This is a genomic window from Erythrobacter sp. S57(2025) (assembly GCF_057365055.1).
In genome coordinates this window covers 1,480,774-1,596,116 of the sequence record NZ_CP200299.1, presented here as the reverse complement: position 1 = coordinate 1,596,116, position 115,343 = coordinate 1,480,774, and the positions used below count along the sequence as shown (strand labels likewise).

103 protein-coding genes, 3 tRNA genes, 1 other RNA gene and 1 pseudogene (1 of these 108 running past the window's edge) are annotated in these 115,343 nt (G+C 55.3%); 78 read left to right on the top strand and 30 right to left on the bottom strand.

Going from position 1 to position 115,343, the window contains the following annotated elements; all coding sequences use genetic code 11:
- Positions 1–5: 5 nt before the first annotated feature.
- On the top strand, positions 6–284 hold the full coding sequence (locus tag AC0V6N_RS07700) for an ETC complex I subunit (protein WP_486170992.1): 279 nt from the start codon (positions 6–8) through the stop codon (positions 282–284).
- A 12-nt stretch (positions 285–296) separates the two neighbouring features.
- Here AC0V6N_RS07700 and AC0V6N_RS07695 read toward each other — a convergent pair whose 3' ends face one another.
- Together AC0V6N_RS07695 and AC0V6N_RS07690 are read right to left on the bottom strand one after the other, a co-directional pair.
- A complete protein-coding gene (locus AC0V6N_RS07695) occupies positions 297–899 on the bottom strand; it encodes a hypothetical protein (RefSeq protein WP_486170991.1) in 603 nt (200 codons plus the stop codon).
- 39 nt (positions 900–938) lie between these two features.
- Entirely contained in the window at positions 939–1,229 is a 291-nt protein-coding gene (locus AC0V6N_RS07690) for a hypothetical protein (protein ID WP_486170990.1), read from the bottom strand.
- A gap of 76 nt (positions 1,230–1,305) precedes the next feature.
- Here AC0V6N_RS07690 and ffs point away from each other — a divergent pair.
- The 8 genes from ffs to AC0V6N_RS07650 all read left to right on the top strand — a co-directional run bounded on the left by ffs (position 1,306) and on the right by AC0V6N_RS07650 (position 8,256).
- Positions 1,306–1,400: signal recognition particle sRNA small type (gene ffs / locus AC0V6N_RS07685), an RNA gene on the top strand.
- A gap of 22 nt (positions 1,401–1,422) precedes the next feature.
- The gene (locus AC0V6N_RS07680; RefSeq protein ID WP_486170989.1) at positions 1,423–3,297 is read left to right on the top strand and encodes a DNA polymerase III subunit gamma/tau; all 1,875 of its coding nucleotides are present in this window, start codon (positions 1,423–1,425) and stop codon (positions 3,295–3,297) included.
- Positions 3,298–3,313: 16 nt separating this feature from the next.
- Positions 3,314–3,655: a YbaB/EbfC family nucleoid-associated protein gene (locus AC0V6N_RS07675; protein WP_486170988.1), complete on the top strand. Its 342-nt coding sequence runs from the start codon at positions 3,314–3,316 to the stop codon at positions 3,653–3,655.
- An 8-nt stretch (positions 3,656–3,663) separates the two neighbouring features.
- Positions 3,664–4,017 (top strand): hypothetical protein, encoded by a 354-nt coding sequence (locus AC0V6N_RS07670; protein ID WP_486170987.1) that lies wholly within the window; start codon positions 3,664–3,666, stop codon positions 4,015–4,017.
- A gap of 90 nt (positions 4,018–4,107) precedes the next feature.
- The gene (locus AC0V6N_RS07665) at positions 4,108–4,512 is read left to right on the top strand and encodes an antitoxin Xre-like helix-turn-helix domain-containing protein (protein ID WP_486170986.1); all 405 of its coding nucleotides are present in this window, start codon (positions 4,108–4,110) and stop codon (positions 4,510–4,512) included.
- Positions 4,513–4,515: 3 nt separating this feature from the next.
- Positions 4,516–5,202 carry an RES family NAD+ phosphorylase gene (locus tag AC0V6N_RS07660; RefSeq protein WP_486170985.1) on the top strand — a complete coding sequence of 229 codons (687 nt, stop codon included), beginning with the start codon at positions 4,516–4,518 and terminating at the stop codon, positions 5,200–5,202.
- 106 nt (positions 5,203–5,308) lie between these two features.
- The gene (lon, locus tag AC0V6N_RS07655; RefSeq protein ID WP_486170984.1) at positions 5,309–7,720 is read left to right on the top strand and encodes an endopeptidase La; all 2,412 of its coding nucleotides are present in this window, start codon (positions 5,309–5,311) and stop codon (positions 7,718–7,720) included.
- Between the two features lie 263 nt (positions 7,721–7,983).
- Complete coding sequence (locus AC0V6N_RS07650) at positions 7,984–8,256, top strand: HU family DNA-binding protein (RefSeq protein WP_486170983.1); 273 nt, start codon at positions 7,984–7,986, stop codon at positions 8,254–8,256.
- A gap of 125 nt (positions 8,257–8,381) precedes the next feature.
- On the opposite strand, the gene AC0V6N_RS07645 is transcribed toward AC0V6N_RS07650, so the two are convergent.
- The gene (locus AC0V6N_RS07645) at positions 8,382–9,266 is read right to left on the bottom strand and encodes a hypothetical protein (RefSeq protein ID WP_486170982.1); all 885 of its coding nucleotides are present in this window, start codon (positions 9,264–9,266) and stop codon (positions 8,382–8,384) included.
- Between the two features lie 12 nt (positions 9,267–9,278).
- Positions 9,279–10,079: a 23S rRNA (guanosine(2251)-2'-O)-methyltransferase RlmB gene (gene rlmB / locus AC0V6N_RS07640; RefSeq protein WP_486170981.1), complete on the bottom strand. Its 801-nt coding sequence runs from the start codon at positions 10,077–10,079 to the stop codon at positions 9,279–9,281.
- Between the two features lie 185 nt (positions 10,080–10,264).
- On the opposite strand from rlmB, the gene AC0V6N_RS07635 reads away from it, so the two are divergent.
- Both AC0V6N_RS07635 and AC0V6N_RS07630 read left to right on the top strand, forming a co-directional pair.
- Positions 10,265–10,350 (top strand) — tRNA-Tyr (locus AC0V6N_RS07635).
- A 55-nt stretch (positions 10,351–10,405) separates the two neighbouring features.
- The gene (locus AC0V6N_RS07630) at positions 10,406–11,560 is read left to right on the top strand and encodes a beta-ketoacyl-ACP synthase III (protein WP_486170980.1); all 1,155 of its coding nucleotides are present in this window, start codon (positions 10,406–10,408) and stop codon (positions 11,558–11,560) included.
- Here the strand turns inward: AC0V6N_RS07630 and AC0V6N_RS07625 are convergent.
- Entirely contained in the window at positions 11,521–12,615 is a 1,095-nt protein-coding gene (locus tag AC0V6N_RS07625) for a phosphatase PAP2 family protein (protein ID WP_486170979.1), read from the bottom strand. The genes AC0V6N_RS07630 and AC0V6N_RS07625 overlap by 40 nt on opposite strands.
- Before the next feature lie 175 nt (positions 12,616–12,790).
- Here AC0V6N_RS07625 and AC0V6N_RS07620 point away from each other — a divergent pair, with 175 nt between their 5' ends.
- Both AC0V6N_RS07620 and AC0V6N_RS07615 read left to right on the top strand, forming a co-directional pair.
- Positions 12,791–13,540 (top strand): phosphatidylserine decarboxylase, encoded by a 750-nt coding sequence (locus AC0V6N_RS07620; protein ID WP_486170978.1) that lies wholly within the window; start codon positions 12,791–12,793, stop codon positions 13,538–13,540.
- A gap of 30 nt (positions 13,541–13,570) precedes the next feature.
- Positions 13,571–14,425 (top strand): CDP-alcohol phosphatidyltransferase family protein, encoded by an 855-nt coding sequence (locus tag AC0V6N_RS07615; RefSeq protein ID WP_486170977.1) that lies wholly within the window; start codon positions 13,571–13,573, stop codon positions 14,423–14,425.
- On the opposite strand, the gene AC0V6N_RS07610 is transcribed toward AC0V6N_RS07615, so the two are convergent.
- On the bottom strand, positions 14,406–14,690 hold the full coding sequence (locus AC0V6N_RS07610; RefSeq protein WP_486170976.1) for a hypothetical protein: 285 nt from the start codon (positions 14,688–14,690) through the stop codon (positions 14,406–14,408). The genes AC0V6N_RS07615 and AC0V6N_RS07610 overlap by 20 nt on opposite strands.
- Before the next feature lie 293 nt (positions 14,691–14,983).
- On the opposite strand from AC0V6N_RS07610, the gene rpsB reads away from it, so the two are divergent.
- The 4 genes from rpsB to AC0V6N_RS07590 all read left to right on the top strand — a co-directional run bounded on the left by rpsB (position 14,984) and on the right by AC0V6N_RS07590 (position 18,031).
- Positions 14,984–15,757 carry a 30S ribosomal protein S2 gene (gene rpsB, locus AC0V6N_RS07605; protein ID WP_486170975.1) on the top strand — a complete coding sequence of 258 codons (774 nt, stop codon included), beginning with the start codon at positions 14,984–14,986 and terminating at the stop codon, positions 15,755–15,757.
- 120 nt (positions 15,758–15,877) lie between these two features.
- Positions 15,878–16,804 (top strand): translation elongation factor Ts, encoded by a 927-nt coding sequence (gene tsf, locus AC0V6N_RS07600; RefSeq protein ID WP_486170974.1) that lies wholly within the window; start codon positions 15,878–15,880, stop codon positions 16,802–16,804.
- A gap of 101 nt (positions 16,805–16,905) precedes the next feature.
- Positions 16,906–17,550, top strand: coding sequence for a hypothetical protein (locus tag AC0V6N_RS07595; RefSeq protein WP_486170973.1), 645 nt, complete (start codon positions 16,906–16,908; stop codon positions 17,548–17,550).
- Between the two features lie 109 nt (positions 17,551–17,659).
- Positions 17,660–18,031, top strand: a complete 372-nt coding sequence (locus tag AC0V6N_RS07590) for a DUF1304 domain-containing protein (RefSeq protein WP_486170972.1) — start codon at positions 17,660–17,662, stop codon at positions 18,029–18,031.
- Between the two features lie 9 nt (positions 18,032–18,040).
- Here AC0V6N_RS07590 and AC0V6N_RS07585 read toward each other — a convergent pair whose 3' ends face one another.
- Positions 18,041–18,919: a metallophosphoesterase gene (locus tag AC0V6N_RS07585; RefSeq protein ID WP_486170971.1), complete on the bottom strand. Its 879-nt coding sequence runs from the start codon at positions 18,917–18,919 to the stop codon at positions 18,041–18,043.
- 358 nt (positions 18,920–19,277) lie between these two features.
- Between AC0V6N_RS07585 and pyrH the strand changes: the two genes are divergently transcribed.
- The 11 genes from pyrH (at position 19,278) to AC0V6N_RS07530 (ending at position 29,278) form a co-directional block, all read left to right on the top strand.
- Positions 19,278–20,000: a UMP kinase gene (gene pyrH / locus AC0V6N_RS07580; protein WP_486170970.1), complete on the top strand. Its 723-nt coding sequence runs from the start codon at positions 19,278–19,280 to the stop codon at positions 19,998–20,000.
- Positions 20,001–20,003: 3 nt separating this feature from the next.
- The gene (gene frr / locus AC0V6N_RS07575) at positions 20,004–20,561 is read left to right on the top strand and encodes a ribosome recycling factor (protein ID WP_486170969.1); all 558 of its coding nucleotides are present in this window, start codon (positions 20,004–20,006) and stop codon (positions 20,559–20,561) included.
- A 24-nt stretch (positions 20,562–20,585) separates the two neighbouring features.
- Positions 20,586–21,281, top strand: a complete 696-nt coding sequence (gene uppS, locus AC0V6N_RS07570; RefSeq protein WP_486170968.1) for a polyprenyl diphosphate synthase — start codon at positions 20,586–20,588, stop codon at positions 21,279–21,281.
- Positions 21,268–22,053 (top strand): phosphatidate cytidylyltransferase, encoded by a 786-nt coding sequence (locus AC0V6N_RS07565; RefSeq protein WP_486170967.1) that lies wholly within the window; start codon positions 21,268–21,270, stop codon positions 22,051–22,053. Before uppS ends, AC0V6N_RS07565 begins: the two co-directional genes overlap by 14 nt.
- A gap of 1 nt (position 22,054) precedes the next feature.
- Positions 22,055–23,209 (top strand): 1-deoxy-D-xylulose-5-phosphate reductoisomerase, encoded by a 1,155-nt coding sequence (gene dxr, locus AC0V6N_RS07560; RefSeq protein WP_486170966.1) that lies wholly within the window; start codon positions 22,055–22,057, stop codon positions 23,207–23,209.
- A 1-nt stretch (position 23,210) separates the two neighbouring features.
- On the top strand, positions 23,211–24,350 hold the full coding sequence (rseP, locus tag AC0V6N_RS07555) for an RIP metalloprotease RseP (protein ID WP_486170965.1): 1,140 nt from the start codon (positions 23,211–23,213) through the stop codon (positions 24,348–24,350).
- 235 nt (positions 24,351–24,585) lie between these two features.
- On the top strand, positions 24,586–27,300 hold the full coding sequence (gene bamA, locus AC0V6N_RS07550; protein ID WP_486170964.1) for an outer membrane protein assembly factor BamA: 2,715 nt from the start codon (positions 24,586–24,588) through the stop codon (positions 27,298–27,300).
- Positions 27,300–27,992, top strand: a complete 693-nt coding sequence (locus tag AC0V6N_RS07545) for an OmpH family outer membrane protein (protein WP_486170963.1) — start codon at positions 27,300–27,302, stop codon at positions 27,990–27,992. The genes bamA and AC0V6N_RS07545 overlap by 1 nt, the downstream gene beginning before the upstream one ends.
- A gap of 22 nt (positions 27,993–28,014) precedes the next feature.
- Positions 28,015–28,494 (top strand): 3-hydroxyacyl-ACP dehydratase FabZ, encoded by a 480-nt coding sequence (gene fabZ / locus AC0V6N_RS07540; RefSeq protein ID WP_486170962.1) that lies wholly within the window; start codon positions 28,015–28,017, stop codon positions 28,492–28,494.
- 112 nt (positions 28,495–28,606) lie between these two features.
- The gene (rpmE, locus tag AC0V6N_RS07535) at positions 28,607–28,831 is read left to right on the top strand and encodes a 50S ribosomal protein L31 (protein WP_486170961.1); all 225 of its coding nucleotides are present in this window, start codon (positions 28,607–28,609) and stop codon (positions 28,829–28,831) included.
- 120 nt (positions 28,832–28,951) lie between these two features.
- The gene (locus tag AC0V6N_RS07530) at positions 28,952–29,278 is read left to right on the top strand and encodes a DMT family transporter (protein WP_486170960.1); all 327 of its coding nucleotides are present in this window, start codon (positions 28,952–28,954) and stop codon (positions 29,276–29,278) included.
- 11 nt (positions 29,279–29,289) lie between these two features.
- Here AC0V6N_RS07530 and AC0V6N_RS07525 read toward each other — a convergent pair whose 3' ends face one another.
- Together AC0V6N_RS07525 and AC0V6N_RS07520 are read right to left on the bottom strand one after the other, a co-directional pair.
- A complete protein-coding gene (locus tag AC0V6N_RS07525) occupies positions 29,290–29,844 on the bottom strand; it encodes an MOSC domain-containing protein (RefSeq protein WP_486170959.1) in 555 nt (184 codons plus the stop codon).
- Positions 29,845–30,007: 163 nt separating this feature from the next.
- The gene (locus AC0V6N_RS07520; protein WP_486172444.1) at positions 30,008–30,643 is read right to left on the bottom strand and encodes a prolyl hydroxylase family protein; all 636 of its coding nucleotides are present in this window, start codon (positions 30,641–30,643) and stop codon (positions 30,008–30,010) included.
- Positions 30,644–30,895: 252 nt separating this feature from the next.
- Here AC0V6N_RS07520 and AC0V6N_RS07515 point away from each other — a divergent pair.
- The 10 genes from AC0V6N_RS07515 (at position 30,896) to AC0V6N_RS07470 (ending at position 39,235) form a co-directional block, all read left to right on the top strand.
- Positions 30,896–30,972 (top strand) — tRNA-His (locus tag AC0V6N_RS07515).
- Between the two features lie 75 nt (positions 30,973–31,047).
- Positions 31,048–32,115 carry a Leu/Phe/Val dehydrogenase gene (locus AC0V6N_RS07510; protein WP_486170958.1) on the top strand — a complete coding sequence of 356 codons (1,068 nt, stop codon included), beginning with the start codon at positions 31,048–31,050 and terminating at the stop codon, positions 32,113–32,115.
- A gap of 117 nt (positions 32,116–32,232) precedes the next feature.
- On the top strand, positions 32,233–32,991 hold the full coding sequence (gene ccmC / locus AC0V6N_RS07505) for a heme ABC transporter permease CcmC (protein WP_486170957.1): 759 nt from the start codon (positions 32,233–32,235) through the stop codon (positions 32,989–32,991).
- Positions 32,991–33,131 carry a heme exporter protein CcmD gene (gene ccmD, locus AC0V6N_RS07500; RefSeq protein WP_486170956.1) on the top strand — a complete coding sequence of 47 codons (141 nt, stop codon included), beginning with the start codon at positions 32,991–32,993 and terminating at the stop codon, positions 33,129–33,131. The genes ccmC and ccmD overlap by 1 nt, the downstream gene beginning before the upstream one ends.
- A complete protein-coding gene (ccmE, locus tag AC0V6N_RS07495) occupies positions 33,128–33,589 on the top strand; it encodes a cytochrome c maturation protein CcmE (RefSeq protein WP_486170955.1) in 462 nt (153 codons plus the stop codon). Before ccmD ends, ccmE begins: the two co-directional genes overlap by 4 nt.
- Positions 33,590–33,607: 18 nt before the next feature.
- Positions 33,608–35,605 (top strand): heme lyase CcmF/NrfE family subunit, encoded by a 1,998-nt coding sequence (locus AC0V6N_RS07490; protein ID WP_486170954.1) that lies wholly within the window; start codon positions 33,608–33,610, stop codon positions 35,603–35,605.
- Positions 35,605–36,129: a DsbE family thiol:disulfide interchange protein gene (locus AC0V6N_RS07485; protein ID WP_486170953.1), complete on the top strand. Its 525-nt coding sequence runs from the start codon at positions 35,605–35,607 to the stop codon at positions 36,127–36,129. The genes AC0V6N_RS07490 and AC0V6N_RS07485 overlap by 1 nt, the downstream gene beginning before the upstream one ends.
- A complete protein-coding gene (locus tag AC0V6N_RS07480) occupies positions 36,126–36,551 on the top strand; it encodes a cytochrome c-type biogenesis protein (RefSeq protein ID WP_486170952.1) in 426 nt (141 codons plus the stop codon). Before AC0V6N_RS07485 ends, AC0V6N_RS07480 begins: the two co-directional genes overlap by 4 nt.
- On the top strand, positions 36,551–37,195 hold the full coding sequence (locus AC0V6N_RS07475; protein ID WP_486170951.1) for a tetratricopeptide repeat protein: 645 nt from the start codon (positions 36,551–36,553) through the stop codon (positions 37,193–37,195). Before AC0V6N_RS07480 ends, AC0V6N_RS07475 begins: the two co-directional genes overlap by 1 nt.
- Positions 37,196–37,306: 111 nt before the next feature.
- Complete coding sequence (locus tag AC0V6N_RS07470) at positions 37,307–39,235, top strand: potassium transporter Kup (RefSeq protein WP_486170950.1); 1,929 nt, start codon at positions 37,307–37,309, stop codon at positions 39,233–39,235.
- Positions 39,236–39,242: 7 nt separating this feature from the next.
- On the opposite strand, the gene AC0V6N_RS07465 is transcribed toward AC0V6N_RS07470, so the two are convergent.
- The 5 genes from AC0V6N_RS07465 to AC0V6N_RS07445 form a co-directional block, all read right to left on the bottom strand.
- Positions 39,243–39,902 (bottom strand): inner membrane-spanning protein YciB, encoded by a 660-nt coding sequence (locus AC0V6N_RS07465; RefSeq protein WP_486170949.1) that lies wholly within the window; start codon positions 39,900–39,902, stop codon positions 39,243–39,245.
- The gene (gene ftsY, locus AC0V6N_RS07460; RefSeq protein WP_486170948.1) at positions 39,902–40,816 is read right to left on the bottom strand and encodes a signal recognition particle-docking protein FtsY; all 915 of its coding nucleotides are present in this window, start codon (positions 40,814–40,816) and stop codon (positions 39,902–39,904) included. The genes AC0V6N_RS07465 and ftsY overlap by 1 nt, the downstream gene beginning before the upstream one ends.
- Positions 40,813–42,000: a MiaB/RimO family radical SAM methylthiotransferase gene (locus AC0V6N_RS07455; protein WP_486170947.1), complete on the bottom strand. Its 1,188-nt coding sequence runs from the start codon at positions 41,998–42,000 to the stop codon at positions 40,813–40,815. Before AC0V6N_RS07455 ends, ftsY begins: the two co-directional genes overlap by 4 nt.
- A complete protein-coding gene (gene dapF, locus AC0V6N_RS07450) occupies positions 41,997–42,806 on the bottom strand; it encodes a diaminopimelate epimerase (RefSeq protein ID WP_486170946.1) in 810 nt (269 codons plus the stop codon). The genes AC0V6N_RS07455 and dapF overlap by 4 nt, the downstream gene beginning before the upstream one ends.
- Positions 42,807–42,883: 77 nt before the next feature.
- Positions 42,884–44,557, bottom strand: coding sequence for a putative bifunctional diguanylate cyclase/phosphodiesterase (locus AC0V6N_RS07445; RefSeq protein WP_486170945.1), 1,674 nt, complete (start codon positions 44,555–44,557; stop codon positions 42,884–42,886).
- A 183-nt stretch (positions 44,558–44,740) separates the two neighbouring features.
- Here AC0V6N_RS07445 and AC0V6N_RS07440 point away from each other — a divergent pair, with 183 nt between their 5' ends.
- On the top strand, positions 44,741–45,151 hold the full coding sequence (locus AC0V6N_RS07440) for an EVE domain-containing protein (RefSeq protein WP_486170944.1): 411 nt from the start codon (positions 44,741–44,743) through the stop codon (positions 45,149–45,151).
- 11 nt (positions 45,152–45,162) lie between these two features.
- On the opposite strand, the gene AC0V6N_RS07435 is transcribed toward AC0V6N_RS07440, so the two are convergent.
- Positions 45,163–46,851, bottom strand: coding sequence for a thiamine pyrophosphate-binding protein (locus AC0V6N_RS07435; protein WP_486170943.1), 1,689 nt, complete (start codon positions 46,849–46,851; stop codon positions 45,163–45,165).
- A 134-nt stretch (positions 46,852–46,985) separates the two neighbouring features.
- On the opposite strand from AC0V6N_RS07435, the gene AC0V6N_RS07430 reads away from it, so the two are divergent.
- Positions 46,986–47,243 (top strand): hypothetical protein, encoded by a 258-nt coding sequence (locus AC0V6N_RS07430; protein WP_486170942.1) that lies wholly within the window; start codon positions 46,986–46,988, stop codon positions 47,241–47,243.
- Between the two features lie 2 nt (positions 47,244–47,245).
- Here AC0V6N_RS07430 and AC0V6N_RS07425 read toward each other — a convergent pair whose 3' ends face one another.
- Positions 47,246–48,643: an MFS transporter gene (locus AC0V6N_RS07425; protein WP_486170941.1), complete on the bottom strand. Its 1,398-nt coding sequence runs from the start codon at positions 48,641–48,643 to the stop codon at positions 47,246–47,248.
- 159 nt (positions 48,644–48,802) lie between these two features.
- Here AC0V6N_RS07425 and pgsA point away from each other — a divergent pair, with 159 nt between their 5' ends.
- Positions 48,803–49,411, top strand: a complete 609-nt coding sequence (pgsA, locus tag AC0V6N_RS07420) for a CDP-diacylglycerol--glycerol-3-phosphate 3-phosphatidyltransferase (RefSeq protein WP_486170940.1) — start codon at positions 48,803–48,805, stop codon at positions 49,409–49,411.
- A gap of 20 nt (positions 49,412–49,431) precedes the next feature.
- Here the strand turns inward: pgsA and AC0V6N_RS07415 are convergent, their stop codons facing one another.
- The 6 genes from AC0V6N_RS07415 to rnd form a co-directional block, all read right to left on the bottom strand.
- On the bottom strand, positions 49,432–50,772 hold the full coding sequence (locus tag AC0V6N_RS07415; RefSeq protein WP_486170939.1) for a hypothetical protein: 1,341 nt from the start codon (positions 50,770–50,772) through the stop codon (positions 49,432–49,434).
- 154 nt (positions 50,773–50,926) lie between these two features.
- Positions 50,927–52,888, bottom strand: a complete 1,962-nt coding sequence (locus AC0V6N_RS07410; protein WP_486170938.1) for a tetratricopeptide repeat-containing sulfotransferase family protein — start codon at positions 52,886–52,888, stop codon at positions 50,927–50,929.
- A gap of 75 nt (positions 52,889–52,963) precedes the next feature.
- Positions 52,964–55,612 (bottom strand): TonB-dependent receptor, encoded by a 2,649-nt coding sequence (locus AC0V6N_RS07405; protein WP_486170937.1) that lies wholly within the window; start codon positions 55,610–55,612, stop codon positions 52,964–52,966.
- Between the two features lie 358 nt (positions 55,613–55,970).
- Complete coding sequence (locus tag AC0V6N_RS07400) at positions 55,971–57,641, bottom strand: BCCT family transporter (RefSeq protein ID WP_486170936.1); 1,671 nt, start codon at positions 57,639–57,641, stop codon at positions 55,971–55,973.
- A gap of 163 nt (positions 57,642–57,804) precedes the next feature.
- On the bottom strand, positions 57,805–58,701 hold the full coding sequence (locus AC0V6N_RS07395; protein WP_486170935.1) for a hydrogen peroxide-inducible genes activator: 897 nt from the start codon (positions 58,699–58,701) through the stop codon (positions 57,805–57,807).
- Between the two features lie 14 nt (positions 58,702–58,715).
- Positions 58,716–59,918 carry a ribonuclease D gene (rnd, locus tag AC0V6N_RS07390; protein WP_486170934.1) on the bottom strand — a complete coding sequence of 401 codons (1,203 nt, stop codon included), beginning with the start codon at positions 59,916–59,918 and terminating at the stop codon, positions 58,716–58,718.
- A gap of 197 nt (positions 59,919–60,115) precedes the next feature.
- Between rnd and aspS the strand changes: the two genes are divergently transcribed.
- From aspS to AC0V6N_RS07310, 16 genes are all read left to right on the top strand, one after another.
- Positions 60,116–61,921, top strand: a complete 1,806-nt coding sequence (gene aspS, locus AC0V6N_RS07385; protein ID WP_486170933.1) for an aspartate--tRNA ligase — start codon at positions 60,116–60,118, stop codon at positions 61,919–61,921.
- 68 nt (positions 61,922–61,989) lie between these two features.
- Positions 61,990–62,982 carry a tetratricopeptide repeat protein gene (locus AC0V6N_RS07380; RefSeq protein ID WP_486170932.1) on the top strand — a complete coding sequence of 331 codons (993 nt, stop codon included), beginning with the start codon at positions 61,990–61,992 and terminating at the stop codon, positions 62,980–62,982.
- A gap of 15 nt (positions 62,983–62,997) precedes the next feature.
- Positions 62,998–63,807 (top strand): hypothetical protein, encoded by an 810-nt coding sequence (locus AC0V6N_RS07375; RefSeq protein WP_486170931.1) that lies wholly within the window; start codon positions 62,998–63,000, stop codon positions 63,805–63,807.
- 92 nt (positions 63,808–63,899) lie between these two features.
- Entirely contained in the window at positions 63,900–64,136 is a 237-nt protein-coding gene (locus AC0V6N_RS07370) for an acyl carrier protein (RefSeq protein ID WP_067596821.1), read from the top strand.
- 151 nt (positions 64,137–64,287) lie between these two features.
- Entirely contained in the window at positions 64,288–65,547 is a 1,260-nt protein-coding gene (gene fabF, locus AC0V6N_RS07365; RefSeq protein ID WP_486170930.1) for a beta-ketoacyl-ACP synthase II, read from the top strand.
- A 3-nt stretch (positions 65,548–65,550) separates the two neighbouring features.
- A complete protein-coding gene (gene mltG, locus AC0V6N_RS07360; protein WP_486170929.1) occupies positions 65,551–66,522 on the top strand; it encodes an endolytic transglycosylase MltG in 972 nt (323 codons plus the stop codon).
- Between the two features lie 3 nt (positions 66,523–66,525).
- Positions 66,526–67,044, top strand: coding sequence for a 2'-5' RNA ligase family protein (locus AC0V6N_RS07355; protein ID WP_486170928.1), 519 nt, complete (start codon positions 66,526–66,528; stop codon positions 67,042–67,044).
- Positions 67,045–67,082: 38 nt separating this feature from the next.
- Positions 67,083–67,739 (top strand): cyclic nucleotide-binding domain-containing protein, encoded by a 657-nt coding sequence (locus AC0V6N_RS07350; protein ID WP_486170927.1) that lies wholly within the window; start codon positions 67,083–67,085, stop codon positions 67,737–67,739.
- A gap of 136 nt (positions 67,740–67,875) precedes the next feature.
- Positions 67,876–67,952, top strand: a tRNA-Met gene (locus tag AC0V6N_RS07345).
- A gap of 289 nt (positions 67,953–68,241) precedes the next feature.
- A complete protein-coding gene (locus tag AC0V6N_RS07340) occupies positions 68,242–69,180 on the top strand; it encodes a 2OG-Fe(II) oxygenase family protein (protein ID WP_486170926.1) in 939 nt (312 codons plus the stop codon).
- Positions 69,181–69,373: 193 nt separating this feature from the next.
- Positions 69,374–72,646: a VPS10 domain-containing protein gene (locus AC0V6N_RS07335; RefSeq protein WP_486170925.1), complete on the top strand. Its 3,273-nt coding sequence runs from the start codon at positions 69,374–69,376 to the stop codon at positions 72,644–72,646.
- 43 nt (positions 72,647–72,689) lie between these two features.
- Positions 72,690–73,199, top strand: a complete 510-nt coding sequence (locus AC0V6N_RS07330; protein WP_486170924.1) for a PepSY domain-containing protein — start codon at positions 72,690–72,692, stop codon at positions 73,197–73,199.
- Between the two features lie 219 nt (positions 73,200–73,418).
- Positions 73,419–76,691: a PAS domain-containing protein gene (locus tag AC0V6N_RS07325; protein ID WP_486170923.1), complete on the top strand. Its 3,273-nt coding sequence runs from the start codon at positions 73,419–73,421 to the stop codon at positions 76,689–76,691.
- Positions 76,692–76,810: 119 nt separating this feature from the next.
- Entirely contained in the window at positions 76,811–77,212 is a 402-nt protein-coding gene (locus AC0V6N_RS07320) for a response regulator transcription factor (RefSeq protein ID WP_486170922.1), read from the top strand.
- Positions 77,213–77,452: 240 nt separating this feature from the next.
- Positions 77,453–77,779 (top strand): hypothetical protein, encoded by a 327-nt coding sequence (locus AC0V6N_RS07315; protein WP_486170921.1) that lies wholly within the window; start codon positions 77,453–77,455, stop codon positions 77,777–77,779.
- A 30-nt stretch (positions 77,780–77,809) separates the two neighbouring features.
- Complete coding sequence (locus tag AC0V6N_RS07310; RefSeq protein ID WP_486170920.1) at positions 77,810–80,593, top strand: M10 family metallopeptidase C-terminal domain-containing protein; 2,784 nt, start codon at positions 77,810–77,812, stop codon at positions 80,591–80,593.
- Between the two features lie 3 nt (positions 80,594–80,596).
- Here the strand turns inward: AC0V6N_RS07310 and AC0V6N_RS07305 are convergent, their stop codons facing one another.
- Positions 80,597–81,625, bottom strand: coding sequence for a CDP-alcohol phosphatidyltransferase family protein (locus AC0V6N_RS07305; RefSeq protein ID WP_486170919.1), 1,029 nt, complete (start codon positions 81,623–81,625; stop codon positions 80,597–80,599).
- Positions 81,626–81,715: 90 nt separating this feature from the next.
- On the opposite strand from AC0V6N_RS07305, the gene AC0V6N_RS07300 reads away from it, so the two are divergent.
- The gene (locus tag AC0V6N_RS07300) at positions 81,716–82,573 is read left to right on the top strand and encodes a CDP-alcohol phosphatidyltransferase family protein (protein ID WP_486170918.1); all 858 of its coding nucleotides are present in this window, start codon (positions 81,716–81,718) and stop codon (positions 82,571–82,573) included.
- Here the strand turns inward: AC0V6N_RS07300 and AC0V6N_RS07295 are convergent.
- A complete protein-coding gene (locus tag AC0V6N_RS07295; protein ID WP_486170917.1) occupies positions 82,570–83,466 on the bottom strand; it encodes a glycosyltransferase family 4 protein in 897 nt (298 codons plus the stop codon). The genes AC0V6N_RS07300 and AC0V6N_RS07295 overlap by 4 nt on opposite strands.
- Before the next feature lie 489 nt (positions 83,467–83,955).
- Here AC0V6N_RS07295 and AC0V6N_RS07290 point away from each other — a divergent pair, with 489 nt between their 5' ends.
- Genes AC0V6N_RS07290 through AC0V6N_RS07250 form a run of 9 tightly spaced genes read left to right on the top strand, consistent with a single transcriptional unit; the run spans position 83,956 to position 93,626 of the window.
- The gene (locus AC0V6N_RS07290) at positions 83,956–85,056 is read left to right on the top strand and encodes an inositol-3-phosphate synthase (RefSeq protein WP_486170916.1); all 1,101 of its coding nucleotides are present in this window, start codon (positions 83,956–83,958) and stop codon (positions 85,054–85,056) included.
- A gap of 3 nt (positions 85,057–85,059) precedes the next feature.
- On the top strand, positions 85,060–85,821 hold the full coding sequence (locus AC0V6N_RS07285; RefSeq protein ID WP_486170915.1) for a phosphocholine cytidylyltransferase family protein: 762 nt from the start codon (positions 85,060–85,062) through the stop codon (positions 85,819–85,821).
- On the top strand, positions 85,814–87,001 hold the full coding sequence (locus AC0V6N_RS07280) for a glycosyltransferase family 4 protein (RefSeq protein ID WP_486170914.1): 1,188 nt from the start codon (positions 85,814–85,816) through the stop codon (positions 86,999–87,001). The genes AC0V6N_RS07285 and AC0V6N_RS07280 overlap by 8 nt, the downstream gene beginning before the upstream one ends.
- Positions 86,998–88,092, top strand: a complete 1,095-nt coding sequence (locus tag AC0V6N_RS07275) for a KpsE/RkpR family capsule polysaccharide export protein (protein ID WP_486170913.1) — start codon at positions 86,998–87,000, stop codon at positions 88,090–88,092. The genes AC0V6N_RS07280 and AC0V6N_RS07275 overlap by 4 nt, the downstream gene beginning before the upstream one ends.
- Positions 88,092–88,907: an ABC transporter permease gene (locus AC0V6N_RS07270; protein ID WP_486170912.1), complete on the top strand. Its 816-nt coding sequence runs from the start codon at positions 88,092–88,094 to the stop codon at positions 88,905–88,907. Before AC0V6N_RS07275 ends, AC0V6N_RS07270 begins: the two co-directional genes overlap by 1 nt.
- Positions 88,904–90,322: an ABC transporter ATP-binding protein gene (locus AC0V6N_RS07265; protein ID WP_486170911.1), complete on the top strand. Its 1,419-nt coding sequence runs from the start codon at positions 88,904–88,906 to the stop codon at positions 90,320–90,322. The genes AC0V6N_RS07270 and AC0V6N_RS07265 overlap by 4 nt, the downstream gene beginning before the upstream one ends.
- A 19-nt stretch (positions 90,323–90,341) precedes the next feature.
- The gene (locus tag AC0V6N_RS07260) at positions 90,342–91,652 is read left to right on the top strand and encodes a glycosyltransferase family 4 protein (RefSeq protein WP_486170910.1); all 1,311 of its coding nucleotides are present in this window, start codon (positions 90,342–90,344) and stop codon (positions 91,650–91,652) included.
- Complete coding sequence (locus tag AC0V6N_RS07255) at positions 91,636–92,817, top strand: polysaccharide biosynthesis/export family protein (protein ID WP_486170909.1); 1,182 nt, start codon at positions 91,636–91,638, stop codon at positions 92,815–92,817. The genes AC0V6N_RS07260 and AC0V6N_RS07255 overlap by 17 nt, the downstream gene beginning before the upstream one ends.
- Positions 92,818–92,828: 11 nt before the next feature.
- The gene (locus tag AC0V6N_RS07250) at positions 92,829–93,626 is read left to right on the top strand and encodes a TIGR03084 family metal-binding protein (protein WP_486170908.1); all 798 of its coding nucleotides are present in this window, start codon (positions 92,829–92,831) and stop codon (positions 93,624–93,626) included.
- Here AC0V6N_RS07250 and AC0V6N_RS07245 read toward each other — a convergent pair.
- Positions 93,623–94,414: an enoyl-CoA hydratase-related protein gene (locus tag AC0V6N_RS07245; RefSeq protein WP_486170907.1), complete on the bottom strand. Its 792-nt coding sequence runs from the start codon at positions 94,412–94,414 to the stop codon at positions 93,623–93,625. The genes AC0V6N_RS07250 and AC0V6N_RS07245 overlap by 4 nt on opposite strands.
- A gap of 182 nt (positions 94,415–94,596) precedes the next feature.
- Between AC0V6N_RS07245 and AC0V6N_RS07240 the strand changes: the two are divergent.
- The 9 genes and pseudogenes from AC0V6N_RS07240 (at position 94,597) to AC0V6N_RS07200 (ending at position 111,141) form a co-directional block, all read left to right on the top strand.
- Positions 94,597–98,130 (top strand): annotated as a pseudogene (locus tag AC0V6N_RS07240) (hydantoinase B/oxoprolinase family protein).
- On the top strand, positions 98,127–98,825 hold the full coding sequence (locus AC0V6N_RS07235; protein ID WP_486170906.1) for a DUF969 domain-containing protein: 699 nt from the start codon (positions 98,127–98,129) through the stop codon (positions 98,823–98,825). The pseudogene AC0V6N_RS07240 and the gene AC0V6N_RS07235 overlap by 4 nt, the downstream one beginning before the upstream one ends.
- Positions 98,822–99,772, top strand: coding sequence for a DUF979 domain-containing protein (locus AC0V6N_RS07230; protein WP_486170905.1), 951 nt, complete (start codon positions 98,822–98,824; stop codon positions 99,770–99,772). The genes AC0V6N_RS07235 and AC0V6N_RS07230 overlap by 4 nt, the downstream gene beginning before the upstream one ends.
- Positions 99,763–100,749 (top strand): DUF2891 domain-containing protein, encoded by a 987-nt coding sequence (locus AC0V6N_RS07225; RefSeq protein WP_486170904.1) that lies wholly within the window; start codon positions 99,763–99,765, stop codon positions 100,747–100,749. Before AC0V6N_RS07230 ends, AC0V6N_RS07225 begins: the two co-directional genes overlap by 10 nt.
- A gap of 277 nt (positions 100,750–101,026) precedes the next feature.
- Positions 101,027–102,007, top strand: a complete 981-nt coding sequence (locus AC0V6N_RS07220; protein WP_486170903.1) for a hypothetical protein — start codon at positions 101,027–101,029, stop codon at positions 102,005–102,007.
- Between the two features lie 22 nt (positions 102,008–102,029).
- The gene (locus tag AC0V6N_RS07215; protein ID WP_486170902.1) at positions 102,030–102,509 is read left to right on the top strand and encodes a hypothetical protein; all 480 of its coding nucleotides are present in this window, start codon (positions 102,030–102,032) and stop codon (positions 102,507–102,509) included.
- A 95-nt stretch (positions 102,510–102,604) separates the two neighbouring features.
- Entirely contained in the window at positions 102,605–103,693 is a 1,089-nt protein-coding gene (locus AC0V6N_RS07210) for a hypothetical protein (RefSeq protein ID WP_486170901.1), read from the top strand.
- A gap of 78 nt (positions 103,694–103,771) precedes the next feature.
- Positions 103,772–108,958: a TonB-dependent receptor gene (locus tag AC0V6N_RS07205; RefSeq protein ID WP_486170900.1), complete on the top strand. Its 5,187-nt coding sequence runs from the start codon at positions 103,772–103,774 to the stop codon at positions 108,956–108,958.
- Positions 108,958–111,141 (top strand): DUF11 domain-containing protein, encoded by a 2,184-nt coding sequence (locus AC0V6N_RS07200; protein ID WP_486170899.1) that lies wholly within the window; start codon positions 108,958–108,960, stop codon positions 111,139–111,141. Before AC0V6N_RS07205 ends, AC0V6N_RS07200 begins: the two co-directional genes overlap by 1 nt.
- Before the next feature lie 4 nt (positions 111,142–111,145).
- On the opposite strand, the gene AC0V6N_RS07195 is transcribed toward AC0V6N_RS07200, so the two are convergent.
- The gene (locus AC0V6N_RS07195; RefSeq protein WP_486170898.1) at positions 111,146–111,607 is read right to left on the bottom strand and encodes a response regulator; all 462 of its coding nucleotides are present in this window, start codon (positions 111,605–111,607) and stop codon (positions 111,146–111,148) included.
- A gap of 179 nt (positions 111,608–111,786) precedes the next feature.
- Here AC0V6N_RS07195 and AC0V6N_RS07190 point away from each other — a divergent pair, with 179 nt between their 5' ends.
- Together AC0V6N_RS07190 and trxB are read left to right on the top strand one after the other, a co-directional pair.
- A complete protein-coding gene (locus tag AC0V6N_RS07190) occupies positions 111,787–112,578 on the top strand; it encodes a tyrosine-protein phosphatase (protein ID WP_486170897.1) in 792 nt (263 codons plus the stop codon).
- A gap of 63 nt (positions 112,579–112,641) precedes the next feature.
- Positions 112,642–113,613 (top strand): thioredoxin-disulfide reductase, encoded by a 972-nt coding sequence (gene trxB / locus AC0V6N_RS07185; RefSeq protein WP_486170896.1) that lies wholly within the window; start codon positions 112,642–112,644, stop codon positions 113,611–113,613.
- Positions 113,614–113,633: 20 nt separating this feature from the next.
- On the opposite strand, the gene AC0V6N_RS07180 is transcribed toward trxB, so the two are convergent.
- The 4 genes from AC0V6N_RS07180 to AC0V6N_RS07165 form a co-directional block, all read right to left on the bottom strand.
- The gene (locus tag AC0V6N_RS07180; RefSeq protein WP_486172443.1) at positions 113,634–114,071 is read right to left on the bottom strand and encodes an MAPEG family protein; all 438 of its coding nucleotides are present in this window, start codon (positions 114,069–114,071) and stop codon (positions 113,634–113,636) included.
- 27 nt (positions 114,072–114,098) lie between these two features.
- Complete coding sequence (locus AC0V6N_RS07175) at positions 114,099–114,551, bottom strand: MAPEG family protein (RefSeq protein ID WP_486170895.1); 453 nt, start codon at positions 114,549–114,551, stop codon at positions 114,099–114,101.
- Between the two features lie 64 nt (positions 114,552–114,615).
- Entirely contained in the window at positions 114,616–115,290 is a 675-nt protein-coding gene (locus AC0V6N_RS07170) for a class I SAM-dependent methyltransferase (RefSeq protein ID WP_486170894.1), read from the bottom strand.
- On the bottom strand, positions 115,290–115,343 hold the final stretch of the coding sequence (locus AC0V6N_RS07165; RefSeq protein ID WP_486170893.1) for a BtaA family protein. Its footprint extends 1,161 nt past the window's final position; 54 of the gene's 1,215 nt are visible here — the last part of the coding sequence; its start codon lies beyond the right edge, outside the window; it ends in the stop codon at positions 115,290–115,292. Before AC0V6N_RS07165 ends, AC0V6N_RS07170 begins: the two co-directional genes overlap by 1 nt.

Genomic DNA, 115,343 nt, shown 5'->3' with positions numbered 1-115,343 from the left:
CGAAAATGTCGGCAAGAATTTACCAGCAACCCAAAAGCGCAATGCAATCAGGCAAGGCGAAGACCGATGTCTGGGTGCTTGAATTTGAACAAAGCGAAGCGCGCAAGCCCGACCCGCTGATGGGCTGGACCGGCAGCGGCGATACGCAGGCGCAGGTGAAACTCAACTTCCCGACCAAGGAAGCGGCCAAGGCCTATGCCGAGAAATACGGCATCACCGCGCGCGTGCACGCAACGCCAGCAAAGAGCGTGAAGATTCAGGCCTATGCCGACAATTTCAAATAATCTGACGCAAGCTTAGCCGATAAAGCTAAGGTCGCCGCGCTCATAGGCGGTGCGACAATCGGTCGCATCGGCGCGGATGTCGGAATCGAGCAACGGCGTGTCGGTCATGCCCGGACCGCGAAAACGCGGATCATCGCATTCGCCATCATTGGCCCACTGGCTCGAATCGTCGCCGAAATCGATATTGTTTGGCTCAGCGCGCAGTTGGATCTGGCCTGCGTTGTAGAGGTCGCGGCAATCATTGGCGTCGCGCATTGTGTCTTCGTCGAGCAAGGTCGTCGCCATACCGTTTCCGCGAAAGCGCGGGTCGTCGCATTCGCCATCATTGGCCCAAGCGCTGGAATTGTCGCCAAAATTGACAGCGGACGGGTTGCGCAAGCGGATTTGCCCGGCGTTGTAAAGAGCACGGCAGTCGTTTTCGTCGCGCATCGTGTCTTCATCCAGCAGTGTGGTCGCCATGCCATTGCCTTCGAAACGCGGATCATCGCATTCGTCATCATTGGCCCAAGTGCTGGAATTATCGCCGAATTGAACGTCGGCTTGCAGCGCGTGAACCGGCATTGCCAAAGCTCCTGCGGCCAAGGTTGCGATGCAGATTTTTGTGATTTTGATCATGTCTTGTCTCATCCTGAATGCGTGAAAAGGGCGCTTGGATCACTCGATCAGCGTCAGATCACCGTTTTCGTATGCAGTCCTGCAATCGGTCGCATCGGCCATCTTGTCTTCGTCGAGCAGCGGCGTTGCGGTCATACCCGGCCCTTTAAACCGCGGATCGTCGCACTCGCCATCATTGGCCCATTCACTGCTATCATTGCCAAAGTTTACAGAGCTTGCATCTGGGGCGGCCGCGCGCTCTTCTTGGGTAAGCTCGGATGTGTCTCCGCCTGTCACACCGCCGCAGGCAGCAAGTGGCAGGATAGCGAGTGTTGCGAAAAGTACGCGCATGATGATTTGTTCCCCTCGTTTGATTTTTCGACAATAAAGCGGGTTGTATTACCAAAGTCTATCGCCATAATTGTGGTTGGGAGTCGGGTGGACGTTTGCGTTCGCTCACCGGGTCAGGTCCGGAAGGAAGCAGCCCAGGTGAATTGCGGCGGGTCGCTCGGCTCCTTTTTCCAACATTCTGTTGAAGACCGCGATGACAAAGCGCGCCTGTGCGCCTAGTCTCGCGCCTGTGACTGATTCCGATCCAGATATGCCCGAAGGCAACCCAGAGAATGGGGAGGAGAATGCTCCTACAGCGGCTGAGTTAGAGGCTGCGGGGCAGAACTCTATGTTTGGTGGTGGAGATTTGGGCGCGCCTCAAGAGCCGACGCCTGAGCCAACCCCGACGCCAGCCCCAGCTCTGACGCCTGCTCCCGCTCCAGCAGCTAAAACTCCGGATGCGGACACAAGCCAGCCTTACCGCGTGTTGGCGCGCAAATATCGTCCGCAAACTTTCAGCGAGCTGATCGGTCAGGAACCGATGGTCCGCACGCTCGGCAATGCGATTGAGCGGGATCGGCTCGCGCATGCGTTCTTGATGACCGGGGTGAGGGGTGTCGGCAAAACCTCGACGGCGCGGCTCATCGCAAAGGCGCTCAATTGCATCGGGCCCGACGGCAATGGCGGGCCGACGATTGATCCATGCGGGCAATGCGATTTTTGCCAAGGCATCGCGGAGGGTCGCCATATCGACGTGATCGAGATGGACGCCGCCTCCAACACCGGTGTTGACGATGTGCGCGAGATTATCGAGCAGGTGCGCTACGCCGCCGTTTCAGCGCGCTATAAAATCTATATAATTGACGAAGTTCACATGCTGTCACGCAACGCCTTCAATGCGTTGCTAAAGACACTTGAGGAACCGCCTGCGCATGTGAAGTTCCTCTTCGCCACCACTGAAGTTGAAAAGCTGCCAGTGACGGTGCTCAGCCGCACACAGCGTTTTGACTTGCGGCGTATCCCAGCCGAGCTCCTCGCTAGCCACTTTGCCAAGGTGTGCGGATTGGAAGGGGTTGAGGCTGAGGAAGAGGCGCTGCGCATTGTTGCTGCTGCTGCCGAAGGATCCGTACGCGATGGTCTCTCGATCCTCGATCAGGCGATTGCCCATGCCGACATGGATACCGATGGCATGGTCACAGCAGAGCGCGTGCGCGATATGCTCGGCCTTGCGGATAAGAGCGCGCAAAGGCGGCTGCTCGGTCATCTGCTAGGCGGTGATGCAAAGGCGCTGCTCGAAGGCATTGCTGAGCAATATTCGCTGGGCGTTGAACCACTCGCGCTGATGCGCGCGCTGATGGATTTGGTGCACCGGGTGACGGTGGCGCAGGTGTCCGGCGGCGAACCTGACGCGCCAAGCGAGGAAGAACGCACCGCTTTGGCTGAATTCGCGAGCAGACTTGGCGCGGCTGAACTGCACCGCCTGTGGCAATTGCTGCTCAAGGGCCACGAGGAAGTGCGCGCCAGCCCTGATCCGCTTGTCTCGCTTGAGATGGCGTTGCTGCGGGTGATGCACGCATCGCAAATGCCCGATCCGGGCAAATTGCTCAAACGGATGGAAGAGATCGCGGCGTCCGGTCATGCGCCTTCTGCTGCAACCGCTTCGGGTGAGGGCCAGTCCAGCGCTCCTTCATCGTCAGCGCGGATGGATTGGGGCGCTTTGGTCGATCAGATAGACAATTCAGGCCAGCTGCGCGTTGCGCAAATGATGCGCGACCGCGTGCGAGTTATTGAGCTTCGCCCAGAGCATCTTATCTATGAGAGGGCGGACAATTTTTCCGACGATCCCTCGCCGGATATTCGCGATGCCCTGTTCAAACTGACCGGCAAGCGTTGGCTGGTGGAGACAGGAAAAGGTGAGACCCAGCCAAGTCTTCGCGAGACCGAAGAAGCCGCAGCGAATGCGGCGCGCGAACGGATTGAGGCGCATCCCATGGTGAAGGCCACCAGAGAAGCCTTCCCCGATGCCGAATTGATTGACCCCCAAGACAATGTCGCGCGCGCTGCTGGCGCTGGCGGCAAATGGAACTGAAGAAGGAACCCTCCCCATGAAAAGCATGGAAGAAATGATGCAGGCCGCTCAGCAAGCAGCCGAAACCATCCAGAACCAAATGAACGACATGCAGGTCAAGCTCGACGCGATTGAGGTAGAGGGCAGTGCAGGCGGTGGTTTGGTGAAGGTACGCGCCTCTGCAAAGGGCCGTATTCTGGGCGTCAGCATCGATGACAGCCTGATGGTCAAAGAAGAGAAAAACATCGTCGAAGACCTCGTCACCGCCGCCTTCAACGACGCGCGTGACAAGGCGGACCGCGTGTCAGCCGAGCAAATGAAAGAGATGCAAGGCTCCATGGGCTTGCCACCGGGGTTCAACCTGCCCGGCATGGGGTAATACCTTCAATGGCCTGCCGCGCAGATTGCTTGATAGAGGCAGAACCAGAGCGCTTCGTTTCGCGTCCGTTGCGCGAGGTAATGGAGCTAGTCGCAGAGCTTGAGCGAGATGATATGGGCCATTGGTGGCGCATGGAGCTCGCATGCCGGGATTGTGGTCAGCACTATTTCTATGAATTCTTTGAACGGATTGATTGGGAAGGCGGCAATGATCCGCAATTGACGACTTACGTTCCGATCAAAGATGGATCTGAGATCGAGCCACTGATGAAGTGTCAACCCGGCTTTGTGATACCCAGCGGACGGCATCTCAGAGCTTTTTGGCCTTCTAAGGGTGATTGCGTCATTGGCTGGGCCGGGTAGCAGCGATCATTATTGGTTTTGGCGTAAATCCACCCAAATCTTGACAAATGTGCATTTTCTGCACATATGGTGGTCAGGAGGCCAATCACGGTGACAAAGCAAGCATTCGAAGTCAAAAATGCAGGCAAGCCAGAGCTTTCTCGGCGTGATTTGACCGGGCCTGCTTTGCGCACCTTTTTCAGTATCGCGAAAGCGTGGGGGCTTAATGAGCCTGAGCAGATGCGGCTGCTTGGCCTTGATAGCCGGTCCACTTTGCAAAGTTGGAAGCGGGGTAAGGTGAGCGCGCTTTCCAAGGATGCGTTGGAGCGGATTTCCTATGTGCTGGGCATCTATAAGGGACTGCAAATCCTGCTGCCAAAAAGCGCCGATGATTGGGTGCGAAAGCCCAATGCAGCGCCTGTGTTCGCTGGCGCATCGGCGCTTGACCGGATGATGTCGGGCAATGTCGCGGACCTTTTTGTGGTGCGCCAATATATTGACGGGCAGCGGGGTTGAGGGGTGAAAACCACGCTAAGCCGGGTTACTTGGCAGCCGACCTATCGCATCATCCCCAGCCGCTTTCCGCCGATTGACCTGTTTGAGAAAGTCGCAGACCCGGCCGATCTCGAAGCGGTTTTCCAGATTGAGGCCATTACTAATGCGAGACTTCGCGATGAGGTTGGGCAGATTGAATTGATCCCTCCAGAAGACCGCGTCTCAGGACCGGGTACATCGCCCATCATGGCGGCCTTTACCCACATTGCGCCCGATGGCGCGCGCTTCACCGATGGGACATTCGGCGCCTATTACTGCGCAAGAGAGCTCGATACGGCGGTGGCTGAGACCCGGTATCATCGCGAGAATTTCCTGCGAGCCACCAATGAGCCTGCTCAAGATATCGATATGCGGGTCTATGTGGCGGACGTGGATGCAGAGTTGATTGATTTGCGCGGGCAGCGGGACGACTTGCCCGACCTATACACGCCTGACGATTATTCCGCCTCGCAGAGCTTTGCTCGTCAGCAGCGCGATCTGGGCGTTGACGGAATTGTCTATGGAAGCGTGCGCCATGATGGCGGGGAATGCGCCGCTATCTTTCGACCGCGCCTCCTCTCCAATTGTAGGCAGGAACGCCATCTTGCCTATGTCTGGGACGGCACGCGGATCGCCAATATTTATGAAAAGGCTGAGTTTGGGCTCAATTGAGGGGGCATCCACAACCTTCCTCGCCTTCGCCATTGCAGGTCTCCGGGCCACTACCCATATTCCTCGTCAAACGGAGCGTCCAAATGACGCCCAAGGACATATGAATATGACACAGCATTTCCCCCTTCTCCCCCTTCGCGACATCGTCGTTTTTCCCGGCATGGTCGTGCCGCTGTTTGTGGGCCGCGACAAATCGGTCGCCGCGCTTGAGGCGGCAATGGAGGCCAGCAAGGATATCTTCCTGCTCGCCCAGCTTGATCCAGGCTGCGATGATCCAGAGGGCGTGGACCTGTATGATGTGGGCGTGGTGGCGCAGGTGCTCCAACTGCTCAAATTGCCCGATGGCACAGTGCGCGTGCTGGTAGAGGGCACAATGCGCGCCAAGCTCTCATCTCTGCGGGCGCAGGACGATTATGTGCTGGCAGAGATTGATATTCAGGAGCCTGAAACTGTCGCGGGCACCGAAGTCACCGCATTGATGCGGCAGGTGACGGATCAGTTTGGCGAATATGCCAAGCTCAATAAGAAAATGGGCGATGAGACCAATGTCGACCTCACCGATATTGATGATGCGGGCCAGCTAGCGGACACGATCGCGGCCGCGCTGAATGCCAAGGTTTCTGATAAGCAAGCGCTGCTGACAGAAGCGAGCCCGCTCAAACGGCTTGAGCTTGTGATGGCGCATATGGAAGGCGAATTGTCCGTGCTTCAGGTGGAGCGCAAAATCCGTGGCCGGGTGAAGCGGCAGATGGAGAAGACACAGCGCGAATACTACCTCAATGAACAGCTGAAAGCGATCCAGTCAGAATTGGGCGGTAGCGACGATGGCGAGGGCGATGAGATCGCCGAGCTGACGGAGAAGATTGAGAAAACCAAGCTTTCCAAAGAAGCCAAGACCAAAGCTAAAGCCGAGCTGAAAAAGCTCAAAGGCATGCAGCCCATGAGCGCTGAGGCGACTGTGGTTCGCAATTACCTCGACATTCTGCTCGGGCTGCCATGGGGCAAGAAAAGCAAGGTCAAGAAAGACATCGCAAAAGCGCAAGAGGTGCTGGATGCCGATCACTATGGCCTGGAGAAGGTCAAGGATCGCATCATCGAATATCTCGCGGTGCAGGCGCGCACCAACAAGCTTAAGGGTCCGATCCTGTGCCTTGTTGGCCCTCCGGGTGTGGGTAAAACTTCGCTTGGCAAGAGCATCGCCAAGGCGACGGGCCGTGAATTCGTGCGTCAGTCGCTGGGCGGCGTGCGTGATGAAGCGGAAATCCGCGGTCACCGTCGCACATATATTGGCTCAATGCCGGGCAAGATCGTCTCCAACCTCAAGAAAGCTGGCACAGCGAACCCGCTCTTCCTGCTCGATGAGATTGATAAGCTGGGTCAGGATTTCCGCGGCGATCCCGCATCCGCTCTGCTCGAAGTGCTCGATCCTGAACAGAACAACAAGTTTCAGGACCACTATCTGGAGCTCGACCTCGACCTTTCAAACATTATGTTTGTGACAACCGCAAACAGCCTCGACCTGCCGCAGCCATTGCTGGATCGGATGGAGATCATTCGGCTGGAAGGCTATACCGAGGATGAAAAGGTTGAGATTGCCACGCGTCACCTGATCCAGAAACAGGTCGATGCGCATGGGTTGAAGGACGGCGAATTTGAGCTGACCGAAGCGGGCCTTCGCGATTTGATCCGTTACTACACCCGCGAAGCTGGCGTTCGTACGCTGGAGCGCGAGATTGCGCGGCTGGCGCGTAAGAGCCTTCGCAAGATACTTGAGAAGGAAGCGACCTCGATCACGATCACGCCAGATAACCTTGGCGACTTTGCAGGCGTGCGCAAATTTAAGCACGGCATGAGCGAAGACGAAGCGCAGGTTGGCGCGGTGACGGGCCTTGCCTGGACCAGCGTTGGCGGAGAGCTGCTGACTATCGAATCTGTCACGACTCCGGGCAAAGGTGAGGTCAAAACCACCGGTAAACTGGGCGACGTAATGCAAGAAAGTGTATCCGCGGCCTTTTCTTTCGTGAAAGCGCGCGCGCCGTCCTACGGCATCAAACCCTCGCTGTTTCAGCGCAAGAATGTGCACATCCACTTGCCCGAAGGCGCGGTCCCCAAAGACGGTCCGAGCGCGGGTGTAGGCATGGTAACTTCCATCGTTTCAACGCTGACAGGCGCTGCTGTACGGCCCGATATTGCGATGACGGGTGAGGTGACTTTGCGTGGCCGTGTGCTTGCCATTGGTGGCTTGAAAGAGAAGCTTCTTGCGGCGTTGCGGGGTGGGATCACGACGGTTCTCATCCCGGATGAGAACGTCAAAGACCTCGCGGAAATCCCTGAAAACGTGAAGGAAGGCTTGGAGATCATTCCGGTCAGCCATGTTGATCAAGTGCTGGAAGAGGCCTTGGTTGAAATGCCTGCGCCGATTGAATGGACCGAAGCCGACGATCTGGCGTCGCAGCCGGGCGGTCAGCCGCAAAGTGGCGGCGCCGGGGCAGGTTCGGACGTGCCAACCGCGCATTGATCCGCTAGACCGCGCTGGCTTGTCGCGAATCGCGGCAGGGTCGCTTAGAAAAACGGGCTCTTGCTGAATGTCAGCCGGACCGGCTTAACATGGTTAACAGACTTCGGTTCACCGCGTTAACGTTGCCCTAGCGTAAAAAAGCGCGCTTTTCCGGGCGATTTGCCTTTGACAGCCCTCGCAAAAAGGTCTCAATCTAGAGGCTTACGTTGGTGGGCGATTTACATTTTGATACGAGTGCGTTTGAAAACGAGGGGAACGTTACAATGAACAAGAATGATCTGATCGGCGCAGTTGCCGAGTCCAGCGGGCTTTCTAAGAATGATGCATCTAACGCAGTGGAAGGTGTGTTTGATGCAATTCAGAAAGCGCTCGCGGGCGGTGACGAAGTGCGTTTGGTCGGGTTCGGCACATTCGCAGTGGCGAAGCGCAAAGCTTCGATGGGTCGCAACCCTCGCACTGGCGAACCAATGCCGATTAAGGCTTCGAACCAGCCAAAATTCAAGGCCGGTAAGGGTCTCAAGGACGCGGTCAATTAATCTGACTGTCTGAAGTTAACGACCAGCGTTTGTGCAAAACGCTGCAAAAAAGATCAAAGCCCTGCCCGTGGTCAAACACCGGCAGGGCTTTTTCGTTCGGTCGATCTAGCGCAACTCAGCGCGTTTTAGCGCGACATGTCGATCAGCGCAGTTGGCGCTTCGGTTGTGCTGTTAGACACGTCCCATGTCAGAACCTCGCCGCGCGCCTCAACATTCGCGCCCTCATCGGTGTTGTTGGCGCGGATATTGCCATTGGTGACGATGGTGAAAGTGCCCTCGATCTGCGGAATGTTTGGCATCTCGTCGCCGCCCGCTTCCTGATTGCCAAGCGCAGAAAGGCTGGCAAGCCCGGCCATACCGCCGAGCATTTGCGCCATGATCGGATCAGACCCGCCCTGTGCCCCGAAACCTGGAGCATTCACCCGAACCACATCGCCATCGCGCAGGTGAATTTGCACAAACGGATTGGTGGTGGGAAAGCCCTCAATAGATGGGAACATGAAATCGTGATTGAGCTCGCTGCTTACTGAATAGCTCACGTCAAACACGCCTTCGCCCTTATCGACGACACGGCTCCAACCTTCCTGTCGCTCTAGCAGTCGGGCAAGTTCGACGGTGGCTTCGGGATCGGATGGGTCAATGCCGCCCATCATCGCTGACATTTGCTGCGCCTGCATCGCTGCCTCCGCTGCGCGTTCATCGGCGGCTGCATCCCACGCGGCGCGCTGGCTGGAGAGCTCATTCGCTGTGCATTCGCGCGGCTCATAATCGATCTCATCGACATAGCAGGGCTCAGCCACAAATTCCTCGGTCGCAGCGCCCATTTCGGCAAGGCTGGAGAGGCCAAGGAAGAAAATCTCGCCTTCATAGGTGAAGGAGAAGCGGTTCTCTTCAGTGAGGACCAGCTCAGAGGTGAACTTGCCTGGCGTGATCAAACAGCCGGTGAGCGCCAGCGAAAAGCAAGCGAGCAGCGCTGCGCCCTTCATACGTGCTGAGTTCAAGATCATCATATCTACCCCCTGTTAATCGCCTGCCTGCCGTGTCGCGGCCGCATAAAGTGCAATTGCTGCTGCATTGGAAACGTTAAGACTCTCGATACTCGAAGAGATTGGCAGCCGCGCCAATGCATCGCAATGCTGCGCGATATTGTGCCGCAATCCTTCTCCCTCTGCACCCATGACAATGGCAAGAGCGCCTGTTGGCAGGCTTTCGGCAAAGGTCGCCTCGGCCTCTCCCGCCATGCCGATCCGCCAATATCCGGCATCAGCCAACTCATCGAGAGCGCGGGCAAGGTTGACGACGCGCACCCATGGCACGGTTTCAAGCGCGCCTGAGGCGGACTTTGCGATCACGCCGCTTTCGGGCGGAGCATGGCGGTCTTGGGTGACGATACACGCCGCGCCGAATGCCGCAGCGGAGCGCAGGATTGCGCCGACATTATGCGGATCGGTAACTTGGTCGAGGATCACCACTGGGCGGGCAGGATCGCCGGTCGCAACATCATCCAGGAAGCAGTCCTCCAGCGGCTCACATTCCAGCACTAGGCCCTGATGTGGAGCGTCTTTCGCGACAAGCCGGCCCAAATCCGCGACTTCTGCGCGCTCAATCGGAAAATTGTCGGGCAGATCGCCATCGAGGCTGTCGATCCCATCGAGAGTTGCCCACAATTTGCGGTGCTGGCGCGCCGGGTTCTTCAGCGCAGCCTCGACCGGATGGCGGCCCCAGATGCGCACCGTGCTAGGCGTACCCTTGCCAGAGCCACGCCCGCCTTTCATCCGTCCAGCCCGCCCGCGAAGCGCGCGTTTGCGGTCACCTTTTGCCATTTTGAGTTCTTTCCTTTGGCCTTCTTTGGGCTTGGTTTTCGTATTTCAGGGGCTCCCCTGCCAGCACGCCCATTGACAGGCAAGCGTCGCTTCGCCAAAGGGGCGCCTCTCGGCAGCAAGGCCTTATCGGTTTTGCGTCTTTCTAAGAGCGCTTTTGAACGCGTTTTTCGAAACAAGCCATGTGTGGACAGGTGGCCGAGTGGTTAAAGGCAGCAGACTGTAAATCTGCCCGCGCAAGCGTACGCTGGTTCGAATCCAGCCCTGTCCACCACCGGCTCTCACCAAATGCTTGCAGCCCCAATGTCGCGTCCCTATTCATGCGCGCTATGCAAAACTCCCCAGAAGTCACAGACGCTCTCACCGGCCGCCCGGTCATTTCCGCAACGGGCCTGTTCACCCCATCAGAATCGATCACGAACGAAGAACTGGTCGCCAGCTTCAACGAGTATGTCGACCGTTTCAACGCCGCCAATGCCGATGCAATCGAGGCGGGCGAAGTTGAAGCGCTGACCTATTCCAGCGTCGAATTCATCGAAAAGGCGAGTGGGATCAAAGCGCGCCACGTGATGAGCAAGACGCCGATCCTTGACCCCGACATCATGATGCCGCGCTGGGAAGAGCGCACCAATGAAGAATTGTCGATGATGGCAGAGATTGGCGTGAAGGCTGCCAAACAAGCGCTGGAGCGGGCAGGTCGCAAACCTGAAGACATTGACGCAGTGCTGTGCGCGGCCTCCAATATGGAGCGCGGCTATCCTGCCATGGCGATTGAGATTCAGCAGGCGCTGGGCATTGATGGCTTTGGCTTTGATATGAATGTCGCGTGTTCGTCTGCGACTTTTGGCATTCAAACCGCGGCCGATTATGTGCGCGCGGGCAATGCGAAAAGCGTCCTCGTGGTCAGCCCTGAGATCACTTCAGGCCATCTCAATTGGCGCGACCGGGACAGCCATTTCATCTTTGGCGATGTGGCAACGGCTGTGCTGGTCGAGGATTCGAGTATGGCTCCGGCAGACCACTGGGAAATTCTGAGCACCAAACTCAAAACCGTTTTCTCGAACAACATTCGCAACAATTTCGGCTTCCTCAACCGCGCTGCGCCTGAAAATGCAGGGAATGCGGATAAGCTTTTCGTCCAAGAAGGGCGCAAAGTGTTCAAGGAAGTCGTGCCGATGGTCGCACAGATGATCATTGATGAGGCGGAGAAGCTTCAGATGGACCCCGCCACCCTACGTCGTCTTTGGCTGCATCAGGCCAATGCCGGGATGAACCGTCTGATTGCTCAACGTGTGTTGGGGCATGAGGCGAATGATGATGAAAGCCCGACCGTGCTCGACACTTATGGCAACACCTCAAGCGCTGGCTCTATCATCGCATTCCATAAGAACAGCGATGATTTGGCTAGCGGCGATACCGGGCTGATTTGCAGCTTTGGTGCTGGTTACTCAGCGGGCACAGTGTTCGTGCGCAAGGTCGCCTGATCGCGGGCCGCTGACCATTTGTCCCAGCCGGTGATGATGGCCTGAGACAGCTTCCAGATCACCGCAACGGCGATCAGTGAGACCAGCCCGTCGACCGCATAATGGTAGGCGAGGTGGACGCTGCTGATCCATGTGATGAAGAAGAACACGCCAAAGAACACGCCCCAGCCTTTGTGTACGCGGCGCATTGCGATCCAATAGAGGAATGCGATGGCGCAGTGCATGCTGGGCATGGCGGTGATCCCGCTGCCAAGGCCGTTTTCCGCCTTGCCATACCATTCCAGCAGCATTTCCTGCACCGGCAGCACCATGATCGGCACCTGCTCATTCGCGGCATAGAGATACGCCATTTGCGCATCGAAAGTACTGTCACCTAGCATGGGGCCGACAAAGCACGGGCCAACGGATGCCAGCCACGTCGCCATCGCGCCGCCCACCAGCGTCCAACTGAGCACATAGGAAAGAAAGAACTGCCGCCGCACGGTGCTATCCATGCGGGCAAAGGCAAAGAACATGACGCCCGGATAGAGCAGCAGGAACCACAGCTGATAAAGCAGCGCGAGGAACGCGGTGACAATCGGATAGCCAAGCGCCGGTTGCAGCACTTGCCATGCGTCATAGCCAAAGAAGATCGCGCGGTCCCATGCGATGAAGCTCGCATCCCAAGTGTAATCGTTGAACAGCGGGATCGCCGATTTCATCTTTGAGAAATAGGGCAGCAGCACAATCGCAATGGCCAGCATTGGCAGGCCAGCGGCCAGCGGCTTTGTGAATTTGGGCGCGGAATAGCGCGCTTTAAGATGGGCAACCGGGCTTTGCGGGCGATGTTTGTAAAGCTCGCGCGCGGCATCCCAGCAGGCCAGTACAACCACGAACATAAAGAAGATCTGCGCATTGGCGATGATCCCACCAATGCCGGGATTGACCCCTTTCCAGGCGAGCAGCGACAGGCACAATGCCATCAACGTGCAGCCAATGGCAAAGATCGGCACTTCGCTAAACCAGCGTTTTGCCGGTGCAATGGCAGTGTCAGCGGAGAGAGTGGCCGTTGTCATTGGCGGGTACGTGATCCTTGCGAAGATGCGCTTTGAACCCTCGCAATTAAGGTAAACGTCTCACTAAAGTGTGAACGCAAATTGGTGCGCGCGCAGCGATTTGCCCCCAACTGAGCGCTGCAAATCGCACATAGGTCGCTTGCGAGGCGGCAGGGCACACCCTAGATGCCCAGGTATGGCAGGCGAAATTCTCGATAATCAGGGCCGCGGTGAAGCAAGTTGGGGCTGGCCCCCAATTCACCCAGAGGGCCGCAAATATGGCGTAATTGCACTGGCGATCAGTGCTTTACCGCTCCTCTTAGGGTGGCAAATCATTGGTTGGCCACTGTTGTTCCTATCGCTCGGCGTGTTCGCGTTCTTCCGCGATCCAGAACGGGTGATTCCGCAAGATGAGAACAGCATCATCGCTCCAGCCGATGGATTGGTGACGATGATCACCACGGTGGAGCCACCCGCAGAGCTGCAAATTGATGATGGTTCCGGTCATCCGGGGCTTTCGGCTGGGCCGGTAACGCGCGTCTCAATCTTTATGAGCGTCTTTGACGTCCATATTAACCGAGCACCGATTGCAGGTACAATCCGCCGGGTGGTCTATATTCCGGGTAAATTCGTGAATGCGGACCTTGATAAAGCCAGCGAAGAAAATGAGCGCCAGCATATTCTGGTTGAGCGCACCGATGGTCTCGCCATTGGCTTTACGCAAATCGCTGGGCTTGTCGCACGCCGGATCATCCCATTTGTGAAACCGGGCGACACCGTGGCTAAGGGGCAGCGTGTTGGCCTTATCCGCTTTGGCAGCCGGGTCGATGTCTATCTGCCCGCTGGCACCACGCCCAAGGTTTTGATGGGGCAAAAGATTATCGCAGGCGAAACTGTGCTGGCTGAAGTTGGCGCGACCAATCTGATTGAGGGGATCGCGCAATAATCTGCGCGCACGCCTTTACAGGTGGCCATCATGGCTAAGCGTGGTTTCCTGCGCAAATCTTCCGATCTGCCCGCAAGGGTGGGGCCTAAGGCTGAAGAAGGCGAAGATGCAAAGCTCGCGAGCGATCCCGCTGGGCTGACTTTGCGGGCAATGCTGCCCAATGCGATCACCGCAGGCGCGCTGTGTGCAGGTCTGACAGGTGTGCGCTTCGCGATTGATGGCCAATGGGCTTATGCGATCCTGGCTGTGGCGCTTGCAGCGGTGCTCGATGGGATTGATGGTCGCATTGCCCGGCTGCTGAACGCGCAATCACGGTTCGGGGCAGAGCTTGATAGTCTTGCTGATTGCCTGTCCTTTGGCATGGCCCCTGCGCTCATTTTGTTCATGTGGTCGCTGCAAGATTTACCGAGCTTTGGATGGTTTGCAGCGCTTGGCTTTGCGATTTGCTGTGCGCTGCGGCTCGCGCGGTTCAATGCCCGTATCGATATGGAGGACCAGCCTCACAAGCTTGCAGGGTTCCTTACTGGGGTGCCTGCGCCTGTTGCAGCCGGAATTGCCTTTACGCCTGTCTATCTGTGGCTGGAGACCGGCATGGAAGAATTCCGCAATCCGGTCTTCATCGCGATCTGGGTTAGTGCGATTGCGGTTCTTATGATCTCAAACATGGCAACGCTCAGCTGGGCAGCGATCCGTCCGCGCCGTGATGTGCGGCTATTCCTGCTCGCATTTGCCGCATTGGGGGTGGGCGCGTTGATGCTGGAGCCATGGTGGTCATTCACCGCGATCAGCGCCGCTTACCTTGCTTTGATGCCATACGCCTTGTTCAAATATGGCAAGGTCAAACGCCGCAAAGCAGCCGAAGCGATTACGCAGCAGCCTGAGTAGAATTGTCAAAGCTGGGCAGCGGAGTGCGGCGTGAATAAGGGCGGGCGGCTGCGGCCAGAGTGCGGCGCGCAGGCTTACGTAGGCGAACTTCATGTGCGTGGACTTGGGGAAGAAACCCCGCATCAATGAGTGCCTTTTCCCGCTTGAGCACGCCATAAACCTTGCGTCCGCGCAGCCAGCTATCTGTCAGGCTGAGCCCCGTGGCAATCGCTGTAACAGTAAACAGCAGGCCAAGGGCGAGGGTGGAGGCAAAGGCTAGGGACATGGCGTGATCCTGAATTGGTGTTCAACGTTTGTTCTCACCCTTTGTTCTATAAGTGTTCTCACGGGTCAAGCGTTTTGTTCCATTTTCGTTCTTTTGTGGTGCGATTGCGCCACTTTGCACTAGATTTTGTGGGTGAGGGGGGCTAATTGCCCACGCCTTGCCGCTATTCGCACGCGAATCACGTGAGTGAGTGACGGCAAAATTCACATGAAGGGCACACATACCGGTGCTGCACGCGGGATAGCCGCAACGCAGTTCCAGCCTTTCAGAGGAACAACCGGAAGGAATTATCTATGGCGGCTCCTACCGTCACGATGCAGCAATTGATTGAAGCCGGATCACATTTCGGCCACCAAACCCACCGTTGGAACCCGCGCATGAAGCCGTATATTTTCGGCAACCGCAACGGCGTCCACATCATTGACCTTTCACAAACCGTTCCGCTGTTCGCGCGCGCTCTCGACTTTGTTGAGCAAACCGTTCGCGCAGGCGGCAAGGTTCTGTTCGTCGGTACCAAGCGTCAGGCGCAAGAGCCCATCGCAGAGGCCGCTCGCATGTCGGGTCAGCACTTTGTGAACCACCGTTGGCTCGGCGGGATGCTGACCAACTGGAAAACCATCAGCGGTTCGATCAAGCGTCTTAAGACCCTTGAAGAGCAGCTGTCTGGCGACACCAGCGGTTTCACCAAGAAAGAAGTCCTCCAGCTCACCCGTGAGCGTGACAAGCTTGAGCTGTCGCTCGGCGGTATCCGCGACATGGGCGGCGTTCCGGACGTGATGTTCGTGATCGATGCGAACAAGGAAGACCTCGCCATTAAGGAAGCAGCCGTTCTGGGCATTCCGGTGATTGCGGTGCTCGACACCAACACCGACCCAACCGGCATTGCCTTCCCTGTTCCCGGCAATGACGATGCGAGCCGTGCGGTTCGCCTCTACTGCCAGGCAATTGGCGAAGCTGCGATTGCAGGCAAAGGCGGCGCTGTAGAAGCGTCTGGCGAAGATTTCGGCGCGATGGAAACTCCGCCAGCTGAGCCAACCGCTGAAGCGGCTCCTGCTGCAGAAGCTTAAATCCCCCCTCGAGTGACGCGCGGGTTCTCCCCCGCGTCACAATTCCAGACTAGAGCGCCGAGCATCCCCAAACCGGGCGCTGCTCGGTGCCCTTGAATTCAAGAACAAAGGAACATTCTCATGGCTGCTTTTACTGCCGCTGATGTGAAGAAGCTGCGCGAGCTTTCTGGCGCAGGTATGATGGACGCCAAAAAGGCGCTGACCGAAGCTGACGGCGATATCGACGCAGCGGTTGACGCATTGCGCGCCAAGGGTCTTGCGACCGCTCAGAAAAAGTCAAGCCGTACTGCGGCTGAAGGTCTTGTCGGCGTGGCTGTTGAAGGCACACGCGGAGTGGCTGTCGAAGTGAACTCAGAAACCGACTTCGTTGCCAAGAACGAGCAGTTCCAGGACTTCGTTCGCAGCACCACCAAAGCGGCTCTGGGCGTTGACGGTGACGATGTCGAAGCGCTCAAAGGCGCAGCATTTCCCGGCGGCGGAACCGTCGCTGAGAAACTGACTGACAACATCGCTACCATCGGTGAGAACCAGCAAGTTCGCCGCATGCAGACCGTTTCGGTCAGCTCGGGCGCGGTTGTCTCTTACGTCCACAATGCAGCGGCTGAAGGTCTCGGCAAAATCGGCGTTCTGGTTGCTCTGGAAAGCGACATTGCCGCTGACACGCTGGTGCCTTTTGGCAAGCAACTCGCCATGCACATCGCATCGATGTTCCCGCAAGCTCTCAACGCTGACGGTCTCGACGCTGACGTGATCGCTCGTGAACGCGCGATTGCACAGGAAAAGGCTGCCGAAAGTGGCAAGCCTGAGAACGTGCAAGAGAAAATGGTCGAAGGCGCGATCAAGAAGTTTGCCAAAGAGAATGCTCTACTCAGCCAGATGTTCGTGATGGACAACAAAACTTCCGTCGAAGACACCGTTGCCAAGTTCGGCAAGGACAATGGCGGCTCAGTCGTGCTGAAGGACTATGTCCGCTTCCAGCTCGGCGAAGGCATCGAAAAAGAAGAAGCCGACTTCGCAGCAGAAGTGGCTGCGGCTGTTGGCGGCTAACGCCTAAGCTTCTCGAAAAGAGACGAAATTGAATGGCCGTCGCACGGGAAACCTGCGGCGGCCGTTTGTATTTCGGCTGACGTTTGTTATCTGCCGAACTTATGAGCCAAAGATCTGAGATCAAAGGTGCGATGATCGCAGGAGCTGAGCTTGCGCTCGATTCTTACATGGCGAAACACGGCTTCAACCGGCGTGCGCGCAGCCTAATTTACAAACGCAAGATCAACGAAGCAACGCAAACCATAGATATTCTGCTTGAAGTTCGTCCTTCGGATAACACCAACGCAGCAGCTGCCGTCTATCCAATCATGGACGTGCGAATCCCCCGAGTGGATGAATGCTTCGAGGAAATGATCTCGTCCAATACATCGCTGCTTACGGGCGTAAGTGCCGGGATTTCTCGCCAGCCGATCGGGTTCACTTCCCTGAAAAAAGACCCCGGGCGCTGGTACATTTATCAAGAAGGCTCTGTGTCTGGCGTTATCGACGAACTACAGGCGTTCTTGGCCAAGTGGACCATGCCTTTCCTTGATGTGTTTTCAACCGCTGAGGAGGTCTTACTCGCTCATGAAAACAAGGACGGACGCATGGTCGCTGACCGAGCTCATCTGATGCGGGTTGTTGCTTCCGCGCTTGTGCTCAACCGAGCGGATGCCGCGCGGGCGATAATGGATGAGCAGTTTGGAGCGCCAGGACTGCGTAAGCGATATCAGCAAGTAAACGACTATATCGACGCGGCGGCTTGACGGCTTCTTCTCAAACAGTTGCGGATGCCAATAGCCAAGTGTTAGGCAGCCGAACGTGGCTGTGGCAGGTCGATGTAAAGTCCGCGTATCCGCCAAAAGGAAGGCAATCATGCAATTGATCGCTCGCATACTCATCGGTTTGAACGCTCTGATCCACGCCTACATCGCATGGCTTGAAATGGCATCGTGGAGTGAAAGCGGCCCGCGTGTATTTCCCGATCTACCGCAAGTGTTGTTTGAACAAGGCGGCGCGATGGCAGCCAATCAGGGGCTCTATAATGGCTTTCTCGCCGCCGGGCTGTGCTGGTCGTTGTTTATCAAAGACGCGAAATGGCACCGCAATGTCGCGACATGCTTTTTGATCTTTGTTGCGGTTGCGGGTGTTTTTGGCGCGATGACGGTGTCGCTTTCGGCCCTTTACGCGCAGACCGTACCTGCGAGCCTCGCGCTCGCTGCGACATGGGCGGCTCGTTCGAAATGAGCTGGCTCGCTAACCGGAGCCGCGCACCGCAATCACCCAAACCTCAGGCTGCGTAAACAGTCGCACGGGCAGCAAGCTTGTGCCGATCCCTGCGCCTGTCACCAGTGTCTTGCCGTGCAGCTTGCTCACGCCGCAGGCATAGGTTTGACCATAGTCCGACATGGTCGCGGGTGATCCGCCCCAGGGGTAGGCGATTTGGCCGCAATGGGTGTGGCCGGCCAGGACGAGGTCGGCGCTGACGGGGATCGAGGGGAACACATCTGGGCTGTGGGAGAGCCAAATGTTTACTCGCGGCTGGCCGATTTTGTATAGGGCGGACATGTCCCGAGCGGTTGCCATAAGGTCTGCGCGTCCGGTGTAGTCATCATCAAGGCCCGCGATCCGAAACGGTCCAATGGTCGCCACCGCATTTTCAAGCACGGTGATGCTCGAATGCTTGGCAAGCTCAGCCGACAAAGCGGGCCAGTCATACCAGTGATCGTGATTGCCCGGCACCACCACCACGCCGTGGGTCGCCCTTAGATCGCCCAAAGGCGTCACGATTTCCTCGGCTGAATAGATATGGGTTGCGGTGCGTTTCTCACTCACCAGATCACCGGTGATCGCGATCAAGTCAGGCTCAAGCGCGTTCACTTGATCGACAATCCGCTCCAGCCGGGATGGCGGCATGTCAGGGCCTGCGACATGGATGTCTGTTAGGAAGGCGATGGTAAGCGGGGGCGAGCTTGCGGGCAACGCGTCGCTCTCAATCGTGAGCCGCTGCACAACGGGATCACGCATTGTGTCGAAATAGGCTTTGGTAGCTAGAATAAGACCAAGCAACACACCGACCACAAGCACGCGCTTGATCCAGCGATGGGCTAAGAGGGCGCGCAGAAGTGCTTTCATGGGGCAGCTTTCATGAAGGAGCGTGTGGCGCAAGTCAGCGGTTGATGACAAGCGGGTGAGGCGCGTGTCCCCATTTTCCTACCACGCCGCTACGCGCTAACACTCCGATAACCGAACCATGACTCTGAAAGTGCAATTTTTTCAGCGGCTTCGGGCGAGGAGTGGAAGTCAAAATTGGAAAGTGACAGTTAGATCGTACGAAATTCTATCAAGCCTCTGAAAGCAAAGCGTTTTGCGGGTGAACGCTTTTTTCTAAAGCACCCACTTGTGTGGTCCACGCTCTTATCCCCTTGGCAGCCTAGCCCCTCCCGGATACAGGCACCCCAACCGCTCATTTGCATTGGAGACACTCACCACCATGGCCCTTCCTGAAATCAAGCGCGTCCTCCTGAAGCTGTCAGGTGAGGTTCTGATGGGGGAACAGGAATACGGGATTGATCCCGCGTATGTTGCGCGCCTTGCCGAGGAGGTGAAGGCTGCCAAGGATAGCGGGATTGAGGTGTGTCTGGTGATCGGCGGGGGCAACATCTTCCGCGGTATCAGCGCTGCTGCAAAGGGGCTCGATCGCACCACAGGCGACTATATGGGCATGCTTGCGACCGTGATGAACGCGCTCGCCATGCAAAACGCGCTCGAACAGCTGGGTGTGCAAACGCGCGTTCAAAGCGCGATCCCGATGAGCAGCGTGTGCGAACCGTACATCCGCAGGCGGGCAGAACGGCACCTTGAGAAGGGTCGGATTGTCATCTTCGCCGCTGGCACGGGCAACCCGTTCTTCACCACTGACACAGGCGCAGCCTTGCGCGCTGCAGAGATGGGCTGCGATGCGCTGCTCAAAGGCACCAGCGTTGACGGTGTCTATGACAGCGATCCCAAGCACAACCCGGATGCCACCCGGTTTGAGAGCATCAGCTATGACCAAGTGCTTGCCGACAATCTCAAGGTAATGGACGCCACTGCTGTCGCCCTTTGCCGAGAGAACGACATTCCGTTAGTGGTCTTCTCGATCCGTGAAAAAGGCAATGTGGCCCGCGTCCTGTCGGGTGAGGGCACACAGACAATCGTTCAAAAGGGACAATGACACATGCCGCAATATGACAAGGCAGATATCGAGCGCCGGATGACAGGCGCAGTTGAAGCGTTGAAAAGCGACCTTTCGGGGCTTCGCACAGGCCGTGCGAACACCTCGCTGCTCGATCCGGTGCAGGTAGAGGTCTATGGCGCGATGATGCCGCTCAATCAGGTGGCGACGGTGTCTGCTCCTGAACCGCGCATGTTGAGCGTGCAGGTGTGGGACAAGTCGAACCTGTTGGCGGTTGAGAAGGGGATTGCGCATGCAAATCTCGGCCTTAACCCGATGGTCGATGGACAAACGCTTCGCCTGCCAATGCCGGATCTGACGGAAGAGCGTCGTAAGGAGCTGGCAAAGCTGGCCGGGCAATATGCGGAGAAGGCTAAGATCGCGATCCGCAATGTGCGCCGTGATGCGATGGAAACGCTCAAGGCTGACGAGAAGAAAAAGGAAATCTCGGAAGATGAGCGCAAGCGCATGGAAGGCGATGTTCAAAAGCTAACCGATACGCATGTGGCTGACGCTGATGAGGCGGCGGCGAAGAAAGAACAGGAAATCCTAACTCAGTAAGCTGAGCTGGGAAGGGGAGAACGGATGGGCGATGCCCTCCACGATAGCGAAACGCGCGCACGCCACGTTGCCATCATCATGGATGGCAATGGGCGCTGGGCGAAGAAGCGCGCGCTCCCCCGCAAGGTTGGTCATCAACGCGGAGTTGAGGCGGTGCGCCGACTGGTGCGCGCGCTGGAACCGATGGGGCTGGATTGCCTGACGCTCTATGCGTTTAGCTCAGAAAACTGGAAGCGGTCAGAGGGCGAAGTCGATGACCTGATGAACCTGATGCGCCGCTTCATCAAATCAGACTTGGCAGAGTTCATCGCGAATGATGTGAAGCTCAAGATCATCGGTGATTGGCAATCGCTTGCCCCCGATATCGTCGCCATGCTCGAAGACGCGCTGGCACAAACGGCGAATGGCAAACAAACGTTGGCGGTGGCTCTGAACTATGGCGGCCAAAATGAAATCGCGCGGGCGGCTGCGAAGGCTTCAGAAGCGGGGGCGATCACCTCAGAGACGATCGAAGCAAATCTCGACACGCATGACCTGCCACCGCTCGACCTGCTCATCCGCACCAGTGGCGAAGTACGCTTGTCGAACTTCCTCCTATGGCAAGCGGCCTATGCCGAAATGCTGTTTGTCGACACTCTTTGGCCAGATTTTAAACCTGAACACCTAACCAAAGCGCTCGAAGACTTCGCACAAAGGGAGCGGCGCTATGGCGGGCGTTAGGGACAGGTTGAACGAGATCACCAAGCAGGCGATCGAGGAGACACAAACGCCTGATCCGGCGTCGGGGGGCGGGGCTATGGGCGATTTGCTGGTTCGCTTTGTTACCGCTGTCGCAATGGCCGGCGTAACCTTGATTGCGCTGTGGCTGGGCGGCTGGTTCTGGGTTGGTTTTGTGGTGCTGCTTGCAGGCCTGGTCTTGTGGGAATGGAATGGGCTGGTGACCAAGTTTGGCACCTCTCCATTAGCTGAGATTGCATGGCAGTTCCTGGGTGCGCTCTATGTGGGCGCAGCGGCAATGGCGATGGTGCAGGTGCGCTTCAACTATGACCTTTGGGCGGTGCTGATTGCATTCGTGCTGCCAGTCGTCGCCGTTGATGTCGGCGCCTATTTCGCCGGTCGCGCGATTGGCGGGCCGCGCATTATGCCCTCGGTAAGCCCGTCAAAAACCTGGGCAGGGTTGCTGGGCGGTGCGCTTGCTGCTGGTACGGTTTGCATCATTGCCGAAGTGCTAGACATTGGGCCGGGAGCAATGACGCGAGATTGGACGGTCACAGGCTTGCTGAGCGCGCTCGCAACCGGGCTTGTCATCGCCGTCATCGCACAGAGTGGGGACTTCTTTGAAAGCTCCATGAAACGCCGCGCAGAAATGAAGGACTCAAGCAACCTTTTGCCCGGTCATGGCGGCGTGTTTGACCGGCTCGACGGGTTTATCGCGGTGTTCTTCGTGCTGTTTCTGCTGGCCGTTGTTCCGTCATATTTAGGCGCTGCCTAACATGGTGCGTACGCTCTCTTTGCTGGGCGCAACCGGCTCAATCGGTACATCGACGCTGGATCTGTTGCGTGATGCTCCCGGTGAGTGGGAAGTTGATGCACTGACCGCCAATTGCAGCGCGAAGGAGCTGGCCACGCTCGCCCGTGAATTCAATGCCAAGATCGCGGTTGTCGGTGACGAAAGCTGCTTGCCAGAGCTGAGAGATGCACTCGATGGGAGCGGTATTGAAGTGGCTGGCGGTGCGCAGGCGCTTTGTGATGCGGCAGCGCGGCCTGTTGATATGACCGTGGCGGCAATTGTGGGATGCGCTGGCCTTGCCCCGACAATGGCGGCGGTTGAGTGCGGCGGCTCGATTGCACTGGCGAATAAGGAAGCGCTGGTCTCCTCCGGTGAAATCCTGAAATCAGCGGTCGCCAAAGCAGGCGCGACGCTGCTGCCAACTGACTCCGAGCACAACGCGATTTTTCAGTGCCTCGCGGGCAATGACATCAATGAAGTGCGCCGCATCATCCTGACCGCCAGCGGCGGCCCATTCCGCACGCTGGGTGCAGAGGCGCTCCAGTCGGTAACGCGTGAGCAGGCGCTCAAACATCCGAATTGGGAAATGGGCGCAAAGATCACTATCGACAGCGCGACCATGATGAATAAGGGGCTTGAGTTCATCGAGGCGCACCACCTGTTCCCGGTTGGCCTTGAGCATATCGAGATCATAGTCCACCCGCAGAGCATTGTGCATTCCATGGTCGAATATCGCGACCGCTCGGTGCTTGCGCAGCTCGGGCCCTCCGATATGCGCGTGCCAATCGCGTCTTGCCTTGCGCATCCAGCGCGGATGGAGACATCGCTCGAACCGCTTGATCTGGCTGCTATTGGCCAGTTGACCTTTCAGCCTCCAAACGAAGAACTGTTTCCCGCCACGCGTATTTGCCGGGAGGCGATAGAAGCGGGCGGGGCGGCTCCTGCGATTCTGAATGCCGCCAATGAGGTAGCTGTTGAGGCCTTCCTTAACGGTCAGCTCGGGTTCACGCGTATTACGGCAGTGGTAGAGGCGACATTGGCACGCTATATAGCGACCGCGCCGCGCACTCTGGAAGATGTGCTGGCCATTGATGCCGAGGCTCGCGCCCGCGCCAAAGACGCTCTGGAGACCCCCTAACTTGTTCGATTCGCCTCCCTTTTGGATGTACCTCCTCGGATTTCCGCTGGTGCTGGGATCCTTGGTCACCGTGCATGAGCTTGGCCACTATCTTGTCGGGCGCTGGTTTGGGGTGAAGGCTGAAGCGTTTTCGATTGGCTTTGGCAAAGAGGTTGCCGGCTGGACTGATAAGCAAGGAACGCGCTGGAAGCTGTCGTGGATACCTCTTGGCGGATATGTCCAGTTTCAAGGGGATATGAACCCTGCGAGCATCCCAAATCCAGATGCGCCTTTTGAAACGAGCGCGAATGATGGAAACTTCCAAAGCGCCGCATTGTGGAAGCGCGCGCTTATCGTGGCAGCGGGACCGGTCACCAATCTTGTGGTCGCGATTGCCATATTTGCCGCCTTCTTTGCGATCCTGGGCAATCCGAAAATCGAAGCCGCTGAAGACCCGCGTATGGTTGGCGTATTCGCTGAGGAATCGGTTGCGCGCGAAGCGGGAATGCAGGTCGGCGACACCATCACTGCGATCGATGGCGAGGCCGTCGAAAGCTTTGAAGACATCCAACAGCGCGTGATGCTCTATCCGTCGACTGACATGGTCTTCACGGTTGAGCGTGATGGAAATGATCTAGATATTCCCCTCACTACAGCTCGTGTTGAAGAGGAAGACCGCTTCGGCAATCTGAGTGTTCTCGGTCGCATTGGCGTGGGCCCTGATGGTGGGCGATATGTCTTTGAGGAGGTCTCCGCATTCGAAGCCGTTCCACTGGCGGTTGGAAAATGCTGGGACATCACCAAGATGATGGTGACAGGCATCAAGCAGATCGTGACCGGTCAGCGTTCGATCAAAGAGCTCGGTGGTCCTTTGAAAATCGCGAAATTCTCTGGTGAGCAGCTCAGCCTTGGCTTTCTTGCCTTCGTGAATTTCACCGCGCTCATCTCGCTTAATTTGGCATTCATTAACATCCTGCCAATCCCAGCCTTGGATGGCGGGCACCTTGCTTTCTACGCTGTTGAAGCAGTTCGTCGGAAACCCGTCGGACCGCGTGCGACAGAGTGGGCATACCGGGCGGGTATTTTCCTCGTGCTTGGCTTTATGGCGGTCGTCATCACGAATGATGTGACGGATGTGATTTGGAAGCCGTTGTTCGGCTAAAGCTGAGGCTGGCTAGAGAAGTCAGAGATTTCATATGCAGCAGGCCCCGTGGGGAGGGCAGTTTGCCGGGGAAAGAACGGGACGAGAATGCTTTGTCCCACTTGCCAGCTTGATTGCGACACTCGCATGAGGCAGAGGCAAAAAGATGAGTTAGGGTTGGTAAGGCGATGTCCGCTTTACCTTGCGTCCGGGGCAGGCGCGTCAAATACGGGTTTGGACGGGAATACATATTTTCATGAACCGAAGCATTGAAACAGGCAGCGCGCCTGTCGCCACGAACAACGGCACAAAGCGGCTTGCCATCGCGCTGACCAGCGCAACCATGCTGGCAGGCATGCCCGGCGCAGCGTTTGCTCAAGATGAGACTGCCACCACTGGCACTTCTCCAGCGCAGCCAACTGCTGAGCCAGCACCAGCGCCTGTATCCAACACGATCCGCACGATCAGCGTGACGGGCGCGGAACGGCTCGAGCCGACCACAATCCTATCGTATATCCGCCTTCGCGTGGGCCAGGAATACACTTCGGCAGCGGCTGACGAAGCGCTCAAGGATTTGGGCGCAACCGAGCTGTTCTCAAACTTCTCGATCCGCAATGATGCGGGCAATGTGGTCATCACGGTCACTGAAAACCCGGTGATCAACCGCATTGTGCTTGAGGGCAATGATCGGCTGGATGCGGATAAGATCCTGCCTGAAATTCGCCTGTCGCCGCGTCAGATTTTCACGCGCTCAAAAGTGCGCGCCGATGTGTCCCGCATTATCGAGCTTTACAAACGCCAAGGCCGCTTTGCCGCGACGGTTGAGCCGAAAATGGTGCAGCTGCCGCAAAACCGCGTCGATGTGGTTTTTGAAATCAGCGAAGGGCCAAAGTCTCAGGTTCGCCAGATCAACATCATCGGCAACGAAGTGTTCTCTGACGGCGAATTGCGCAGCGAGATGGTGACGAAGCAATCGCGCTTCTTCCGCTTCTTCAGCTCCAACACCAGCTACGATCCTGATCGCCTGGCATTTGACCAACAAAAGCTGCGTCAGTTCTACCTGACTGAGGGCTATGCGGACTTCCGCGTCGTCTCTGCCGTTGCTGAGCTAACGCCTGACCAGCGCGACTTCATCATCACCTATGTGGTGGAAGAGGGTGAGCGCTATTCATTCGGCGATGTCGTGGTGGACAGCCAGTTGCGCGACTTTGACAGCGACTCTTTGCAAGCTGGCTTGGTCATGCAGTCGGGCGATTTCTACAACGCGCAGACGGTCGAGGATACTGTTGAGCAATTGACCGAGCTTGCTGGCAGGTTTGGTTATGCATTCGCTGAAGTGCAGCCGCGTTTTAACCGCAACCCTGACGATCTGACGATGGATCTGACTTTCATCCTGCGTCAGGCCCCGCGTACTTATGTCGAACGCGTCGATGTGAACGGCAACACGCTGACACAGGACAAGGTGGTGCGCCGCGAATTCCGTGTGTCGGAGGGTGATGCGTTTAACTCTTTGGGCGTGCAGCGTACGACGGCTCGGATTAACTCGCTCGGCTACTTCCAAGAGAATTTCGAGGTCACTCAGGTCGAAGGCTCTGCGCCTGACCGGATCGTGCTCGAAGCGAACGTCGAAGAGCAGCCCACGGGTGAATTGCAATTCTCCGCTGGTTTTTCTTCGATCGAGCAATTCATCCTTGCGGGTTCTATCCGTCAGCGGAACTTCCGCGGGCGCGGGCAGACAATTGGACTTAGCCTGAACTATTCGCAGTTCTCGCGTTCAGCGCAGATCAGCTTCACGGAACCTTATGTCTTCGACCGCAATATCTCAGCGGGCGCAGACCTTTATCGCCGCGATTTTAACAGCTTCAACCGTTTCGGCAGCAATCGCAATAACACGTTCGAACAAGCAACCACCGGTGTTCAGTACCGCGTTGGTGTGCCGCTGACAGAGTTTATGTCGCTTGTCGGCAGCTACACGCTGAACTTTGATGAGGTTAGCCTTGATCGGAGCCTGTTCTTCTCTGACTTAGATGGCGATGGCACTGTAGAATGTGATCCATTGCTGGCTGGCCGCTTCCTGTGTGATGCGGTGGGTGATCGATTGAGCTCGATCCTTGGTCTTAGCCTCAATTTCAACTCGCTAAATTCACGCCTGCGCCCAACGCGCGGCCGTAGTATTTCGCTTAGCACAGAATGGGCCGGGCTTGGCGGCGATGTCAGGTATTTGCGTTTCCGTGGTCGGGCGCAGCAATTCTGGAATGTTGCGAATTCAGGCTTTATCTTCTCGCTTGCATTGGAAGGCGGCACCGTCATTCCATTGAGCGAGCGGGTGGGCGCTGATGACGTTCTGCTTACTGACCGCTTCTTCTTGGGTGAGCCACAATTCCGCGGCTTTGACATTCGCGGTGTCGGCCCGCGTATTTTGACGCAACCTTATATTCTCGACGGGTTCAACAACAACGTTCTTGATGATGATGGCAACCCTACGCTCATCACGGACCGTAACTCGATCCGTGATGACTCTCTGGGTGGTCGCAACTACTATCTTGGCCGCGCTGAGCTTGAGATTCCCCTTGGAACTGGTGCACGCGAATTGGGTCTGCGTCCTTCGATCTTCTTGGATGTTGGCTCGCTCTGGGGTGTCGATACGCCTGTTCTCCAGGACAACCCAACCGGCATTCCGCAAGTTGATGCCAATGGCGCGCCGCTGTTCCTCAGTGCTGACGATGGTCAGCTGACGACGGATCCGCTGGCAATGGACGGCGTCACTCCAAATACTCGTCTAATTCGTTCGGGCAGCGCGATCCGCGAGGTTTTCCTCGGCGATTCGCCAAGTCCGCGTATCACCGCCGGTATCGGCGTAAACTGGAACTCGCCCTTCGGCCCGTTCCGCATCGACTTCGCTCAAACAATCCGCAAGATCGAGGGCGATGACGACAAGACATTCACGTTCAACGTAGGAACACAATTCTAATGAAAACCCTTATCAAACTCATCGCCCCTGCTGGCATTGCTTTGAGCGCGCTGGCTGTCACAGCTCCCGCTGCCGCTCAGGTCGAAGGCCGCGTTGCGACTGCTGATGTGAGCCGTGCGATTATCGGTTCGTCAGCATTGCAAACCGCTTACAATCAGATCGGCACGACATATACAGCGCAAATCGAACAGCGCACGACGAAGCAGCAACAGCTCGCTCAACTGCTTCAGCCATTTGATACAAACGGTAATGGCCAGCTCGACGAATCAGAGCTTCCTGCTGTGCAACAATCGGCAAGTTTCGCACAAATCCAGACTTTGGAAGGCGAAGTTGCTGCGATCACCAATCAGGTAAATGCCGCGCGGATTTATGCCGTCGAACAGATTTTGGCGCAGTATGCGAACGCGCTGACCGACGTAACCACGCAGCAGCAGATCGTAATGGTCATGCAGCCTGAAACGGTGCAGTTTGCAGCCCAAGGTTCGGATATTACGCCGCTTATCACAACGGCTCTTAATACCCGTGTCCCTTCGGTTCAGATCGTTCCGCCTGCTGATTGGCGCCCACAGCGTCAGTCTGCGCAAATCTTCCAAGAGATCCAGCAGACCCTGCTTACCGCACAATTGATCCAGCAGCAGCAAGCAGCGCAACAACAGCAGCAACCTGCTGCGCCGGCGCCAAGCGGGCGTTAAGTCAGCAAACGAGGGGCAGGGCATGAGCGAAACTGAAAACACTTCAGAGCCTATCGTGGATTACGACATCCATAAGGTGCTCGAAGCCCTGCCGCACCGTTATCCGCTGTTGTTGGTCGACCGGGTCAAGACCATTCACCTGGGTGAGCGCATTCACGCCGTGAAAGCGGTGAGCATGAATGAAGAGTTCTTCCAAGGACACTTCCCCGGCGCGCCAATCATGCCCGGCGTGCTTCAGATTGAAGCTTTGGCGCAAGCGGCAGCTGTGCTTGGCATCGAAACACTTGAATTGGCCGGTACAGGCAAACTCGTGATCTTTATGGGGATCGAAAACGCCAAGTTCAGAGCGCAAGTGACACCGGGCTGTTTGCTCGATCTTGAAGTGGAATTTCTGCAAAAACGCAGCCGCGTCTACAAGTTTAAAGGCAAGGCCAGCGTTGAGGGCAAAACTTCATGCGAAGTTGAATTCACAGCGATGATTGCGGACCCACCTTCCAAGTGAGCAAAAGGCTTGCCATTTGTGTCAAACACGCTTAGGCGCTCCGCTTCTCAATTCTTCCATTCCATAGCAAGCCCGGTCGGAACCGGGCGTATGCTCGAAAAGGACCAAGACGATGAAAGCCGAAGGGCACCCAGAATACCACATGATCACGGTCAAAATGACCGATGGTACCGAATTTCAAACGCGCTCGACTTGGGGCAAAGAGGGCGAAACACTTTCGCTCGACATTGACCCAACCAGCCACCCAGCATGGACCGGCGGTCGTCAGCAACTTCAAGAAGGTGGCCGTGTGGCTGCGTTCAACAAGCGTTTTGGCGGTCTTACTCTCAAGAAGTAAGCGCTTTCAGGCAGATAGGCGAGTGTAACTCGCAAGAACGAGGCGGTCCAATCGGGCCGCCTTTTTCTTTAGGCTGCCTTTTTCTTTTAGGCTGTCGGATTGTTGCGCTAGATTGCCGTGATGAACGCTTGGATATATTTGGCAATCGCTATCGCGCTCGAAGTCGCGGGCACATTCTTTCTCAAACTCTCTCACGGCTTTGAGAAATGGCAGTGGGGCGTTGCCTCAATTGCTTGCTACTCAGCGTGTTTCTGGGCTTTGGCCCCTGCGATGAAAGTACTGCCGGTTGGCGTTGTTTATGCCATCTGGTCAGGTGTCGGGATCGTCGCTGCCAGCCTAATTGGCATCTTCGCATTTGATGAGCCTTTGGGCGCTTTGCAGTTCTTCTTCATCGCTTTGATATTGGTCGGAGCAGTGGGCTTTAACCTCACCGCTGCGCACGGGTAAACCCCTGACTTTTAAACACGTTCCAAGGGAATATGCGGACCTTCGGGATGAAACACGGCGATCGTGTCACCTGGTTTTACCGTTCCACTGGAAAGAGCGACGCACATAATTCCAGCCTTACGTTTCACTTTCCCATCTTCCTTTTGCGCCAATTCATTCAGAAGGCCGGGAGCGAACTTTTCGACCTGCACACAAGGATTGCGCAGCCCCATTACACTTAGAACCGTATCGTCTCCGATGCGCAAAATGGTGTCGCGTGAAAGCTCTATCAAGTCGATCCCGCGAGTGGTGATATTTTCGCCAAGCTCGCATGGATTGACTTCAAAGCCCTTGCGGTCGAGCTCCTCAAGCAACTCTACAGAGATCAGATGGACCTGACGCAGATTGGGTTGATTGGGATCAACTGCCACGCGGCTGAGGTGCTGGACGGTTTCGCCGGCATGGGCGTCGCCAATAACACCATATCCCGCCCGTATTTCGATGCAGTCACAACGCCGTTTGCTGAATTGATGCTGTGTCGAAGAGCAGACCTCGACCACGTCACCGCATATATTCTGATTTGTCATAGATTTTGTCCCACAAGAGCCGGAAAGTAGCTGCTTCGCGCTAAGTGAAACCACATAGGTGGCAGTGTGTTCCGCGACCCGTCACGATTGACTGACACTTTTTAGTGTAATAACACGTTTTAATTGATGTTTTTAGTTCGCAAGCTTTGCGCTTTGTTGGCGCTTACCAAGGCCAAGGACGTTCGCGATACCATTTCGTGATGACATATTTCATGCCTCTTCGCACGACCATGCCATGGTGCAAGGTATTGGGGTTCATGGACCCGTCTGGTCGCGCATTATTCCAGCATAGCAGCTTGCCTGGTTCAGGTTGGAATGACTTTTTGATTGTCTTGAAGCGGGTTGCACCACCAGCCTCCACTGAGTTGAGGTAAATCATAAAAGTCCAGGTGCGTTGGCCACTGTCTGCGCAGAACTTTTCGTAGTCCGCACCCCCAGGTGTGAAATAGTCAGTATGCGCTTTGAACTCTTGGCCGACATCATAGCGTTGCCCCTGGCAAGGTTCGCCAAAGGTAGGCTCGATACCGTTGAACTCAAAAAACAGGCGCTCCAATTCCTTCACGGCATCGTTCTGCGGGTCGAGGTCGCAGGTCTCGCTCGTGCGAAAATAGTCATCGCCATTAGGATCAGCGATGGTGGATGGCCGGCGATCCCGTTCGATCATCTCAATCAACTGTGCGCGCAGTTCTGGCCCGACAAAACCTTTTAGTTGAAACAGCTCAATTTTTGGGTGCGGCACGCGCTGCAAGCCGCTGCGCTGCGAAATGTTTCGAACAACAGAATCAGATGCGATTTGCATGATTGGTGAGTGTAAATGCAGCGGAGGGTGAGACAAGTGCCAGGGAGTGCGCGAAATATTCTTGCGCATGTGATGATTTAGGGCAGTTTTCCCTTCCCTTTGGGTGTGCATTGTGCAACAGGCGCGCTCCCGCCTGTGGCGCACTTGACCATGGCTAAGAGCCGCCTATGGCGATGCTCTTGCGCGGACTTGGCGCGGGTTGTTTGTTGTCCCTTATGGACGCCAGACAATCTTGCTGGGGCGGGGCATGTGGCGATCGTAGCTCAGTTGGTTAGAGCGCCGGTTTGTGGTACCGGAGGTCGGGGGTTCGAGACCCCTCGATCGCCCCATTTTCCCGATTTTACCCCGGCTGACATGGGGGCTCCCGTCAGGTCATCTGCGCATGGGCAAAAAGGCGCGTGTGAATGACAGCTTTCTGGACCGAACCTGATTTTGACGACCACGAGATGGTGCATGTCGTGCGCGATCGCAATTCTGGTCTGACGGCGATTATTGCGGTTCATTCCTCGCATCTTGGCCCAGGCGCTGGCGGTACGCGTTTTTGGCATTACCCCAATCCGAAAGACGGCCTGCGCGATGCGCTGCGCCTGTCACGCGGTATGAGCTACAAGAATGCGATGGCTGGTCTGCCGATGGGTGGTGGCAAGGCTGTAATCCTTGCAGACGAAGCACGGACCAAAACTCCCGAAATGCTCGCCGCCTTTGGTGACGCCGTTGAAGGGCTGGGCGGGCGCTATGTCACAGCAGAAGATGTTGGCATCAGCGAAGCTGATATGGTGGCGGTGTCGCAGCGCACGGCCCATGTCTCTGGCTTGCCCGTCAACGGAGAGGGAAGCGCGGGAGGGGATCCAGGGCCTTTCACGTCTTATGGTATTTATCTGGGCATCAAGGCTGCCGTGCAGCACAAATTGGGCACGGACAGCATGGACGGCGTTCACGTGGCAGTGCAAGGCACCGGAAGTGTAGGCGGCGGCGTTGCTCGGTTGCTTGCAAAGGACGGCGCAAAACTCACTCTTGCCGATATTCATGCAGATGGTGTGAAAGGTTTGGCTCAGGAACTTGGCGCTGAAGTGGTCGCACCCGAGGCAATCCTGACCACTGAATGCGATGTGCTCAGTCCCAACGCCTTGGGCGCAATTCTTGATGAAGAGAGTATCGCGAACCTCAACGCCAAGATTGTCGCAGGTGGCGCGAACAATCAGCTGGCCCGTGCGCATCATGGCGCAGCCTTGTTTGATCGCGGCATCCTTTACGCCCCTGATTATGTGATCAACGCGGGCGGAATAATCTCCGTCTCTGCCGAATACCTTGCGCGGGTCGAAGGACGCAGTGCTAGCGTGGGTGAAGTGAACGCCCGCATTGAACAAATTCCCGGTCGTCTCAGCCAGATTTGGCAGACGAGCGAGGCCAATGCGACTTCCCCCGATGTGGTCGCTGATCGCATGGCTCAGGAACTTATCGGTCGCACCTGATTTTATTTCTAAAGCGGCGAATAAGCGTTTGCCGCAGGCTGTGATTTAGCAACTTGCATCTTTTGCGCTCTTGCGGGCCGCGCATGGAGCACTATGAGAGAGCAAGGGGTTTGAAGAGTGCATATTTACGCCAATCCTAAGCGCTTCTTGTCGCTCGCCAGATGGCTGACGCCGCTTCTTTTTTGGAGCGGCCTAGTCATGGTTGCGGCGTCGCTGGCTTGGGGTTTGTTCGTCGTTTCACCTGATCGGCTGATGGGTGAAACTGTCCGCATCCTCTTCATCCATGTTCCTGCCGCTTGGCTGGGTATGGGAGGCTGGACCGGAATTGCCATTTCGAGCGCAGCTTTGCTGATCTGGAAGCACCCATTGGCTGGCATTTCCGCTCGTGCAATTGCGCCTGTAGGAATGGTGTTTTGCGCCGTGTGCCTCGCCACCGGCTCCATCTGGGGGCGCCCGACTTGGGGCACCTGGTGGGAGTGGGATGGGCGGCTTACCTCGATGCTGGTGCTGCTGTTTCTTTACGGCGGCTTCATCGCGCTATCAAATGCCACTGCGCGTGAGGGCGGATCTTTCAAAATCGCAGCGATCTTTGGCCTAGTCGGCGCGATCAATGTGCCGATCATCAATCGCAGCGTTGTGTGGTGGAATTCACTCCATCAGCCTCCCAGTCTGACAGCTGGCAAAAGTGCGATTGATCCAGAATTTCTTTGGCCGTTGCTCGCCTCGGTTCTCGGATTTTCGCTTCTGTTCGGGGGCATTGTCCTGATGCGGATGCGCGCGCTTATTGCGGAACAACAGGTTGACGCGCGCTTGCGCCGCCGCGCGCTGGATGACGAAGCGCCCGTCGCCGCTAACCCTAAGATGGAGACCGCGTAATGCGGGAAGCACTGGACCCTTGGCCCTTTGTGATTGGTTCTTATGCAGTTGGTCTGATTGCGCTCGCGCTGCTGATCGCTTGGAGTTACTATTCAATGCGCCGCGCGGAAAAGCGGCGTGAGGAGTTGAAGCGAAAATGAAAGCCAAACACCAACGCATGACATTGGTGGTGCTTGCCCTGATTGCCATTGTCGCAGCCGGGCTCATTGCAGCATGGGCTTTGCGCAACCAGGCAAACTACTTTTACTTGCCCGAAGAAATGGCAGCCGAGCCACCCGCAGTGGGGCAGCCCGTGCGACTGGGTGGAATGGTCCAAACCGGGTCCATCGAAACGCAGGCCGATGGGATCACCGTCAACTTCATCGTAACGGGGAATGAGGCGAGCAGTATTCCGGTGACGTATAGCGGTATCCTCCCCGATCTCTTCGTGGAGAATTCTGGAGTGGTTGCTGAGGGCAGTTTGCAAGCTGATGGCACATTCCTCGCGACAAACTTGCTGGCCAAGCATGATGAGAATTATGTTCCCAAAGAGCTTGAAGGGCTCGAGGGCCATGATGGCAACAAAGACTACGCCGAAACCGTAGCCGGACTGGAATAGGGTAGGCGGGCTAGCACTATGATCGCTGAACTTGGTCTTGCCGCATTGTGGCTGTCAGCTGCACTCAGCGTCTTACAGATGGTGGCGGGCGGGCTGGGTCTGCGCGATGGAGCCCTTGGACAAAACGCCATTTATGCGCGGCCTGCGGCTGTGGTTCAGGCTTTCCTTGCAACGCTTGCGTTCTTCTTGCTGCTCTATGCTTTTGCGGTAACCGACTTGTCGATCAAGCTGGTCGCCACGAACTCACATTCAGCCAAACCGTTTATCTACAAACTCACTGGCACATGGGGCAATCATGAAGGCTCTATGCTGCTTTGGGTGGCGGTGTTGGCTTTGTCTGGAGGGTTGCTTGCCGGGCTTGAGCGACGCTTACCTGAAAAAACAATGAGCGCGACCTTGATGGTGCAGGGTTTCGTGGCGCTGGGTTTCTACGCCTTTCTCATCCTTTCTTCGAACCCGTTTGAGCGAATGCCAGTTGCACCGCCCGAAGGCTCTGGCCTCAACCCGCTGCTGCAAGATATCGGCCTCGCGATCCACCCGCCTACACTGTATGTCGGCTATGTCGGACTATCGATTGCGTTCAGCCTGTGCATGGGCGCTTTGCTGACGAAACAGGTCACACCGGATTTTGCCAAGGTCATGCGCCCATGGGTTTTGGGTGCATGGGTGTTCCTGACCTTTGGCATAACTGCTGGATCATACTGGGCTTACTATGAGCTTGGCTGGGGAGGCTGGTGGTTCTGGGACCCGGTTGAAAACGCCTCGCTTATGCCATGGTTGGCAGCGACCGCTTTGCTGCATTCGGTAAGCGTTCTGGCGGCGCGTGATGCGTTGCGAACGTGGACGATCATGCTGGGCGTGCTTGCATTCTCGATGTCTATGCTAGGCACGTTCCTCGTGCGCTCGGGCGTGCTGACAAGTGTCCATGCCTTCGCCGTCGATCCTGAACGCGGGAGTTTTATTCTTGCGCTGCTTGGCCTGTATATTGGCGGGGCGCTGGTGATCTTTGCTTTGCGGGCAGGGCATATCTCAGAAGGTAAGCGCTTTACGGTGACGAGCCGCGAGGGCGCGCTTGTTTTCAATAATGTGATGCTGTCGGCGATCCTCGCGATTGTGCTGCTCGGAACGCTCTATCCGCTGCTGACTGAAGCGTTCGATGTGCGCGTGAGTGTCGGTCCTCCGTACTTCAATCCTGCGGGCGCGATTTTTGCGATTCCAATGTTTGTCGTGATGGCAGTGGGGCCATTGCTGCGTTGGAAGGAGGACAAACCCAAGCGAATTCAGTTTGAGCTTTCTTTGCTCGCAGCAATCGCGATTGCAATCGTGGCCTTGGTCGCAATTTTTGGCGATTACAGCATTCTGCCACTGCTGGGATTAGCGCTTTCAATTGCGCTGGGCATCGCCAGTTTCCTCCCGCTTCGAGGCCGCAATATCCGGCGCGTGCCAACAGCGACTTGGGGCATGGTGATGGCTCACTTTGGCGTAGCGGTTGCCTTGTTTGGAATGGCGAGCGAAAGCGCATTCACCTCCGAAAAGCTCGCGGCTATGGCTCCCGGTGACACAGAAGAGGTCGCTGGCTGGAACATCGAATTGAAGAGCGTTGATCCGGTGGCAGGCCCCAACTGGACAGCTATCGAAGCCCGCATAGCGGCGGCGCGCGGCGATGAAGAACCAACCATCATTGGCCCGCAAGCGCGCAATTTCTGGTCTCCGCCTCAACCCACCAGCGAAAGCGAACTGATTACACGCTGGGACGGGCAGCTTTACGTGGTTGTCGGCGATAGCGCTGGTCTTGACGCTAACGGACGCGAACGCTGGCAAGTCCGCGTATGGTGGAAGCCGTTTGTGACCTTCATTTGGTATGGTGGTCTCTTAATTGCGTTTGGTGGGCTGCTTTCGATCTTTGGCCGCGTGCGTGTCGATCTGAAACGTCGCAATGCGGTTGCAAAGGGTAAGGTTCGCCGCGCTGAGTTGGATGAGCTTGCGGGCCAGTCCGTGCCGGAGCCTGCTGAATAATGCGCGCTGCCTATTTTATTCCCTTGGCCCTTTTCCTCTTTTTTGCGGGCCTGGCTGGCTATCAACTGACCCAGCCCAAGCAGCAAAATGTGCCATCGCAAATGATCGAGCAGCCTTTGCCCGATTTTGAGCTCGCGCCCGCGCTGGATGGAATGCCCGGTGCATCCAAGGCTGACTTCGTCGGCGGTAAGCCTAGGCTTCTCAATATCTGGGCGAGCTGGTGCCTGCCTTGTATCGCAGAGGCCCCGCATCTCGAGCGGTTGAGAGAGGAAGGCGTTGAGATCATCGGCATTGCGATCCGCGATCGACCTGAAAAAGTAGCGGATTTCCTTGGACGCTACGGCAATCCCTACACGCGCATAGGATCAGACGACATTTCGGAGCTAATGCTCGAAATCGGCGCTTCCGGTGTTCCAGAGACTTATGTGATCGATGCGCAGGGCAATATTCGGTATCAGCATATTGGTGATATTCGCGCGGAAACGGTGCCGTTGCTGCTTGAACAATTGGAGCAGGCTCAATGATCCGACTTCTGCTTGCTTTGCTCGTTGTGACGGCTGCACCGGTCGCTGCTCAGCAAAGTATGCCGCCTGCACCCTACGCCTATACGCAGCTCGAAGACCCTGCTTTGGAAGCTGAGGCGACAGCGCTGATGGAGACACTGCGCTGCCTGAAGTGTCAGTCGCAAAGCATCAATGACAGCGATGCCCCAATGGCGGGCGACATGCGCCACCAGGTGCGTTCACGCTTGCTAGCAGGCGAAAGCCCCGATGAAATCCGCAACTGGCTGACGCAGCGTTATGGCGATTATGTGAGTTACGATCCGACGGTCTCCTCGACCACATGGCCCCTATTTGCGATCCCTGTTCTGCTTCTTTTGATTGTGGGCGGTGTGTTATTTAGTCGCCTTGGTAGACGCCGTTCCGACAAAAGGGGCGGTGATTGATGGCTGGCTGGCTCGCTGTCCTCTCACTCGCTTTGGTGAGTTTCGCAATTGCTGCTTTCATGCTCAAGCTGCCCAAACAGGGCTTTGCGGTATTTGGCGCTGTGCTGCTGTTCGGATTGGTTGGATATGCTTGGCAGGGCTCGCCTGAACTCCCTGGCGCGCCAAGAGAACCAGACAGTGCAAGCAGCCAGCAATCAGGCGAGGATATGGTCGAGGCGCGCAGTCAGCTATTTGACGCGAGCAATCCAAAACCTGACTATCTGCTTTTATCAGATGGTTATGCGCGCCGTGGCAGGTTCGATGAGGCGGCAAGCCTTTTGAGAAAGGGATTGAACGACAATCCCAATCATCTCGAAGGGTGGCTGGCGCTCGGCATGGCGCTGACTGGCCATGCCGATGGCTTTATGACCCCGGCGGCAGCTTACGCTTACAGCAAAGCGCGGGCCATCGACCCGCAGAACCCCGGTGCGGACTATTTCATGGGCGTGTCATTGCTTCAAACGGGCCAAGTGATTGCCGCGCGCGATACTTGGGCGAGCCTGCTAGATCGATCGCCTGAAGACGCCCCATGGCGGCCCGGTCTTGAGAGCGAAGTTGCGCGGCTTGACCAAATGATCGCCAATGCACCCATGTTGCAGCAATAGACACTGTCAAAGCGTCCTCGAGTCGCCCTGTTGCAGGGGAAGAGGGGCAGTGCTAGGGCGCGCGACCTTGGATGGGCTATGATGCCCGGCCACTCGGGATAATCGCCAGCTATGAGCGAAACTGCAGCATCGGCTCCCGCTCACCAACCGCCAGAAGGTGGTAAGAGCCATAGCGCCTCCAAATCCGCCCTGGCTGTGGGCGCGATCGGGGTCGTCTTTGGCGATATCGGCACCAGCCCGCTTTACGCGTTTCGTGAGACCTTTGTCGGACGTGCGGGCGTACAACTCGATCCCGCACATGTGCTCGGCGTCGTAAGCCTGATTTTCTGGTCGATGACGCTGGTTGTTGCGATCCAATATGTCACCATCCTCATGCGCGCAGACAATAAAGGGCAGGGCGGTTCGCTCGCGCTTGTCGCATTGATCAGTCGCAGTCTATCAAAGTCAAAATATGGTTGGATTGCGGTCCTGCTGGGCGTTTTTGCGACATCACTGTTCTATGGCGACAGCATGATCACCCCGGCCATTTCGGTCTTGTCAGCGGTTGAAGGGCTAACCGTCGTTGACCCGGGATTGCAGCGTTACGTGATACCCATTGCGTTGGGGCTGCTCGTATTCCTGTTCGTGATCCAAAAGCGCGGGACAGCCAAGGTGGGGGCGCTGTTTGCTCCCGTGATGATCGTCTATTTTACGGTCATTGCAGCACTTGGCGCTTGGCAAATCGTCCAGACACCCGACATTCTGTGGGCACTGTCGCCGCATCACGCTGTGAACTTCTTTATCCTTGATGGTTGGTTTGCCTTTCTGGCGCTGGGCACTGTTGTGCTCGCGGTTACCGGTTCAGAGGCACTCTACAGCGATATGGGGCACTTCGGTCGCGGTCCGATGCGGCTGAGTTGGTTCGGCTTCGTGATGCCATGCCTGCTCCTCAACTATTTCGGACAGGGTGCGATGGTGATCGGTCTGCCGCCTGAACAAGCGGCTAAAGCCATCCAAAATCCGTTCTTCTTCCTTGCATCTGAAGAATGGCGCTTGCCGCTGGTATTCTTGGCCACGATTGCCACCTTTATCGCCAGTCAGGCTGTTATTTCAGGCGCGTTCTCTATCACCAGTCAAGCGATCCAGATGGGGTATATCCCTCGCTTGAAGATCCGCCATACGTCAGAGACCGAGGGCGGGCAGATCTATATTCCGGCCGTGAACTGGGCGCTGCTGGTGGCGGTTATCATACTTGTCCTCACCTTCCAGAACTCATCAAACCTTGCCAACGCTTATGGGATCGCTGTTACCGGTGCTGTGACAATCGACACGCTGTTGATGGCTGTGTTGCTCGTCGGCGTGTGGAAGTGGAAATGGTGGTATGCGGCGCCGGTTGTATTGCTATTCTTGGTCATCGACGGAGCCTATTTCGCGGCCAATCTGACCAAAGTGCCTGAAGGTGGCTGGTTCCCACTGGCGGTCGGCTTCGTCGCCTTCCTGCTGCTCACCACTTGGGCGCGCGGACGCAAGCTAATGCGCGAACGCATGAGCGAGCATGCTTTGCCAATGGAGATATTCGCCAAGTCTGCGAAGAATTCTGCCTTGCGGGTTCCGGGCACGGCGATCTTCATGGCCAGCTCGGCCTCAGGTGTGCCCTCGGCCTTGCTGCACAACATCAAGCACAACAAAGTGCTGCACGAGCGGGTGGTGATCCTCACCATCGACATTGCCGATGTGCCCTATGTCAATCCGGATATGCGCTGCGAGTTTAAGGACATGGGCGACGGCTTTTTCCGCGCGGTGCTGCATTATGGCTTTATGGAAGAGACCGACGTCCCGGTGGGACTGAAGCACATGGAGCGATGCGGGGGTGAGTTTGACATGATGCACACCAGCTTCTTCTTATCGCGGCAAACACTGCTGCCGTCTGAGAACCCTGCAATGCCGATATGGCGAGAGAAGATATTCGCCTGGATGCTAATGAACTCAGCCAGCGCGATGGACTTCTTTAAGCTACCCACGAACCGCGTTGTTGAGCTTGGCAGTCAGGTGGAGATTTAGCGATCGCTTAGCTGGATGAGCTTTCGTCTGCTGCATCGTCATCGTCCAATCCAACATCCAAGCCGTGCTTTAGCAGCATAGGAATTTGGCTGAATGTGAAGATGAAGCTGAGTGGCATAAACACCCAGAATTTCGCCCAAAGCCAGCTTTCGAATGTCATCTGAGAACGCAGCACTTCGTTCAGGCCAGCAAGGGCGAGGAAGAATACGCCCCAATTGCGCGATAGTTTGAGCCAGCCAGCTTCGTCCACGCCTTCAAAGGCGGCCTCAAGAAGGATTTGAAGAAGCGCGCGGCCCAAGAAGTATCCGACCAAGAGGGCGGCTCCCATCCCGGCATAGATGATAGTGGGCTTCAGTTGTACAAAGACGGGATCGCCAAAGAAAATTGTGAGTGCGCCAAAGCCTACGATCAGTGCCGTAGAGAACCATAGCATCGGCGAAATCTTGCCTAGCAGCATACGGCTCGAAAACAGCGCAATCACTGCGGCGACCATGAACGCCCCTGTGCCATAGATAATCGCGAGTATCTCACCCGCTGCGTCAGGCTCAGCTGGCGCATTCCAACGGTAGATGCCCAAAAAGACGAGCAAGGGGCCGTAATCGATCAGTACATTGAGCCAGCCTGATTTGGGCTTCTTGGTTTGCTCCGTTTGAGCTTCATCGGCCATCAGGCAACTCCTGCAATCACGCGCGCGACCAGATCTGGGTCAAACGGGCGTAAATCTTCCATTTTCTCACCCACGCCAATCGCATGGATCGGCAAGCCGTATTGTTCCGCCGCTGCGACCAGCACACCGCCACGCGCAGTACCATCGAGCTTGGTCATGATTAGACCGGTGACACCTGCAACTTCTTGGAACACGTCAATCTGCGAAAGGGCGTTTTGGCCATTGGTTGCATCCAATACCAGCACAACATCATGCGGCGCTTCTTCGTTGAGCTTTCCGAGGACGCGGCGGATTTTCGCGAGCTCCTCCATCAGTTCGGTTTTGTTTTGAAGCCGACCTGCCGTGTCGACGACCAAGGCGTCAATCCCAGTATCAGTGGCCTGTTTGACCGCGTCAAATACGATGGAAGCAGGATCGCCGCCCTCTGGACCGCGCACAATGTCCACGCCAGCGCGCTCTGCCCAAGTCGCCAACTGGCCAATGGCGGCCGCACGGAAAGTGTCTCCGGCGGCGAGCAACACGCCATAGTCATCCTCGGTGAAGAGATGCGCAAGCTTGGCAATCGTAGTCGTTTTGCCCGACCCATTTACGCCGATGACAAGGATAACTTGGGGGCGGGGAAAGGCAGTAATTTCAAGCGGCTTTGCCACTGGGCGAAGGATTTCGGCGATCTCATCGGCCACTGCCTGCTTCAGTTCAGCCTCAGTAATCTCCAGCCCAAAGCTTTTTTCTTTAAGCTTCTCGCGGATGCGTGCCGCAGCGGCCGGGCCAAGGTCTGAGACAATGAGAGCATCCTCGACATCGTCCAAAGTTGCCTCATCCAGGCGAGCGGCAACACCGGTCAGGTTTGATCCCAGCCGTTCAGAGGTCTTACGAAAGCCGCCAAGAAGGCGCTCCGTCCAGCTCTGGCTCATACTAACAGACCTTCTTCTATGGCGCTTGGAACGGACTCGATTATCTGTCCCACTTGTGCGCCTTCGGGCAGTCGTACCCGCGCGTAGGAGGGCGCATAGCCGGTCCCGTCACGTTCGGCGAGGACGGCCAGTGTTTCGCCCACAAAGCTGTTGAGCCAAGCGGCGCGCCGAGTGGCAACGGATTGACGCAGTTCGGCCGCTCGCACCTTGATCAAGCTGCGATCCAGCTGCGGCATGCGCGCGGCGGGCGTGCCGGGGCGGGGCGAATAGGGAAAGATGTGACCATGCACGATATCGAGTTCTTCGATGATCGAGAGGTTCGCCTGATGGTGCTCGTGCGTCTCCGTTGGAAACCCTGCGATCAGATCCGCGCCAATCGCGATCTCAGGCCGACGTGCTTTAAGTCTTTGCACCAGCTCAACCGCATCACTGCGCAAGTGCCGGCGTTTCATTCGCTTCAGGATCAGATCGTGCCCATGCTGAAGCGATAAATGCAGGTGCGGCATCAATCGTTCTTCGCTGGCAAACATCTCAAATAGCAGCGGATCAATCTCAATCCCATCAAGCGAGGACATGCGAAGGCGTGGGAGGTCTGGGAATGTACTCAAGACCGCTTCAACCAAGCTTCCAAGCGGCGGCGTGTCAGGCAGATCGTGGCCCCAGGACGTGACGTCAACACCGGTCAGAACCACTTCGCGAGCACCTTGACCCAAGTGATGCTCAACTTCGCGCAAAACCTCAGCGATCGTCATGGACCGGCTGATACCGCGTCCTTGAGGAATGACACAAAAAGTGCAGGCGTGATCGCAGCCGTTCTGCACAGCGATAAATGCTCTAGTACGGGTTGGCGGCGGCGGCGCTTCGGGCACCGGTACATTCCAAGCGCGCGGATCAAGTTTTGCCGAATTGGCGACTAGACCATCGACTTCCGGCATGTCCGATAATTGATCGCGTTCAATGTCTGCAGCGCAGCCGGTCACAATCAGGCGAGCATCGGGGCGCGCACGGCGGGCCTTACGGATGGCTTGGCGGGTTTGTCGCACGGCTTCTGAAGTGACAGCACAGGAGTTTACCACGACCACATCGCCCGCATCTGCAAGCATGCCCTTCATCCGCTCGCTCTCAGCGATGTTGAGGCGGCAACCAAGCGATATGACTTCTGGGGAGACGTCAGGCTTGTTCACGCAAAGTCGTCCCATTCAAAGGATCCGCGATAGGCTTCAGTCGCGGGGCCGGTCATCAAGATTGAATTGTCCTCGCGCCAGTCAATGATTAAATCCCCGCCGGGCAGGGTGACTGTTACACGTCGTCCGGTTAGCCCACGCTTCATCGCGGCAACAGCTGTAGCGCATGCCCCGGTGCCGCAAGCGCGCGTGAGGCCAGCACCGCGCTCCCAAACGTTGAGGCGTAGATGATCAGGGCCAATTAGGCTGGCGACATTGACGTTGATACCCTGCTGGAAAAGCGGATCGCGTTCGATCGAAGGGCCAATTGCCGCAAGGTCGACACTTTCCGCATCTTCGACAAAGAAGACGACATGAGGATTTCCAACATTTACGGTGATCGGGTTCTCAAGCTCTCCCCAGCCAACCGGCATATTGTGCGTGTCCATCGCATAGGCGAGAGGGATCTGATCCCAGTCAAAACGAGGCACACCCATATCAACGCTCGCGCCGCCTTTTGCTGGCTTCAATGTAATAGCGCCGCCTGCTGTTTCGACTTCCGCTGATTTGCCATGCAGCAAAGCGACCGCGCGTGAGGCGTTACCGCATGCTTCAACCTCTGACCCATCAGAATTGAAAATGCGCATGCGGAAGCTTTGAGTATCGCTGGGCTCAAGCAGGATAAGTTGATCACACCCAATACCCTCGCGCCTATCGCTCAATGCACGCGCTATACTGCTGTTGATGGCGGGCAGCACCTCTTCACGTGCATCGAGCACGATGAAGTCGTTGCCAAGTCCGTGCATTTTAACAAAGGGGACGCGCATGTTCGGGCATCTATGCACGCAAGAGGCGGGCGTCCAGTCCTGTGCGTCTATTCAATTCATGTGCTGCGAGGGGAAGCTCACATGTTCACGATTTTTGGAAGCCTCGGTGCGGCGCCTTCAGTGACTTGATCGCTGCCTTCCGCGGGGCCAACTCGAGCCTTCGCAGGAGCGGCCAGCTTACCAATCGTTGCTAAACGCTTGCGCACCTGTTCGGCGCTTTCCGGACGGCCATAAAGATAGCCTTGGCCTTTGAGCTTGCCGAATTTTTTGAGCGACGCAAGAACCGCCTCATCCTCGATGCCTTCCGCAGTGATGGGCATGTCGAGACCGCGACCCAACGAAACGATGGCATCGACGATCTTTGAATCTTTGTTCGGCTTGTTGAGCTCAGTCACAAAGCTTCGATCAATCTTCAGACGATCAAATGGCAGAGTGCGCAGCTGTTCGAGCGAGGAATAGCCGGTGCCAAAATCATCGAGGCTGATCCGCACGCCTTGATTGCGCAGGCTCATGATGATTGAGCGGACGAGGCCGATATTGTCGTGCAGACAGCTTTCGGTGATCTCGATTTCTAGTCTGCTAGCAGGGAAGTTATGTTTCACGAGCATTTTGAGCAGCTTTTGCGCAAACCAAGGGTCGCGCAATTGGATGGGTGAAATATTGATCGACAGGGTCAGGCTGTCATCCCAATCCTGCGCATCAACAAAGGCCTGATCCATCAACTGATCGGAGAGATCGCTGATCAGTCCGATCTCTTCTGCAATGGGAATGAACACTTCTGGACTAATCGTGCCAAGTTGCTGAGATTGCCAACGCGCAAGCATTTCAAAGCCCACAAGTTCGCCACTTTCGAGATCGACCTGCTGTTCGTAGAACGGCACAAACTCGCTCTCTACTAAACCGCGACGGATGCCTGTCTCCAATTCATTGCGGAAACGCAGCTCATTAGCCATCATGGTCTCGAACCAGAAATAGCGGTTCTTGCCCTGCTTCTTTGCGTGATACATCGCAATATCGGCGTTCTGCATGAGCTTTTCCGAATCTGCGAATTCCGGATTGTAGCCACTTTCATCGTGATCGCTTGAAACGCCGATTGAGATTGTGGCATCCAGTGTCATCCCGTCCAACTCGAACGGACGCGACATCACTTCGTAAAGGCGAATGACAAGATCATCGATCCGATCACGCGTTTGGGGGTCATAAGGCATCGCAAACGCGAATTCATCACCACCCAATCGAGCAAGTTGCGCCTGTTTGGGCAATTGCTCGCTAATCCGACGAGCCATTTCGACAAGCACGGCATCGCCTGCGGAATGGCCGTGCATATCATTGATTTGTTTGAAATTATCGAGATCGATCATGCAATAGGCAAGGGCAAGACCTTTTGCGGTCGCTACTTCGCGAAGCTCATCAGTGGCTTCGGACATGCTGCGACGATTGAGACATCCTGTTAGCGGATCAGTTTCGGCTAACGCTCTCGCTTTTTCTTCGGCGTGTCGTCTTTCACCGATCTCTTCTTGCAGTTCGCGGTAGCGCCGGAAACCGAAGATAATAAGGACGATGTTCAAGAGTAAGGCATTGACGAGCAGATGGTCGGGACCTCTTGTCCCATAGAAAATCGCATCAATAGCGCCGGGCAATACAGAGCTGCCGGTTGCAACAAACAAAATGATCGCTGCTGTCGCAATCCCTAGCGCGACAAGATCACGATCTGCGTTGCGCAAAGTGCCTGATTTCTTGTTGTTTGCCAATGTATTCGCCTCGTACCCTTCGCGGCGTGCCCCTATCTCATCAAGATTGCGCGGTATGCGGCGTCAAACTAAAGATAGAGTTAATACCATTTGTAGCTCAGACGGTGCGTGGGGTGGCGAATGCGCCGCTCCCGCATTAAGATATGCTACGTTGATGTGCGTAGGTCAGATGGAGAATTATCGGTGCCTAACTATTGGCTGATCAAATCAGAACCGTTCAAGTATAGTTGGGATGATCTTGTAGAAGAACGTGAAGGAGTGTGGGACGGGGTTCGAAACCACACGGCCAAAAACAATCTGAAGGCGATGGCTGTTGGAGATCAGTGCTTCTTCTATCATTCGCGGGAGGGGCTGGAGATCGTTGGGATCTGCGATGTGTCCGTTGCCGACATTCTCGACCCGACAGATGAAACTGGCAAATGGGCTGCGGTCAAGGTCAAGCCAAACCGCAAGTTCGAAAACCCCGTAACGCTCAAACAGATCAAAGCAGAGCCGAGTCTTGCGGATTGCGAACTGGTCAGGTTTTCACGGTTGTCGGTAGCCAAAATCAAAGCGGATGAGTGGGAACTGATCTGCCAAATGGCTGAGGGTTGATAGCGAGTGAGCTAAGTTGCTTTTGCGCGCAGTCCGCTGATCGTCGCTCCGCTAGCGGCCAATTGCTCGACATCAATTTTCATGTGGATCAGGCGCAGGCCTTGGCGCGACTGCGCCTCTGTAAGAGCCGCTTTGAACTCATCAGTAGTATTGGCTGTCGCACTCCAACCTCCATAGGCGGCACCAAGCGCGGCGAAGTCTGGATTGGCCAGATGCGTGGCTGACACGCGCCCCGGATATTCGCGCTCCTGGTGCATGCGAATTGTACCATAGGCTCCGTTATCAATCACAAGGACGAGTAGGTTTGCGCCATATTGCGCTGCGGTGGCAAGCTCTTGGCCGTTCATCAGAAAATCGCCGTCTCCTGCGACTGCAACGACGGTGCGATCTTTGTAACGTAGAGCTGCAGCCACGCTCGCTGGGACACCGTAACCCATTGCGCCTGCAGTTGGAGCGAGCTGGGTGGGATACCCCGCATAACGCCAGTAACGGTGCCACCAACCCGCGAAGTTACCTGCGCCATTGCAGATAATCGTATCGGCAGGCAGCGTTTCGCGCATGTGCGTGACGCACGCGCCCATGTCGAGCGCTGGCGGCGTTGCAGAAGGTGAATGTGTTGACCAGGCCTCCCACTCTGCATGAGCTTCTTTGCCTGCATCAAACGGAATAATCGCTTCATCCTCCCAGAGTGCGGCGGCTTCGGCGAATTCGTCGACCGAACAGGCGAGGCCCAGCTCGGTCAGGTAGACGCGGCCCAATTCGTTGGGGTCTGGATGGACATGGACCAACAATTGTTCCGGGTGATCAGTTAGCGGGAAGGAATAGCCGTCGGTTGTGGCTTCGCCGAGCCGCGCACCCACTGCGAGCACGAAGTCTGCGGATTTCACCCTTTCGACAAGCTTTGGATTTGGGCCATAGCCCAGGTTGCCGGCATAAACCGGGGAGGCTGGATCAATCGCGTCTTGGCGACGAAAAGCCGTTGCGACGGGCAGACCAATCCGCTCTGCAAAGGTTTGGAAATGCTCGCGCGCTTTGGTGTTCCATCCCGCACCGCCAATAATCGCGATAGGACTTGCTGCGTCGGCCAGCAGAGCGAATAGAGCTTGCATCGCATCAGGGCAGACGGCTTGCGCGGGCCGAGTTACAATCGGACGTGGTTTCAGATTTGGATCAACGGCGTCGCACAGCATATCTTCGGGCAAAGCGAGGACGACGGGACCCGGCCGGCCACTCATCGCGACCGAGTACGCCCGGGCAATATATTCTGGCACACGTGCCGGATCATCAATGCGCGCAGCCCATTTGCAAATCGGGCCAAAGAACGCCTCGAAATTGACCTCTTGAAAGCCCTCCCGATCGCGCATTGGGCGCGCGACATCGCCAACAAACAAGATCATTGGTTGCGAATCTTGGTGGGCTACATGCACGCCGATGCTTGCATTTGTCGCCCCAGGACCACGGGTAACAAATGCGATGCCGGGCCGTGCTGCCTCTGCGGCTCCCATTGCTCCATCTGCGCAGGCCATGAAGGCCGCGCCGCCTTCTTGTCTGCATGTAATGGTTTCGATGTCAGATCGCTCATGCAAAGCATCAAGAACCGCAAGGAAACTCTCACCCGGGACGGTAAAGACCCGGTCTGTGCCCTGTTCGGCAAGGCAATCTACAAGCAATTCAGCGGCGGTCTGAGCGGCGTTTGTCACGGCGGTAGTTTCTCCTGTTACTACTGCGATTAGGCGGTCAGTCGATTAACCACAAGCCATGCTTACTGTCCCGCTTTTGGGCAGTGCAAAGGGCAGTCTCGCCAAAGGTTAAGAAAACGTTAACTCAGGCTCCCATGAGCTATGCGAGTCTTTCCAGCACAATGGTGCAGCGCCCGGTTGATACACACGAAGCTGACGGCAAACGCCGCGGTCTTGTCCTAACCGATGAGAGTGCAAAACATCCGTTTCGTGCCATATTGCCGCCACGCGTTCGCGAAGATTTGCACGAAATTCCCGCTGAAAGTCTTTGGCGGCTGACGGCTGAAGATGTGCGCGGTGCAGCCAGCACCTATGTCGCGACAACAGCTGCGATCCTCGTATTCATTATGTAATCTTATGCGGGCGCGGTTGCGGCTGCAGCTTCGCGCTCGGCCTTAAGTAAAAGCCATCCTAGCCACGCTGAAATTGCCGTCATGCCAGCTGCGAGCAGTAATTGCTCTGCGACGGGCACTCCCAAAGCGGTGAGGCCGATTGCTACGCCAGACCCGATCAACATTGCGAGCGAATTGACGATGTTGTTGGCGGCGATAGTGCGCGATGCGGCATCGTGCGCACAGCGCGTTGTTAGGAATGCATAGAGCGGCACGACAAACATCCCGCCGGCAGTCGAGATTCCAAGCAAGATCAAGGACAGTGGAATAGCGAGCGGCTCCAAGATCCACTGTTGGATCGGTAGTAGCTCTCCGGCCTCGTTTGGTATCCATGCACGGCAGACAAAGTAGAAACCGATGAGGAATGCGCCCATTACGATGACGCAAATTGGTGCATATCGGGCTGACACATCGCCCTTAAGCAGCGCGTTGATGGCAACAGAGCCAATGGCGATCCCAATTGAGAAAATCACGAGAAACAGGCTTGCAACCTCTGGTGTCGCCAACAATTGGTTTTTGGCTAGAGGAGGGAACTGGATGAAAAGCACAGCGCCGATGGTCCAGAAAAAGCTGATAGCGATGATAGCGAACCAAATCTCACGATTGTGCCGTGTCTTATCGACCAATCGCCAGCTCATGAGGACCTGATCAGCAATCGCAACGGGGATGAAACCCAGCCAGCGTGCGACCGGATTTCTTACTTTTTCAGCGAAAGGTTCCAAGAGTGGGAAATGCACCTCATGGCTGCCCTGTGGAGGAGCATCAGGCACCCAGCGCGAGACAAAGTAGCCGACGAAAGCCGTGATCACGATAAGGATGATCGCGTTCTCAATTTCGATAAAACCAGCGAGGATCGTGCCAAGCAAAATGGCTATGTAAGTCCCAGCTTCGACAAGTCCTGTACCCGGAAGAACTTCCTCCTTTTTAAGGTGTTGTGGCAAAATAGCGTATTTGATTGGTCCCAAAAAGGCAGATTGCGCAGCTGCCAGAAATACCACGAATAGAAGTAGTGGAATGGCAATCGCATCGACCGCAATTCCCTGCCACGCCATGAAGAGACCGATCGCGCCCAAGCTGGCCCAACCAATTTCGCACAGCTTAACGATCCGAATGATCCGCGCTTTGTCGTGAGAATCGGCAAGTTGGCCAGCCAAAGCGCTCATCAAGACAAACGGCATGATGAAAATGAATGACGCGACGCCGCTAAACAGCGCCTCTTGCTTTTCGTCATTGTAGACAGAGTAAACCACGAACAGGACCAATGCGGTCTTGAACAGGTTGTCGTTAAAGGCGTTGAAGAATTGCGTGACCATCAGCGGCAAAAAACGCTTTTGGCGCATCAGGTGTGTTGTTGTTGTCATGCGTGTATGCGGTGCCCGCAATTTCTCCCTTCGTGCAGACATAGCGATCCGCTGAAACCGCACAAGCCCGCAAAATGGTTGGATTGCAATTGTGTATCGCCACAAGAGTTAGTGTTTTGCTACTGAGCGCAAGCGGCTAAGGGACGCGTAGAGACGATTATGCTTACTTTGCCCAACATACTCACCCTTTCGCGCATCTTCGCGGTGCCTTTGCTCGGGTTTTTCCTGTGGTGGCCCGATTGGCAGTTGGGCTATCTGATTGGCTTTGTGCTCTATGCGGTGATTGCAATCACTGACTTTTTCGACGGTTATCTCGCCCGTGCGCAAGGTACCGTGTCGAAACTCGGCATCTTTCTTGATCCGATTGCTGACAAAATCATGGTCGCGGCAGTGATCTTAATCCTGACCGCGCAAGGATATCTGCGCGGCCCCTATGTAGGCGACATGCATGTCATTGCGGGCACAGTGATCCTTATCCGAGAGATCACGGTCTCAGGTTTGAGGGAGTTTCTGGGAGGCATTCAGGTATCGGTCCCAGTGACGAAGCTTGCCAAGTGGAAAACGACATTTCAGCTGGTGGCTCTGGGAGCGCTGATACTTGGCGGGGCGGTGCATGGGCAACCGTGTCAGGCGCCGGGTCCCGATTGTCAAACGCTCGCAGAAAGCTGGGTTCACGTGATTGGGTTGGGCAGCCTTTGGGCCGCTGCGGTTCTTACCTGCGTCACCGGTTGGGATTACCTACGCGTTGGCCTAAAGCACATGGATTGATCGGCCCCGGTGTTTGAAGCTTAGCTAGCCTGCGGTTTTGTGTTGATGCTCTGTTTTTCAACCACTCGAAGTCCCCCAATTCTGGCCCCTCTAAGTGGGATTGGGGTGTCGCTACTTTTGTCTCGATCGCCCAATTGGCGATAGCGTTCCAGACTTTGCTGAAGGCTAGAAATTCGAACCTGCAACTCGGTGTTTTCGCGGGTCAGTCGTTCCGCTCTTTCAGCCTGCCTTTTGAGCGTCCGTGCTTCCTTACTCGCCTTATCGACGGAGCTTTCGAGACGCTGCACATCGTCTTGAGCGATCGTGTATCGAAGATGCGACTCCTTTAGCCGTTCGCTATATTCGCGGATCGTGCTCCGGGTGTTGCCAAGCTCCAACTTCATTTGCTGGTTTTCTTGAGCCAATGAAGCTGCTTGATCTTTGATGTATTTGTTTTCGTCGGCCAAGTCTTGAGAGCTCGCGCGCATTTCATCGAGAAGCTTGCGAGTGATCCGGTGACCCTCTTTCTCTTGCGCATGGCCGCTATTCAATGTGTAGATGCGTGCGTCGTAGGATAGTTTGAGATCAGATTGCTTGGCCTCCAATGCCTGCAATTCCTCCTTTGTTGCCTCAAACTGCTGCTCCAGCTGCCAGATAGTATCTGCCTGATCTTCGCATTGTGCCTTGCGTTCCATTAGTAAGCGATGTGTCCGACTTAGCGTATCATTCGCATCAACTAATTCTGCTTTGTCTTTTTCCGCTTGAAGCCTCAATTCCGCTTCTTTGGCAGCGAGAATTTGCAGCGCACTGTCTCGCTCAGTCAAAGTGGTTCGCAGACTGGCAGCCTCAACTTCAGCGACTCTTCGTGCGTCAACTTGGGTTTGGAGTTCTTGCTCAGCTTCACGCATTGCTGCTGTTACACTATCGAGCATGTCCCGTGTGCGTTCGACTTCAAGGCTTTGAGTCTTGGCTTCCTTACTGGCCATTTCGAGCCGGGTTGCCACGCGCGACAGATTATCTTCGCTACGGGCCAGTGCGCGCTCCGCCTCAGAGCGTTTTTGCGTTTCTTCTGACACTTCGCGCGCACTAACATTCAGGCGCTGCGCGAGCTTGAGATTTTCAGATCTAAGCTGCGCCGCCATTTCCGCCTTGATGCGTAGGTTAGACATCTCATCCAGTAAGCGATCTGCATGTGCACGGGCGTGCTGCATTTGATGCATGAGCTCGTCAAGACTGCCAGAAATTCCGCCGATTGGGGAGGACTCTTGAGCTGCCTCCATGTCTGGTGCCGGAGTGACCTCTTCCTCCACTTCTATTGGCATCACCTCCTGCTCGACTGCATTCTTGCTGAATGCCGAGGCAAAGGAAAATAGTTTGGGCATTGGTGTCTCCGCTGCGAAAGCGCCGCGGCTGCCTCAATCTGGGTATGGCGTGAGGGACGACGGACGGGGGAGGGTAGAATGCACCAGATAAGAGGTGGAGTTAATCCTCGGAAGAATGCTTAGGGTGAATGCCCAGTTATACCCCGCCGCTAGATCAAAGGTGCTCACCCAGAGCTGTTTTTAGTTCACCAAGCCATGGCTCAAACGGCTTCCATGCGTCCTGGCCTTTGCGGTTAATTGGCTCTCTAACTTGCTCGCTGGAAGCAGTGCGCACGGCCCGATCGGTTTTGTGGAAATCGAGGCACTGCTGTTCAAACGGCACTTCCAAAAAGTCGAGCATTCGCCGCGTCTGCCCTTCTAAATCATCTAGCACATCCTCATGCTGGACGCGCAAAACTTTGCCCGGCAAAACGGTGTCCCAATGGTCCATCAGATCGACATAGTCGGAATAATACCGCCCCACTTCGGTCAGGCCGTACGTAAACTCCTGCCCTTCGGCAAAGAGCTGTTTGAAGCCTGAAAAGCAGCAATCCATAGGAGCGCGCCGCGCGTCGATAATTTTTGCATTGGGCAGGATCAGGTGGATCAGGCCGATGTGGCGGAAATTATTTGGCATCTTGTCGATAAAGAACGGCGCACCGGCGCGGTGAATGCGGGTGTTCTCGATGAAGTCTTGGCCAAACTTCGCCAATTGGTCGGCGTTTAGTTGATGAAACACCTCCGGATAGAGCGATTGGCCAGCTTTGCGTCCACGCAAGCGATGGGCGAGAGCGAGGATGTTAGGAAGTTCTAATGTGCCGTCTATTTGTGAGTGGCTGGCGAGAATTTGTTCGAGCAGTGTGGAGCCAGCTCGCGGTAGTCCGAGAATAAAAATCGGATCTGGGGCAGGGTGGCCAGCACCATCATGCTTGGCGAACAATTCTGGAGTGCAAAACTCTTTCTGCCTCGCAAGCTCCTTGGTCATCGCATCCGCTGAGTAGCGCGTTTGCGCGCGTTTCAGCGCATTGCCTTCGTTGTAGTGGTGAAAACTCGCCTCATGATCGCCTGCATCCTCAAGCGCTTTGGCTAGCGCAAAGTTGAGGTGCACTCGGTCCATAAAGGCAAGATCGCTGCGGTCAGCCTGCGCGCGCATTGCATCGACTTCATTCTCATCAAAGCGATAGGTTTTGAGATTGGCGAGGGCATAGTAGGCATCGCCGTGGTCAGGCTTTGCTACGATAGCTGCGCGGTAGCTCGCCTCGGCCTTTGATCGGTCTCCTTTGGTCTTCAAAGCATGGCCCCGGCTGGTCAGGCTCGCAGGATCATTGGGAAGCTTTTCGAGCACGCTGTCGAACAGCTCAAGACCGCGGTCATAGTCGCCCATCTGGATGCATTCGATGGCGAGCCTTGATTGGAACAGCGCGTTTGTCGGGTCGCGTTTATAAAGCAGCTCCGCTTGCTCCATCGCCTCCGCTGATTTCTGACGGCGACGCAGCGCGTCGATATAGTCAAATCGCAACTGCACATCATCGGGCGCAAACTCGACCGCGCTTTCCAGCAAGAATTCCGCATCATCCAGAATGCCCAGCTCAATACCAATCTTAGCCAGCAGTCGCATGCCTTCGACATTGCGCGGGTTCTTTCTCAGGAAATGGCGGCAAATTTCCTCTGCACGCACCAAACGCCCCTCGGCGAGGTGGTTCGTGACGGCGTGCAATTCCTTGGGGAGCGCTGCCAATCGTTGCAGCTGAGCGTTCGCAGCCTGCGCCTCGCCGATATTGCCTGCGAGCTTGTTGAGGCGTGCCTGTTCGCGCCAACTCGCCTCAAGCGCTGGATTAAACCGCGTGGCCTTAGTGAAAGCCGCAAGTGCGCCTGCGCCATCGCCGCGGGCCAAAGCCAGGTGCCCTTCCTCCTGCCAAGCGCGGCCGTATTCAGGCATAGCGGCATGCAAAGCAGAGAGGTGTTGCGCAGCGTCTTCGTGACGTTTCAAGTACCGCGCAGCGACCGCTGCCATGTACAACGCTTCGCCGTCTCGAGCATTGTCTACCAGCAATGCAGTTGCCATTTCCAAGCCGGCTTCAAACTGACCGGACTGCAGCGCCTTTTGCGCTTTATGGAGATGTTCTTCACGCGTCATAATTGGGCCCTAGACAGCAAAACGGCGGGCGTGAACAAGTGTCACGCCCGCCGCTTTCATTTGCAGTGGTTTCGATCAGTAGTCGAACGTCACGCGCATACCAACCGTAAGTGGGCGGTTGGTGATGATGCGCTCGCGATCATTGCCGAAGATGCCAGAGATTTCGGCGCGTTCGTCAGAGAGGTTTTCACCAAACACTTCAAAGCGCCACTGTTCAGCCTTCACACCAACCGACAGGTCAAATGTGGTGTAGCTGTCGAGCTCAATCTTGTTGATTTCGATAATGTCGGTGAGCTTTGATGACGAGTAGGTCATCTGTGGCTGAATGTAGGCCTCAAGACTATCATTGAGATCCCATTCGTAGCGAACCCGCATATTGCCCTGGAAGCCCGGAGCATACGCCAGTTCTTCACCCGCGATCACATCGTTGGTTGGGATCAGGATTTCCGTGATCTCTGTATCAAGGATCGAGAATGCGCCTGAGAAGGTCAGACCTGGTGTCGCATAAGGAGCGACGGTAAAGTCAGCCTCAACACCATAAATCTCTGCATCCGCCGCGTTCGACGAGAAGAAGAGATTGGTGATCGAAGGGTCAAAGATCTGCGTTTGCAGGTTCGAGATATCGACGAAGAAGGCCGAACCATTGAAACGGAATTGACCGTCAAGCAGGTCCATTTTCCAGCCAAGTTCGTAGTTCTTCACTTCATCGGTTTCGAGTTCAAACGGGACAACAAATCCGCCAGCACCCACAGCGCCGCCTGGACGGTTGAGGAAGCCAGGACGGAAACCTTCCGAATAGGTCGCATAGAACAGCAGGTCTTCGGTTGGCGTCAGAGTTACTGTGCCCTTGAAGATCGTGCCGCTCGTTTCTGCCACATCAGGTGCGCGCAGGGCGTTGAAGACCTGCTGTGCTTGGGCTGACGATAGGCCAGCTGCTTCAATGTCAGCTAGGCTGTCATTCAGGTCGAATGTCTGGCGCAATGCTGGGTTGCATGATCCGATAAACGTGAACTGCCCATCTCCGTCATACAGATCAGAGATGTTGGTGCCGAACGCGTTTTGGTCAGTGCCGCCGGAGTTACAGAAGGAGCCATTTGCGGACCCTTCAAAATCAACTTCAACATCAAAATAACGCGCGCCCAATGTCACCGAAAGCAGGTCCGGTACGACGTCAAAGCTGACTTCACCGAAGATGCCGAACTGTTCGTCTGTACGGCGAATATCGTTGCGGAAGATTGTGTCTGCCGGAAACGGTCCGGGATCAGAGAAGAAGCCGGTTGTCTGCGGGAAGTTCTCCGCAAACGGACCAAATGGCGCAGCAGCAACGTTGCCCGGATAGGCAAAGTCCACACGCTCTTCGAGGCTGAGATCGGAATAGAACGCACCGCCTTGGAACCGAACGCGCCAATCGTCAGGAGTGCTGAAGCGCAGCTCTTGCGTGAACACTTCGGTGTTCGAAAGCGAATTGATGTAGAGGTTAGGTGCCTGACACGTGCCGCTTGGATCAGCAGCGCCTGGATAGGTCACTGAGCCATCACAGATGTAGTAAGGCAGGTACTGACCTGCAAACAGGTAGTCGGTGTAGTCGGCGCGCTGCTCGCTCTCACGGTCAGTGTACGCGCCTGTGTAGATTACATCGAGAAATGCGATGCGCCCTTCGACAGTCCAGCTGGTGTTCGAGAAATCGTCTTCGAGACGGTCCGTTTCGAAGCGTTCGATCTCTAGATCATCAAGTCCGCCTAGTTCGGGGTCTGCAAAGAACACACCGTCGGATTCGAGGCTCTGGCGCTGATGCGAAACGCTGACGGTCCAGTCAGGGGTGATTTCCCACAATGCGCTGGCGCGGAAGCCTGCGTAAGTGGTGTCGTTGAAATTGTCCTGCGCAAGGCCGGCGTTATCGGCTTGCAGGAAAGTGACGTTTGACAGGTCAGCGGTCGACTGGAAGCCAGCACGCACTGCAGAAACCGGAACGCCGTTTTCACGAACGAAACCTTCGGGACGGAAACGCGCGCTTTCAGTCAGATCGCGGGTACCCTGAACATTGTCGATGTAGCCGCCCTGATCGTCGAGATACACGACGCCGCGCAGCGCGAATGTATCGCTCACTGGCACGTTGATCATGACTTCGCCCTGATAGCTCGCTTCACCGCCCTTGGTGAAGGAGATGCCTGCAGATGCGCTTGCATCAAAGCCAGAAAGGTCGGGCTTGTTTGTGATCAGACGCACAACGCCAGCTTGTGAACTCGCACCGAAGAGCGTGCCTTGCGGGCCTGAAAGGACTTCGATCCGCTCAAGGTCAGCTGCATAGACGTCAAGGTTACGGCCAGGCTGCGAAAGCGGCTGATCGTTCAAGTAGAGAGCAACGTTCGGGGCAAGACCAGCAACGCCAGCAACGGTGATGTTGGGTGTCGTGGATGCGAGGCCGCGAATGTAGATTGTGCTTTGACCCGGACCATTGCCGCCTGCGGTCACAGTCGGGATTTGGTCAAGGTAATCTTCGAAAGTGTCGATGTTGAGTTCATCAAGTTGTTCTGCACCGATTGCAGACACTGAAACCGGCACGTCTTGAAGGTCTTCACTACGGCGTTGAGCGGTAACAACGATAGAGCCGACGCCGCCCTGCCGCTCTTCAGCGGTTGGTTGATCAGCATCTTGCGCCGCCACAGGCGAAGCGATTGCGACCGCGAGTGCGCCAATTGACGCCCCGCTTATGTATTTCGACATTTAAATGCCCCTTTGAGCTTTTGCATGGGCTCGCGACACGGAAGTGCATCAGCGTTTAGCCCAAGAATTGCGCGCGAGCGTTTAAACGCAGCGCTGGCGCAACAGCCCGTTACCAAGCGGTCAGCAAGGTGGCCACAGTGGACGGGTTAGTTTTCAAGAACATCTGATGGCTTGTTGCAGAATAACAACACCGAAATCGACAGGCAGTCAATTGTTAGTATAAAGATATTATACTCTACGACATCTCAAGAAGACTTCAATTTATACTCGAAAATGCAAAAATTGCGGTCAATCTACTCAAATATGACGAAGTGTAGCTTCGGCAATATTTGATTTCATAAAGTGTTGCGCAAAGTCTTCAGGTCGCCGATTGTTCTTCTGCCCATTCTAAGCACGCTTCTTCTGTAGTCGGAACGCCGTGGCGCTTGCGGATCAGGTCGAACACGACCGCTTTGATGATCGATACGCACATCAACGTAACAACGACGGAGAAGGGCAGGGCGCCAATAATCATGGTGATCCGTATCGCGTCTATGCCGCCAAGGATCAGCATCGATCCCACAACGAATGCTAGCGCCGCCCCCCAGAACAAAATGTGATAGCGGCGGCTGCCTTCGTCCTCGCCTGCACCATTGATTGTGTTGACGATAAGGATCGCGCTGTCGACGGACGTGATGAGGTAAGTCATCAGCAAAACGACCACGAGCCCGGATACGATCCAAGCGGTTGTCGGATCAAGGAGTACCGCGAGTGTCGCGTAGAGTTGATCTGAGATGCCGGTGCCAAGGATCGAGCCATTGGCATTTCCATTGAGCTCAAGGTCAATGGCTGTGCCTCCAGCTAAGCCCATCCATAAAAAGCACATAAGCGCAGGGACCAGAGCAACGCCCAGAACATATTCGCGGATCGTGCGTCCTTTTGAAATGCGGGCAATAAACATGCCAACAAAGGGGGCAAAAGCGATCCACCATGCCCAATAAAACACGGACCAATCGAGCTGCCATTGAACGAGTGCATCGCCAGCCTCGCTGCCATCGCTGCTGAACAAAGTGAGCGAGTTAGCTGGTAGAGTGACGATGTAGTCCCAGATGCCAACGCCAAGCAGTTTCAGGCCGTAGAGTCCCGATCCCACAATCGCGAATAGAGCAAGTAGGCCGAAAGAGAGGCCCATATTTAGATTTGAAAGCCATTTGATACCGCGTCCGACACCCGAAAGCGCGCTGATCGTTGATGCGCCTACAAGCACTAGCAGAGAGATCACGATGGCAGTTGCGGAGGCGGTAAGGCCGCCTTCTTCAGTTGGCATCATCAACCAGTCGCCCAGTCCAATCCGGTGAAGTCCGGCGACAAATTGCTGCACTCCCAATCCCATCGTCACGGCTACACCCAAGATGGTGGCAACGACGGCAACGATATCGACCAGGTGGCCCGCGGGTCCGGACATTCGCTCACCAAATAACGGCGCAAGACTGGATCGGATTGTGAGCGGCAAACCGCGCCTGTGCGCAACATAGCCAATGGCCAAACCGACCAAGGCATATGTGCACCAAGCGCCAAAACCCCAATGCAGGAACGTCCACATATAGGCAGAGCGAACTGCTTCCGCTGAACCGCCCTCGATCGTGCCGCGAATAATGTCTGGATTATTGGCAAAATGGGCGAGCGGCTCTCCCGTGGAATAGGTGAGCATGCCAATTCCGATACCGGCACCAAAGAGCATCGAGAACCAAGAGAAGCGCGAAAACTCAGCCTTCTCTCCGGGCTCTCCAATCCGCAGCTTTCCAGTTTGAGGCAGCAAGGCAAGAATGCCGCACACTATGATCAGAGACGCGACCAGATAGATGTACCATCCGCTAAAGGAGGCAATGATGGTCGAGTTCGCGACTTGCAGCGTCTCCATTGCCCTGACCGGGAAAAAGATCGCCCACATGATAATAAGCGAGACGATGATCTTGCCCGGTATCGTCACTTCGCGGCTGAAACCGCTGTAGAAACCCTTGTCATGCGTGTTGATCGGTAACTCGACCAATGGGGGATCTACAGGGGGCTGAGCGACAGGCAGATACGCCTCGTCGGATGATGAGGCTTCGAGCGGCGATTTTGAATTTGAGATGGTGTAACCCGTAATTTGCTATGCGCTTGGGCCGGAGCATAGGGGATCACCCCGAGGATGCAAACCGGAGGCGTGGTTGCTAGCCCTCTCGCAGTTCCTCAGCCAAAAGGCGAAAATCGGCTTCGCGCGGGGAGTTCTTCCGCCAGGCCAACACGATTTCTCGCTTTGCAGTGTCGCTTTTCACTGGGCGCGCGACCACTTGCGTTGTCGCAAGAATCCCCGCGTCGATCGCCATTTCGGGTAGCATTGTTAGTCCCAAATCATGGTCAACCATCTGAACAAGCGTGTGCAGGCTTGTGCCGATCATGCTGGCACTGGCGCGCAATTCGCTGCGATTGCACGCGGCAAGTGCATGATCACGAAGGCAATGTCCGTCTTCAAGCAGGAGCAAGCGCCCCTGATCGATCATGTCCGGCGGGATCTGTGCTGGTGGATCGCGCGGATCATCTTTTGGAAAGGCAACGAACAGTCGATCATCAGAAATATGCTCAAATGCGACATCGCCAGTGTCAAACGGCAGGGCAAGCAGCACGCAATCCACGCGGCCATGCTGGAGCGATTCAATCGCGTCCTGACTGGTTTCCTCGCGCAGCATCAATTGCAAGTCGGGCCGCTCAGACTTGAGGCGTGGCAAAATCCGCGGAAGCATGAAAGGCGCGATTGTCGGGATTACGCTCATGCGCAACTGTCCGGAAAGCGGCTTTCCAGCGGCCTGTACCAGGTCAGAAAGTTCCTCTGCCTCGCGAAGCAAACGGTTGGCTTTTGCCACAACCTGCTCACCCAAAGCGGTGAAGCGGACGACGCGGCGAGAACGCTCCACGAGCGTTACGCCAAGCAGCGACTCCAGTTCTCGAATGCCCGCTGACAATGTCGACTGGGAGACAAAACTTGCATCGGCTGCGCGGCCAAAATGGCCATGCTCATGCAACGCCACAAGATATTGCAGCTGCTTGATGGTGGGGAGGTAAATCGACATTGCGCGTGCCTAGCCTATTCTGACGCCAGCGCTTCTTCCATGCTTGCTTGCATGTCGTCGATATGGGTCATCGTAAGCTTGCCGTCTTTGACAGCGAAGGCGAGCTTGCCTTCGACCAATTCAAGCGCGTCTTTGCCGAACACGTCATAGCGCCAGCCTTGCAGCACTTTCAAATCGCGCACGCCCGCAGCCAAGGCTTCCATTTCGTCTGCGCGGGTTAGCAATCTGGCGGCAACATCAATTTCACGGGCACGGATTTTAAGAAGCAGCTTGAGCAGGTCCGCAACCAGCGCGCCTTCTTTTCCCAAAGGTGCGCCACGTTTCATTTTCTCGGGCATCTCTTCTTTTGGGAGTGGTTCAGCATCGGCGATGACCTTCATCAGACGCTTGCCAATGTCGTTGTCTTTCCAAGCTGTCGAAAGCCCGCGCACTTTAGCAAGATCGCCCTGCTTCTTAGGGGGATGAGAAGCTATATCGGCCAGAGTTTCATCGCGCATGATCCGCCCGCGCGGGATATTCTTGTGCTGAGCTTCTCCCTCGCGCCATCCGGCCAGTGCCTTCAATCGGCCAAGCACCTGCGGATTTCGGCCCGGCTGGCGAATGCGTTTCCATGAAGTTTCGGGGTCGATGATGTAGTTGGAGACTTCTGCGAGTTTCTCCATTTCAGCATCAAGCCAATTGCCGCGGCCCGTTTTGATCAGCTTTTTGAGGATTTTCGGGAAAATCTTCGACAAATGGGTCACGTCACCGATGGCATATTCGATCTGCCGGTCTGTAAGCGGGCGACGACTCCAGTCGGTGAAGCGAGCGCCTTTGTCGATTTGGATGCCGAGCCAATGGTCGACCAGATTTGCGTAGCCGATCTGTTCAGACTGGCTGATCGACATCATGGAAATTTGCGTGTCGAAAATGGGGAAGGGGGTCTTACCCGTCATATTGACGATGATTTCGACGTCCTGACCGCCCGCATGAAATACCTTCAAGACGTCTTCATTGTCAGTCAGCAGATCGAGAAGGGATGTAAGATCGATGCCATCTGCCAGCGGATCAATCGCGGCGGCTTCTTCAGTGTTTGCGATTTGCACCAGGCACAGTTCCGGCCAATAGGTGTTTTCGCGCATGAATTCGGTATCAACCGTAACGAAATCCGACTTCGCAAGGCGCTCGCACAGGTCATCAAGCGCTTCGGTTGTGGTGATTAGATCATGTATTTTCATTGTATCTTCTTGTTCGTTTGAGCGGAGTGCCGCTCTCGGGTCCAACGTGGTCCCTGTCATTGTAAGAGGTACGCGACTTGACAAAGTGAGTGCCTTGCCCTGTTAGCGCGCGCATGTCTGCGCAGGTGATTTAGCCCCCGCGCGAAAAACGCTGGCGCGCCCTTAGCGCCATACCTTTAAGCAGGACAAGAGTTTAGATGCACGCTTACCGTAGTCACACTTGCGCACAACTTTCCGCTGAAAATGTGGGTGAAACCGTCCGTTTGTCGGGCTGGATGCACCGCAAACGTGATCATGGCGGCGTTTTGTTCGTCGATTTGCGCGATCACTATGGAATCACTCAGCTGGTAGCGGATGAAGATTCGCCCGCTCTCGAAGTGTTCGACAAGCTCCGCGCCGAATCGGTCGTGACTATCGACGGTGAGGTGAAAGCCCGCACTCCTGAGACGGTGAATAAAGATCTGCCGACGGGCGAGATCGAAGTATTTGTCCGCGCAATTACGATTCAGAGTGCTGCTGAAGAGCTGCCGATGCCGGTCGCCGGTGAACAGGAATATCCTGAGGACATTCGTCTCAAATACCGTTTCCTCGATCTTCGCCGTGAGACCATGCACCGCAACATCATGCTGCGGTCAAAAGTCATCACTTCGATCCGCAATCGCATGGTTGAGCAGAACTTCACTGAATTTCAAACGCCAATTCTGACGGCGTCTTCACCAGAGGGCGCGCGTGACTTTTTGGTGCCGAGCCGCATGCACCCGAACAAATTCTACGCGCTTCCGCAAGCGCCGCAGATGTTCAAGCAAATGCTGATGGTGTCTGGCTTTGATCGCTACTTCCAGATCGCACCGTGCTTCCGCGATGAAGACTTGCGCGCTGACCGCAGCCTTGAGTTTTATCAGCTCGATTTTGAAATGAGCTTTGTGACGCAGGAAGACGTGTTTCAGGCGCTTGAGCCTGTTCTTGGCGGACTGTTTGCAGAATTTGCAGACGGCAAGACTGTCACGCCTGTGGGCGAGTTTCCGCGCATTCCGTATGCCGAAGCGATGCTCAAATACGGTTCTGACAAGCCCGACCTTCGCAATCCACTGATTATATCAGATGTCACAAGCCACTTTGAAAAGAGCGGGTTCGGCCTGTTTGAGAAGATCGTAGGCGGTGGCGGGGTTGTCCGCGTGGTGCCGGCGCCAAAAACCAATGAAAAGAGCCGCAAGTTCTTCGACGATATGAACAATTGGGCGCGCAGCGAAGGCTTTGCGGGTCTTGGCTATGTGACCCGCAAGGGCGGTGAATTTGGTGGTCCAATCGCCAAAAACCATGGCCCAGAGCGCATGGAAGAGCTCTACAACGAGCTTGGTCTTGGCCCCGACGACGGCCTGTTCTTCGCCGCTGGCAAAGAGAAAGACGCCGCCAAACTGGCAGGGGCCGCTCGCACGCAAGTTGCTGAACAACTCGGCCTCATCGAAGAGAACTGCTTCAAATTCTGCTGGATCGTCGACTTCCCGATGTTCGAGTATGACGAGGAAGCCAAGAAGGTCGATTTCAGTCACAACCCCTTCTCGATGCCGCAAGGCGAGATGGAAGCGTTGGAGACAATGGATCCGCTCGAAATCAAGGCATGGCAGTACGACATTGTCTGTAACGGTTATGAGCTCAGCTCTGGCGCGATCCGGAACCACCGCCCCGACATCATGTACAAAGCTTTCGAGATTGCCGGTTATGACAAGGAAACAGTCGACCGCGAATTCTCCGGCATGATCGAAGCGTTCAAACTGGGCGCGCCTCCGCATGGCGGCTCGGCGCCTGGCATTGACCGCATCGTTATGCTGCTCGCTGGCGAAGAAGCAATCCGCGAAGTGATCGCCTTCCCAATGAACCAAAAGGGCGAGGATTTGATGATGGGCGCCCCGTCCAAAGTCGAGCCTGCTCAGCTGCGCGAATTGATGCTGCGGCTGGTTGAACCTCCCCAAAAGCCGACAGCGCAAGATGGCCAGGGCGGCTAACGGCTGTTCAGTTTCAATACAGTTTAACTGAACAAAAAGCGGGCCAATCACTCAATTAGGGGCATAAAATGAGTAATTGGTCACAAGCAGTCGCGAAAACCGCAATTGGTGCTTTGGTGCTGGGGCTTGCGCAAACGGCAGCAGCGGAAACAATCCCTGTAAGCGGTGTGTATGCGCCGCGCGTGGACGTGCCTGCCGACGTGCAGCTCATTGAAGTAGAGCGGTTTCGCGGTGACTTGGGCCAAGATGTCGAGCTTGCGCTCAGCAATGTCCTAGGTTCTGTGACCGTCCGAGGGGAACGCTGGTTTGAACTGTTAAGTCCAAACGCCTTGCGCACGTCCGTTGTTGAAGTTGAGGGCAATGACGGCACGATCACGACCAGCGCACTCACAGCCGATGCAACCTTACGCGGCACAGTGCGCAGCGAAGCAATCGAGCGCAGCGTTGATGACAAGATTGAACGTGAATGCATCGCCCGGGATGACGATGGCAAATGCACTGAGCGCCGCCAGATACGCATCGAGTGCAACGAACTATCGGTCCGGGTAGATCCGCGCATTTTGCTGATGAGTGCGAGAGGCGAGCAGCTATATTCTTACGATTTCTCTCGCACGCAGGCGGAACGTTTTTGTGCCGACGAGAATGACGTTCCCTCCATCCTCGATATGGCGAATTCCATGGTCGATCAGATCGTAAGCGATATTCGCGCTGACCTTGCTCCGCGCGAAAGCCTGAGGAATATTCGCGTTATGGAGCGTCGCCGTGATTTGCGGCGTGAAGATCGCGGACCATTCCGTGATGCGGTTCGCGCGACAAACGAAAGCATCGAGGCCGCCTGTGCTGGCTTCGAAGCATTGGAAGCGGCCAACCCTTCGCATGTCTCTGTCCTTTTCAACATCGGGCTTTGTTTTGAAAGTGGAGGGGAACTCGAGGGCGCTCAAGAATACTACAATCGCGCACTCGCCATCGATCCCGATCGCGACTATCCCCGTGAAGGCATGAGCCGCATTCGCAGCCGCCAGCTTGGCGAAGCAATGCTGGCTCAGCGAGAGGCTCTTTAGGTCAGGTGAAACCAAATGCGCGGTGTGAGCGAACCGGTCACCATGATGCTCACTCGCCGCAACGCACTTGTCGGATCGCTCGCCGCGTCAGCAGTCCCGTTAATGGGGTGCAGCGCTGGGGCTGGTGTCTCTGGTCAGACAAATCTGACGCGGGTGCATGTGATGGGTGTGATCCATTCGAACCACCGGCGCAGCCAAACCTACTCGCTCGACATTCTCGAAGCGGCCATTCGCAAAGCAGCACCAGACGTGGTTCTTACAGAGATACCGCCAGACCGGGTCGAGAAGGCGATAAACTCGTTCCGTGAAACGGGCGCAGTGGATGAGCCGCGAACTGAGGTGTTTCCCGAATACACTGATGTGCTTTTCCCACTTAGCCGCGACATGGGCTTCCGCATTTTGGGAACGGCGGGCTGGACTAGGGAGATCGCGGACAATCGCCGGGCGGTCCTCTCCCAAATTGAAAATGACCCAGCGCGAGGCCGTCAATGGGCGGAGCACCGGGCCGCAAGCCGCGAATACTCACAACGGATTGCGGGCAGGGGAGATGATCCGCTGTTCATCCATACTGATGAGTTTGATCAGCTCGTCGAAGCCTCTCGGACCCCTTATCAACGTCATTTTGACGAAGATTTGGGCGCAGGCGGCTGGACGCAGATAAACAGGGCGCACACCAATCTTATCAACAGCGCACTCGATTTGATCTCCGGATCAGGCCTTAAGGTGCTGATAACATTCGGAACTGCGCATAAATATCTGATACGAAGAAGCCTTGAGGCGCGCGAAGACGTGGAATTGCTTAGGACGGCTGACCTGTTTGAGTGAATTTCGTGCATGCATCTTGACTTGCGCTCAATCGAACGCACCTCTAGGGCCAAGGACGTTTTTCAAAACCCCACAATTCAAGAGGGATACACATGAGCGATACTGCCGACCGCGTGCAGAAAATTGTCGTCGAACATCTCGGCGTCGAAGGTGACAAAGTCACTCAGGAAGCAAGCTTCATTGATGATCTGGGCGCAGACAGCCTCGACATCGTTGAGCTGGTAATGGCTTTCGAAGAAGAATTTGGCGTCGAAATCCCCGATGATGCTGCTGAGAAGATCAGCACAGTTGGCGATGCGACCAAGTTCATCGAAGAACATAAGGGCTAATCGCCCTCAGCTTGCCTGCTGCCCTTATTGAGGGTGCGGGCCTCTGATCGACAGGCCCGAGCCCTTTTGAAAAAGGGTGTTCGGGCCTGTAGTCATTCAGGAGCTCTGAAACTATTCGGAGCGGACCAAATTTGCGCCTTTGGAGAGTTGAATGCGCCGTGTTGTCGTAACAGGACTAGGTCTCGTCACCCCACTCGGAGGCGATGTTGAAACTTCTTGGAATAATCTGATCGCAGGTGAAAGCGGTGCAGGGCCAATCACGCGCTTCGACCCTGAGGGGCAAAAGTGCACGATTGCATGCGAGGTCAAGGACAAGGAACACCCTTGGGGTTTTGATGCGGATAAGCGCGTCGATGGTAAGGTGCAGCGGCAGGTCGATCCCTTCATCATCTTCGGGATCGACGCAGCGGGGCAGGCTTTGGAAGACGCAGGTCTCACCGATCTGTCTGATAAAGAGAAAGAGCGCGTTGGCTGCTCAATTGGTGCAGGGATCGGCGGTCTTCCGGGCATTGAGAAGGAATCGGTCAATCTGCATGAGCGCGGCCCTGGCCGTGTGAGCCCACACTTTGTGCATGGTCGCTTGATCAATTTGGTAACCGGCCAAGTGCAGATCAAATATGGCTTTATGGGCCCGAACCACGCCGTTGTGACAGCGTGCTCAACCGGTGCGCATTCGATCGGTGATGCTGCGCGCATGATCATGATGGACGATGCTGACATCATGCTCGCTGGCGGTGCGGAGAGTACAGTGAACCCGCTTGGCATTGCAGGATTTGCCCAGGCGCGCGCGCTCAACACAAGCTTCAACGATCGTCCAACTGAGGCAAGCCGTCCTTACGACAAGGACCGCGAAGGCTTTGTCATGGGCGAGGGCGCAGGCGTTGTCGTGCTCGAAGAATACGAGCATGCGAAAGCGCGCGGTGCAAAGATTTATGCCGAGGTAACAGGATATGGCCTATCCGGTGACGCCTATCATGTGACCGCGCCGCATCCCGAAGGGAAAGGCGCTGAGCTGGCTATGCGCATGGCTCTCAAAAAAGCAGGACTCGGCCCTGGCGATATCGACTATGTGAATGCTCACGGCACGTCGACAATGGCGGATACGATTGAATTGGCGGCAGTAAAACGCGTGTTGGGCGATGATCTGAACGGCGCATCGATGAGCTCAACAAAGAGCGCCATCGGACATCTCTTGGGCGGCGCTGGCGCGGTTGAGGCGGTGTTCTGCATTCTTGCAATGCGTGATGGCGTCGTTCCGCCAACTTTGAACCTACACAAGCCAGATGACGGGACAGAAGGTATCGACCTTGTTCCGCTAACGGCGAGAAAGCGTGAGGTCCGCGCGGTGCTCAACAACAGCTTTGGCTTTGGCGGCACTAACGCGTCGATCATCATGCAGAAGGTTGATTAAGTCATGAAGCGGCTCGGCTGCATTGTCGGGCTTGTGCTGGCCCTAGTGGGTGCCGCTGCACTGTTTTTCAGTGGCAGCGTGCTTGGCGAGGCGACCGTTGAGGAGGAAACTCCCTTCATTATCCCAGCTGGCTCCTCGTTGAGCGCTGTGGCCAATGATCTTGAAGAAGGGCGTCTGATTAGCTCAGCTGACGGTTTCCTGCTGAACGCGCGGCTCTTTGGCTCCTCTGATCCCATTCAAGCGGGTGAATTCCAACTGACCCCCGACATGTCGCAAGGCGATATCCTCACCGCCTTTCAATCGGGAGATGTTATCCGACGGTTTGTGACGATCCCCGAAGGCATGCCCTCCGTTCTCGTGTGGGAACGGTTGATGGCGGAGGAACTGCTTACGGGCGAGGTCGAGGTGCCGCCTGAAGGTTCCATCTTGCCTGATACCTATGCGTTTGAACGGGGGCAGGAACGGGGCAAGTTGGTCGAGCAGATGCAGGCCGCTATGGACTTGTATCTGGCAGAAGCCTGGGCAGAGCGGGGCGATGATATCGCAGTTGATACTTTGCGAGAGGCTTTGATACTGGCTTCGATTGTTGAGAAAGAAACAGGCACCCCCGAAGAACGCGGTACGGTGGCTGGCCTCTATTCCAACCGCTTAAAGGTGGGGATGATGCTGCAAGCCGATCCGACGATCATCTACCCGATCACGCAAGGTAAACCGCTTGGTCGGCGCATTCGTCAGTCTGAGATTGCAGCGGTCAATGGTTACAACACCTACACGATGATCGGTTTGCCACGCGGTCCGATAACGAATCCGGGGCGCGAAAGTATTGCAGCCGTCCTCAATCCAGAAGGGCACGACTACCTTTTCATGGTTGCCGATGGCACAGGCGGGCACGAATTCAACGCCACTCTTGAAGGTCATAACGCTGCCGTGGAACGTTGGTTTGAATTACGTAGGGAACGCGGAGAGATGGACTAAACCTTGGCTCGTCCGTTTATTCTTACCGCGGCACTACCAGCGGAGATCCAAGGCTGGGCCGAAGCTCTGCGACAAAAGCACTATCCCTCTGAGCGAAATCATTTGCATGCGCATGTCACCATGTTTCACTCCTTTGCCCCGTCACTGCTTGAAGAATTGAAGGACTTCATTCCCAAACTGGCTGCTGAATTCGCCCCTCCCCAGGCATTTGTCAGCGGGCTTCTCGATCTGGGCAGCGGCACAGCTATCGCATTGCAAAGCGAGCCATTGTTGGAGCTGCGCGCGCTGATCGCAGAGCATTTTCATGGTAGTCTGACCGCGCAGGACCTTTACGAACCGCGGCCCCACATCACCATCCAAAATAAGGTCACAAAGCGCGAAGCCAGAGCGCTTCAGGCCGAGCTAGCACCGACAATCGAAGCGCGGAGTTTTGCATTTCCTGCTCTGGAACTGCATTTGTATCAGGATGGACCTTGGGAATTGGTGAAACGCAGCGGGTTTCGCGGACGAGAAGAGCTGTAGCGCGCTTCGCCATCGGACGAGCGGATTGAGGGTTAGAGATGCAGAATTTCGGTTCAATCTTAGGCTGGCTTGCAGGCATGGCGCTGGTGTTCGCTATGGTCCCGCATCAAGTTCGCCAAATCAGACTGTGGAGTCTTGCCGGCGGTATCCTTGCGACGGCGTTGTTTGCTTTCACGCAAGGGCTGGGCGCGGGACTGGCTCTGGCGCTCGTGTTCACTCTCATCAACGCTGCACGTCTTTTTGAATTGCATAACCGCGCCAGGTCAGGCGTCATGACAAAAGAAGAACGTGAGTTGTTCGACCATGTGATGAAGATCGAAGAACCCAACCAGCAAAGTCGATTGCGCGATCTGATGATGTGGGAAGATGTTTCCGTCGGCACTCAATTGATCAAACAAGGTCAGGCGGATCCGCCACTCATCTATATCGCCAGTGGCCGTGCAGAGATTGAGCGAGACCTTGCTATTGTAAGCGAGTGCGGCGCGGGCGAGTTTTTAGGAGAGATGAGCCACGTCTCAGGCGAGCGTGCGAGCGCGACAGTGACAGTCACGCAAGACATGCGTCTAGCGCGCCTGGATCGAGATGCACTCGGTCAACTTGCAGGCAGTTTGCCCGAAATCGGAAAGGCGGTTGACCGCGCATTTAACAGGTCTCTCGCCGTCAAAGTGCTCCGTATGAATGAAAGCTCCCGGTGACATTATTGATAAGGGCGAAAGCTCAGCGAAAAACTGAGGTTGACCATGGCGGGTCAGCGCCCTAAACGCGCCGCTCGTTTGAGGGCAAATCCCTCGCGAATCTCGTCCGACATCAACGCAGACGGGAGCCCGATGGGGCGGAGTAGCTCAGGTGGTTAGAGCAGCGGAATCATAATCCGCGTGTCGGGGGTTCAAGTCCCTCCTCCGCTACCATTCTTGCACACAACCCAAATCATGCGTTTGATCTCAGGCCAGATGCTTTCCTTGAGGATTGTCCGCAAAATACGCTTTGGGTTGCATCATGTTGTCGATAGAGTGCTTGCTTTGTTAACAATGCAAGATCCGCATGGCCGACACCCGACCCACTTATCAAATTTCTTCGCCTTCTATTCGGCCTTATGTTCAACCACTATGGCCTGGCGCGTTGGCTATGCCGATAAGCGCGCGCGACGAAACTGGTCGCAGCATAAGTACCGCCGATGATCACTTGTCGGGATGCCATATGCTCTTGGCCTTTCTTGGCGACCCAGACGGTGAAGAAGCAAAGGCATTGCTCAGGGCGCTGGCAGCTACTGAAACACAGTTTGATGCCGCGGACGCAACTGTCTTGGTAGTCAGCGCCTCAAGCGATGGTGCACAAAATAGAGGGCTGAAGCGCGACACCGGGTTTCCTTGGCCAATCGTTGGCGATGCATCGGGCGCTTCTTTCGCATCTTATGGGCTTCACAAGGGAAGCGACCTTACATCCCGGCTGGTGCTGCTCACACCGTTTAGGCAAGTCCGTGCTTGGTTCGACATGGACGGGGACGCCAGCTCAACACTGGAGACAATCATGGACACGATAAAGGCATCGCAGGCAGCAGAAGAAATGCGCTGGAGCCCGCCACATGCACCGGTGCTAATTGTGCCCAATGTGCTTTCAAGCGAAGAGTGCGGCAAGCTGGTCGAAACTGTCGAAACGGACGCGCCATTTATGGTCAGGCGGCCACAGCCAGGAGAGCTCGGAGGCAACTACAAAATGCCGGTATATGAATACGATCGGCAGGATAGAGTTGATCTGATAATCAAGGATAAGAACCTGATTTCATTCCTTGATGAGCGGATTTTTGGCAGAGTTGTGCCAATGATCAAGAAGTCATTCGCGTTCGATGTCACACGCCGCGAGGACTTACACATTGCTCGTTACGTTGGTTCGCGGGGAGGCTTTTCAATCGGCCACCGAGACAATACAAACCCGGCAGGAGCACACCGCCGCTTCGCTCTTTCGATGAGCCTAAATGATGAGTACGAAGGTGGTGGCATCGCCTTCAAAGAATTCAGTCCGCAAGGATATCGGGTGCCCGCCGGTACGGCGATGGTGTTCTCGTCGTCATTGCTTCACGAGGTGCAAGAAACGACGTCGGGAGTGCGCTACAACCTGATTTCGCACCTCTTCAGTTGACTATGCTTCTAACGCCTAGACGCGCTCATCAATAAAGCTCGACGAGTTTGCGGCCGTCGCCAGAACGAGGTGATCTTGAACCTTCATGAGCTGATTGCAGTGCATCGGGAAACACGATAAGCCTGCGGCAGAGATATTGTATCACGTCTGAGTAATGGGCTGGTGGCCGTTCGCGTGGTGCAGGGGGGCAAATATGAACTTCTCCAAATTCCTGATCACGATCCTGCTGGCTTTTGGTCTTGGCAGCGCTGCAATTGCTCAGTCTGAGGAAGGCGAAGAGCAGCCTGCACTTTCAAGTGGTACGTTTGAGGCTTTCAATCTGCGCGGCATCGGGCCTGCATTTATGTCAGGGCGGATCGCAGACATTGCGATTGTGCAGGACGACCCGGCGACTTGGTATGTTGCGGTTGGCTCTGGCGGGGTTTGGAAAACAGAGAATGCAGGGACCACGTGGACCTCGCTTTTCGATGGTCAGGGTTCCTATTCAATCGGCGCGCTTGGCTTGGACCCAAGCGATCCCAGCCGGATCTGGGTCGGCACTGGTGAAAACCACGGCGGGCGTCATATCGGCTATGGCGATGGCATCTATCTTTCCGAAGATGGCGGCCAAACTTGGGAGAAGAAAGGCCTCGAAGGATCAGAGCGTATTGGCAAGATCATCGTTCACCCTGAGGATTCTGACACGGTATGGGTCGCAGCGCAGGGGCCGCTGTGGTCGGGCGGCGGCGAGCGCGGTGTCTACAAAACGACCGACGGCGGCGAGACATGGGAAAACGTGCTCTCTTCGGGTGAGTACACTGGCGCAGGTGATCTTATCATCGACCCGCGTGACCCCGATCGCCTTTATGTCGCCATGTGGCAGCGCCAACGGACAGTTGCCGCCTATGTCGGCGGTGGCCCTGAGAGCGGGCTATGGCGGTCCGAAGATGGCGGTGAAAGCTGGGACGAACTGAGCACCGGCCTCCCATCAGGCAATATGGGCAAGATCGGTATCGCGATCTCTCCCATGCAACCGGATGTTGTTTACGCTGCGATAGAACTTGATCGGCGCGAAGGGGGCGTGTGGCGCTCCAGCGATCGCGGTTCAAGCTGGAGCAAGATGTCGGATACAGTTTCTGGCGGAACAGGCCCGCATTACTACCAAGAACTGTATGCAAGTCCGCACTACTTCGATCGGATATATCTGGTGTCAAACACGTCACAGATTTCCAACGATGGTGGCAAGACGTTCAGCGGTCTCAACAATGAACTGAAGCACGTTGATGACCATGCCATCGCTTTCCGGCCGGATGACCCAGAATACATCCTGTTCGGCTCCGATGGGGGCCTTTATGAAAGCTATGATCACACGCAAACATGGCGCTTTATCAGCAACCTGCCGGTGACCCAGTTCTACAAAGTCGCGGTCGACGATGCTGAGCCGTTCTACTTTGTTTATGGCGGCACGCAGGACAACAATTCGCAAGGTGGTCCGTCGCGCACGGATAACCGTCATGGCATCCGCAATGATGACTGGTTCATCACCTTGTTTGCTGATGGCCATCAATCCGCGACCGAGCCGGGCAACCCTGACATTATGTATGCGCAATGGCAGCAGGGAAACCTTGCGCGAGTGGACCGGATCACCGGTGAAGTCGTCCATATCCAGCCGCAGCCCGCGCCAGGCGATGATATCGCCCGATGGAATTGGGACGCGCCAATCCTTGTCAGCCAGCATCAGCCAACGCGCATCTATCACGCATCGCAGCGACTTTGGCGCTCTGATGACCGCGGCGACAGCTGGCGCGCAATCTCTCCTGACCTGACTCGCAATCAAAATCGTCTGCGCCTGCCAGTGCAGGGCAGGCAGTGGAGCTGGGATGCTGGCTGGGATCTGCTGGCTATGTCGCAGTACAATACGATTGCGAATATTGGAGAAAGCCCGCTCAACGAAAACCTGCTTTATGTGGGGACGGATGATGGCCTGATACAGGTCACAGAAAATGGCGGAGAGACGTGGCGCCGGGTTGAAGTGGGTTCCATGCCGGGCGTTCCCGACACTGCCTATGTCAACGACATCCGGGCCGACCTATTTGACGAAGACACGGTTTATGTCGCGCTCGACAATCATAAATATGGTGATTTCACACCTTACCTTTTGAAGAGCACGGATCGTGGCAGGACTTGGCGCAGTATCAAAGGTGACATTCCTGATCGCCATCTGGTGTGGCGCGTTGTGCAAGACCATTTGAACCCGAACCTGCTATTTACAGCGACCGAGTTTGCGCTGTTCTTTACGCTAGACGGCGGGAACAAATGGGTGGAACTTTCAGGTGACGCGCCCACGATTGCATTCCGCGATGTCACCATTCAGCGCCGCGAAGACGATCTTGTAGCTGCGAGCTTCGGTCGCGGCTTCTACATTGTTGATGACATCTCACCACTTCGCACGCTCAGCGAAACAAGCCTGGATCAGCAAGCGATGCTCTTCCCCGGCCGAGATGCGCTTTGGTATATAGAGCAGCATCCGCTCGCCTTTTCCGAAGGCGGATCACAAGGTCACGGATATTTCCGGGCACCAAACCCGCCATTTGGAGCAAACTTCACCTATTATCTCGCCGACAACGTCCAATCGCTTGAGGAGCAACGCCAGGAGCGCGAAGGACCTCGTGCGAAGGCTGGACAGGACAATCCTTTCCCAGATTTTGGCACACTGACGCGAGAGCTTCAGGAAGAAGATCCGACCATCTGGCTGACGGTTCGCGATGCAGACAATAACATTGTGCGCCGTATCAAAGGGCCTGCGAAGCGAGGGTTTCACCGGGTGAATTGGGATCTGCGTTTCCCCGATATGAGCGAAGCAAGTGCAACACCTGCAGGCGAAGATGAACCTTCCGGTTTCCTAGTCTCGCCAGGGCGTTACACGGTTTCGATGGCGATGCGAGTGCGAGGGCAAACGACTGAACTTGTTGGTCCGCAACCTTTCACGGTTAAACCGCTTCGTGATGGTGCAATCCCTGCTCAGGCTGATGCGCAAGAATTTTGGGCTGAGATCGCTTCGTTTGATCGGTCAGTTACTGCCGCTGCGCGAACACTGACGGATGTGGAAGCAAAGCTTGGCCAAATGGCGGTCGCTGTAAGTCGTACGCAGGGCGGCGATCCGACTGTGCTCCATGATCGGCTTGATACGATCCGGGCAGAAGTAAACGCGATAAGTGAGCTGATGAATGGCAACCCTGCGCGCAACGCCATTGCCGAGCGCAATTACCCGACTGTGAGAAGCCGGCTAGGGGTGATCATGACGGGGCTGTTTGGATCTACCTATGGGCCGACCCAAACCCACCGCGATCAACTGGGTTATGCCAAGGCAGATTTCGAACAGGTGCGTTCAAGGTTGACCGCTTTGGTGGATTCGACCATCCCTGCCTTCGAAGCGGAGCTTCAAGCTGCTGGTGCCCCGTGGGTTCGTGGAAGTGCGATCCCTTAAGCGCTAGACAGTTGATGTCCGTGTTCCTCTATCGGCCGCGAGAATGAACCCCAAACGCCTCTTTCGTCAGATTCACTACTGGCTTTCGCTAGCTGTGCTTGTTCCGGCGCTGATCATGTTTGGCGCAGGATCGCTGTTGATGCTCAAGAAAGAGGTTGAATGGGTTCAGCCCGGCACACAGCGCGGCGTTGCGGAATTGCAATTGCCTGACGCGAGTTTTGCCGAATTGCTGGAAGCTGCAAGGCAGCATCCCGAGGCAGGCATTGATGAATGGTCAGACATCGACCGGATTGACCTGCGCGTTGATCGTGGAATCGCCAAAATCAGGGCGGTTTCAGGCTGGGAAGTGCAGGTCGATACCAAGACTGCAGAAGTGCTCAGCGTTGCCTATCGGCGTTCAGATTTGATCGAGAGCATTCACGATGGTTCCTTTTTCTCTGACGCGGTGAAGCTCTATCTCTTCCTCCCAACGGGCCTGCTCTTGATCATAATGTGGGGCACTGGTGTTTATCTCTTCTTGTTGCCGCGATTGGCGAAGGCAAAGAAGAGTTGAAAAAATCGCAATTGAGTACCCGCTTGCACTATTTCTCAGGTGAAAAATCCGACAATAGAAAGGGTCTATACGCGTAATTCCCTAGTGCTTTACTTTAGACACATCGGTATAAGTGTCTAGTTTTCGAGAATACATCTGATAGGTGTAGGTTCGAAGTGTAATTAGATGCCTCTGGGATTTGCGGTTTTGGACTTGGAAGAAAAGAAACGCGCGGATCTCTTGCGGAGTCTTTCTGAGCTCGCGGGCAGAGCAGATTCGCGCCTTGATGCAATAACGCTGATTGCCAAGGACCACTTCGAAGTCCCGATCGCGCTCATCGCGCTTGTTGATGGAAGTCGTTTGATCCTCCGATCGCAGCAGGGACTTGCGAAGGACGAGATCGCAGCGACAAAAGCTACTTTCGATTTCATGCTCACAGACACTGCAGTGAACGTCTTGCCTGATATTCGACAGGATGGACGTTTCTCGGAAATCGCGGAAGCAGCCGGCTTATCCAATTTGCACTTCTACGCTGGCGCTCCGATTGTCGTGGAAGGGATCGTCGTCGGGGCTCTCAGCATTTTCGATACAAGGCCTCAACGTATTGGCGTTGATGATTGCACAAAGCTGACCTCACTTGCCGATATGGCAGCAGGTTTTCTGAAATCTGCGCATAGCGATGCGGCGGAACAACCCATTGCCGAAACACCAGGCGCGAGCGAGCATTCTGCATCTTTCGGTCCAGCGATAGGAACGGAGCGAAACGCTGATGGCTCCCAGGAGTTTCTGCAGCTGATCCTTGATACGGTCCCCGATGTTGTCTTCGTGAAGGATGAGCAGTTCCGGCACATTCAGGGCAACCGCGCGTTTATGGAGCTGTTTCCCGCTGAGATGCGCGACAGCATTTTGGGTATGACGGGAACCGAAGAATTCGATGCTGATCAGGTCGAAGCTTACCAAGCGAAAGATCGGGAGGCGTTTGAAAGCGGATCTTCTGACGCTGTAGAAAAGATCACAATTCTTGACGGTGAAACTCGCACGTTTCGCACACGTAAAGTTCGGTTTGAGGACGATAGTGGGAGGGCTTTCCTGCTTGGCGTCGCGCGTGACATCACTGAAAACTTGGAAATTGAGACCCGCGCGGCGGAGCTCGACAATTTTCAAGGGCTTTTGTTCGAAAACATCCCTGATGGCGCATACATAAAGGATGAAGATTTGACCGTCGTTCGCGGGAATGACGCCTTCTTCAACATGTTTTATCTAGCTGATCCAAGCGACGGGATCTCACACTCGCATGATGATTGGTTGTTTACGCTGCAGGATACAGCAGCGTTGAACGCGGCTGACCGGATTGCCTTCGAAAAAGGCTATTACCAGTCAACGTTTTCGCTCGCGATGCCAGATGGCGGCGTGCGCTATTATGAGAGCCGCAGAAGCCGCTTTGAAGACAAATCAGGCAAGCCATATTTGCTTTGCCTTGCGCGCGATATCACCGCGCGAATTGAGTTGGAGCAAGAGACACAAGAGCTCCAAGCCTTTCAATCGCTGGTGCTCGAAAACATTCCTGACCTTATCTTTGTGAAGGATGAGGAATTCAGGATTGTACAGGCAAATCAGAGCTTTCTTGGCGTTTATCCTGAAGAGATGCGGGACACGATCATCGGCACAACTACTATTGAAGCTTATGATGAGAAAGAGCGAGAAGCATTTCTAGAGCAAGACCGAGCTGCATTCGAACATGGTTTTGCCGAAACGGAAGAGAGCATCCAATTCCCTGATGGTGAGCGGCGTGTGCTGTACACCAAGAAGGTCGGCTTCAAGAACGATAATGGAAAGAAATTCGCGCTTGGCATCGCACGTGACATAACCGAGCTTGTCGAGGCTAGGGAGGAGAATGAGTTCGCACTCGGTCTCCTAAGCAACGTCTTTGATGCGGTGAACGGTGCGATCTTTGGTCTCGATGCCGACAAAAATATCCTCATGATTAACGATGCCGCACGCCACATGATCGGTGATGTTGCGCACGAAACTCCTTTTGCGTTTCCGAGCGGGATCGTTTTTCTTGACCCTGAAGATATGCAGCCGCTTGAATCTTCGCATGATCCGATTGCGCGCGCTCTGATCGGCCACAAGATCGGAGGTGAGGTCCATCTAATGACCCGCTCGGACACGCAGGATACGCAATATGTGCGAGTCTCTTCAGCGCCTGTGACAAGCCGATCTTCGCCTCTCCATGCGGTGATCGTACTTGATGATGTGTCGCAGGCTGAAAGAAATCGTCAACAGCTCGAAAGGCAATCACGGCTTGATGCATTGGGTCAGCTGACAGGTGGCATCGCCCACGACTTCAACAATCTTCTGAACACAATGCAATATGCGCTTGAGCTGATCAGGCGGGATGATCTGAGTGAGCGAAGCCAGCGATCTGCAGAAGCGGGACTGAGCTCAATCAAGCGCGGCGCGGAACTTACCGGGCGCCTTCTTGCCTTTGCCAAGAGGCAACCGGCCAGAGCAAGCGCACGAGAGATTGAGGATGCGCTGCATGAATTGAGCGGGCTGGTTGATCCAGCGATTGAGGCTTCGATCCGTGTGGATTTCCCCAAGGTTGAAGATGATCTGCTCGTCTATTGTGATCAGGGGCAATTGCTGAATGCAGTACTCAATCTGATACTAAACAGTCGCGATGCGATCATGCAGCACAACAAAGGGAACTCGATCAAATTGAGCGTGCGATGCGTTGATGCTTTGCCCGTTTCTGCTGCTGGCATAAACAAGCAAGACGCAGTCTATTCCACCGAAGGTCGCCTTTTGCAGCACCGCGACGATAGCAGTCGAGGCGACGAAAAGAGGCATCGGTACGTTGAGATCGCAGTTTCTGACAATGGCCCAGGCATGTCGAAAGCGGTTGTATCGCGAGCACTCGACCCGTTTTTCACCACCAAAGGCACGAATTCTGGAACGGGCCTAGGCCTCTCCATGGTGTATGGATTTGTGCAACAATCGGATGGTGAGCTGCGCATCTATACTGAGGAAGGCGAAGGGACCACCGTTAAGCTGTTCCTGCCTCGTGGTGACGCAGAAGTTGGTCTGGAAGGACCAGTCGAACAATTGCCGCTGCTGCATGGTCATGGTGAGACGATTTTGATCGTCGAGGATGAGCAATTCCTGCTTGAGCAGTTCGACGAAATGCTGCGCGAGTTGAACTACAATACGATGATTGCGACAACTGGGCGTGCTGCGCTCGACCTGCTCAATGAAGGGGTTAAACCTGATTTGATTATAACCGATGTTGTCATGCCCGGCGGCCTTGGCGGTTTCGAGCTTGCCAAGCTGGCACGCGAAATTATCCCGAGTATTCCGGTAATCTATATGTCAGGATATACCGGCTACACTGATGAAGAAATGGGTGATGTTGTCGCACCGCTTCTGCCCAAACCATCGTCACCAGCAATGACCACGGCTCAGATACGGCATGCCCTCGGACACAAAGAGGGGAGCGATCAGGATGAATAGTCCATTATTCGCTTTCGCCTTGAGGGTATCACGGGATTGCATGTGCGATCGCGAAACGCCATTTGGCAGCTGGTGCAACACGACAATTAATGGCGGCTCGCGCCCGAGGAAACTGAGACATGGCTGATGACAAAAAGGGAGCAATGATCCTCGTCCTGGAAGACGACGTCGCGTTCGGTCCTCTCCTGCGCTACTCGCTTGAGGATGAAGGGTACCAAGTCTCGCTGCATACTGACGCGAACAGCGCGTTGGCGTTTGCAGATGCGAACCATGTCGACCTAGTTATTTCCGATTTGCTGATCGAAAAAGATGGCCGCCTGAGCCCGCATGGCGGTGTGACGCTGATCTCGGCTCTCAAGCAAATTCGAAGCCATCCGGCACCGGTCATCGCAATCTCAGGATCATTTGCGCAGGACAAATATCACGCGATTTCAACGGCGATGACGGTGGGGGCTGACCGGACGCTTGCAAAACCCGTTAGTCCCGAAGAATTGATGGGTGTGATCGAGCAGCTTTTATAGGCGCAAATGCGAACTGGCCGTCAGTCAAGCGACGAGCCGTTCAATCCATGCGCAAGGCCGAACTTCTCTTTTGCGACTTTTACCTCTAGGTAAAAGCCATTAACCAGTCGTGACATGCTCTTGGTAAGGTAGGCCGATGTAGCATATCTTTGACCGATAAGGGCCGTCGCAACACAAATGTTAGGTAAGCACCTCGTCTCATGCCTTCTGCTATTGAGTGCAACTGCGCAGGCCGCTTGCATGACTAAGATACCGGATCAGGCGTGCACCATAGAGGGTGCTGAGTATCTCTCGACAGCGCAAAGCGAGGGCGATCTCTGCACGCGCTTTCTGACGAGGCTGGCTCAGACAATTGATAGCGACGTGATGGCATCCATGCGACTATCGCTGACAGTCGAAAAAGCTGGGACGATTAGCGTTAACATGTCGCGTGAGGTTGGCGGGGAAATGGTGGACTATCCGACCACCTCGCTCGACGTGATGGATCGTCCGCTTAATATCGGTGATTTAGATCAGCTAGCTGATGCTGTTGCAAATACGATTGGTAATACCGGAACCACCGCTTAGCAGGGACAGTGCTAAGCCTATTACGAGTGAATGAGTATGTTCAGAGAATTGATTTTCGACCTTGAATTTGACCTTTGGGAACCGACCAATCATCGCGACGACAGCGCGGTTGCGATTGAGGCGGTTTTGAAAGACGCCGTTCACACGCACAGTTGCAGTTGCCTTGCCTGTCATCAGGAAAAAGATGGCGGATTTACTGCGACCATCTCAAATGTCACCCCAACTGGCGAAGACGTTGCTGACAATATCAACACAGCGGAAACACTGACGCCCGGCAGCTTTATTCGCAGCGAGATTGATACAGCTGGCGACAATGATTGGTTCCGGATCACTCTTGAAGCTGGTGAGACCTACACCTTCACCACCTATTTGCCTGGTGGAGGGCTGCGCGATAGTATCCTGACGCTGCGCGATGCCACGGGCGCGACGATCACTACGAACGATGATGCAAACACAAATGCACGACTGTTTTATTCAGAGATCACATTCACCGCTACAACCAGCGGCGATTACTTCCTAGACGTGAGCGGATTTAGTACTGCCACTGGCGATTATTTTATCTCCAGTTCCCGGCCAGTTGACGATGCTCAAGCACCAGATAGCTCGACTTCGGCCTCGCTGACGATTGATGCAGCCGCAACATCGGCACAGCTTGAGCAAACTGGTGACCGGGACTGGTACGCAGTCACGCTCGAAGCCGGTCAGATTTATGAGTTCACGACGAGCGCAACGGGCGGGGCCAACGACGTCGACACCACGCTAACCCTACGCGATGCCTCGGGCACCGCATTGGCGTATAATGACGATAGCACGGGCACCTATTCGAGCATTCGTTTCACAGCATCCACCAGCGGTACATTCTACCTAGATGTCGGCGGCTGGGCTGATAGCCAGCAGGGCGACTATCAAGTCGTCGCGATCACCGGCGAACCGCTTCGCGAATACACCAACGATGAGATTGCTGGTCAGCTTCTCTATGGCTCCGGCTCTCCATCCGACATCCGGCGCTGGGATCGCGGTGAAGGTGACACGATCACCGTCAACATCACGAACCTGTCTGAAACCGGCCAGTTGCTCGCAAGAGAGTCACTGGCACTTTGGACAGATGTCACTGGCATCTTGTTCCAAGAGGTCACAAGCGGAGCCGAAATCAATTTCCAGAACACCGACGATGGGGCGTTTGCGCAGACATTCCGTTCGAACAATTTCATCACCGGTGCGACTGTCAACGTATCGACCGACTGGTTGACCACCCAAGGGACAACCTTGGATAGCTATTCATTCCAGACCTATGTCCACGAGATCGGACATGCGCTGGGGCTTGGTCACGGGGGCAATTACAACGGTGATGCCACCTATTCGCAAGATGCGCTTTACCTAAATGACAGTTGGGCAACGACAGTGATGTCGTATTTCAGCCAAACCGAAAACTCGTTCTTCAATGATCAAGGGTTTAGCCGTGTATTCGCAGTTACCCCGATGATTGCAGATATCATCGCGATCCAAACTGCCTATGGCGTCACCAGCAACACCCGCACTGAAGACAACACCTACGGCGTGGGCAACAATACTGGCCGCTTGACCTATGGTGTCGGCGATGAGGCGACAAGTTCGTTAGGCAACCTGCTTGCCTTTGCTATTGTCGATGATGGGGGTGAGGACACTCTTAATTACTCAACCTTCTCTGCCAACCAGAGCATCAATCTCAACGCGGAAGTGTTCAATGATGTCGGCGGCAGCTCGGGCAATATGACGATTGCGCGTGGCACTATTATCGAAAATGCAATTACGGGCAGTGGCAACGATACGCTGATCGGCAATGATGTAGGTAACATTTTGACCGGCGGCACGGGCAATGACACGATCGACGGCGGTTCTAACGTCGATACCGCGGTAGTGAGCGGCAACCTTGCCTCGTACACAGTTACGCAAACTTCAACCGGTGTTTTCCAGATTACCGGCGCTGATGGCACCGATACACTCAGCAATGTTGAGTTCCTGCAATTTGACGATCAAGTTCTGCGATTGCGTCCTGGTGAGGGCGTTTCGGTGAACTTTGAGACAGCTGATGCAAGTGTGTATCAGGCTGCGCTCAATGCCCTTCGTGACTTTGACGGCAACGATCTTGGCGGGGGCGGGTCTTGGCTCAGAATTGGCTCTGCTGATGTGAACGGCGACGGCGATATTGATCAGGTTCTTGTCAACGACGCGATCGGCCGTTTTGCAACCATTGGCACTGCGCCTGATGGTCTTGTTTACTTCGATGATCACTCATGGGCCGGTGAAACGCGTGTTGCGGGTATCTACATTGATCCGCTGGTTCAGTCTGGCGATGTTGTTGCTGGTTCTGATCAAGACAGTCAGCGCCGTTTCCAAAATGATCTTGCGATTGAGAATATCAACCGAGTTCTCGGCTCAGACGACTATGACAATGACGGCATTTGGGAAGTGTATTTCGCACTCACCGATGGCACGGCATATCTGCGTGCGCTGATGCACGAAGATGGGAACATTCGCTACGCGAACTACCAATCCGAAGCCGAAGTTCGTCAGTATCTGACTGATAATGGATATGATGACAGCACCTTTGGTGACTGGTTTGGAGGCAGCTCAGGCCAGAGCGCGACGGCTTCCATTGATAAGCCGGACGCGCTTGTGAACCGTCCAGATACCGAAGAAGCTTCGGTGCCACTGAGTGCGTCTTCAGGTGAGCTGGCCACGGATTTGTCGGTTTGGGCGCTTGCGGATGAGCCGATGCCGCAAGAGCTTGCGTGGGGCTTCTTCAGTCAAGATGACATTGTCACCGTCTGGTAAGCTTTAGTCTCGCAGCAGCATAACCATTGCGGTCACAAACCAGACCGCAATGGCTGCTGCGAACAGAATGATTGCCTGGCTTGCCAGACCCACCAGTATCATCACCGCCAATGCCAGTGCATAAACGTCACGCGAAGTGATTTTTGTGAGGAAGGCCATCGTGGGTGAAGCGGTGGCTTTTGCCTTGTGTTTCAGCGCATCAAAGCTGAGCGGGCCACCGTCGCGCACGGAACGCCAGCCGATGATGCTCAGACCAATCGTCAATAGTCCCAAGCCGGCAAATCCCAATTGCCCAGCAAAGACGTCGCCGCTTTGCCAAAGGTTGAAACTGACACCTGCTATGAAAGCAAAGTTCGTGGCTGCATCGCCGGCGGTATCCAGAGTGGCTCCGAGTTTCGAAGAACGCATAGTTGCGCGCGCAATCTCACCATCAACCCCATCAATGATCGAGGCTGCTTGGAACAAGACTGCGCCGGCATAAAGCCCAGCCACACCTCCGAAGAACAGGCAAAGAGCCATCACGATTCCCACTACAGAGGCGGCAATTGTCCCGTGAATTGGCCTGATCCAGCGAGCGCGGAGCAAAAGGAGCGACAGAAACTGCGAGACTGGGCGGTTGATATGGCGCGATACCAGTCCGTCGGTCGGTTTGCCGGTGGCAGAGACGATCTTCTTGCTTTCGCTCACAACCAGCGCTCTTAGTTGCGCCTGCGTGCGAACTGGAATGTCAGTTGCCAAGTCGGGTACCTCGCCATCCTCGCCAAACAATGCCAATGCATCAATGACTTGCGAGGACTTGGCATCGTCTCGCGCAACAAATTTGACCTTGATCGATGGCGCTGTCCTGCTGAACTCTTGTTCTAGTTCACCCGGCGTCCGCCACGCATCGAGAACAACCAGGGAAACGGGGCCTTTCGTTGCTGCCGGACTCCGTTCTTCCAGCGCGTGTACCGCACGCACTGCGGCCGGAAGACCTGCAATAAGCGTACGGGCTACGTCTTCGCTCTGGAATAGCAGGGCAGGTCTTGCCATGGTCCTTGTTTATCCCTCTGCTCATTCTGAGCTCCGCTTGAGTATGCCCGTGCCAGCTGCGAATTTCTTCCATTGCTCACGAGAGCATGCATGAGCAAGCCCTCAGTTAAAGTGCTGTCGCGCCCGGCTGAGCTTGAAGACTGGCTCAATGCGCAGGTCTATCATCCACTGTCTGCTCGGCTCGCGACTGTTCTGGCCAAAACGTTAGTCACACCGAACATGGTTTCAGTCGCTGGCGGACTTATGGTTTTGGTCGCAGCGCTATTTTATGCGTCAGCGCCCGGAAGCGTGTTTGCGGTTCTGGCACTCATGTTTCACATGAGCTGGCATATCCTCGATGGTGCTGACGGTGATTTGGCGCGTCTGACTGGGCGGCAAAGCGCCATGGGTGAGATCATTGACGGTCTATGCGACTATGCCAGCCATATCGTTCTCTACCTTGTGCTCGCAGCTCTCCTTGCTGAGCAGATTGGGGCTATCGGTTGGGTGCTAATGGTCGCCACGGGCTTTTCGCGGATTGTGCAGGCGACCTTTTATGAAACGCAGCGCCGCCAATATCAGTCATGGGTTTTTGGGAAAGAATGGCTTCGAGATTTGGGTTCTGGAACCCAGCGCCCAGGGGGTCTTTTGCAGCCCTTGAGTAAGCTGTATTTGGCTCTAAGCGACGCTATGGCGACCCATGGGAAAACGCTCGATCAAAAGCTGAAGGCCGTAGAGCCAGATCAAAGGGATGCAGCCAGAATCTTGATAAAGGCACAACTGCGACCCTTGATGCGTTTTATACTCCCACTTTCGGCAAATTACCGCACTTTGGCAATCGGCGTCGCAATGATCATTGGACAGCCCATCTTGATTGTAGTGTTTGAGTTGGCTGCTCTGACCGTAGTCACTCTGATCGCGATGCGCATAGCGCGGCGAGAGATTTCCAGCGTGTTGGCGCGGATCTAGTTCAAGAGCTCGCGGTAGATATCGACATTAGCCTGTGCGAACTCGGTCCAGCTTAGCTGCTTGGCTCGTTTCAATCCGGCTTCGCGCATTTCGGCGCGCGCACTATCATCATGCCACACTTTGCGTAAGGCACTGGCGACATTGGCGTCATCATGCGGGTCAACCAATCGAGCTGCGCCACCAGCCACTTCAGGCATAGCGCTGACATTGCTCGTGATAACGGGGCAGCCGCACGCCATCGCTTCTGCCACGGGATTGCCAAAGCCTTCGCAAAACGATGGGTGCAGGAGGACCGATGCGCTGGAATAAAGCTGCAAGAGATCGGCTTCGTCGATCGCGCCCGTCATTCGAACACGGTCGCTCACACCGAGGCTCACAGCGAGATTTACGAGCGCATCGCGATCTTGTCCTTGCCTTTGAACAAAGATCAGCAATGCATCTTGATCCTCACCCAATGCACTTGCGAAAGCTCTCAGAGCTCCAGCATGGTTCTTATAAGGCGCATTTTGCCCAACCACGAGAACGTATCGTTTGCCCTCACTCAACCCATGTTTTGCAAGCATCTTCTCATCGCGCTCAACAGGGTGAAAGCGCGGCGAGACACCAGATCGGGTAACCCGGAGTTTGTCAGTCGTATTGGGAGCATATTCGGAAATCGAATGACCTGTCGCTGCACTGACCGTCGCGATTTTGTCGGACTGTTTGAGAGCCCTACCTATGCCATCCGCGTAATACGCTCGCTTCAATTTACCGATCTTTGACCCGTCGCACCAATCGGGGTTGGTCAGCCACATGATATCGTGAATGGTTGTAACGCAGCGCATCGGCAGTTGTGCTGGAAGGATGTTCGCGGTCGCATGGAAAACGTCGATGCCAGATAGATTTGCGACCATGGGCAAACCCCACATACTGACCGGGCTGTTTGTACCGAATGGTATGGATTGCTCAGTCACATTCTCGGCGTTGCTGAGTGGCGCGAGTTGAGACGGTGATTTCAAGAAATGGAAGGCCAGGTCGGGCGCCATCTGTGGGACATTATCGACGAGCGCTTGCACCATTTCACCAATTCCGCTCGGCCGTGCTCCAATGTAGCGGCAATCGATGCAGATGGTGGGGATGGCGGAACCTCATGGAGATGCGCTGGGACTAGGTTGAACTGGGCTACGCAGACATCCGAACGGTTTCAACATGGGCCTAACTATTACCCGTGCAGAATTTGGGCTTAGCCGTAAGACGCCCAAAGATATGGCTTGAATGACATTGCTTTCTCGCTCAGGTGGTTGGCTCAGGTTCAGGTTCGCGTGTCCAATAGGGAGGGGGCAAAGACGCACCTGTCGATGCGGTCCAAATGTCCGCAGCGTCTTGAGTTCGAAAGGGTGGAAATGAAGGCCATTAAGGTTGCCATTATTGGTCTTGGAAATTGCGCCAGTTCGCTCGTCCAAGGGATAGCACAGTTCAAAAGAGAGCCATCAGCTGCGGGCCTGATCCAAGAATGGGTCGGCGACTACTCTGTTGGTGATATTGAAATCGCGCTGGGCATCGATGTCGATAGGCGCAAAGTCGGGCTTGATGTGGCCCAGGCGATCTTTGCTGCTCCCAACAACACGCAGGCTTTCTTCGCGGAGATCGAACCACTGGGAGCACCTGTCATTATGGGGCAGGCGTTGGATGGTGTTGCCGACCATATGCGCGACATCGGCGATACCGGCTTCTTGGTCAGCGATGCTCCTCAAGCTTCACGCGAAGCAATAATAGCAGCCTTGCAAGACCATGCAGTTGACATACTGGTGAACTTCCTGCCCGTCGGCTCGCAGAAGGCTAGTGAGTTTTATATGGAGTGCGCGCTAGAGGCGGGCGTTGCGGTGGTGAACTCAATCCCCGTGTTCATCGCCAGCGATCCCGAATGGGAGGCGCGGTTCCGCCAAAAAGGGCTCCCTATTGTAGGCGACGATATCAAAGCGCAAATCGGCGCTACCGTGGTTCACCGGATGCTGAGCCAGCTGTTTGCCTCGCGCGGCGTGGCCGTTGATCACACCTATCAATTGAATACCGGCGGCAATACCGACTTTATGAATATGATGGATCGGTCGCGGATTACCTCGAAGAAGGAATCAAAGACGCAAGCTGTCCAAAGCGCGCTGCAAGAACGACTGGCAGATGGTGATATTGTGATCGGACCATCTGAATATGTGCCTTGGCAAAAGGACAACAAGATTTGCTTCTTGAGGATGGAAGGACAGCAGTTTGGAGGTGTTCCCATGCATCTCGAAATGCGTCTATCTGTTGAGGATAGTCCAAACGCTGCTGCCTGCGTGGTGGATGCGATCCGATATTGCAAAGTGGCGATGGATCGCGGGGAAGCGGGCGCACTGACCGCGCCGTCTGCCTTTTATTGCAAGCACCCACCTATTCAAATGCCCGAAGAGCAAGCGGAAAAGCTACTCGCTTCGCAATACGGCGCATTTTCCTGTGCTGCGGAATAAGAATTGGTTCAAAACGCCATCATTCTCGCTGCTGGTTATGGCAGCCGCTTGCAAGAACGCTCAGCGTCAAAGCCTCTGGCGACAGTCGGCGGAATGGCTCTAATTGAGATCGCCGTGCGGCAGGCCATAGCTGCGGGTGTCGTGAATGTGGTGGTTGTAACTGGCCATCAGGCTGAACTGGTGGAGCGCAAGATCAGCGCTCTTGATGCTTTGCTTGACGCCAGTATCAGCCCCGTGCGGCTGGCCGACTTTTCAAAGCCCAATGGTTGGTCTGTGATCGCCGGGGCAAGCCAATTGAACGGACCGTTCCTTCTTATGATGGCGGACCATATTTTCGGCGATGGTCTGCTTGCAAAGCTCTCCAAACAAGCGCTGTCTAGCGTCGATGTGGTCCTCGCCACAGACCGCGTAGACAATCCTTTGGTTGATCCCGAAGATGCCACTTGGGTGCACACCAGGGAGGGTGGCTACATCCGCGCCATCGGCAAAACGATCCCGCAATATGACGCAGTCGATTGCGGCGCATTCCTCGCCAATGCCGAGCTGCCAAAGGCAATCGAAGCGGCCATTGCACAAGGCAAGCCCGGCAGCCTTTCAGACGGAATGCAAGTGCTGGCGAACCGCGGCCGAGCAGCGACAATGGACATTGATGGTCTTTGGTGGATCGATGTTGACGATCCTCGTGCGCAAGACCTGGCCGAAGCACAAGCATCGCGCCATCTTGATTTGCTTCGTCCACAATCGGTGGAGGCAGAATATGCCTGACGCGCCCCTATTGCTGGATGTTACGCGCCTGATTGCGCGCAGCTGGTCTGGGCGGCAATCTACCGGGATTGACCGCGTTTCTTATGCCTATCTTCGGGCGTACCGCGATCGCGCTTTAGCAGTCGTGCAGCATCGCGGCGTGATCCGAGTGCTAGGCCCGCGTCGTTCGCGAACGCTGTTCGACATGTTGGAGGCGCCACTAAGCGGCTTTCGCACTAACCTAAGCGCATTTGCACCCGCGGCGCTTTTATCTCCGCTGCCTAGTTCTGAGTATCGCGGTGCGACCTACATCAATGTCAGCCACACTGATTTCGACCTGGCTTCTCATAATTCCTGGGTTCGCAAACATGGCTTGAATAGCTGCTATTTCATCCACGATCTTATTCCAATCAGGCACCCACAATTCTCTCGTCCACACGCTGTGCGGCGTCACTACGCACGGCTTGTCTCCGGCTTGTCGAACGCTCAGCAATTGGTAGTCAGCTCGCAGGCCGTAGAGGATGATTTGAGGATCTTTGCTGGTGAAAATGCTCTCCCGGTTCCGCCTATAACACTCGCGCCAATTGGCGGTGAGGCTCTACCCGTCGCCAATCCCTTTGTTGAGCCGGATGCGCACCCCTATTTCTTGTGTCTTGGGACGATTGAACCGCGCAAGAACCACAAGCTTTTGATCCAGACCTGGCGTCGTCTCGCGTCGCTTATGGGGAAAGCAGCACCGCGTCTCATCATTGCGGGTCAGAAAGGTCCGCTGACCGGTGACATTTTGGCTCCAGTCTATGGCGATCCGGTCTTAAACGAGCTGATTGAGCATCGCGAGGGATGTGATGACCGCGCAATTAGCGGCCTACTCAGAGGCGCCCGTGCCCTATTGATGCCAAGTCTGGCAGAAGGGTTTGGCCTGCCACTGACAGAAGCCTTGGCGATCGGAACACCCGCGCTTGCAAGCGATATTGCGGTGTTTGATGAAATCAGCCGGGGCGAGGCTTGTCTGCTCGATCCGGAATTGCCTGATCTTTGGGCCACCGCAATCGCAGAGCTCACACTTAACCCTATCAGTGCGGACGAACGTCCTCGGTTCGATCCACCCACATGGCAGGATCATTTTGCACTTGTGGATGCGGCGCTGGCATCGCCGACCTTGAAAACAGCGCGCGGGTGTGAAAGCAACCTTGCAGCATGAGATCATTCGCAAAGTTTTTTAGCCCGCTCGCAGCGGTCACGGTGCTTGTGCCGACCATTGTTGCAGTTCTCTATTACGGACTGCTGGCACAAGATGTGTTCATTTCCGAAGCGAGGATTGTTGTGCGCAATCCAACTCAGCAGTCTCCTAACCCGCTCAATATTGCGCTTGATCAGACAGGTTTCGGGGCCGCGAATGAAGGCAACAACACCGTTATTGCGTATCTTCAGTCGCGCCAGGCGATTGAGCAGGCAAACACCGATGGGCTGATCCGGAATGCTTATTCGGGCGAGGATGTTTTTTGGTTTGATCGGTTTGGGGGGCTTTGGGGCACGAGCCAGGAAGAGTTCTACGATTACTTCTCAAACATGCTCGACGTGGATGAAGGGGTGACAACGCAGGTTCTGACAATTCGTGTTAGCGCCTTTGATCCCGAAGAAGCCCAAGCAATCAACCAGCGGCTCGTCACACAGTCAGAGGAACTGGTGAACAGTCTGTCAGGCAGAGCGCAGACCGACCTGATTGCCGTTGCAGAGGGCGAGGTGGAAGAAGCCGCTGATGCAGCAAGGCTGGCGGCGCTTGAGTTGGCGCAGTTTAGAGACACAAGCGGTATAGTGGATCCGGCACAGCAATCCGAAGTCGGCCTACAAATGGTCTCCAAACTTCAAGATGAGTTGATCGCTGCAAAAACGCGATTGCGCCAATTGCAGACCTATACCCCGCAAGCCTCGCAAATCCCTTTCCTACAAACTCAAGTGCGCGAGTTGGAGAGCGAGATTGGCTCCGTCCGTGCAGAATTAACCGGAGGCAGGGCCTCTTTGTCTTCGGCCATGGCGAAGTATCAAGAACTGCAAGTGAACGCAGAATTTGCTGAAAGCCAACTGGCCGTGACGCGAGCAGGCCTGCAAGAGGCGAGGGCAGAGGCGCGGCGCAAGCAAGCTTATCTAGAGCAGATTTCCGCGCCAAGCTTACCAGACTATGCCGTCGAACCACGCCGGATACGCAGCATTCTGGCGACTTTCGTGCTTGGCCTGCTGGCGTGGGGAGTGCTCTCCATGCTCGCCATTGGGGTGCGCGAGCACCGGGATTGATGGCCTCGACACCGATCACGCGGGGCGCTCAGCCGCCATCGTTTCTCGCAAGTCTGCGCGTGCAAATGCGGGTGATCAATGCTCTGCTGCGACGCGAAATGCTTACGCGTTTTGGACGGCATAATATTGGCTTTATGTGGCTGTTTGTTGAGCCGATGCTGTTCACTGTCGGCGTGACTATCCTTTGGACGGCGACCAAATCCTTTCATGGTAGCGATCTGCCCATCGTCGCCTTTGCGCTGACCGGTTATTCCAGCGTGCTTTTGTGGAGGAATATGCCGGGTCGCTGTATTGGCGCGCTGCAGGCCAATTTGCCGCTGATGTATCATCGCAATATCAAGGTCGGTGACATCTATGCCGCGCGGCTTTTGCTTGAATTTGGCGGTGCAACGATTTCATTCGCGGCGCTTGCGGTCTTGTTTATCGCGATCGAGTGGATGGCACCGCCAGATGATTTTCTCAAAGTGGTTGTAGGCTGGCTTCTGATCGCTTGGTTCGGTGGTGCCCTGGCAACTGGCCTTGGTGCTCTGTCCTACCTGAGTGAACTCGTGGACAAGCTTTGGCACCCGTTTTCATATCTCCTATTCCCGCTTTCGGGTGCAGCATTTCTGGTCGCTGCTTTGCCCATTTTTGCGCAGGAGATCGTTTTGTGGATTCCGATCGTGCACGGAGTGGAGATGGTGAGAGAGGGGTTTTTCGGAACCGATGCACGCGCAATCTATGATCTGGGCTACTTGATCACGTTCAATCTTGTTCTCAGTGTTATAGCATTGATTACATTGCGCTATGTGGCTCGCAGGGTGGTGCCCGAATGATCGAAGTTCGCGATCTTAGAAAGGTGTACCCAACCCGGTTTGGCGAAAATCTCGTCCTTGATGGAGTGAGTTTCGACCTAGCTATGGGAGAGCGTCTCGGTATCCTCGGGCGCAATGGAGCGGGCAAATCAACCATGATCCGCCTTATTAGCGGAGCAGAGCGGCCAACATCAGGAACAGTCAAAAGCTCCATGTCAGTATCTTGGCCGCTGGCATTTGGTGGCGCATTCCAACCAAATCTGACAGGCCTCGACAACATCCGCTTCATCAGCCGCATTTACGATCAAGACATTGAAGCAAATTTGGCCTTTGTGGACGAGTTTGCTGAACTAGGTCCCTATCTCAACGAAGAAGTTCGCACCTACTCTTCCGGAATGCGCGCACGTCTGGCTTTTGCGATTTCGATGATAATCGAGTTCGATTGCTTTTTGATCGATGAAGTCGGGGCAGTGGGCGACGCACGGTTTCATGATCGCTGCAATAAGGAATTGTTCCGCAAACGCGCTGACAGAGCGATGATCATCATCTCGCATGACGCTTCCTATATCCGCGATCACTGCAATCGCTACGCTGTGCTCCACTCAGGTAAGCTTGAGTTATTCGAAGATTTTGAAGAGGCATACTCAGACTTTCGCGCCAAGATCGGCCTTGAAGCAGCTGAACGTTCTGAGCCCATGGAGATTCCGCAAAACCGACGCCAACTGATTGAGACAACCCATACTGTCGCCATGCTCGATGATGCGTTTCGCGTTGCCGTTCAAGCAGCTGATTGGAAGCGCGATGATGGGGAATGGGCGGAGGCCGAAGCCGGCTATGCAGACGCACTTTCGCTCTATCCTTTTCAGCGCTCATACTGGGTACAAAAGGCCCATATGGCCAAAGAGCAGGGCGCAGATGCGGGCGCCGAAATCGGTTATCGCACAGCCATTGCATTAGGCGAGGCGTTTGATGATGTGCGCGAGCATCTTGAATTCGTAATGCAGCGGCAAGGTGTGTCACTAGTTGACTTTCCAGCGCATGCTTATGTTCCTAATTCCACCCAAAAATCTGCTCCGGGTGTGCCAGACGTTGATCTCTTGGCTATGGCAATTGGTGCGCGTGCTCAGGTCGATAACGAAACCACTTTGCGTCTGCTGCGGAATTGCGCGACCTGCGATGAAGTGCTGGCAGAATTGCTGAAGCTCAATGAGCCCGCAACTGACGGTGCGAACCAGTCAACGGAGTTGAACGCGATGAACGCTGCACATTTAGCGGCGATAGCTTGCCCGGATATGGATGCAACTGAGCGCGAGCGACTGATTTCGTCCGCCGAATACCAGTCTAACCCGCTAGCGGCACTGTTAGAAGCAGGCGGCTTTTCCGAATGGACTGCGGCACATTCACTGCGCACATCAGTGCTCGAAACCGCAGACTAGCGAAAGGACGGACACGAACGTGGCGACAATCCTGATCGACGGATACAATCTCGGGCTGGAGAAAGGGACTGGCGTAGCAACCTACGCACGCAATCTCAGCTATGAGATCGGTGCTTTGGGTCATCAAGTCGACGTTCTTTATGGCAACCGGGCCGGTTATACTCGCAACGAGCTGTTGCGTGAAATCTACTTCTTCGATTCAGGTGAGGATGAACGTACCAAGCTTCTGAAAATATTGGATCAAGCACAGCAAGCGATCCATGGTCCACTTACCTTTCGAGCCAATGAGATCCCTATTTCGGGCGCTGTCATCACCCGAACGTTCCAATCAAAACTCCCGAATTTCGATACGCTGTTTAATGCACCCGACCTGTTCATTCGGGCGCAAAGTGCGTTTAAACTATGGAAGCGTGCGTCGCAGATTCGTCTCCCGCGAAAACCTGATCTTGCGCATTGGACCTATCCGTTGCCGCTCAAGGTGAATGGACGCCCAAACATCTACACCTTGCATGATGTTGTTCCATTGCGGCTGCCTTACACCACCCTCGACCACAAGCGCCGCTATTTGCAGTTGCTCCAAAGACTGGACAAGAGCGCTGCGCATTTCGTGACTGTCTCGGAAAACTCAAAGCGGGACTTGGTTGAGTTGGTTGGAATCTCCCCAGATCGCATTACCAACACATATCAATCGGTAAGCATCCCCCAGAAGTATTTCGACAAGTCTGAAGAGCAGGTCGCTCGCGAAGTTGAGGGTCTCACAGGGGTAGATCACAAGGGATACTTCCTTTTCTGGGGTTCACTTGAGCCGAAAAAGAATATCGGCCGGATCATTGAGGCATATCTTTCCTCGAAACTCGACACGCCGCTCGTCGTAGTAGGAGCACAGGCGTGGAAGGCGGAACAAGAGCTAAAACTACTCGGCGACACAGACACGTTGCATGGCAGCTTTGAGCGCAGGCGTGGTGCGCGAAAGCGGGTGATCCAATTGCCCTATGCACCTTTCCCATTGCTCGTTAGCCTTATCCGCGGAGCGAAAGCGGCGTTGTTTCCATCGCTCTATGAGGGGTTTGGATTGCCTGTGCTTGAAGCTATGCTGCTTGGTACACCGGTCATCTGTTCAAATACGTCATCGCTGCCCGAAGTCGCGGGCGATGCGGCATTGATGGTTGATCCCTATGACACGCAGGCCATTACGCTAGCGATGAGGGCGATGGACCAGGATGAGGATTTGCGGGCGCATCATGTCGCCCTGGGGTATGAGCAAGCTGCGAAATACAGTCCCGATATTTACCGGAAGCGGTTGAAAGACGTTTATGACAAACATCTCTAACATTCGTGTGTTTGCGGCAGGCTTTTTGGCTCTTGCAGTTACCGGTTGCTCTACTCTGGGCGGTGCTGGACCGTCGACAGGTGCAGTGCGCGAGGCGTCTGATCAAAGCTACGACAATAGCGCTATCCAAGTGGTGGAACTCAACTCTGAGGTGACCCGTACACTCCAGGCACACTCTGCAGCGACACGTTTTTCTCAAGTGTTTGGTGAAAGCGACATTTCAGGGACGAGAGTGGGACCCGCGGACACTCTCGACATCGCCATATGGGAGGCGCCGCCGGCGGTCTTGTTCGGTCTTTCTTCACCTGGCAACTCATTAGCCAGTGGGGCTGATATCGCCGCTAGTGCAGATATCCCGCAACAACAAGTTGGCGAAGGTGGTCGTATTACTGTGCCATTTGTGGGGCGTATTGATGTCGTCGGTCTCCGCCCTGAGGAGATCGAACAGATCATCGTATCTCGCCTGAGTGGCAAGGCCAACAACCCGCAGGCAGTGGTGCGTTTGGTGGACAATCAGAGCCGTGCTGTCACCGTTCTTGGTGAAGTTGCCTCCAGTGGGCGTATGGTCTTGTCTGCGCGTGGTGAGCGATTGCTCGATGCCATCGCCAATGCGGGAGGTTCGCGTCAAGCAATTGAGCAGTCGACAATTCAGCTTGCGCGCGGTTCAACCCAAACTGCGATGCCATTGGAGCAGGTGATCGCAGATCCTGCTCAAAACGTAAGGCTGCGTCCTGACGACGTGATAACTGTTCAGCACCAGCCATTTAGCTTTGTCGCTTTGGGCGCTGTAAGTCGCAATTCCGAGGTGCCCTTTGAGGGCGCAGGCATTAGTCTGGCAGAGGCTCTTGCGCGGGTCGGTGGTCTCAATGATCAGCGCGCTGACGTAAAGGGGGTGTTTGTATTCCGCATGGAGCAAGAGGACGCAGTTAGTAGTGTTCTTATTGATGACATCCAAACCACTCAGGACGGACGGGTTCCGGTGGTTTACCGTCTTCGCATGGATGACGCGACCAGCTTGTTTGCGATGCAGGATTTCACGATGCAAGATGGTGATGTGCTCTACATTTCGACTGCACCCGGTGTTGAACTCGAGCGTTTTCTGTCAACGATCTCGCGCACAGCTTTTTCCATTGTTGCAACCGGCAATGCGATCGACGGCAATTAAGGACCGCAGTGATGAAACAAGCCGATGACTTTCGCGAGGTCTGCAGGCAGATTGAAACGCTGCTTTCCAGCCTGAGCGAGGACGATTTTGGGCGCAGGACAGCATTCAAAGGGTGGTCGATCAATGAGATCCTTTGTCATTTGCATGTTTGGGACCGCGCCGCGCTTTTGTCGCTTCAAGAGCCTGATGCTTTTGGTGAGTATATGGCCAGGGTCGCAGGATCGCGCGGCCTCAATTTTCGAGAGTTTGAGAAAGCCGAAGCGGGCGCGTTAAGCGGTGTCGCCTTGTTTGAAGCATGGCGCGGCTTCTACCCACGACTTGCCGAGGGGTTCGCAACTGCCGATCCTAAGCTTCGTGTACCATGGGTAGGGCCGAGTATGAGTGCGCGTTCTTCAATCACGGCACGCCTGATGGAGGCTTGGTCTCATGCTCAAGCAATATACGACGAGTTGGGCGAAGAGCGACCAGCCAGTGATGCAATAACCAATGTGGTTATTTTGGGATTGAACACCTACGGTTGGACTTTCGCCAATCGAGGGATGGAAATTCCAAAGCCCACCCCGCAACTGATGCTTACACTGGCTTCTGGTGAAATGCAGACATTTGGCGAAGGCGCTGGAGTCGAGCGAATTGAAGGGTCAGCGCAGGAGTTCTGCCAAGTCGTGACTCAGTGTCGCAACATCGCGGACACAAGACTCCATGTGAGTGGCGAAAATGCGGCCCAATGGATGGCAATAGCGCAGTGTTTTGCCGGGCCACCACAGGATCCCCCGCCGCCGGGGGCGAGAGCGCGAAAAGAGGTGCTCTAACGTCCGTTGAACACTGGTTTGCGCTTTTCGAGGAATGACTTTCCGCCTTCGCTGGCATCTTCGCTCGATCCTGCAATGCGTTGGCCTTGAGCCTCGTTCATGAGTGTCGTGTTCATATCGCTTTGTAGACCACTACGGATATTCGCTTTCATTTGCGCAAGCGCAACGGTTGGGCTGGCGGCGAGTTTTTCGGCAAGAGCATTGGCTTCAGCCGTCAACATATCATCCTCGACACATTTGTAGATTAGGCCAATGCGCTCAGCTTCTTCTCCGTGAATGCGCTCTCCCAGCATCATCATGCGCGTTGCCTGAGCAAGTCCGGTAAGGCGTGGCAGCATCCAGCTTGAGCCGCCGTCAGGAACAAGCCCGATGTTGACGAAGGCCTGTAAGAAGTATCCGCTCTTGCCCGCGATTACGAAGTCAGCAGCCAATGCGATTGAGCATCCAACACCGGCTGCGGGGCCTTGCACAGCTGAAATCACGGGGATGGGCAGGTTCCATAGGGCCGCTATCATTGGGTTGTAGGATTGTTGAAGTACGGTGAAGGAGCGGTCTCCGCCTGTCACGTTATCATCCGCATCACGGCCACCAGCCAAATCAGCGCCCGAGCAAAATGCGCGACCTTCGCCAGTTATCAGCAATGCACGCGCACCATCCAAACTGCGGATAGCGGCAAAGATTTCGTCGGCCATTGCAGGAGCGCAAGCATTGAGGCGTTCTGGTCGATTGAGGGTGATGCGCGCAACATCGCCAGTGCGTTCAAAGCGAATGGTTTCAAAATTTGCCATGATTGTCTCTCCCACAATTCCGTCTTGCTGACGTCCTGAGCCAAAAAAGTGCCAAAATGCAACCTATCAATTTTTCGCTCGCTGCTGTGCACGGATTGGGAGGGACCCACAATTGACGCAGGCGAGCGCGCTTGCAACAAGTAGGCGTGCCCCACAGATGCAACGAAGGATTATCGCAAGTCATGGATGCATGGCGCTTCGCGATTGATCGAGGGGGAACCTTCACTGATGTTGTTGCAGAAACGCCGGATGGGCGTTTGGTGACGCATAAGCTATTGTCAGAAAATCCCGGTCACTATGTCGACGCGGCAAGCGAAGCCGTCCGACATTTGATGCAGGAATATGGCGAAGGCGCGATTGATGAGCTGCGCATTGGCACCACAGTGGCAACTAACGCCCTGCTCGAGCGAAAAGGCGAGCGCCTAGCTCTCGCAATCACCAAAGGGTTCGGCGATGCATTGAGAATTGGCACTCAGGCACGGCCAGAGATCTTTGCACGGCACATTGTGCTGCCAGAACAACTTCCCGCTCAGGTCATTGAAATCGAGGAACGTGTGGGCGTTGGTGGTGAAGTCTTGGTCGCTATTGACGAAGAAGCGGCACGCTCAGAATTGGAGGCACTGCGGGCAGATGGTTTTGACGCGCTCGCAATCGTGTTTGTTCATGGTTGGAAACATCGTGCGCACGAGAAAAAACTAGCTCAGATTGCTCGCCAAAGCGGATTTTCGCAGGTCAGCACTAGTCATGAGGTTGCCCCTCTGATCAAGCTTATCCCGCGCGGCGATACAACGGTGGTTGATGCCTATCTTTCGCCTGTCTTACGGCGTTATACGGACACGCTTCGCAGTCAGTTGCCGGAAGCACGACAACTGCGTTTTATGCAGTCCAATGGCGGTCTTGCTGAAGTTGGCGCGTTCAGGGGAAAGGACGCAATCCTTTCGGGGCCAGCAGGAGGCGTCGTAGGGATGGTCGCTGCCAGTGAAGCGCTAGGGCATTCGAAGCTGATAGGCTTCGACATGGGCGGCACCAGCACGGATGTAGCGCATTACGCAGGCGCATATGAGTTGACTGGCGACAGCGTGGTCGCAGGCGTCCGAGTGGCGGCCCCGATGATGCAAATTCACACGGTTGCAGCAGGTGGAGGCTCAATCTGTAGTTTTGATGGCGCGCGCTTCAGAGTTGGCCCTCACAGCGCTGGAGCTGACCCTGGCCCGGCTTGTTATCGCAAAGGTGGCCCACTGACAGTCACCGACTGCAACCTGTTTTTGGGACGGATTGATCCGGCATTTTTCCCCCATGTATTCGGTCCGAATGGCAATGAGCCCCTTGATCCATTGGCTGCAAAGGCCGCGCTCGAAGCGGTTGCTGTTGCACTACCTGAGCCCAAATCGCTCGAGCAAATTGCGCGCGGCTTTCTCGCCATTGCCGTTGACAGCATGGCGAATGCGATCCGAAAGATCTCGGTTGCCAGAGGGCATGACGTAACCACCTATGCGCTCCAGTGCTTTGGCGGGGCAGGTGGGCAACACGCTTGCAAAGTGGCCGATGAGCTTGGCATGGAAACGGTGCTCGTTCACCCGCTTGCCGGCATGCTTTCAGCCTATGGCATTGGTCTTGCTCCGATAAAGGCGATCCGTGAGGTAAGCGTTCTACAACCCTTAGAAGGCGACTTTTCGCATGCGTTGAGTGAGTTGGAGGAGGAAGTTACCAACGCGCTATTGGCGCAGGGAATTGAGGCGTCGAGAATTTCGCTCGAGCGCCGCGCAAGGTTAAGGTTTGAGGGGAGCGATTTAATGCTCACCTTGGAATGCGAAGATGCTGCAAGCATGGATCAGGCATTTCGCGCTCTTCACCGCAAACGATTTGGCTATTCTGATGACAATGCACCGATCATTATCGAAGCTTTGAGTGTGGAGGCCCTGGGTGTTTCGGGCGGAATTGCCGCTGAGCCGATCAATACAAGCGGCGTCGATTTTGAGGCATCTGGCAGTTGGCGGACACTGGCGCGCGGAGAGATTTAAACAGGCGAACTGGTGCGAGGACCCGCCTTGATCATCGATCCGGGTTCTACAACAGTGGTTGAGAAGGGTTGGGTAGCTGAGTTAGCGAAAGAGGGGAGCATCATTCTCACTCGAGCTGAGGCATTTATGCGCAGTAGGGCAGCCGGCACCGATGTTGATCCCATTCGGCTCGAGATTTTCAATAACCTATTTATGGCGATTGCCGAAGAAATGGGCGTCGTGCTTCAATCGACCGCAACTTCGGTGAATATCAAAGAACGGCTCGATTTCTCCTGCGCATTGTTTGACGTGCAAGGCGCGTTGATCGCCAATGCGCCGCATATCCCTGTCCATTTGGGCTCAATGGGCGATAGTATCGCAAGAGTGATAGAGGCACGCGGTGACAAGCGCGATGGTCGAGGTTTTCAGCGCGGTGACGCCTATGTCTTGAACGATCCCTATCGTGGCGGCACTCATTTGCCTGATATCACAGTAATTGTGCCTGTATTCTATGGTGAAGGGAACGATCCCGATGCCTTTGTCGCGGCCCGCGGCCACCATGCTGACATCGGTGGCATAGCCCCCGGCTCGATGCCTCCTGAAAGCCGCACAATCGAGGAAGAGGGTGTCATGATTGATAACCTTCTGATGGTCGATGAAGGCGTTTTTCAAGAGCAAACGGTACGAGATATTCTTGCAAAAGGGAGGTATCCGGCCCGTGCGCCTGATCGAAATCTATCCGACCTAAGAGCGCAATTGGCAGCGTGCACAAGGGGCGCTGAATTATTGGCATCTGCAGCCAATGATCAAGGTGGAGAAGTCGTCGCAGCCTATATGCGGCACGTCATTGCCAATGCTGAGGAGAGTGTTCGAAGGCTCCTTGATCATCTTGAAGATGGCGCGTTCGAATATGGGCTGGATAATGGTGCACGGATCAAGGCTGCCGTCAGCATTGATCGCGAAAATCGCAGCGCTGTTTTCGATTTTTCTGGAACAAGCGACCAGTTGTCAGACAACTTCAACGCTCCTCGCTCCATCACTAGAGCCGCAGCGCTTTACGTTCTTCGCACACTGATCGACGATCAAATTCCCATGAATGACGGCTGTTTGCGGCCAATAGAGCTAATTGTTCCCGAGGGCTCGATGCTCAACCCCCAGCCCGGTGCTGCAGTGGTGGCTGGCAATGTTGAGACAAGTCAGGCGGTAACCGATGCGCTGTTCGCGGCCACAGGAAAGCTAGCCCCAAGCCAAGGGACTATGAACAATTTCACCTTCGGCAATGAGAAATACCAGTATTACGAAACAATCTGCGGAGGTTCTGGCGCTGGTCCAGATCATGATGGGACTAGCGCTGTCCAAACGCATATGACCAACAGCCGGCTAACGGATCCCGAGATACTGGAAGCACGCTTTCCAGTGCGGTTGGAGCGATTTGCCATTCGGGAAGGCTCCGGCGGGAAGGGTGTCTTCTGCGGGGGAGACGGTGTCGAGCGGCATGTGAAATTCCTTGAACCGATGCGCGCAAATATCCTCGCCAACCGCCGCACAATCGCGCCGCGAGGGATCGCAGGAGGCGGTGATGCGCAAGCAGGGAAAAATTGGGTTGAGCGAAGCAACGGTGAGCGCGAAGAGCTCGGGGCAACAGGTTCTGCACAAATGGACAACGGTGATGTGTTCGTGATCCACACGCCTGGCGGGGGAGGATACGGCGCATGACTGAAGCTGCGACAAACTACTGGCCACTTATGGGTATAGCTCTGGTGGTGATCGGTTTTGCGCTTCGATTCAATCCTTTGATGGTTGTGGTCGCGGCAGCATTGGCAACCGGCTTGCTCGCTGGATTTGATTTTGTCTCCGTCGTTGAATCCTTAGGAAAGGCTTTCAACGACAACCGTTATATCTCTGTAACTTGGGTGATTTTGCCCGTCATAGGTCTCCTTGAGAGGTATGGACTCCAGCAGCGGGCAAGAGCTTTGATCGAAGGAGTTCAGGGAGCCACGATGGGTGGGTTCCTGACAATCTATCTTTTGTTTCGCCAGGTCACAGCAGCGATAGGCATGAAGGATATAGGTGGCCATCCCCAAGCTGTGCGTCCACTTGTAGCTCCTATGGCGGTGGCAGCGGCTGAGATGACACATGGGGACCTGGAGGATGAAGAGCGTGAAAAGGTCCGCGCTATGTCCGCTGCCACAGACAATGTCGGCCTGTTCTTTGGTGAAGATATCTTCTTCGCAATTGCTTCTATATTGTTGATTCAAGGTGTTTTTGAGAGTTATGGATATCCGCTAACGCCACTTGAGCTTTCAGTGTGGGCCATCCCGACCGCCATCTGCGCTTTCTTCATCCATGGCTGGCGAATTCGGGCGCTCGATCGGAAGTTAGCTCGGCCAGTGGAGGGTGTATTATCATGATCACCTATGAGTGGCTCTACTGGTTAGCGGGCACCTTCTTTGCCCTCTGGTCAATTCTGAGCTTACGTGACAAACGTATTGGAAATGCTGCATTTTGGGGGCTTCTATCGACAAGTTTCTTTGCAGGAAGTCACCTCCCTGATCTTTACAATGGGATAATCGTACTACTGCTTGTAGTGATCGCTGGGGCTGGTGGCCTAAAGCGTAGTTCACCAAAAACGACGACCGATACTGAGCGGGAAGCGGATTCAAGAAAGCTCGGTAACTTATTGTTTATCCCAGCTTTGATTGTTCCAGTAACAGCTGTGGCTGGCACGCTGCTGTACAATTACACACCGCTCTCAGAAGCCGGCTTTTTTGAGCCTCGTCGAGAAACTTTGATCCTCTTCGGTGCCGGGACGTTGATCGCATTATTGGCCGCAATGGTATGGCTTAGGCCCCCAGCTTTGGCTCCTATCGAAGAAGGGCGAAGGCTAATCGATTCAATCGGTTGGGCGGCAATCTTGCCACAGATGTTGGCTGCGCTTGGAGCGGTGTTCGCCCTTGCTGGGGTTGGCGACATCATCGGAGGTGCCGCTGGCAGTGCTATTCCGGAGGGCAGTGTATTTCTCACTGTGGTTATTTTTGCGCTGGGCATGGCGCTATTCACAATGATTATGGGCAATGCTTTCGCTGCTTTTCCAGTAATGGCAGCGGCGATTGGAATTCCGCTCTTGGTAGAAACTTATGATGGCAATCCGGCGGTAATCGGAGCCGTGGGCATGTTGGCGGGCTTTTGCGGCACATTGCTTACGCCGATGGCGGCAAACTTCAATATCGTGCCAGCTGCTCTCCTGGAGTTGAAAGATCAGAATGGGGTGATCCGCCAGCAAATAGGCACAGCGATACCGCTTTGGGCATGCAATGTTGCGATCATCTATGTGGGGGCGTTCCTGCTGTGGAGTTGACCGAAGACCTCGCACGCAAATTTGCACGGATTGCTCTGGGTCATGTAGGGCAAGAGTATCCGAACAAGCTTGATCACGTGTTGGATTGTGATGCTGACGCAATGTCTCCCCGCGCTCTACATCCGGCGTTCTTTGGCAGTTTCGATTGGCACTCCTGCGTACATTCCTGGTGGATGCTGCTGACAATACGGCGCCTTTATCCCGAACTTTCAGAGGCCCGTGAGATCGACGCTTTGGCGGAGAACACTCTTTCCGAAGCGAATTTGGCCGTTGAGCTAGAATATCTTGAGCGACCATCTTCGCGCGGTTTTGAGCGTCCTTATGGATGGGGCTGGCTGTTGTACCTTCATCATGAGGCCGCTCGCCATACTGATCGCGAATGGGGAAGGCGGCTTGAGCCCTTGGCGAATGCATTTGCGAGCAGGTTCGCAGAATATCTCAACATACTCACTTACCCCATCACAGTTGGCACCCATTTCAATACCGCCTTTGCGCTGGTTCTGGCGCGTGAATGGGCAGAGCTGCGCGATCCGATGCTGCTGACAGGTGTTGATGCGTGGGCAGAACAGGCATTCGCGGGAAGGTCCGACTACGCTGGGTGGGAGCCTGGTGGAGACGAATTTCTCTCACCTGTTTTGATTGCTGCAAAACTCATGAGCGCGGTGATGCAGGATAGGAGCTTTCAGCCATGGTTTCAGAGTCTTGTAATAGATAATGGATGGCTTGAGCGCGAATGTCATCCGGCAATAGTGTCTGACCGGAGTGACGGTAAAATTGCTCATCTCGACGGTCTAAACCTCAGCCGTGCGTGGTGCTTGAAAGCGATTGGCACGGCTATCAGGCCGAGCCACTATTCCAGCCTACTCACAGAACGGATTGAGAGTCACCTGCGGGCTGCTCTTCCTCATGTTGCAGGAGACTATATGGGTGAGCATTGGCTGGCCAGCTTCGCTTTGTTGGCCCTTGTCGAAGAGTGAGTTTCGACTGGTTTTGGGCGTAAAAGGCATGGTTGCTTCAGCTTTTTTCCCGCAACGCCTCCTTTGTGAGCGTCGGGCTAACGAGAAACAGAGCGCAATTGACCATGCGGTAAGAAAACGGCGGATTTTCGCCGATTTCCGGCATCAATCGGCGTCGACCCGTCTCTCCAGTTAACTATAACTTCTTGTAAACACATGTATCAAAAACCGCAGAACTCTGGGGTTTTTGCCCGTTTGCTAACGGCTTGATAACCATTGATCTGTATTCGCCGTATGTATGAATACGCAAAAGATCAAAAACTCGCTTTTTGCCACCTCCGTTGTGGCGATGTTCACCCTTTCCGCACCTGCTTACGCCGATGGGGTTAGCGCAGGCACGCTGATTGAGAACACCGCGACTGCCACCTACGACGATGGGGATGGGCCGCAAAGCGTTGATTCTAATACGGTTGTAGTCCGTGTTGACGAATTGATCGATGTGACCGTGACCTCGCTCGATAGCGGACCAATTGGAGCCCAGCCAGGCGAGGCAATCCTCACATTTGAGGTGACTAACCAAGGGAACGGCCCAGAAGCCTACACCTTGACGGCAAACCCTACGGTTGCTGGCAATGACTTTGACACCACCGTGACAAACATTGCGGTCGATACAAATGGCAACGGTACCTACGATCCCGGTGTCGACGACATTCTGACCGCGCCAGAGACTACGCAAATTCTGGCTGCGGACGAAGCATTGCGGGTATTTGTGATCGTCGAAGTGCCCGCAGGCGTTTCTGATGGAGATGCGAGCGATGTTGAGCTCACCGCCGAAGCGGTAACCGGCACGGGTGCACCTGGCACAGTGTTTACAGGACAAGGTGTTGATGGCGGCGATGCGATTGTCGGGACAACAGGCGCAGATGACAGCGCAACGGGCACACTGATTGTCGGTATCACGTCGGTTGATCTCACAAAATCAGTCAGCGTCGTTGATCCGTTTGGTGGTGATAGCGCGGTTCCCGGCTCAATCGCGACTTTTACGATTGTTGCGACGGTCGCAGGCAGCGGATCCGTCGACGCTCTTAACGTGACCGACGTCATTCCAGACGACACAACCTATTTGCCCGGTTCCCTAACACTCGACAGCGCCATCCTAACTGATGCCAGCGGTGATGATGCTGGCGAGGCTTCAAATACGGCCGGCATCTCGGTCGAACTGGGCACAGTTGCTGGCGGCACCATCCACACAATCACGTTCGATGTCGCCATCGATTGACTCGATCTGAGGAACTAAGAATATGAATACGTTCAAGAAAATGCTCATGTCCTTGCTCGCCCTTTCGGCTGCGGCGATGCCTGCGACTGCTTTCGCACAGAGCCCCGTCTCGCTTTCTGGCGACGTTATGGCTGTTGAGACGTCGGTGGATGCAGATGGCACGGAGAGCACAAAACTTGTCGAGCCAAACGTAATCGTTCCCGGCGACCGTCTGATTTTCGGAACTGATTACGCAAATAACGGCGCTGAAGCGGTCGAAAACTTCGTCGTCACAAACCCGCTGCCAAGCGCCGTTCGCCTTGCACCTGATGCTCCCTCTGATCTGACTGTGTCGGTCGATGGCGGAGAGACCTGGGGCGTGCTGAGCGCTCTCAGCGTTACCGGCGAAGATACAGCCACGCGCTCCGCGGTCCATGCAGATGTCACGCATGTCCGTTGGGTAATCCCTTCCATTGCTCCTGGCGAAACTGGTCGGCTCGAATATCCGGCCATCATTCGCTGAGCAAATTCACCAAATCATCCCTCAACAGGGGGAGATAGCCGCCAAGTCTCGTGGGCGGTTTTCAAGTCGCGGGGCACACGCAGAGGACCACTACAATGAAACGTACCTCCCAGTTGCTGGGTGCGGTTAGCGCGGTAGCGTTAATTGCTATGTCCAGCACGCCAGCGTTGGCGGTCGGAACGACCGCAGGTGATACGATCACCAACAACGTATCGGTCTCGTATGAGGTCGGTGGCGAAACACAAACCGAAGTCACTGACAGTGATACCTTTACGGTTGACCGTCGGATTGACGTAGTCGTGAACTTCACAGGGACCGGCAACACATCAGTGTCACCGGGCCAAGACAATGCTGTCTTGGATTTTGATGTCCAAAACCTGTCGAACGATGCTCTTGACCTTGACCTTGCAGCGGCACTGACCGGTGGCACAGGCGGATCAGGGGATATTGGACTCGATGGCGGCGGCACATTGACGCCAGGATCGTTCGAGATTTATCTCGATATCGACGATGATGGTACTCTTGATGCGAACGATATCGCAGCAGGCCCAATCACTGTTCTCGACGATATGGCAGAAGACGAAATTCGCAGCGTATTGGTCGTTGCAGATTTCAATCTCGACCCAGAGAATGGTGAGACATATGATGTCACACTGACAGCAAGCGCACTTAACGATGATGGTTCACCCATCACGCCTTCGACTAGCTCAGATGCCAACACCACTGGTGTTGATACAGTCTATGCAGACGGAGCAGGTGACACAGATGCTGCAAACGATGGCGCATTCTCGGACACGGGTACCTACGAAGTCGCAGCGGCGCTGCTCTCCGTAGCCAAGTCGAGCAGCATCGTTAGCGATCCAGTAAACGGCACAACAAACCCGAAAGCAATTCCGGGCGCAGTTATTGAATACTGCATCGTTGTATCGAACGCCGCCGGCGCCGCGACTGCAACAGCGGTAAATATAACCGATGACTTGCCAGCGGATGTAACCTTTACGGTTAGCGATCCAATCTTTGTCGACGCTGATGGCGATTGCTCAGGCGGAGTCGATGAAAATGGCGGTGACGCTTCGTTCAGCTCGGCCTCTGGTCCAAGCGGCGAAGATCAGATCCTTGCGCTGGTTGCCGACGTTCCGGCAAGCACGTCGCGGTCTGTCTATTTCCAAGTCACAATCGATTAATAAGTCGATTTAGAACAAGGATTTAGAACTTTGCGTGTTTCCCCCTCTCTCAAGCGTCTTGGAGCGGCACTTTCGTTAGTGCTCGCTCCATTTGGCGTGGCCGGAGAGGGGGCATACGCCCAAACAAATGATGCGGGTGATGGCAATTCGCCTGAGGTTATCCGCACCATTGAGAATACTGCTGAAGCCACTTACGAGTTCGTTGGACGTCCGGTGCAGACAACGTCCAATCTCGTGACATTTGATGTTACGCTTCCTCCTCCAGAAATTCGTACATTTCGCCCTGCGTCGTCGGGGGACACCGAGCTTACTTTCCGCGCACCTATTTGTGCGGCAAGCGGGCAAGGGACGCAGGGTGGTACGGGTAATGGAACCTCTGATGTCGCTCTGACGCCGCAAAACGGGATGGCTGAACTGACCAACACCGTGCGCGCAGGTCAGACAGTGCTGTTTGAGGTCACTGCACTTGCAGCCAATGTCGATCCAAACGCGGTCGACCAGCTTGATATCGAGATCACCACTTCCACTGGTGACCGTGAAATCGAGACAATTTTCGAAACAGGTCCAAATACCGGTATTTTCATCGGCCAAATGGGTACTGTCCGCATGCCTCCCGCTCCCGAGCAAGGTGATTGCCGGTTGAGTATTGTTGATGGCGCTGAAATCGCGATCACAGCGACGCTTCCTGGTGACACCACCGTTCTGGTCGAAACGCAGGTCGAGGTTCTCGCCGATCCGTTTGGTGTTGTCTTTGATAGCGAGACTGGTCAGCCTGTCGACGGCGCGATCGTCACACTGATTGACGTAGCCACTGGTCAGCCCGCCACCGTCTTTGCCGAAGATGGCGTCACTTCATGGCCTTCAACAGTTATTTCGGGCCAAACTATTACGGATGGCGCAGGCAATGTGACCGATATGGGACCGGGTGAATTTTGGTTCCCGCTGACCTTCCTTGGCACATATCGCCTAGAGATTACGCCGCCTGATCCATACACGGCGCCTTCCGTCGTGAGCAGAGAAGAATTGGAGCGCTTAAGGCGCCCCGATGGCCGTGGTTTTGTGATCCTTGACGGATCATTTGGTGGGAACTTTACGCTAACTGATCCCACACCCGTTCAAATCGACATCCCATTGGACCGTCCAGGCGAAGATATCGGCCTAGTCAAAACTGCTTCGCGCGACCGCCTGCAGCCCGGTGATGTGGTGTTCTATTCAATCACAGCGCGAAATGATGACCCGTCGCGTCCGCGTCGAAATGTCGTGCTGACGGACACGCCATCCTCATTCCTTCGCCTTCGCCCAGATACAATTAGAGTTGACGGTCAAGAAGTAACCAATTCGGTGAATATTGCACCTGATGGCCGCCAATTCACCGTGGCTCTGGGGGATCTTGCGGGTGGTGAAGCACGCCGCGTGACCTACGCAATGACCGTGCGCCCTGATGCGCCACCCGGACGCACGCTGAACGATGCTTTTGTGACCGATTCTCTTGGTCGGATCGCCCGTGCGAGCGCCAGTGTTGATATTGAACGCGACAGTATCGCTGATCGCATGACAATTATTGGTCGCGTCACTGCTGGCCCCTGTACTCTGGATGATCCACGACCTGGGATACCTGGCGTTCGTGTGGTCATGGAAGATGGCAGTTTTGCGATCACTGATGCTGATGGCCGCTATCATTTCGAGGGCGTTGTACCGGGCACACATGTGGTTGCCGTTGCAGGCATGACACTGCCTGAAGGCTCTGAGCTCGTCGATTGTCACCGCGACACACGCAATGCGGGCAGCGCAAGCTCACGCTTTGTAATCGGGCAAGGCGGTAGCCTTATCGTCGCCGATTTCCATGCGATTGTTCCACAGCAAGAGGCCGCTCTCGCTGATGCAGCTCAGTATGCGGAGACGCGCCCTGATGGCGCCGGTGCAAGGGCAGTGGATGCCATCGCAGAAGGGCCAACGCAGCGCGGTGCTCCTGAATTGGATGCAGACACACTAAGCACAAATGGCGTTCTGGAAAGCACGGCTGAGGCCGCAGAGGCCGCTCCGATCTCCTATGCGCCGAACACCGACTGGATTGCACTCGGCGACGGCGAAGACGGTTTCCTTTCACCGGGTCTGACTGCTAATCCTCGAGCTCCTGCGATCCGTGTCGCAATCCGTCACCGTCGTGGCCAGAGTGTTGTTCTCAAGGTCAATGGTGAAGAGGTGAGCGGTCTGAACTTTGATGGCACTCTGAACCCTGACCGCGGTCAGTTTGCGGTCAGCACCTGGCGTGGTGTTCTGCTCGAGAATGAGCGCACTGTGTTGGAAGCGGACATCGTCAACAGCTTCGGCATGGTGTCTAAGACTTTCAATCGCGAAGTGTTCTTTACCACAACGCCGGCTCGCGTTGAGATGGTACCGGAGCTGTCAAACTTGGTCGCAGACGGTCGCACACGTCCTGTTGTCGCTGTACGCGTTTTGGACCGTAACGATCGGCCACTTCGCGCAGGTGTCTCGGGCAACTTCACACTGAACGCGCCATACGAAAGCGCTGAAGCTCTTGATCGGCAGCAGTTGAACCAGCTTACCGGATTTGCGCCGTCGTCGGCTCGCTGGGCGGTTCAGGGTACCGACGGCATTGCTCTTATTGAGCTTGCTCCCACCATGGTCAGCGGCTCGCTACGTCTCGATTTCAACTTTACTGATGGTGAATTGGTTCGTGAACAGCAATTGGATACCTGGATTGAGCCAGGCGATATTGAATGGACGATTGTCGGCCTTGCAGAAGGTACCGTGGGAGCACGCTCGGTTGCAGAAAACATGGAACGCGAAGGCCGTTTTGACAGCGACCTGGGCGAAGATGCGCGTGTGGCTCTTTACGCCAAAGGCCGAGTGCTTGGCCGTTATCTGCTAACGCTTGCCTATGACAGCGCTAAGCAGCGCGAAGATCAGCGTGTCCTGGGTACAATTGACCCACAGGCCTATTACACAGTCTTTGCTGACGGCTCGTCGCGCCGCTTTGATGCTGCGAGCCGTGAAAAGCTTTATGTCCGCATTGAGACATCGACCTTCTACGCTCTCTACGGCGATTTTGAGACAGCTTTCGATCAGACACGTCTAGCGCGCTATAACCGCACGGCAACGGGCCTGCGCGGTGAAGCTCGTTTTGGACAGGTTAAGGCAACGGGTTTTGCAGCAGAAATCTCAAGCCGGCTTCAGCGTGATGAGATTCAAGGGCAGGGCATTTCTGGCCCGTATCAGCTCAGCAATCGTTCAATCCTTGCAAACAGTGAGCGTGTCACACTCGAAGTGCGTGATCGCTTCCGTTCAGAGCTGATCGTATCGACGCAAAGACTGACGCGCTTCATTGATTACGATGTTGATCTCCTGTCAGGTACAATCACCTTCTCACGCCCAATTTTGAGCCGCGATGATGCTCTCAACCCGCAATTCATTGTGGTTGAATATGAAACTGATGGACTCGGTGCGAGTGAGCTCAATGCTGGCGCACGCGTTGATTGGACCAGCAATGATGGCCGTGTTCGCGTCGGTATCAACGCCCTGACTGACAAAGGCGAAGGCCCACGCACGGACATTGGCGCAATCGACCTGCGCGCTGAAATTGGCAGCAACACCGAAATCCGCGCAGAGATCGCCGCAAGCCGCTCGGAAGGCCAGACCGCAACAGGTTGGATCGCTGAAGTACAGCACCGCACCGGTCAACTTGATCTGCTAGCTTATGCTCGCCAGCTTGATGCTGACTATGGGATCGGACAGCAAAATGGTGCGGAGCTTGGCCGTCGCAAGTTCGGCCTTGATGGTCGGGTATTCCTCGCTGAAAACCTCAGCCTAACTGGTAGTGTGTTCCAGGATGACAGTCTGACTGACAGCTCGCGTCGCCGCGCTGCTCAGGCACAGTTGCAACTCACACGCCGCAACACTGACCTTCGCCTTGGCCTGTCGCACTTCAATGATCGCTTGGCTGACGGGACGAACAACATGTCGACCGTGCTTGAAGCTGGCGTTACGCAGCGTCTGCTCGACAATTCGCTTGAACTTTCAGCTGCAAGCTCAATCGCGCTGGACAGTGCTGAGAGTGTCGATCTGCCAGCACGCCATCGCCTGAGCGCTCGTTATGCGATCACCAACAATGTGCGTTTGGTCGGCACGTATGAAATCGCTGATGGCGAAAACATTGATTCACGCCAATTGCGTGGTGGCATCGAGGCCACTCCTTGGCAGGGTGGCCAGATTATCACTTCGGTTGGTCAGGAAACGATCGGCGAGTTTGGCAACCGCACCTTTGCAGCCTTCGGTCTTGCACAAACGCTGCAAGTGACACCTGAGCTGACGATTGATGCAACGATCGATGGCAACCGCACTCTGAACGGCATTCCTGACGATTTCGATCTAGTGAACACTTTGCAGCCTGCGGCCAGCGGTGGTCAGTTGACCGGCAATCAGCGTTTCGAAGACTTCACTGCCGTCACCGCAGGTGCCGCATGGCGCAAGGATCGCTGGAGCGTAACTGCTCGCGGTGAGTACCGTGTGGGCGAGCAGGCAGACCGTATGGGCGTGACTTTTGGCGCGATCCGTCAATTGGGTGAGGGCAGCATTGTTGGCTCTGGCGCAACTTGGACACGGGCTGATGATGACAATGGCGCATCGACAGAAATCTTTGACGCAAGCGTCGCTTTCGCCCACCGTCCTGACCACTCGGAAGTCGCGATGCTCGGAAAGCTTGAGTATCGTAGCGACAGTGTAGTTGGCGGCATCGCTGGCCAGAATGCACCTGTTGGCAATACCGCTCTCAATATTGATGGTGATGCTGTTTCACGCCGTGTCGTCGCGAGCTGGTCAACCAATTGGAGCCCGCGCGGTTGGGATGAAGACGAGTTTGGGATCAATCACCAAACGCGCCGAGATGAATACACCTTGTTCGTTGGCGGCCGCTACAACTTTGATGAGTTTGAAGGCACCGAGTTTTCCGGCACTACCGTTCTTGCTGGTGCAGACGTGCGCATCGGAATTGGCGATCGTTTCGAAATCGGCGCAACCGGTACGGTCCGCGCAAACCTTGAGGATAACGTCACCAACTTCTCTTACGGGCCCACGGTTGGTTTTGTACCGGTGGACGGCATGCTGCTGACTGTTGGTTACAATGTTGAAGGCTTCCGTGATGGTGATTTCTCTGCCGCGCGAAACACTGATGAAGGGCTGTTTGCTGCCGTTCGTTTCAAATTTGATACCAATACGTTCGACTTTTTGGGACTTGGCGGTCGCTGATGATCAGGTCGCTTGAACGTTTTCTCGCGCTGCTTCTGCTGCCGATGCTCGGAATGTTGGCGCTGTTCGCCCCCAATTCTGCGCATGCGCAAGACTCCGACGTGGATTGGGTAGATGCGGGCGTACCGAGCCAAGGATCTGTTCCCAGCCCAACCACTGTTACTGGCTCGGATGGCACAACCGCTACAGTCACTTTTAGTACCACCTCCTCTGGTGGCGGAACCTTTACCAATGCCAGTTTTGCAGGTGACTTTCTAAGCTATTTTAATGGGCAGATCGGTGACGGCACCACTTTGCTGTTTGCCAATTTTGATAACTCAGAATTCGACCCGCTGGATCGTGTCACTATCACAATCACACTCAGCCAGGCCGTGACTGGCCTGCAATTCTCACTGAGCGATGTCGACACCGGGACCAATACTGACGCGGTTGAAGTCTTCTTTGACGATGATTTGTCCGGAGGATTGACCAATGCAGCGAACGATAACTCGCTTTGGAGCATCGGGTCGGCGGTAACGCGAACAAATGATAGCGTTTTGAACGGCTGGCGCGGCACCTCTCCATCAAATCAGTTCACAACTGATGGCGATGTCGATTTCGACTTTGGAACCAATTCGGTTCGTCGTATCCAAATCGTCTATTTCAGCTATACAGGCACAGGTAACCCCACAGGCCAGTTTATCGGCATTTCCGATTTAGCCTATTTCGCACCTGGCGCCGACCTATCGCTGTCAAAGTCGCTGATCGGTTCTCCGCCATTGCAAGGCGGAACTGTGACATGGCGACTAACCGTCACAAACAACGCGGATTCACTTGATTCGGGAACCGGAATTGTAGTTCGCGACACCTTTCCGGCCAGTTTCACTTTTGGTTCGGCGACCGGAGACGGGGCATTTAACTCCGCGAACTCGAACTGGACAGTGCCTGATCTTGACCCTGGTGAGAGTGCTAGCTTGACGATCAGCGGAACGGTGTCAGCGGCAGCTGGGAACACTGTGACCAACAGCGCCGAAATCATCGCTGCGAATGAGTTCGACCGCGATTCAACCGTCAATAACGGCAGCACAACCGAAGACGATTTCGCCTCCTCTAGCTTCATTGTTCAATCAGGCCGCGCGCCAGGTATTCCACCAGCACTTACATGCCCGGCGGGCTTCTCAGTCTTTGATTGGGATACTATTTCTGGTTGGACGAATGGTTCCACCGATAACACCTATGCGTTTGCCAGTTTTGGTGACATCCGCTTCCAATTGTCAAACGACGGAGCTTTCTTGAGCGACACTGACTTTGGCGGGCAAACGCCTACGGTCTTTGACTACTATGGCGGTGGGCTGTCTCCAGAAGAAGACAGCCTTCACATGCTGGCCGACCAAACCAACCAATCTGGCGAAGTCACCATCACAATTACCCTGCCTAGGTCGTTTACCGGTTTGCAGTTCTCACTATTCGACGTGGATTTTGGTGCAAACCAGTTCGCAGACCGTGTTGAAGTCACCGGCACCAATGGCGGAGTTACTGTCCTCCCCACGCTTACAAACGGAAACGTAAACTTTGTGAGCGGCAACACGGCCATTGGCGACGGTGGCTCTGGCAATTCCGATCCTTTTGGCAACGTCGTTGTGACATTTACCGGGACGGTGGACACGATTGTCATACGATATGGCAACCACACCACAGCTCCCACGAACCCTGGCCAGCAAGGAATAAGCATTCACGACATCGTGGTTTGCGATCCGTTCACAACGCTTAATGTGAGCAAAATCAGTTCGATCCTCTCAGACCCCGTGAACGGAAGCACCAATCCAAAGGCAATCCCTGGGGCAATTGTCGAGTACCTGATTACTGTATCCAACACAGGACCCACCGCCGCAGACCCCGATTCCGTGGTTGTCTGGGACGATGGCCCGGCTGATGCGAAGCTGTGCCTGATTTCTCGCAGCGCAGGTCCAATCATCTTCGCTGATCCCGGAAGCAATTCAGATCTTACCTATAGTTTCGCCAGCCTTGGCTCAACCGGCGATAATGTTGAATTCTCCGATGATGGTGGCGCGACATTCTCGTACACGCCTGTCGATGACGGCGAGGGGTGCGATACGGCTGTCACTGACTTCCGAGTGAATCCTACAGGCGCGTTTGCCGCAAGTGGGAATTTCACCATAAGGGTTCGTTATCAGGTTGAATGACTACCTAGATAAATCGCCTTACTGACGGTTCGGCTTCGCGGATTAGGCCCGAGCTTCTCGCAAGGTGTGTTTTTAGATCAGTATGCCTGGGTTTGTCGCGCCGCTTTGATAGGACGCGTTGCACTCGGCTAGTTAGACTGCGCGGATCGAAAGGTTTGCGAACAAAGTCTTGCGCACCCGCATAAATCGCCTGCGCTTCGTCTTCGGCGCCGCTCATGGCGGTGAACATGATGACAGGCAAATCGTAATAGTTGGGTGACCCACGCAATTTGCGAAGCAATGAGACACCTGACATGCCTGGCATATTCTGATCCAGCAAAAGCACATCTGGTCGCCTTTTTCCCACCACGTCCCATGCTTTCTCACCGCTTGTGACCCACCCGCATGCATGGCCTGCATCGATCAAAGCCTGCGAGGCCAGCTCGGCGATGAGTTCGTCATCATCGGCAATTAAGATATGTGCCATTGGTCAGATTGCCCTTCACGACTGAGCGGTTGAAATTGAGGCTATGGTTAAGTTTCTAGCCGAAAGTATCCCAATTCCGCCTTTTCGCGATCCTCCGCGCGCCTACTTACGGGTCTTTGCGCAGGCTTTGCCTGCTCGAAGGTTGCCGTGAGGGTGCTGCACTGTCAGTGCTTGAGACTATGATTCGAACGCAAGAAAACAGTCCGTTCCTGACGACACAGGGCATCCATAACCTGCGTGATTATGGTGGGTATTCAGCGGGAGACGGTCAGCGTGTGCGGAAGGGTCTGCTGTTCCGCTCGGGCCAGCATATGGAGGCGAGTGAAGACGATCTCGACCTCCTCGAAGCGCTTGATATTCGCACGATCATCGATCTTCGCGGGATAAGCGAACGCACTAGCTTTCCATGTCGTCGCCATCCTGAATTTTCCGCGCAGGTCATCGCCTATGATGGAGAGACGACAAGCTCCCCGCCGCATGAAGGGGGCTGGGACAAAGTGGACATGACCGCGGAAAAAGCGCGTCAGCGCATGCTCTCGGTCTACACGCGGATGCCGGTCAATCCTGCGATGATCGACATGTTCTCGCGCTACTTTAGTGCTCTAGACAGCAATGATGGGGGAAGTCTGGTTCATTGCTTTGCCGGAAAAGATCGCACGGGAATGGCAGCGAGCCTGCTTCTCCATGTGCTGGGCGTGCACAGGGACGATTACATCGCTGAATTCCTGCTGACCAATGATGCTCCCACGCAGCATATCCTTGAGCGGCAATCACTGCCACGAATGGAAGCGCATTACGGAGAGATTGAGGAGCAGGCGGTGCGCAATCTGATGGGTGTCTTGCCCGAATACATCGAGACCTACTTTGCAGAGGTCGAGCGGGATCATGGATCGCTCGATACGTTTCTCGCGCAAACATTAGGTGTGGATGAGGCAAGGAAAGCTCGTCTGAGAGAACGCTTCCTGACGTGACAAGCGTTTAACGCGCCCCCATATCATGAACCGAACTGATTGCAGACTTCAAAGAGAAATCACATGGCTACTCATCGCACAAAAATGCTTATCATCGGCTCCGGTCCTGCTGGTTATTCCGCCGCAATCTATGCAGCGCGCGCCATGCTGGAGCCTATTGTTGTGCAGGGCTTGCAGCCAGGTGGCCAGCTGACGATCACCACCGATGTCGAAAACTATCCCGGTTATCGCGACGTGGTCCAGGGGCCTTGGCTGATGGAGGAAATGCAGGCTCAGGCAGAGCATGTAGGCACGCGAATGATGTGGGATACAATCGTTTCCGTCGATCTGGAGAACGGCCCTCCATTTAAAGCCATTGGCGATAGCGGCGATGAATATATCGGTGATACGCTGGTGATCTGCACGGGCGCTCAAGCCAAATGGCTTGGGGTGCCAGGAGAGCAAGAGCTTGGCGGCAAGGGCGTGTCAGCTTGTGCAACCTGTGATGGCTTTTTCTATCGCGGCAAAAAGGTCGCTGTGATCGGCGGCGGCAACACCGCGGTGGAAGAGGCGCTTTACCTTACCAATCACTCTGATGATGTGACTATTATTCACCGCCGTGATGAGTTCCGCGCGGAGAAGATCCTTCAGGATCGTGTGTTCAAGTCTGACAAGATTTCAACGCTGTGGAACAAGACGGTCGAAAGCTTTCAGCCGGGCGAAGACGGAACGTTGGGGCATTTGGTGCTCAAGGACACTGTGACGGGCGAGACTTCCACACTGGAAGCCGATGGCGCGTTTGTTGCGATCGGACATGCGCCGGCCACTGAGCTGTTCAAAGGCAAGCTGGCAATGGACGAAAGCGGGTATCTCGATGTCGAGGCTGGTACGCCCAAGACCGCAATCCCAGGCGTTTTTGCCGCGGGGGATGTGACTGACCATGTCTATCGCCAAGCCGTGACCGCAGCCGGAATGGGCTGCATGGCCGCGCTTGATGGAGAGCGGTATCTGGCCGCACTTGAGGACGAGCAAGAGGCTGTTGAAGCGGCGGAGTGAACCTCCGCCGCGCCACACACTCAGGCGAACACGACCAGCGCCGCTTTTGCGATCAGCACAATCAAAACGATGCTGGAAAGTGCGAATAGTACAAAGCGCACAATCACTCGGTTTGCCGTGACCTGTATAAGGCTGTGAGCAATGCGCAGTCCGGTGTAAATCCACGCAAGAAATGCGTTCATTCCATCACCTTGGCCAAGGATCGCTAGGATGATCGCTACGGCGTAGAAGACCGTGGGGGCTTCGTGCAGGTGATTGTAATTGTCTGCTTTCCAGTTGACGCTCTCGGGCAATTCTTGCCGCAGACTTGCGCCGGTTGTCCCCACCAGTTTGGCTGGGTCGTTTATGCCGGGCGCTTTGCCCATCGCCGGGATCCGGGTTGCGTACATCCAAGCCCACATGATCATGGTCCAGATCATAAGCGCAACTGCAGGGCCAAGAATGTCCATACCTTGCATGATGATTTGTTCTCTCATCTGACGTCCTTACTGAGGGGCGAGACTTGGGTCTGCGAATGCGGTTGCCATGACGGCTCTCACTGCGAGTATTACCAACACAATAGTACTGATCAGAAACAGTCCAAATCGCAAAGGCAGCTTATTGACTAGGATTTGCCATAGCGAGTGGACAATGCGGATGCCGACATAGATCCATGCTAGCAGCACATCAAACGCGCCAGGGCCAACAATCGCAAGGATCAAAACCACAGCGTAGAACAGCGTGGGTTGTTCGTGCAGATGCGTGTGATTGTGTGCAGGCCAGTTTGCCTTGTCCGGGATCTTGCCCTCTAGGTCTTGCCCTCGGCCGCCTGTTTTGCCTGTGAATTGCGACTTGTCCGCTTTGGCAATGGCGCCGAAGCGCACAGGTACAATCCAGAACAGTATGATGAGCGTCCATACCACCAAAACGGCAGCTGGCGCGAGCATTTGCGCTTGCATGTCAGCGATCCCCTCTCTTGAGGCCTAACTGCGAGAGCGATGGTGAATTGTCAATTGCAACCGATCACTTGGGTTGCGCCTTGAGCACATGCAGCTGGAAGTAGCCAAGCTTGCCACGGCGCGATGTCAGATCCAGCCCGCTTGCCGCTGCGATCCCACTCGCCACCTCCGGCATGCTACTGCGCGTTTGCACATGGAACTTTGCAAGCCAGCGATGCAGCATCCCTTCAAATGGCCCTGGCATCCCGCTGAGATCACCAAAATCGACCACATGCAGTTCCCCGCCCGGTGAAAGCTGGCTTGCTGCATGCGCCAATGCGCCTTCCCAATCGGGGATCATGGAGAGGGCATAAGATAGCACGATCCTGTCAAACCCACTCTCGCTCAGCCGTTCTTCCCCGAACACGGTCGACGCGTCGAAGGAGCAGGCGTCGCCTTGGCCTAGATACGCGTTGTCACCCAATGCCTTGCGCGCATTCTTGAGCATTTCAGCGGAGATATCGAGGCCGTAAAGCTCTACTCCGGGCCATGTCTTACCGATCTTGGCAAGGTTGCGCCCAGTACCGCAAGCGACCTCCAGCACTCGCATGCCTGGCTTTGCATTCAGCCCCTCGATCAGCGTGTCCCGGCCAAACAGGTAGTACTTGCGGGTCAGGTCATAGATGTGGCGTTGGCCCTTGTAGACGCTGTCCATCAGCGCGGCATGGCCACCGCCATTCGCAGGTTTTGCCTCGTCCATCAGGCCAGCTCGTATAGGTGAACACCGCCATAGATCGAGGAGCGGTCGCGCGC

What these genes read in the sequence shown, in the direction of transcription:
- AC0V6N_RS07330 (WP_486170924.1), top strand. Translation starts at nt 72,690, where the DNA reads ATGAACCCCAAACGCCTCTTTCGTCAGATTCACTACTGGCTTTCGCTA.
- aspS (WP_486170933.1), top strand. Translation starts at nt 60,116, where the DNA reads ATGCACGCTTACCGTAGTCACACTTGCGCACAACTTTCCGCTGAAAAT.
- AC0V6N_RS07190 (WP_486170897.1), top strand. Translation starts at nt 111,787, where the DNA reads ATGATTCGAACGCAAGAAAACAGTCCGTTCCTGACGACACAGGGCATC.
- AC0V6N_RS07265 (WP_486170911.1), top strand. Translation starts at nt 88,904, where the DNA reads ATGATCGAAGTTCGCGATCTTAGAAAGGTGTACCCAACCCGGTTTGGC.
- AC0V6N_RS07620 (WP_486170978.1), top strand. Translation starts at nt 12,791, where the DNA reads ATGGCAGGCGAAATTCTCGATAATCAGGGCCGCGGTGAAGCAAGTTGG.
- AC0V6N_RS07675 (WP_486170988.1), top strand. Translation starts at nt 3,314, where the DNA reads ATGAAAAGCATGGAAGAAATGATGCAGGCCGCTCAGCAAGCAGCCGAA.
- fabF (WP_486170930.1), top strand. Translation starts at nt 64,288, where the DNA reads ATGCGCCGTGTTGTCGTAACAGGACTAGGTCTCGTCACCCCACTCGGA.
- AC0V6N_RS07610 (WP_486170976.1), bottom strand. Translation starts at nt 14,690, where the DNA reads ATGTCCCTAGCCTTTGCCTCCACCCTCGCCCTTGGCCTGCTGTTTACT.
- AC0V6N_RS07210 (WP_486170901.1), top strand. Translation starts at nt 102,605, where the DNA reads ATGAAACGTACCTCCCAGTTGCTGGGTGCGGTTAGCGCGGTAGCGTTA.
- AC0V6N_RS07475 (WP_486170951.1), top strand. Translation starts at nt 36,551, where the DNA reads ATGGCTGGCTGGCTCGCTGTCCTCTCACTCGCTTTGGTGAGTTTCGCA.
- AC0V6N_RS07645 (WP_486170982.1), bottom strand. Translation starts at nt 9,266, where the DNA reads ATGATGATCTTGAACTCAGCACGTATGAAGGGCGCAGCGCTGCTCGCT.
- AC0V6N_RS07305 (WP_486170919.1), bottom strand. Translation starts at nt 81,625, where the DNA reads ATGGCAAGACCTGCCCTGCTATTCCAGAGCGAAGACGTAGCCCGTACG.
- AC0V6N_RS07595 (WP_486170973.1), top strand. Translation starts at nt 16,906, where the DNA reads ATGAGCCAAAGATCTGAGATCAAAGGTGCGATGATCGCAGGAGCTGAG.
- rpmE (WP_486170961.1), top strand. Translation starts at nt 28,607, where the DNA reads ATGAAAGCCGAAGGGCACCCAGAATACCACATGATCACGGTCAAAATG.
- AC0V6N_RS07235 (WP_486170906.1), top strand. Translation starts at nt 98,127, where the DNA reads ATGACTGAAGCTGCGACAAACTACTGGCCACTTATGGGTATAGCTCTG.
- AC0V6N_RS07230 (WP_486170905.1), top strand. Translation starts at nt 98,822, where the DNA reads ATGATCACCTATGAGTGGCTCTACTGGTTAGCGGGCACCTTCTTTGCC.
- AC0V6N_RS07380 (WP_486170932.1), top strand. Translation starts at nt 61,990, where the DNA reads ATGAGTAATTGGTCACAAGCAGTCGCGAAAACCGCAATTGGTGCTTTG.
- AC0V6N_RS07470 (WP_486170950.1), top strand. Translation starts at nt 37,307, where the DNA reads ATGAGCGAAACTGCAGCATCGGCTCCCGCTCACCAACCGCCAGAAGGT.
- ccmD (WP_486170956.1), top strand. Translation starts at nt 32,991, where the DNA reads ATGCGGGAAGCACTGGACCCTTGGCCCTTTGTGATTGGTTCTTATGCA.
- tsf (WP_486170974.1), top strand. Translation starts at nt 15,878, where the DNA reads ATGGCTGCTTTTACTGCCGCTGATGTGAAGAAGCTGCGCGAGCTTTCT.
- AC0V6N_RS07490 (WP_486170954.1), top strand. Translation starts at nt 33,608, where the DNA reads ATGATCGCTGAACTTGGTCTTGCCGCATTGTGGCTGTCAGCTGCACTC.
- AC0V6N_RS07350 (WP_486170927.1), top strand. Translation starts at nt 67,083, where the DNA reads ATGCAGAATTTCGGTTCAATCTTAGGCTGGCTTGCAGGCATGGCGCTG.
- AC0V6N_RS07465 (WP_486170949.1), bottom strand. Translation starts at nt 39,902, where the DNA reads ATGGCCGATGAAGCTCAAACGGAGCAAACCAAGAAGCCCAAATCAGGC.
- AC0V6N_RS07310 (WP_486170920.1), top strand. Translation starts at nt 77,810, where the DNA reads ATGAGTATGTTCAGAGAATTGATTTTCGACCTTGAATTTGACCTTTGG.
- AC0V6N_RS07650 (WP_486170983.1), top strand. Translation starts at nt 7,984, where the DNA reads ATGAACAAGAATGATCTGATCGGCGCAGTTGCCGAGTCCAGCGGGCTT.
- AC0V6N_RS07425 (WP_486170941.1), bottom strand. Translation starts at nt 48,643, where the DNA reads ATGACAACAACAACACACCTGATGCGCCAAAAGCGTTTTTTGCCGCTG.
- AC0V6N_RS07405 (WP_486170937.1), bottom strand. Translation starts at nt 55,612, where the DNA reads ATGTCGAAATACATAAGCGGGGCGTCAATTGGCGCACTCGCGGTCGCA.
- uppS (WP_486170968.1), top strand. Translation starts at nt 20,586, where the DNA reads ATGGGCGATGCCCTCCACGATAGCGAAACGCGCGCACGCCACGTTGCC.
- lon (WP_486170984.1), top strand. Translation starts at nt 5,309, where the DNA reads ATGACACAGCATTTCCCCCTTCTCCCCCTTCGCGACATCGTCGTTTTT.
- AC0V6N_RS07275 (WP_486170913.1), top strand. Translation starts at nt 86,998, where the DNA reads ATGAGATCATTCGCAAAGTTTTTTAGCCCGCTCGCAGCGGTCACGGTG.
- AC0V6N_RS07415 (WP_486170939.1), bottom strand. Translation starts at nt 50,772, where the DNA reads ATGCCCAAACTATTTTCCTTTGCCTCGGCATTCAGCAAGAATGCAGTC.
- AC0V6N_RS07510 (WP_486170958.1), top strand. Translation starts at nt 31,048, where the DNA reads ATGACAGCTTTCTGGACCGAACCTGATTTTGACGACCACGAGATGGTG.
- AC0V6N_RS07480 (WP_486170952.1), top strand. Translation starts at nt 36,126, where the DNA reads ATGATCCGACTTCTGCTTGCTTTGCTCGTTGTGACGGCTGCACCGGTC.
- rnd (WP_486170934.1), bottom strand. Translation starts at nt 59,918, where the DNA reads ATGAAAATACATGATCTAATCACCACAACCGAAGCGCTTGATGACCTG.
- dapF (WP_486170946.1), bottom strand. Translation starts at nt 42,806, where the DNA reads ATGCGCGTCCCCTTTGTTAAAATGCACGGACTTGGCAACGACTTCATC.
- AC0V6N_RS07590 (WP_486170972.1), top strand. Translation starts at nt 17,660, where the DNA reads ATGCAATTGATCGCTCGCATACTCATCGGTTTGAACGCTCTGATCCAC.
- AC0V6N_RS07320 (WP_486170922.1), top strand. Translation starts at nt 76,811, where the DNA reads ATGGCTGATGACAAAAAGGGAGCAATGATCCTCGTCCTGGAAGACGAC.
- AC0V6N_RS07300 (WP_486170918.1), top strand. Translation starts at nt 81,716, where the DNA reads ATGAGCAAGCCCTCAGTTAAAGTGCTGTCGCGCCCGGCTGAGCTTGAA.
- rpsB (WP_486170975.1), top strand. Translation starts at nt 14,984, where the DNA reads ATGGCGGCTCCTACCGTCACGATGCAGCAATTGATTGAAGCCGGATCA.
- AC0V6N_RS07545 (WP_486170963.1), top strand. Translation starts at nt 27,300, where the DNA reads ATGAAAACCCTTATCAAACTCATCGCCCCTGCTGGCATTGCTTTGAGC.
- AC0V6N_RS07370 (WP_067596821.1), top strand. Translation starts at nt 63,900, where the DNA reads ATGAGCGATACTGCCGACCGCGTGCAGAAAATTGTCGTCGAACATCTC.
- AC0V6N_RS07200 (WP_486170899.1), top strand. Translation starts at nt 108,958, where the DNA reads ATGATCAGGTCGCTTGAACGTTTTCTCGCGCTGCTTCTGCTGCCGATG.
- AC0V6N_RS07585 (WP_486170971.1), bottom strand. Translation starts at nt 18,919, where the DNA reads ATGAAAGCACTTCTGCGCGCCCTCTTAGCCCATCGCTGGATCAAGCGC.
- AC0V6N_RS07220 (WP_486170903.1), top strand. Translation starts at nt 101,027, where the DNA reads ATGAATACGCAAAAGATCAAAAACTCGCTTTTTGCCACCTCCGTTGTG.
- AC0V6N_RS07315 (WP_486170921.1), top strand. Translation starts at nt 77,453, where the DNA reads ATGACTAAGATACCGGATCAGGCGTGCACCATAGAGGGTGCTGAGTAT.
- ftsY (WP_486170948.1), bottom strand. Translation starts at nt 40,816, where the DNA reads ATGAGCCAGAGCTGGACGGAGCGCCTTCTTGGCGGCTTTCGTAAGACC.
- AC0V6N_RS07695 (WP_486170991.1), bottom strand. Translation starts at nt 899, where the DNA reads ATGATCAAAATCACAAAAATCTGCATCGCAACCTTGGCCGCAGGAGCT.
- AC0V6N_RS07670 (WP_486170987.1), top strand. Translation starts at nt 3,664, where the DNA reads ATGGCCTGCCGCGCAGATTGCTTGATAGAGGCAGAACCAGAGCGCTTC.
- AC0V6N_RS07520 (WP_486172444.1), bottom strand. Translation starts at nt 30,643, where the DNA reads ATGCAAATCGCATCTGATTCTGTTGTTCGAAACATTTCGCAGCGCAGC.
- AC0V6N_RS07430 (WP_486170942.1), top strand. Translation starts at nt 46,986, where the DNA reads ATGAGCTATGCGAGTCTTTCCAGCACAATGGTGCAGCGCCCGGTTGAT.
- ccmE (WP_486170955.1), top strand. Translation starts at nt 33,128, where the DNA reads ATGAAAGCCAAACACCAACGCATGACATTGGTGGTGCTTGCCCTGATT.
- bamA (WP_486170964.1), top strand. Translation starts at nt 24,586, where the DNA reads ATGAACCGAAGCATTGAAACAGGCAGCGCGCCTGTCGCCACGAACAAC.
- fabZ (WP_486170962.1), top strand. Translation starts at nt 28,015, where the DNA reads ATGAGCGAAACTGAAAACACTTCAGAGCCTATCGTGGATTACGACATC.
- AC0V6N_RS07690 (WP_486170990.1), bottom strand. Translation starts at nt 1,229, where the DNA reads ATGCGCGTACTTTTCGCAACACTCGCTATCCTGCCACTTGCTGCCTGC.
- AC0V6N_RS07215 (WP_486170902.1), top strand. Translation starts at nt 102,030, where the DNA reads ATGAATACGTTCAAGAAAATGCTCATGTCCTTGCTCGCCCTTTCGGCT.
- AC0V6N_RS07525 (WP_486170959.1), bottom strand. Translation starts at nt 29,844, where the DNA reads ATGACAAATCAGAATATATGCGGTGACGTGGTCGAGGTCTGCTCTTCG.
- AC0V6N_RS07565 (WP_486170967.1), top strand. Translation starts at nt 21,268, where the DNA reads ATGGCGGGCGTTAGGGACAGGTTGAACGAGATCACCAAGCAGGCGATC.
- AC0V6N_RS07195 (WP_486170898.1), bottom strand. Translation starts at nt 111,607, where the DNA reads ATGGCACATATCTTAATTGCCGATGATGACGAACTCATCGCCGAGCTG.
- AC0V6N_RS07485 (WP_486170953.1), top strand. Translation starts at nt 35,605, where the DNA reads ATGCGCGCTGCCTATTTTATTCCCTTGGCCCTTTTCCTCTTTTTTGCG.
- AC0V6N_RS07255 (WP_486170909.1), top strand. Translation starts at nt 91,636, where the DNA reads ATGACAAACATCTCTAACATTCGTGTGTTTGCGGCAGGCTTTTTGGCT.
- trxB (WP_486170896.1), top strand. Translation starts at nt 112,642, where the DNA reads ATGGCTACTCATCGCACAAAAATGCTTATCATCGGCTCCGGTCCTGCT.
- dxr (WP_486170966.1), top strand. Translation starts at nt 22,055, where the DNA reads ATGGTGCGTACGCTCTCTTTGCTGGGCGCAACCGGCTCAATCGGTACA.
- AC0V6N_RS07335 (WP_486170925.1), top strand. Translation starts at nt 69,374, where the DNA reads ATGAACTTCTCCAAATTCCTGATCACGATCCTGCTGGCTTTTGGTCTT.
- AC0V6N_RS07410 (WP_486170938.1), bottom strand. Translation starts at nt 52,888, where the DNA reads ATGACGCGTGAAGAACATCTCCATAAAGCGCAAAAGGCGCTGCAGTCC.
- AC0V6N_RS07375 (WP_486170931.1), top strand. Translation starts at nt 62,998, where the DNA reads ATGCGCGGTGTGAGCGAACCGGTCACCATGATGCTCACTCGCCGCAAC.
- AC0V6N_RS07340 (WP_486170926.1), top strand. Translation starts at nt 68,242, where the DNA reads ATGCTCTTGGCCTTTCTTGGCGACCCAGACGGTGAAGAAGCAAAGGCA.
- AC0V6N_RS07175 (WP_486170895.1), bottom strand. Translation starts at nt 114,551, where the DNA reads ATGCAAGCGCAAATGCTCGCGCCAGCTGCCGTTTTGGTGGTATGGACG.
- AC0V6N_RS07180 (WP_486172443.1), bottom strand. Translation starts at nt 114,071, where the DNA reads ATGCAAGGTATGGACATTCTTGGCCCTGCAGTTGCGCTTATGATCTGG.
- pgsA (WP_486170940.1), top strand. Translation starts at nt 48,803, where the DNA reads ATGCTTACTTTGCCCAACATACTCACCCTTTCGCGCATCTTCGCGGTG.
- AC0V6N_RS07250 (WP_486170908.1), top strand. Translation starts at nt 92,829, where the DNA reads ATGAAACAAGCCGATGACTTTCGCGAGGTCTGCAGGCAGATTGAAACG.
- AC0V6N_RS07290 (WP_486170916.1), top strand. Translation starts at nt 83,956, where the DNA reads ATGAAGGCCATTAAGGTTGCCATTATTGGTCTTGGAAATTGCGCCAGT.
- mltG (WP_486170929.1), top strand. Translation starts at nt 65,551, where the DNA reads ATGAAGCGGCTCGGCTGCATTGTCGGGCTTGTGCTGGCCCTAGTGGGT.
- rlmB (WP_486170981.1), bottom strand. Translation starts at nt 10,079, where the DNA reads ATGGCAAAAGGTGACCGCAAACGCGCGCTTCGCGGGCGGGCTGGACGG.
- AC0V6N_RS07615 (WP_486170977.1), top strand. Translation starts at nt 13,571, where the DNA reads ATGGCTAAGCGTGGTTTCCTGCGCAAATCTTCCGATCTGCCCGCAAGG.
- AC0V6N_RS07395 (WP_486170935.1), bottom strand. Translation starts at nt 58,701, where the DNA reads ATGTCGATTTACCTCCCCACCATCAAGCAGCTGCAATATCTTGTGGCG.
- AC0V6N_RS07680 (WP_486170989.1), top strand. Translation starts at nt 1,423, where the DNA reads ATGACAAAGCGCGCCTGTGCGCCTAGTCTCGCGCCTGTGACTGATTCC.
- AC0V6N_RS07245 (WP_486170907.1), bottom strand. Translation starts at nt 94,414, where the DNA reads ATGGCAAATTTTGAAACCATTCGCTTTGAACGCACTGGCGATGTTGCG.
- frr (WP_486170969.1), top strand. Translation starts at nt 20,004, where the DNA reads ATGCCGCAATATGACAAGGCAGATATCGAGCGCCGGATGACAGGCGCA.
- AC0V6N_RS07700 (WP_486170992.1), top strand. Translation starts at nt 6, where the DNA reads ATGTCGGCAAGAATTTACCAGCAACCCAAAAGCGCAATGCAATCAGGC.
- AC0V6N_RS07270 (WP_486170912.1), top strand. Translation starts at nt 88,092, where the DNA reads ATGGCCTCGACACCGATCACGCGGGGCGCTCAGCCGCCATCGTTTCTC.
- AC0V6N_RS07280 (WP_486170914.1), top strand. Translation starts at nt 85,814, where the DNA reads ATGCCTGACGCGCCCCTATTGCTGGATGTTACGCGCCTGATTGCGCGC.
- AC0V6N_RS07295 (WP_486170917.1), bottom strand. Translation starts at nt 83,466, where the DNA reads ATGGTCGCAAATCTATCTGGCATCGACGTTTTCCATGCGACCGCGAAC.
- AC0V6N_RS07170 (WP_486170894.1), bottom strand. Translation starts at nt 115,290, where the DNA reads ATGGACGAGGCAAAACCTGCGAATGGCGGTGGCCATGCCGCGCTGATG.
- AC0V6N_RS07625 (WP_486170979.1), bottom strand. Translation starts at nt 12,615, where the DNA reads ATGACAACGGCCACTCTCTCCGCTGACACTGCCATTGCACCGGCAAAA.
- AC0V6N_RS07630 (WP_486170980.1), top strand. Translation starts at nt 10,406, where the DNA reads ATGCAAAACTCCCCAGAAGTCACAGACGCTCTCACCGGCCGCCCGGTC.
- pyrH (WP_486170970.1), top strand. Translation starts at nt 19,278, where the DNA reads ATGGCCCTTCCTGAAATCAAGCGCGTCCTCCTGAAGCTGTCAGGTGAG.
- AC0V6N_RS07530 (WP_486170960.1), top strand. Translation starts at nt 28,952, where the DNA reads ATGAACGCTTGGATATATTTGGCAATCGCTATCGCGCTCGAAGTCGCG.